The sequence below is a fragment of the Halomonas bluephagenesis genome, from assembly GCF_054790765.1.
Map to the genome: position 1 here is coordinate 2,536,428 of NZ_CP133631.1, position 113,510 is coordinate 2,649,937.

The 113,510-nt window shown below is 54.0% G+C and carries 111 protein-coding genes (2 of these 111 cut by a window edge); 62 read left to right on the plus strand and 49 right to left on the minus strand.

Annotated elements, in window-relative coordinates; all coding sequences use genetic code 11:
* Positions 1–980: the 3' portion of a cytochrome P450 gene (locus REH51_RS11385; protein WP_498935782.1), read on the plus strand. The gene continues 490 nt to the left of window position 1, outside the view; the window shows 980 of its 1,470 coding nt (coding positions 491–1,470); its start codon lies off the left edge, out of view; the stop codon is at positions 978–980.
* An 80-nt stretch (positions 981–1,060) separates the two neighbouring features.
* Here REH51_RS11385 and REH51_RS11390 read toward each other — a convergent pair whose 3' ends face one another.
* Both REH51_RS11390 and REH51_RS11395 read right to left on the minus strand, forming a co-directional pair.
* Positions 1,061–3,607 (minus strand): heavy metal translocating P-type ATPase, encoded by a 2,547-nt coding sequence (locus REH51_RS11390; protein ID WP_498935784.1) that lies wholly within the window; start codon positions 3,605–3,607, stop codon positions 1,061–1,063.
* The gene (locus tag REH51_RS11395) at positions 3,574–4,017 is read right to left on the minus strand and encodes a MerR family transcriptional regulator (protein WP_039869435.1); all 444 of its coding nucleotides are present in this window, start codon (positions 4,015–4,017) and stop codon (positions 3,574–3,576) included. Before REH51_RS11395 ends, REH51_RS11390 begins: the two co-directional genes overlap by 34 nt.
* Before the next feature lie 274 nt (positions 4,018–4,291).
* Between REH51_RS11395 and REH51_RS11400 the strand changes: the two genes are divergently transcribed.
* Positions 4,292–5,638, plus strand: a complete 1,347-nt coding sequence (locus REH51_RS11400; RefSeq protein ID WP_498935786.1) for an OmpP1/FadL family transporter — start codon at positions 4,292–4,294, stop codon at positions 5,636–5,638.
* 111 nt (positions 5,639–5,749) lie between these two features.
* On the opposite strand, the gene REH51_RS11405 is transcribed toward REH51_RS11400, so the two are convergent.
* From REH51_RS11405 to REH51_RS11420, 4 genes are all read right to left on the minus strand, one after another.
* Entirely contained in the window at positions 5,750–7,360 is a 1,611-nt protein-coding gene (locus REH51_RS11405) for an ABC transporter ATP-binding protein (protein ID WP_009724096.1), read from the minus strand.
* Between the two features lie 19 nt (positions 7,361–7,379).
* Positions 7,380–8,258 (minus strand): ABC transporter permease subunit, encoded by an 879-nt coding sequence (locus tag REH51_RS11410; protein WP_009724097.1) that lies wholly within the window; start codon positions 8,256–8,258, stop codon positions 7,380–7,382.
* Entirely contained in the window at positions 8,251–9,180 is a 930-nt protein-coding gene (oppB, locus tag REH51_RS11415; protein WP_498935788.1) for an oligopeptide ABC transporter permease OppB, read from the minus strand. The genes REH51_RS11410 and oppB overlap by 8 nt, the downstream gene beginning before the upstream one ends.
* An 83-nt stretch (positions 9,181–9,263) precedes the next feature.
* Positions 9,264–10,844, minus strand: a complete 1,581-nt coding sequence (locus REH51_RS11420) for a peptide ABC transporter substrate-binding protein (protein WP_498935790.1) — start codon at positions 10,842–10,844, stop codon at positions 9,264–9,266.
* A gap of 223 nt (positions 10,845–11,067) precedes the next feature.
* On the opposite strand from REH51_RS11420, the gene prfB reads away from it, so the two are divergent.
* Together prfB and lysS are read left to right on the plus strand one after the other, a co-directional pair.
* Positions 11,068–12,166 (plus strand): peptide chain release factor 2 gene (gene prfB / locus REH51_RS11425; RefSeq protein WP_498935792.1). Its coding sequence is split into 2 segments (ribosomal slippage): positions 11,068–11,142 and positions 11,144–12,166, totalling 1,098 coding nucleotides; the frame shifts between segments, so codons are not numbered across the junction.
* A 34-nt stretch (positions 12,167–12,200) separates the two neighbouring features.
* Entirely contained in the window at positions 12,201–13,715 is a 1,515-nt protein-coding gene (lysS, locus tag REH51_RS11430) for a lysine--tRNA ligase (RefSeq protein ID WP_009724101.1), read from the plus strand.
* Positions 13,716–13,738: 23 nt separating this feature from the next.
* Here the strand turns inward: lysS and REH51_RS11435 are convergent, their stop codons facing one another.
* The 7 genes from REH51_RS11435 to REH51_RS11465 all read right to left on the minus strand — a co-directional run bounded on the left by REH51_RS11435 (position 13,739) and on the right by REH51_RS11465 (position 19,113).
* The gene (locus REH51_RS11435) at positions 13,739–14,926 is read right to left on the minus strand and encodes a glutathionylspermidine synthase family protein (RefSeq protein ID WP_009724102.1); all 1,188 of its coding nucleotides are present in this window, start codon (positions 14,924–14,926) and stop codon (positions 13,739–13,741) included.
* Positions 14,927–14,988: 62 nt separating this feature from the next.
* Entirely contained in the window at positions 14,989–15,594 is a 606-nt protein-coding gene (locus REH51_RS11440; RefSeq protein WP_009724103.1) for a DUF1190 domain-containing protein, read from the minus strand.
* Between the two features lie 12 nt (positions 15,595–15,606).
* Entirely contained in the window at positions 15,607–16,029 is a 423-nt protein-coding gene (locus REH51_RS11445) for a DUF350 domain-containing protein (RefSeq protein ID WP_009724104.1), read from the minus strand.
* Positions 16,030–16,110: 81 nt separating this feature from the next.
* Positions 16,111–16,854: a DUF2491 family protein gene (locus REH51_RS11450; RefSeq protein ID WP_009724105.1), complete on the minus strand. Its 744-nt coding sequence runs from the start codon at positions 16,852–16,854 to the stop codon at positions 16,111–16,113.
* A 30-nt stretch (positions 16,855–16,884) separates the two neighbouring features.
* The gene (locus REH51_RS11455) at positions 16,885–17,931 is read right to left on the minus strand and encodes an ion channel (RefSeq protein WP_498935793.1); all 1,047 of its coding nucleotides are present in this window, start codon (positions 17,929–17,931) and stop codon (positions 16,885–16,887) included.
* A 46-nt stretch (positions 17,932–17,977) separates the two neighbouring features.
* Complete coding sequence (locus tag REH51_RS11460) at positions 17,978–18,673, minus strand: PspA/IM30 family protein (protein ID WP_009724107.1); 696 nt, start codon at positions 18,671–18,673, stop codon at positions 17,978–17,980.
* Positions 18,674–18,705: 32 nt separating this feature from the next.
* Positions 18,706–19,113, minus strand: a complete 408-nt coding sequence (locus tag REH51_RS11465; RefSeq protein ID WP_498935794.1) for a DUF2170 family protein — start codon at positions 19,111–19,113, stop codon at positions 18,706–18,708.
* Positions 19,114–19,296: 183 nt separating this feature from the next.
* On the opposite strand from REH51_RS11465, the gene REH51_RS11470 reads away from it, so the two are divergent.
* From REH51_RS11470 to REH51_RS11490, 5 genes are all read left to right on the plus strand, one after another.
* On the plus strand, positions 19,297–19,683 hold the full coding sequence (locus REH51_RS11470) for a hypothetical protein (RefSeq protein ID WP_009724109.1): 387 nt from the start codon (positions 19,297–19,299) through the stop codon (positions 19,681–19,683).
* 88 nt (positions 19,684–19,771) lie between these two features.
* A complete protein-coding gene (locus REH51_RS11475; protein WP_498935796.1) occupies positions 19,772–21,175 on the plus strand; it encodes an MFS transporter in 1,404 nt (467 codons plus the stop codon).
* A 43-nt stretch (positions 21,176–21,218) separates the two neighbouring features.
* On the plus strand, positions 21,219–21,527 hold the full coding sequence (locus REH51_RS11480) for a BolA family protein (protein WP_009724111.1): 309 nt from the start codon (positions 21,219–21,221) through the stop codon (positions 21,525–21,527).
* Positions 21,524–22,372: a hypothetical protein gene (locus tag REH51_RS11485; protein ID WP_009724112.1), complete on the plus strand. Its 849-nt coding sequence runs from the start codon at positions 21,524–21,526 to the stop codon at positions 22,370–22,372. Before REH51_RS11480 ends, REH51_RS11485 begins: the two co-directional genes overlap by 4 nt.
* Positions 22,369–22,842: a GNAT family N-acetyltransferase gene (locus REH51_RS11490; RefSeq protein WP_009724113.1), complete on the plus strand. Its 474-nt coding sequence runs from the start codon at positions 22,369–22,371 to the stop codon at positions 22,840–22,842. The genes REH51_RS11485 and REH51_RS11490 overlap by 4 nt, the downstream gene beginning before the upstream one ends.
* On the opposite strand, the gene zapB is transcribed toward REH51_RS11490, so the two are convergent.
* Positions 22,839–23,033 carry a cell division protein ZapB gene (zapB, locus tag REH51_RS11495; RefSeq protein WP_009724114.1) on the minus strand — a complete coding sequence of 65 codons (195 nt, stop codon included), beginning with the start codon at positions 23,031–23,033 and terminating at the stop codon, positions 22,839–22,841. The genes REH51_RS11490 and zapB overlap by 4 nt on opposite strands.
* Positions 23,034–23,140: 107 nt before the next feature.
* Positions 23,141–23,764 carry a 16S rRNA (guanine(966)-N(2))-methyltransferase RsmD gene (gene rsmD, locus REH51_RS11500; protein ID WP_009724115.1) on the minus strand — a complete coding sequence of 208 codons (624 nt, stop codon included), beginning with the start codon at positions 23,762–23,764 and terminating at the stop codon, positions 23,141–23,143.
* Between the two features lie 90 nt (positions 23,765–23,854).
* Here rsmD and ftsY point away from each other — a divergent pair, with 90 nt between their 5' ends.
* From ftsY to rpoH, 4 genes are all read left to right on the plus strand, one after another.
* Entirely contained in the window at positions 23,855–25,201 is a 1,347-nt protein-coding gene (gene ftsY / locus REH51_RS11505; protein ID WP_498935797.1) for a signal recognition particle-docking protein FtsY, read from the plus strand.
* Positions 25,198–25,866, plus strand: a complete 669-nt coding sequence (gene ftsE / locus REH51_RS11510; protein ID WP_009724117.1) for a cell division ATP-binding protein FtsE — start codon at positions 25,198–25,200, stop codon at positions 25,864–25,866. The genes ftsY and ftsE overlap by 4 nt, the downstream gene beginning before the upstream one ends.
* A complete protein-coding gene (ftsX, locus tag REH51_RS11515; protein ID WP_009724118.1) occupies positions 25,863–26,903 on the plus strand; it encodes a permease-like cell division protein FtsX in 1,041 nt (346 codons plus the stop codon). Before ftsE ends, ftsX begins: the two co-directional genes overlap by 4 nt.
* Positions 26,904–27,081: 178 nt before the next feature.
* Positions 27,082–27,948 carry an RNA polymerase sigma factor RpoH gene (gene rpoH / locus REH51_RS11520; protein ID WP_009724119.1) on the plus strand — a complete coding sequence of 289 codons (867 nt, stop codon included), beginning with the start codon at positions 27,082–27,084 and terminating at the stop codon, positions 27,946–27,948.
* Between the two features lie 102 nt (positions 27,949–28,050).
* Here rpoH and slmA read toward each other — a convergent pair whose 3' ends face one another.
* The 5 genes from slmA to coaBC all read right to left on the minus strand — a co-directional run bounded on the left by slmA (position 28,051) and on the right by coaBC (position 32,940).
* Complete coding sequence (gene slmA, locus REH51_RS11525; RefSeq protein WP_009724120.1) at positions 28,051–28,659, minus strand: nucleoid occlusion factor SlmA; 609 nt, start codon at positions 28,657–28,659, stop codon at positions 28,051–28,053.
* Positions 28,660–28,680: 21 nt separating this feature from the next.
* Positions 28,681–29,580 (minus strand): acetylglutamate kinase, encoded by a 900-nt coding sequence (gene argB / locus REH51_RS11530; RefSeq protein WP_009724121.1) that lies wholly within the window; start codon positions 29,578–29,580, stop codon positions 28,681–28,683.
* A gap of 166 nt (positions 29,581–29,746) precedes the next feature.
* Positions 29,747–31,129 carry a phosphomannomutase/phosphoglucomutase gene (locus tag REH51_RS11535; RefSeq protein ID WP_009724122.1) on the minus strand — a complete coding sequence of 461 codons (1,383 nt, stop codon included), beginning with the start codon at positions 31,127–31,129 and terminating at the stop codon, positions 29,747–29,749.
* A 36-nt stretch (positions 31,130–31,165) separates the two neighbouring features.
* Positions 31,166–31,627: a dUTP diphosphatase gene (gene dut / locus REH51_RS11540; protein ID WP_498935799.1), complete on the minus strand. Its 462-nt coding sequence runs from the start codon at positions 31,625–31,627 to the stop codon at positions 31,166–31,168.
* Complete coding sequence (gene coaBC, locus REH51_RS11545) at positions 31,624–32,940, minus strand: bifunctional phosphopantothenoylcysteine decarboxylase/phosphopantothenate--cysteine ligase CoaBC (protein ID WP_498935801.1); 1,317 nt, start codon at positions 32,938–32,940, stop codon at positions 31,624–31,626. Before coaBC ends, dut begins: the two co-directional genes overlap by 4 nt.
* A 150-nt stretch (positions 32,941–33,090) precedes the next feature.
* On the opposite strand from coaBC, the gene radC reads away from it, so the two are divergent.
* From radC to ald, 7 genes are all read left to right on the plus strand, one after another.
* Positions 33,091–33,765 (plus strand): RadC family protein, encoded by a 675-nt coding sequence (gene radC, locus REH51_RS11550; protein WP_009724125.1) that lies wholly within the window; start codon positions 33,091–33,093, stop codon positions 33,763–33,765.
* Positions 33,766–34,015: 250 nt separating this feature from the next.
* Positions 34,016–34,252: a 50S ribosomal protein L28 gene (rpmB, locus tag REH51_RS11555; RefSeq protein WP_009724126.1), complete on the plus strand. Its 237-nt coding sequence runs from the start codon at positions 34,016–34,018 to the stop codon at positions 34,250–34,252.
* A 25-nt stretch (positions 34,253–34,277) separates the two neighbouring features.
* Positions 34,278–34,433 (plus strand): 50S ribosomal protein L33, encoded by a 156-nt coding sequence (gene rpmG, locus REH51_RS11560; protein ID WP_009098622.1) that lies wholly within the window; start codon positions 34,278–34,280, stop codon positions 34,431–34,433.
* Positions 34,434–34,620: 187 nt separating this feature from the next.
* Positions 34,621–35,448 (plus strand): bifunctional DNA-formamidopyrimidine glycosylase/DNA-(apurinic or apyrimidinic site) lyase, encoded by an 828-nt coding sequence (gene mutM, locus REH51_RS11565; protein ID WP_009724127.1) that lies wholly within the window; start codon positions 34,621–34,623, stop codon positions 35,446–35,448.
* Between the two features lie 81 nt (positions 35,449–35,529).
* Entirely contained in the window at positions 35,530–36,720 is a 1,191-nt protein-coding gene (locus REH51_RS11570) for a class I SAM-dependent rRNA methyltransferase (RefSeq protein WP_009724128.1), read from the plus strand.
* Positions 36,721–36,793: 73 nt separating this feature from the next.
* The gene (locus REH51_RS11575; protein ID WP_009724129.1) at positions 36,794–37,228 is read left to right on the plus strand and encodes an acyl-CoA thioesterase; all 435 of its coding nucleotides are present in this window, start codon (positions 36,794–36,796) and stop codon (positions 37,226–37,228) included.
* A gap of 271 nt (positions 37,229–37,499) precedes the next feature.
* The gene (gene ald, locus REH51_RS11580) at positions 37,500–38,615 is read left to right on the plus strand and encodes an alanine dehydrogenase (RefSeq protein ID WP_498935803.1); all 1,116 of its coding nucleotides are present in this window, start codon (positions 37,500–37,502) and stop codon (positions 38,613–38,615) included.
* A 54-nt stretch (positions 38,616–38,669) separates the two neighbouring features.
* Here the strand turns inward: ald and REH51_RS11585 are convergent, their stop codons facing one another.
* On the minus strand, positions 38,670–38,921 hold the full coding sequence (locus REH51_RS11585) for a SlyX family protein (RefSeq protein ID WP_009724131.1): 252 nt from the start codon (positions 38,919–38,921) through the stop codon (positions 38,670–38,672).
* A 110-nt stretch (positions 38,922–39,031) separates the two neighbouring features.
* Here REH51_RS11585 and REH51_RS11590 point away from each other — a divergent pair, with 110 nt between their 5' ends.
* Positions 39,032–39,574: a cold-shock protein gene (locus tag REH51_RS11590; RefSeq protein ID WP_009724132.1), complete on the plus strand. Its 543-nt coding sequence runs from the start codon at positions 39,032–39,034 to the stop codon at positions 39,572–39,574.
* Between the two features lie 85 nt (positions 39,575–39,659).
* Here the strand turns inward: REH51_RS11590 and REH51_RS11595 are convergent, their stop codons facing one another.
* From REH51_RS11595 to map, 7 genes are all read right to left on the minus strand, one after another.
* Positions 39,660–40,049 carry a hypothetical protein gene (locus REH51_RS11595; RefSeq protein WP_039869448.1) on the minus strand — a complete coding sequence of 130 codons (390 nt, stop codon included), beginning with the start codon at positions 40,047–40,049 and terminating at the stop codon, positions 39,660–39,662.
* A complete protein-coding gene (dapE, locus tag REH51_RS11600; RefSeq protein ID WP_498935805.1) occupies positions 40,046–41,218 on the minus strand; it encodes a succinyl-diaminopimelate desuccinylase in 1,173 nt (390 codons plus the stop codon). Before dapE ends, REH51_RS11595 begins: the two co-directional genes overlap by 4 nt.
* Positions 41,205–42,230: a 2,3,4,5-tetrahydropyridine-2,6-dicarboxylate N-succinyltransferase gene (dapD, locus tag REH51_RS11605; RefSeq protein ID WP_009724135.1), complete on the minus strand. Its 1,026-nt coding sequence runs from the start codon at positions 42,228–42,230 to the stop codon at positions 41,205–41,207. The genes dapE and dapD overlap by 14 nt, the downstream gene beginning before the upstream one ends.
* A gap of 57 nt (positions 42,231–42,287) precedes the next feature.
* On the minus strand, positions 42,288–42,635 hold the full coding sequence (locus tag REH51_RS11610; protein WP_009724136.1) for a Spx/MgsR family RNA polymerase-binding regulatory protein: 348 nt from the start codon (positions 42,633–42,635) through the stop codon (positions 42,288–42,290).
* Between the two features lie 29 nt (positions 42,636–42,664).
* A complete protein-coding gene (dapC, locus tag REH51_RS11615; RefSeq protein ID WP_498935807.1) occupies positions 42,665–43,861 on the minus strand; it encodes a succinyldiaminopimelate transaminase in 1,197 nt (398 codons plus the stop codon).
* A 128-nt stretch (positions 43,862–43,989) separates the two neighbouring features.
* On the minus strand, positions 43,990–46,665 hold the full coding sequence (locus REH51_RS11620; protein WP_498935809.1) for a [protein-PII] uridylyltransferase: 2,676 nt from the start codon (positions 46,663–46,665) through the stop codon (positions 43,990–43,992).
* Positions 46,665–47,456: a type I methionyl aminopeptidase gene (gene map, locus REH51_RS11625; RefSeq protein ID WP_009724139.1), complete on the minus strand. Its 792-nt coding sequence runs from the start codon at positions 47,454–47,456 to the stop codon at positions 46,665–46,667. The genes REH51_RS11620 and map overlap by 1 nt, the downstream gene beginning before the upstream one ends.
* 335 nt (positions 47,457–47,791) lie before the next feature.
* On the opposite strand from map, the gene rpsB reads away from it, so the two are divergent.
* The 18 genes from rpsB (at position 47,792) to tilS (ending at position 68,636) form a co-directional block, all read left to right on the plus strand.
* Positions 47,792–48,541, plus strand: coding sequence for a 30S ribosomal protein S2 (gene rpsB / locus REH51_RS11630; protein ID WP_009724140.1), 750 nt, complete (start codon positions 47,792–47,794; stop codon positions 48,539–48,541).
* Between the two features lie 220 nt (positions 48,542–48,761).
* A complete protein-coding gene (gene tsf / locus REH51_RS11635) occupies positions 48,762–49,631 on the plus strand; it encodes a translation elongation factor Ts (RefSeq protein ID WP_009724141.1) in 870 nt (289 codons plus the stop codon).
* 122 nt (positions 49,632–49,753) lie between these two features.
* On the plus strand, positions 49,754–50,527 hold the full coding sequence (pyrH, locus tag REH51_RS11640) for a UMP kinase (protein WP_009724142.1): 774 nt from the start codon (positions 49,754–49,756) through the stop codon (positions 50,525–50,527).
* A 4-nt stretch (positions 50,528–50,531) separates the two neighbouring features.
* Entirely contained in the window at positions 50,532–51,089 is a 558-nt protein-coding gene (frr, locus tag REH51_RS11645; protein WP_498935811.1) for a ribosome recycling factor, read from the plus strand.
* Between the two features lie 106 nt (positions 51,090–51,195).
* Entirely contained in the window at positions 51,196–51,981 is a 786-nt protein-coding gene (gene uppS / locus REH51_RS11650; protein WP_009724144.1) for a polyprenyl diphosphate synthase, read from the plus strand.
* A complete protein-coding gene (locus REH51_RS11655; RefSeq protein WP_234667917.1) occupies positions 51,974–52,795 on the plus strand; it encodes a phosphatidate cytidylyltransferase in 822 nt (273 codons plus the stop codon). The genes uppS and REH51_RS11655 overlap by 8 nt, the downstream gene beginning before the upstream one ends.
* Positions 52,792–53,979 carry a 1-deoxy-D-xylulose-5-phosphate reductoisomerase gene (gene ispC / locus REH51_RS11660; protein WP_009724146.1) on the plus strand — a complete coding sequence of 396 codons (1,188 nt, stop codon included), beginning with the start codon at positions 52,792–52,794 and terminating at the stop codon, positions 53,977–53,979. The genes REH51_RS11655 and ispC overlap by 4 nt, the downstream gene beginning before the upstream one ends.
* A 52-nt stretch (positions 53,980–54,031) precedes the next feature.
* Positions 54,032–55,390 (plus strand): RIP metalloprotease RseP, encoded by a 1,359-nt coding sequence (rseP, locus tag REH51_RS11665; RefSeq protein WP_498935813.1) that lies wholly within the window; start codon positions 54,032–54,034, stop codon positions 55,388–55,390.
* A gap of 100 nt (positions 55,391–55,490) precedes the next feature.
* Positions 55,491–57,842, plus strand: a complete 2,352-nt coding sequence (gene bamA, locus REH51_RS11670; protein WP_498935815.1) for an outer membrane protein assembly factor BamA — start codon at positions 55,491–55,493, stop codon at positions 57,840–57,842.
* A gap of 48 nt (positions 57,843–57,890) precedes the next feature.
* Positions 57,891–58,397 carry an OmpH/Skp family outer membrane protein gene (locus tag REH51_RS11675; protein WP_009724149.1) on the plus strand — a complete coding sequence of 169 codons (507 nt, stop codon included), beginning with the start codon at positions 57,891–57,893 and terminating at the stop codon, positions 58,395–58,397.
* Between the two features lie 51 nt (positions 58,398–58,448).
* Complete coding sequence (gene lpxD, locus REH51_RS11680; RefSeq protein WP_039869456.1) at positions 58,449–59,486, plus strand: UDP-3-O-(3-hydroxymyristoyl)glucosamine N-acyltransferase; 1,038 nt, start codon at positions 58,449–58,451, stop codon at positions 59,484–59,486.
* A 135-nt stretch (positions 59,487–59,621) separates the two neighbouring features.
* The gene (fabZ, locus tag REH51_RS11685; RefSeq protein ID WP_498935817.1) at positions 59,622–60,065 is read left to right on the plus strand and encodes a 3-hydroxyacyl-ACP dehydratase FabZ; all 444 of its coding nucleotides are present in this window, start codon (positions 59,622–59,624) and stop codon (positions 60,063–60,065) included.
* On the plus strand, positions 60,062–60,829 hold the full coding sequence (lpxA, locus tag REH51_RS11690) for an acyl-ACP--UDP-N-acetylglucosamine O-acyltransferase (RefSeq protein ID WP_009724152.1): 768 nt from the start codon (positions 60,062–60,064) through the stop codon (positions 60,827–60,829). The genes fabZ and lpxA overlap by 4 nt, the downstream gene beginning before the upstream one ends.
* 61 nt (positions 60,830–60,890) lie before the next feature.
* Positions 60,891–62,090 carry a lipid-A-disaccharide synthase gene (lpxB, locus tag REH51_RS11695; protein ID WP_039869458.1) on the plus strand — a complete coding sequence of 400 codons (1,200 nt, stop codon included), beginning with the start codon at positions 60,891–60,893 and terminating at the stop codon, positions 62,088–62,090.
* Entirely contained in the window at positions 62,080–62,697 is a 618-nt protein-coding gene (rnhB, locus tag REH51_RS11700; protein WP_009724154.1) for a ribonuclease HII, read from the plus strand. Before lpxB ends, rnhB begins: the two co-directional genes overlap by 11 nt.
* Before the next feature lie 38 nt (positions 62,698–62,735).
* Positions 62,736–66,239, plus strand: a complete 3,504-nt coding sequence (gene dnaE / locus REH51_RS11705; protein WP_009724155.1) for a DNA polymerase III subunit alpha — start codon at positions 62,736–62,738, stop codon at positions 66,237–66,239.
* Between the two features lie 173 nt (positions 66,240–66,412).
* Positions 66,413–67,369 carry an acetyl-CoA carboxylase carboxyltransferase subunit alpha gene (locus REH51_RS11710; RefSeq protein ID WP_009724156.1) on the plus strand — a complete coding sequence of 319 codons (957 nt, stop codon included), beginning with the start codon at positions 66,413–66,415 and terminating at the stop codon, positions 67,367–67,369.
* Entirely contained in the window at positions 67,350–68,636 is a 1,287-nt protein-coding gene (tilS, locus tag REH51_RS11715) for a tRNA lysidine(34) synthetase TilS (RefSeq protein WP_498935819.1), read from the plus strand. The genes REH51_RS11710 and tilS overlap by 20 nt, the downstream gene beginning before the upstream one ends.
* Here the strand turns inward: tilS and ppx are convergent.
* Positions 68,617–70,152 carry an exopolyphosphatase gene (gene ppx / locus REH51_RS11720; protein ID WP_009724158.1) on the minus strand — a complete coding sequence of 512 codons (1,536 nt, stop codon included), beginning with the start codon at positions 70,150–70,152 and terminating at the stop codon, positions 68,617–68,619. The two genes, tilS and ppx, sit on opposite strands and share 20 nt — an antisense overlap.
* A 465-nt stretch (positions 70,153–70,617) precedes the next feature.
* On the opposite strand from ppx, the gene rho reads away from it, so the two are divergent.
* From rho to REH51_RS11760, 8 genes are all read left to right on the plus strand, one after another.
* Positions 70,618–71,877 (plus strand): transcription termination factor Rho, encoded by a 1,260-nt coding sequence (rho, locus tag REH51_RS11725; protein ID WP_009724159.1) that lies wholly within the window; start codon positions 70,618–70,620, stop codon positions 71,875–71,877.
* Between the two features lie 70 nt (positions 71,878–71,947).
* Complete coding sequence (gene ubiD, locus REH51_RS11730) at positions 71,948–73,441, plus strand: 4-hydroxy-3-polyprenylbenzoate decarboxylase (RefSeq protein WP_009724160.1); 1,494 nt, start codon at positions 71,948–71,950, stop codon at positions 73,439–73,441.
* Positions 73,442–73,483: 42 nt separating this feature from the next.
* Complete coding sequence (locus tag REH51_RS11735; RefSeq protein ID WP_009724161.1) at positions 73,484–74,263, plus strand: NAD(P)H-flavin reductase; 780 nt, start codon at positions 73,484–73,486, stop codon at positions 74,261–74,263.
* Between the two features lie 59 nt (positions 74,264–74,322).
* Positions 74,323–74,451 (plus strand): hypothetical protein, encoded by a 129-nt coding sequence (locus REH51_RS11740; RefSeq protein WP_009724162.1) that lies wholly within the window; start codon positions 74,323–74,325, stop codon positions 74,449–74,451.
* Between the two features lie 376 nt (positions 74,452–74,827).
* On the plus strand, positions 74,828–75,004 hold the full coding sequence (locus tag REH51_RS11745) for a hypothetical protein (protein WP_009724164.1): 177 nt from the start codon (positions 74,828–74,830) through the stop codon (positions 75,002–75,004).
* 3 nt (positions 75,005–75,007) lie between these two features.
* Positions 75,008–76,087, plus strand: a complete 1,080-nt coding sequence (locus REH51_RS11750) for a 3-deoxy-7-phosphoheptulonate synthase (RefSeq protein ID WP_498935821.1) — start codon at positions 75,008–75,010, stop codon at positions 76,085–76,087.
* Between the two features lie 89 nt (positions 76,088–76,176).
* Entirely contained in the window at positions 76,177–76,689 is a 513-nt protein-coding gene (locus tag REH51_RS11755) for a DUF3087 family protein (protein WP_498937747.1), read from the plus strand.
* Positions 76,690–76,822: 133 nt separating this feature from the next.
* On the plus strand, positions 76,823–77,563 hold the full coding sequence (locus REH51_RS11760; RefSeq protein WP_009724167.1) for an MliC family protein: 741 nt from the start codon (positions 76,823–76,825) through the stop codon (positions 77,561–77,563).
* Positions 77,564–77,593: 30 nt separating this feature from the next.
* Here the strand turns inward: REH51_RS11760 and REH51_RS11765 are convergent, their stop codons facing one another.
* The gene (locus tag REH51_RS11765; protein ID WP_009724168.1) at positions 77,594–78,664 is read right to left on the minus strand and encodes a metal-dependent hydrolase; all 1,071 of its coding nucleotides are present in this window, start codon (positions 78,662–78,664) and stop codon (positions 77,594–77,596) included.
* Positions 78,665–78,741: 77 nt separating this feature from the next.
* Between REH51_RS11765 and REH51_RS11770 the strand changes: the two genes are divergently transcribed.
* From REH51_RS11770 to REH51_RS11780, 3 genes are read left to right on the plus strand one after another with little or no spacing between them, the layout of a single operon-like run.
* The gene (locus REH51_RS11770; RefSeq protein ID WP_498935823.1) at positions 78,742–79,191 is read left to right on the plus strand and encodes a DUF411 domain-containing protein; all 450 of its coding nucleotides are present in this window, start codon (positions 78,742–78,744) and stop codon (positions 79,189–79,191) included.
* A gap of 19 nt (positions 79,192–79,210) precedes the next feature.
* On the plus strand, positions 79,211–79,651 hold the full coding sequence (gloA, locus tag REH51_RS11775) for a lactoylglutathione lyase (protein ID WP_009724170.1): 441 nt from the start codon (positions 79,211–79,213) through the stop codon (positions 79,649–79,651).
* Positions 79,652–79,696: 45 nt separating this feature from the next.
* Positions 79,697–80,128 carry an META domain-containing protein gene (locus REH51_RS11780; RefSeq protein WP_050801106.1) on the plus strand — a complete coding sequence of 144 codons (432 nt, stop codon included), beginning with the start codon at positions 79,697–79,699 and terminating at the stop codon, positions 80,126–80,128.
* Positions 80,129–80,157: 29 nt separating this feature from the next.
* Here REH51_RS11780 and REH51_RS11785 read toward each other — a convergent pair whose 3' ends face one another.
* From REH51_RS11785 to REH51_RS11820, 8 genes are all read right to left on the minus strand, one after another.
* Entirely contained in the window at positions 80,158–81,315 is a 1,158-nt protein-coding gene (locus REH51_RS11785) for an FAD-dependent oxidoreductase (protein ID WP_498937749.1), read from the minus strand.
* Complete coding sequence (locus REH51_RS11790; RefSeq protein WP_009724173.1) at positions 81,315–83,459, minus strand: dihydrolipoyl dehydrogenase family protein; 2,145 nt, start codon at positions 83,457–83,459, stop codon at positions 81,315–81,317. The genes REH51_RS11785 and REH51_RS11790 overlap by 1 nt, the downstream gene beginning before the upstream one ends.
* A gap of 76 nt (positions 83,460–83,535) precedes the next feature.
* Positions 83,536–84,168: a TIGR04282 family arsenosugar biosynthesis glycosyltransferase gene (locus REH51_RS11795; protein ID WP_009724174.1), complete on the minus strand. Its 633-nt coding sequence runs from the start codon at positions 84,166–84,168 to the stop codon at positions 83,536–83,538.
* A complete protein-coding gene (locus tag REH51_RS11800; protein WP_009724175.1) occupies positions 84,158–84,832 on the minus strand; it encodes a TIGR04283 family arsenosugar biosynthesis glycosyltransferase in 675 nt (224 codons plus the stop codon). Before REH51_RS11800 ends, REH51_RS11795 begins: the two co-directional genes overlap by 11 nt.
* Before the next feature lie 19 nt (positions 84,833–84,851).
* The gene (locus REH51_RS11805) at positions 84,852–85,487 is read right to left on the minus strand and encodes an ATP-binding cassette domain-containing protein (RefSeq protein ID WP_498935825.1); all 636 of its coding nucleotides are present in this window, start codon (positions 85,485–85,487) and stop codon (positions 84,852–84,854) included.
* A complete protein-coding gene (locus REH51_RS11810) occupies positions 85,484–87,166 on the minus strand; it encodes an ABC transporter permease (protein ID WP_009724177.1) in 1,683 nt (560 codons plus the stop codon). Before REH51_RS11810 ends, REH51_RS11805 begins: the two co-directional genes overlap by 4 nt.
* The gene (locus tag REH51_RS11815; RefSeq protein ID WP_498935827.1) at positions 87,167–88,384 is read right to left on the minus strand and encodes an ABC transporter substrate-binding protein; all 1,218 of its coding nucleotides are present in this window, start codon (positions 88,382–88,384) and stop codon (positions 87,167–87,169) included.
* Between the two features lie 23 nt (positions 88,385–88,407).
* Complete coding sequence (locus REH51_RS11820) at positions 88,408–89,442, minus strand: aminoglycoside phosphotransferase family protein (RefSeq protein ID WP_498935829.1); 1,035 nt, start codon at positions 89,440–89,442, stop codon at positions 88,408–88,410.
* A 253-nt stretch (positions 89,443–89,695) separates the two neighbouring features.
* Between REH51_RS11820 and REH51_RS11825 the strand changes: the two genes are divergently transcribed.
* From REH51_RS11825 to REH51_RS11865, 9 genes are all read left to right on the plus strand, one after another.
* The gene (locus tag REH51_RS11825; protein ID WP_009724180.1) at positions 89,696–90,187 is read left to right on the plus strand and encodes an Lrp/AsnC family transcriptional regulator; all 492 of its coding nucleotides are present in this window, start codon (positions 89,696–89,698) and stop codon (positions 90,185–90,187) included.
* Between the two features lie 253 nt (positions 90,188–90,440).
* On the plus strand, positions 90,441–91,619 hold the full coding sequence (locus REH51_RS11830) for a glycine cleavage T C-terminal barrel domain-containing protein (RefSeq protein ID WP_009724181.1): 1,179 nt from the start codon (positions 90,441–90,443) through the stop codon (positions 91,617–91,619).
* 60 nt (positions 91,620–91,679) lie between these two features.
* The gene (locus REH51_RS11835; protein WP_009724182.1) at positions 91,680–92,162 is read left to right on the plus strand and encodes a methylenetetrahydrofolate reductase C-terminal domain-containing protein; all 483 of its coding nucleotides are present in this window, start codon (positions 91,680–91,682) and stop codon (positions 92,160–92,162) included.
* Positions 92,152–93,189 (plus strand): methylenetetrahydrofolate reductase, encoded by a 1,038-nt coding sequence (locus REH51_RS11840; protein ID WP_143759770.1) that lies wholly within the window; start codon positions 92,152–92,154, stop codon positions 93,187–93,189. Before REH51_RS11835 ends, REH51_RS11840 begins: the two co-directional genes overlap by 11 nt.
* A gap of 95 nt (positions 93,190–93,284) precedes the next feature.
* Positions 93,285–94,178, plus strand: a complete 894-nt coding sequence (gene purU, locus REH51_RS11845) for a formyltetrahydrofolate deformylase (RefSeq protein WP_498935831.1) — start codon at positions 93,285–93,287, stop codon at positions 94,176–94,178.
* A 17-nt stretch (positions 94,179–94,195) separates the two neighbouring features.
* The gene (folD, locus tag REH51_RS11850) at positions 94,196–95,098 is read left to right on the plus strand and encodes a bifunctional methylenetetrahydrofolate dehydrogenase/methenyltetrahydrofolate cyclohydrolase FolD (RefSeq protein ID WP_009724185.1); all 903 of its coding nucleotides are present in this window, start codon (positions 94,196–94,198) and stop codon (positions 95,096–95,098) included.
* Between the two features lie 128 nt (positions 95,099–95,226).
* Positions 95,227–95,676, plus strand: a complete 450-nt coding sequence (locus tag REH51_RS11855) for an OsmC family protein (RefSeq protein WP_009724186.1) — start codon at positions 95,227–95,229, stop codon at positions 95,674–95,676.
* Between the two features lie 40 nt (positions 95,677–95,716).
* The gene (locus tag REH51_RS11860; RefSeq protein WP_498935833.1) at positions 95,717–96,517 is read left to right on the plus strand and encodes an enoyl-CoA hydratase; all 801 of its coding nucleotides are present in this window, start codon (positions 95,717–95,719) and stop codon (positions 96,515–96,517) included.
* A 76-nt stretch (positions 96,518–96,593) separates the two neighbouring features.
* The gene (locus REH51_RS11865; protein WP_498935835.1) at positions 96,594–98,228 is read left to right on the plus strand and encodes an acyl-CoA synthetase; all 1,635 of its coding nucleotides are present in this window, start codon (positions 96,594–96,596) and stop codon (positions 98,226–98,228) included.
* 20 nt (positions 98,229–98,248) lie between these two features.
* Here the strand turns inward: REH51_RS11865 and REH51_RS11870 are convergent, their stop codons facing one another.
* Entirely contained in the window at positions 98,249–98,503 is a 255-nt protein-coding gene (locus REH51_RS11870; protein WP_009724189.1) for a hypothetical protein, read from the minus strand.
* A gap of 72 nt (positions 98,504–98,575) precedes the next feature.
* Positions 98,576–99,331, minus strand: a complete 756-nt coding sequence (locus tag REH51_RS11875) for an SDR family oxidoreductase (protein ID WP_009724190.1) — start codon at positions 99,329–99,331, stop codon at positions 98,576–98,578.
* A 158-nt stretch (positions 99,332–99,489) separates the two neighbouring features.
* On the opposite strand from REH51_RS11875, the gene REH51_RS11880 reads away from it, so the two are divergent.
* From REH51_RS11880 to REH51_RS11890, 3 genes are all read left to right on the plus strand, one after another.
* Entirely contained in the window at positions 99,490–100,410 is a 921-nt protein-coding gene (locus REH51_RS11880) for a LysR family transcriptional regulator (protein ID WP_009724191.1), read from the plus strand.
* 3 nt (positions 100,411–100,413) lie between these two features.
* On the plus strand, positions 100,414–101,610 hold the full coding sequence (locus REH51_RS11885; protein ID WP_498935837.1) for a low temperature requirement protein A: 1,197 nt from the start codon (positions 100,414–100,416) through the stop codon (positions 101,608–101,610).
* 103 nt (positions 101,611–101,713) lie between these two features.
* Positions 101,714–102,061 carry a hypothetical protein gene (locus REH51_RS11890; RefSeq protein ID WP_498935839.1) on the plus strand — a complete coding sequence of 116 codons (348 nt, stop codon included), beginning with the start codon at positions 101,714–101,716 and terminating at the stop codon, positions 102,059–102,061.
* A gap of 80 nt (positions 102,062–102,141) precedes the next feature.
* Here the strand turns inward: REH51_RS11890 and REH51_RS11895 are convergent, their stop codons facing one another.
* The 9 genes from REH51_RS11895 to REH51_RS11935 form a co-directional block, all read right to left on the minus strand.
* Positions 102,142–105,003 carry a valine--tRNA ligase gene (locus REH51_RS11895; RefSeq protein WP_009724194.1) on the minus strand — a complete coding sequence of 954 codons (2,862 nt, stop codon included), beginning with the start codon at positions 105,001–105,003 and terminating at the stop codon, positions 102,142–102,144.
* A gap of 92 nt (positions 105,004–105,095) precedes the next feature.
* Positions 105,096–106,412 carry an HlyD family type I secretion periplasmic adaptor subunit gene (locus tag REH51_RS11900; RefSeq protein ID WP_009724195.1) on the minus strand — a complete coding sequence of 439 codons (1,317 nt, stop codon included), beginning with the start codon at positions 106,410–106,412 and terminating at the stop codon, positions 105,096–105,098.
* The gene (locus REH51_RS11905; RefSeq protein ID WP_498935841.1) at positions 106,409–108,547 is read right to left on the minus strand and encodes a type I secretion system permease/ATPase; all 2,139 of its coding nucleotides are present in this window, start codon (positions 108,545–108,547) and stop codon (positions 106,409–106,411) included. Before REH51_RS11905 ends, REH51_RS11900 begins: the two co-directional genes overlap by 4 nt.
* Positions 108,534–109,988: a TolC family protein gene (locus tag REH51_RS11910; RefSeq protein WP_009724197.1), complete on the minus strand. Its 1,455-nt coding sequence runs from the start codon at positions 109,986–109,988 to the stop codon at positions 108,534–108,536. The genes REH51_RS11905 and REH51_RS11910 overlap by 14 nt, the downstream gene beginning before the upstream one ends.
* A gap of 36 nt (positions 109,989–110,024) precedes the next feature.
* A complete protein-coding gene (locus REH51_RS11915) occupies positions 110,025–110,804 on the minus strand; it encodes a SapC family protein (RefSeq protein ID WP_009724198.1) in 780 nt (259 codons plus the stop codon).
* A 58-nt stretch (positions 110,805–110,862) separates the two neighbouring features.
* Positions 110,863–112,029, minus strand: coding sequence for an MFS transporter (locus tag REH51_RS11920; protein WP_009724199.1), 1,167 nt, complete (start codon positions 112,027–112,029; stop codon positions 110,863–110,865).
* Between the two features lie 83 nt (positions 112,030–112,112).
* Positions 112,113–112,505 carry a hypothetical protein gene (locus REH51_RS11925; protein WP_009724200.1) on the minus strand — a complete coding sequence of 131 codons (393 nt, stop codon included), beginning with the start codon at positions 112,503–112,505 and terminating at the stop codon, positions 112,113–112,115.
* 1 nt (position 112,506) lies between these two features.
* Complete coding sequence (locus REH51_RS11930) at positions 112,507–113,217, minus strand: M48 family metallopeptidase (RefSeq protein WP_009724201.1); 711 nt, start codon at positions 113,215–113,217, stop codon at positions 112,507–112,509.
* Positions 113,214–113,510: the 3' end of a type I restriction endonuclease subunit R gene (locus REH51_RS11935; RefSeq protein ID WP_009724202.1), read on the minus strand. The gene runs 2,820 nt beyond the window's last position; only the last 297 of its 3,117 coding nucleotides appear in the window; the start codon falls outside the window, past its right edge — the gene reads right to left on this strand; it ends in the stop codon at positions 113,214–113,216. The genes REH51_RS11930 and REH51_RS11935 overlap by 4 nt, the downstream gene beginning before the upstream one ends.

Consider the following 113,510-nt stretch of genomic DNA (forward strand, 5'->3'; position numbering starts at 1 on the left):
CCCAGCATCCATCAGATGCGCCCATTGATATGCTTACTGAGATGGCTCATTTAACAGCGCGTATCATTGGCCGAACGATTTTTGGGGATGACACCACCGACGAAGAAGCAGAGCAAGTGGTGGCTGGGTTTACCGAATATCAGCGTCATTCTGAGCATTTAGATATGGCCAATATGCTGGGATTGCCGTTTTTAAGTTTGCTAGGTAATCCGCTGCGAAGAGCGCGTACGCGCTATTCAGCAAAACAAGTGCATGAAATTATCGATCGAATTATTGACCGCCATACGCAGAGATCAGGGCCGGGGCAGCATAGTCTGGTAGATAGCTTTATGGCGTCTATGAAAGATGGCGAAGATAACGGCTGGCCGATGGGGCGGAAAGCGGTGCGTAATGAAGCGATTGTCATGTTTATGGCCGGACATGAAACCACGGCTAACGCATTGGCTTGGTGCTGGTATTTGCTTGATTATGATCGACAGGCCATGGCGCGACTACAGCATGAGCTAGATGAAGTGCTCGGTGGTAGAACGCCGTGCTACGAAGATGTCGCTAAACTGCCGTACACAATGGCTGTGTTCGAAGAAGCCATGCGGCTGTACCCGCCGGTACCGATGCTAAGCCGCCAAGCTCGAGGTAACGATAAGGTGCGCAATCGCGATGTGCGAGAAGGGACCGTTTTGCTCGTATCCCCTTGGTTGCTGCACCGGCATCGTAAATTGTGGGAGGCGCCCGATCATTTTGTTCCAGAGCGTTTTCTTCCAGAGGCTCCACGTCCAGACAAATTTGCTTATCTACCCTTTAGCGTGGGGCCACGTGTTTGTCTCGGAAAACGCTTTGGGCTATATGAGGGAGTACTCTGCTTGGCAACATTAGCCCAGCACTTCACGCCTAAACTAGTTCCTGACCACCAGGTAAGCATAGAGTGCCGGCTGACGTTACGTCCTCAAGGTGGTCTACCGATGATGCTACAACCACGATGAAACTGCCTATCAAGCGCTAAGCCAAAACCACCATACGATAGTGGCAATCAGGCCGATCCCGGCCAAGTTAATCAATAGGTTCATGAGGCCTCCTGTTGGGCGGTTTTCCAAAGCCTTAATCGATTGGCGTTGCTGACCACGGTAATTGATGACAGCGACATGGCTGCACCGGCAATGATGGGGGACAGCAGCATGCCGGTGAACGGATAAAGCAGGCCTGCGGCAATCGGGATGCACAGCACGTTATAGCCAAAGGCACCGACTAGGTTCTGCTTGATGTTGGTTAGTGTCGCTCGGCTTAACTCAATGGCGGTGGCCACACCGTGTAGCGAACCGCGCATCAAGGTGATTCCGGCGCTCTCCATGGCGATGTCGGTGCCCTGGCCTATGGCAAAACCCACGTTGGCGCGGGCCAGAGCTGGGGCATCGTTAATGCCATCACCTACCATGCCTATGACTTCTCCTGCCTGTTGGCGACGCTCAATTTCCGCGTGTTTATCATCTGGCGTCATACCTGCTTTAAACTCGCTAATCCCGACTTCCTGCGCCACCGCAGCAGCGGTGTGTTCATTATCGCCGGTGAGCATGACGACGGTTAATCCATCTTCTTGTAGGCGTTTTACAGCGGCAGCGGCGTCAGCACGCAGCGGGTCACTGATGCCGAATAGCGCAACTAGCTCGCCATTGGCTGCCAGGTATACCAATGAACGCGCTTTCGCTTCTAACTGACGCACGTTCTCTTCTGCGGGGGTCAGGTCCACGCCAGCCTCTTCCAGTAGGCGGGCATTGCCCAGCAGCAGTGAGTCGCCTGCTTGGGTGCTGCCTTTCACGCCGCCACCGGTGACACTATCAAACGTATTCAGTGTTTCAGCGGGGGCATTATGCGCTTCGGCATAAGCCGTTAGTGCATTTGCTAACGGGTGTTCCGAACGGCTTTCCAGAGCGGCTATCCAGGCTAGCACTTGCGAAGTGTCATTATGTAGCACGGTCGCATCGGTCACCTGGGGTTTGCCTTCTGTCAGTGTGCCGGTTTTGTCCACCACTAAGGTGGTGATCTGGCTGGCGGTCTGCAGCGCTTCGCCGCTTCTTACCAGTACACCGTGCTCAGCGGCTTTACCGACCCCAATCATGGTAGAAATCGGTGTTGCCAACCCTAAAGCGCAGGGACACGCGATAATCAGCACCGTGGTGGCGGTCACCAGCATATGGATCACCACAGGTGCGGGGCCGACGTTAAACCAGATCAGTGCGGTTAGTACGGCGATTATCATGACACTGGGGACAAAAATTCCCGATATCTTATCGGCCAGTTCGCCAATTGGCGGGCGAGAGTTTTGAGCGCTGGCGACCTGTTCGGTAATGCGCCCCAGGCGGGTGTCGCTGCCCACACGAGTGGCGCGATAGACCAAGCTGCCATTGCCGTTAACCGTGCCCGCGCTGACGTCGTCATCGGCGCTTTTGTGAGCGGGCAGTGGCTCACCGGTGAGCATGGATTCATCGATGTAGCTTTGGCCGTCGAGTACGATGCCATCCACCGGCAGCCGTTCTCCAGGGCGCACGCGGATGTGATCGTCTATCGCTACGTCGTCGACGGGCAACTCCTGCTCTTGGCCATGTCGAATCACGCGCGCCGTTTTCTCTTGTAGATCGAGAAGGCGCTTCAGTGCGCTGCTGGTGCGTCCGCGGGCCCGTAGCTCCATAGCGTTGCCAAGTAGAATCAGCCCGATCACCATGGCCGATGCTTCAAAGTAGATGCCGTGGGCGACGTCAGGCAGCCAAGGGGCAAAGAGTACAACCATCATTGAGTAGAGCCAGGCAGTGCCGGTGCCCATGGCCACGAGCGTGTCCATATTGGCTTGGTGGTGCTTGAACTGTTTCCACGCGTTGGTAAAAAAGTGTCGTCCTGGAAACGCTAAAATGGCCAGGGTGAGCAAGCCAATGATTAGCCAATAAAGGCGACCCATTCCCATTGGGTGTGGGTGGTAAACAAACATGCTCAGCATAAGCGGAATAGCTAGCGCTAACGACAGCATACTGCCACGTAGGCGCTGGCGATAGGTGACTGCCTCTTGGGCTTCACGAGTGCGTTCGGCCTCGCGCATATCGACAATGGGCTCGGCGCGGTACCCCGCGCCTGCCACGGCGTCAATCAGTGTCTTGCGCTCGGCACTACCCGTTACCTGGGCGGTGTGGGTGCCAAAATTGACCGAGGCGGCGGTAACGCCCGGTGTGTTGGCCAATGCCTTTTCGACGCTATTCACGCAGCCTGCGCAGGTCATGCCGCTAATCAATAGCCTCTGCTTAGGAGCATTGTTGGTTGTCTCGTTTTCAGTCGTCTTTTTGTCATTAGTTTTATCTGTCGTTTGCGTAGTTTGACTATCCGCAGGCGGTTGAGCCTCGCTGCTGGGGGCGCCCGCGGGATAGCCCGCTTCAGTTAATGTGCTGTCCAGCGCCTCGTCTTCTAACGTGCTGGTAACTTCCAGGCGTTTGTCTGCGGGAAAGCCTTCTACGACGGCGTTAGGGTCTGCGGCTTGAATCGCCTCGCGCATGCGCTTTACGCAGCCCTGGCAGTTCATGCCCGGCACGGTGCGAATCAGCGTTTGTGGCTGCAGGGTGTGTGATTGCATTGTGCCTCCTCGGGAAAACTTTCAATTAAACGACATAGGCTATGGCCGTCTGGCATGCCATCGGGCATGTGTTGCCAGCTCTCTAGCGCCTGCTCCATACGTTGGGCGAGTGCTTCAAGTTCGGCGATGCGCGCGCGGATTTGTGGTAGCCGATGGGTAAGTAGGTCGCGCACCAACGGGCATGGGGAGTCTCCTTGATCGGCGTGAGCCAGGATGTCGCGAATTTCCGCCACACTAAAACCGAGCTTGCGTGCTCGTTGAATAAAGTGCAGCCGCTCTAAGTCAGTCGTTGAAAATAACTGGTAACCGTTATCAGGGTGGCGTGTTGGTGCTAGTAACCCCTCACGGGTGTAATGACGAACCGTTTCAGCGGTAACGCTACCGCGTTTGGCAAGCTCACCGACCTTCATCGCTCCAGGCGGCATAACGTCCTCTGCGTGGAAGTTGTGATGTTTTTTAGTGTAAAACCTATGGGTCACACATAGGTCAAGCGATATTGAGGCCTTCAGCCGAAATGACTAAAACACTGATTTAAAACACTCGTTCGACTAATGTATAAGTCAAAACCGAAATAAAACGCTCGTTTGCCCTTGATCCCAAGCGGTCATTGGGCCAAAACTGACGTGTTAGAACAAAGAGGGTGGATGGAAGTATCCATCGGATCATTGGGAAGAGAGGCCCACTATGCATAATAAATTTAAAAAGCTTCCCTTGGCGGCCGCAGTAGCCTCAGTCGCTTTTGCTAGTCAGGCACAAGCAGGCGGATATCAAATCAACGAGCAGAGCGTCAGTGGCCAGGGGTATGGGCATGCAGGACGTAGCTCAAATGTACATGATGCGACCATTGTGTACGGTAACCCGGCGGGCATGTCGTTCCTTGACCGTGCTCAAATTACGGCAGGGGGCACGTTCCTAAACGTAAATAGTGACATCACGAATGTACGTGCCTCACAGAGTAGCCCTGCTTTCCTGCAAGCGACAGGAGGCGCGACAGATACGTTGCCAGTGGCGGGTTCCAACGATGGCGATATGGTGCCGGGCACATTAATTCCCTTCGCATTCTATGCGCATCCTGTTAACGAACAGTTGGCCTTTGGTTTCGGGGTATACGCGCCATTTGGTTCGAAAACCGAATACGAAAATGGCTTCCAGGGGCGTAACCAGGGCAATTACACCGAAGTAAAAGTGATGACGGCCCAGCCAACGGTTTCTTATCGCTTCAATGAGCAGTGGTCTGTTGGTGCTGGTCTTACCTATAATCGCGTAGAGGGTGAACTACGCCGTCAGGTACCAGTGGCAACACCGCTAGGCCTTTCTGAAGTGGATTCACGTGTGGAAGGTGATGATGAGGCCTGGGGTTATAATTTAGGTATCATCTATCAGCCTGCACCCGAAACTACGCTCGGCTTAACGTACCGCTCCAAAGTGGATTTCAATCTGGAGGGCAGCTTTACGGCGAATTCACCTGTGCTAGATCAGTTAGGGATTGGCACAGTAACGGATAACGCAGCGCTGGATTTAACAACGCCTGAAACCGTCAACTTCTCACTTACCCAGCAAATGACTGATCGCTTAAAGCTGATGTTTGGTGCTTCCTGGGCACGCTGGAGCCGCTTTGACCAGATTTTGGTCACTGGCACTGAGCGTGGTGAGATTACTAACGAGCAGCAGAACTACTCTAATGCTTGGGCATTCTCTACCGGTGGCGAGTATCAGTTAACCCCGACGCTGGCGCTGCGCGCCGGTGTGGCGCTGGACTTTACGCCAACTCAGGATGCCACTCGGAGTGTGCGTATCCCCTCTGACGACCGTCGCATTTTCTCGATTGGTGCAGGCTGGAGTCCCACGCCTGATCTAACCTTGGACGTTGCCTACTCGTACCTTACCGAGCGCAGCACCCAGGTTGATCAAAGCAAAACCGACAGCTTCACTGTGGCAGGACAGCAAACGCCGCCGATTACCTCTAACTACTCAGCAGACTATAAAAACGAAGCCCATGGTTTCGGTGCTCAGCTTACCTATCGCTTCTGATGATAAGCTGACTGCTTGACTCGTTTTACCTATAAACCCGGCGTAAGCCGGGTTTTTTCGTTCAATGCCCACAGGGTTGCAACTACTAGCTACTGGTTAGTAGGTGAGCAGCTATGCACTGCTTTCCAGGAAGGCGGCGCGCATCAGTTCGCGGGTATAGGTTTGACGGGGAGCGCTGAATAGTGAGGCAGTATCGCGTTGCTCGATGATTTCTCCTTGTCGCATCACAATCACTTCATCAGCCAGCGCACGCACGACCGCGAGGTCATGACTAATAAACAGGTAAGTCAACCCGTGGCGTTGTTGTAAGTCACGTAATAGCTGAATGACGGTCATTTGAACCGAGCGGTCTAAAGCTGAGGTGGGTTCGTCAAGCAGCAGAAACTCGGGTTTGACGACCAGAGCCCGGGCGATTGCAATCCTTTGGCGCTGTCCACCCGAGAACTCATGTGGGTAGCGGTGTCGGTGGGCAGGGTCTAGAGCGACTTCCTCAAGGGCTTGGACGACGAGGGTCTCGCGTTCGGCTCGACGTAACAGCGGTTGGTGAACGCGTAATCCTTCGCCAATAACGTCACCTACGGTCATTCGGGGTGAAAGCGAGCCAAAGGGGTCTTGGAAAACCACTTGCATACGCGACCTTAGCGGCCGCATTCCAGCGCGGTCAAGGCGAGCTACGTCGATGTCATCGAAGCAGATATCGCCGCTGCTTTTCACCAGCCGAAGAAGCGCACGGCCTAACGTGGTTTTTCCTGAACCCGATTCGCCAACAATGCCTAGGGTTTGCCCTCGCCGCAGAGTGAGATCAATGCTTTTCACTGCCTCGAAATAGCGGTCGGGGCCAAAAAGGCGCTTTTTGATAGGAAAGCGGACATTAATGTTTTCTGCTTTCAGCAGGATGGGGGCTGAGTTGGGGATAGCTTCTTTATGGCCGCTTGGGTTGGCGGCGATAAGCATTTGGGTGTAAGAGTGCTGGGGCGATTGAAATAGCGTGTCAGTTTTTCCCGCTTCTACTATTTTGCCTTGCTGCATTACGCACACACTATCTGCTAAATGTCTGACAACACCAAGGTCGTGGGTGATAAACAGGATAGCCATGCCGTAGCGGGCTTGAAGGTCTTTAAGGAGCGTAAGAATCTGCGCCTGCACAGTGACATCAAGGGCGGTGGTTGGTTCGTCGGCAATCAGCAGTTTGGGCTCACAGGCCAGTGCCATAGCAATCATCACCCGCTGACGCTGGCCTCCCGACAGCTCATGGGGATAGCTATTGATGCGCCGCTCAGGCTCCGGAATGCCTACCTGAGCGAGGAGTTCAAGTGCTCGCTGGTGAGAGCTTCCCCCCCGCAAGGTTGTGTGCTTATGCAGCACTTCACGGATTTGTCTCCCAATTCGGTGCATTGGGTTGAGTGAGGTCATTGGCTCTTGGAAAATCATCGAGATCTCATTACCACGGATGGCCCGCAAGCGCTGGCGGCTGACCGCTAGCAAGTCTTCATCGCCAGAGCCGCCATGCCAGTTAATTTTGCCCGTGGAGCGAGCCAGTTCGGGCAGTAGCCCCATGGCGGCGGTTGATGTGATCGACTTGCCGGAGCCAGATTCGCCGACTAAAGCCAGTGTCTCACCCTGATAAATGGTAAAGCTGACGTCGTCGACGGCGGTAACGGTACCATCGGGAAGATCGAATTCGACTCGTAAACGGTCAAACTCCAGTAGTGGTTGGGACATGAAGCCTCCGTGCATTTTCCTAACGCGTCTTGGGGTCTAGGGCGTCACGCAGACCGTCCCCTAAAAAGTTTAAGCACAACAGTGTGATAGCGAGAAACGCAGAGGGCACAATGAGCATCCATGGGGCCGTTTCCATCATGTCTTTGCCTTCGCTAATCAGTACTCCCCAACTGGTCAACGGTTCTTGAACACCTAGCCCCAGAAAAGAAAGAAAACTTTCCAGCAAAATGACCTTGGGTACGGTGAGGGTGACATAGATGATGACAGGCCCAATGGCATTGGGAATGAGGTGGCGTGTGACTATCTTAAAGCTGCTTACGCCTAGCGCGTGTGCTGCTTCGACGAACTCGCGACGCTTCAAAGCGAGTACTTGTCCGCGCACTATGCGCGACATGTCGAGCCACTCAACGGCGCCGATGGCCGCGTAGATCAGCAGGATGTTACGCCCAAAAACCACCATCAGCAGGATCACCATAAACATAAATGGCAGTGAGTACATGATGTCGACAAACCGCATCATTAGGTTGTCAACGCGGCCACCGAAGTAACCGGCAACCGCTCCGTAGAGAACGCCGATAACCAGGGATACCAAGGTGGCGACGATAGCGACGGAGAGTGAGATTTGCCCTCCGTAGAAGACGCGAGTGAGTAGGTCACGGCCATTGGAGTCAGTGCCTGCGTAGTGGCCGCTTTCAAAGTTTGGCGGCGCCAAAAAGGCGCTCCAATCCACTTCATCAAGTGCCCAGGGCGTTAGCAAGGGGCCTAGTAGGCAAACTAAGGAAATTGCTACGAGGAGTACAAGACTCGTTGTCGCAGCACTGTTTTGGCGAAGCCGTCGCCAGGCATCACGCGCTAGGCTGTTGCCGACAGCTGGAGGAGTTAGCGTTGCATTATTCATTATCATAGCGAATCTGCGGGTCCAGAGCCGAGTAGAGTAAATCGACGATTAAGTTAAAAAATACAATTAACCTGCCATAAAAAACGACGGTTCCCATCACCAATGTGTAGTCGCGATTGAGCGCGGCTTGAACGAAATAGCGTCCAATCCCTGGTATGCCGAAGATCTGCTCAATCACCACTGAGCCAGTAATAATGCCGGCAATGGCAGGGCCTAAGTAGGAGATAACAGGCAGCATTGCCGGACGCAGGGCGTGATGAAAGATCACCTCACTCTCACTAAGCCCCTTGGCACGGGCCGTACGGATGAAATGGCTGCCAAGCACTTCGATCATGCTGGCGCGCATCATCCGTGCGATGTAAGCAATCTGCTGAATTGAGAGCGCCACAACGGGAAGAACCAGATTTTTCCAGTGACCGTCATTCCAGCCACCGACCGGTAACCAGGCTAGAAATACGCCAAACACCAGCGCCAGCATGGGAGCAATGACAAAGTTAGGTATGGCGACGCCGGCCAGTGCTGTGCCCATCACCATATAGTCAACGGATGAGTTGCGTTTGAGCGCTGCGATAACTCCCAAAGGAATGCCTATTAGGAGCGCCAGGCCAATCGCCCATAGGCCTAGCTCAAGGCTAACAGGAAACCCTTGGGCGACCAGTTCGGTGACCGAGAAATCCTTGTATTTAAATGAGGGGCCAAGGTCTCCATGCAGTAGGTTTCCCATGTAGGTGAAATACTGCTCCCAGACAGGTTTGTCCAAGCCATATGAGGCCATCAGGTTGGCTTCTATTTCCGGTGGTAGCTGACGTTCACCATCGAAGGGGCCACCTGGAGCTAGATGCATTAAAAAGAAAGAGAGGGTGATCACGATCCACAGCGTCGGAATCGCCTGAAGTATGCGTTTTAGAGTATAGCTGAGCATGATTGGGCCTCGCTCCTCGGGCACGCAGCCCGAGGAAGTAACGGCATTAAGTCGTGATAAATAAAGCGCCGGTTAGAAGGGAATTAGTGGTCGAAGTGAATCCAGCGCGAGCGATGGATATCTTCAATAGTGCTTTCCCAGCCGACTAGGTCAGGGCTGACCAGGTTGCGCGATACGTAGTAGTAGATGGGCAGCGTTGCACTGTCCTCTAGCGCAATAGCCTCCGCTTCGGCCATCAGCTCAGCGCGAGCATCCATGTCCTGGGTATTGGCGGCTTCATTCATCAAGGTATCAAATTCGGGCGAGCTGTAAGCGCCGTAGTTATTCGATACATCGCTTTCCAATAAGCTCAAAAAGTTTTGGGCGTCGTTATAGTCGCCGATCCAGCCTGCCCGAGCGACGTCAAAGTCACCCTGACGGATGTCAGCGTAATGAACTGCCACCTCTGCGTTGAAAAGATCTACCTCCACACCGAGTGGTTGCCACATGGCAGCAATGGCGATGGCCACTTTGCGGTGATCTTCGCTGGTGTTATAGCGCAGCATGAGTTCTAACGGGTTATCGGGGCCGTAGCCTGCCTCTTGAAGCAGTTCATGTGCGCGCTGTAGACGCTCATCCTGGGAAAGCTCGGTAAAGCTAGCAGTCGGTGCTGAATAGTGGTTCACGCTTGGTGGAACGAAGCTGTAAGCAGGTTGCTCGCCGGTGCCCAGAATTTGATCGGTAATGACGTCGCGGCGAACCGCTAGACTGAGGGCTTCTCGGACACGTGGGTCAGCCGTTGCATGGCCATCACGGGCATTAAACGCGTAGTAATAAATGCCGAGATAGGGGGCGACCTGAACAGCCTCAGGGAGATTGTCCATCAGCCAACCATACTGATGGGTTGGGAAGTCGCGGGCAATATGGATCTCACCCGCCCGAAAACGGTTTAGCGCCGTGTTGCGCTCTTCTATAGGAAAATAGACAACTTCGTCCAGCGCTACGTTGTCAGCGTCGTGGAAGTGGGGGTTGCGAGCTGTCGTTATGCGCGTTTGAGCCTGCCACTCCTGCAGCTTAAAGGCGCCGTTGGATACCAGATTTCCGTGTCGAGACCACTCGTTGCCGTAAGTTTCCACCGTGTGCTGGGGGGCCGGGTAGGCGGTGTAGTGGGAAAGTTGATCTAAAAAGTAAGGCGTTGAGCGCTCAAGGGTTACCTGTAGGGTCTTGGTGTCTAAGGCCTTTCCCCCCAGTGTGCTGACATCGGCCTCACCGCCATAGACGTCAGCGGCGTTTTTAATTGGGTAAAGCAGATAAGCATAATCAGCTGCGGTGGCCGGCGTTAAAATACGCTGAAAGGCGAAAACAAAGTCATTAGCGGTGACTGGTTTACCGTCAGACCACTTAGCGTCATCTCTCAGTGTGAAGGTGTACACCGTGCCGTCATCGGAGATTTCCCACGACTCTGCAACACCGGGAATGCGTGTGCCGTCGGCCGCTTCAGTCACAAGTCCTTCAAAAAGATCGCCCACAACGTCATTTTCCCAAGTGCCACTAATTTTATGTGGATCCAGAGAGGCGGGCTCGCCCATGATGGCTATGCGGAGTGTATCCGCCTGGAGAGGGGCTGTAAGGCCAACGGTCAACGCCAGTGCCATCGGGATGGCGAGAGTGCGGGAACTTTGCATGTAAATGACTCCATTATTGTTTTCATGTTGTTATTTGCGACTCACAAGTATTGCTTAGGTGAGAGCCTCCTAATTAAGTACTAGCATCGGGGGAAAGTGAGCGTCCATCAGAAATTACGCATGCAGCTATGCGGGGTTTCGATAGCGCCGTTGTTGATGGCTGTTAGCGGCCAATTTCGCTACACTGTGCGACTTTTCCACCGCAAAGTTAGCCGAGACGTCCATGTTGGAAACTAATCCGATACATAACCAGATCAAGGACCTGTCTGAGCGGACAGATGTTCTTAGGGGGTATCTTTGACTATGCCGAACGCAAAGATCGGCTAGAAGAAGTATCCCGCGAGCTTGAAGACCCTAATGTCTGGAACGATCCAGACTATGCCCAGAAGCTGGGTAAGGAGCGGGCATCGCTTAAAGCCATTGTGGCCACCATCGACGAGCTTGATCAGGGCTTGGCTGACAGCCGCGACCTGCTTGAGCTTGCGGAAATGGAAGATGACGAAGGCACCGTCGATGAAGTGCGCAAAGAGCTCGATGGTCTGCAGGCGGCACTGGAAAAACTTGAGTTTCGCCGCATGTTTTCCGGTGAAATGGACGAGAATAACGCCTATCTGGATATCCAGTCGGGGTCGGGCGGAACCGAAGCTCAAGACTGGGCGAATATCCTGCTGCGTATGTACTTACGCTGGGCAGAGAGCCATGGTTTCAAAGCAGAGATTATCGAAATTTCTGCAGGCGAGGTGGCCGGTATCAAATCGGCATCGCTACACATTCAAGGCGACTACGCCTTTGGCTGGTTGCGCACCGAAACCGGTGTTCATCGTTTAGTGCGTAAAAGCCCGTTTGACTCCGGTGGTCGTCGTCACACCTCGTTTGCATCGGTATTTCTATCGCCGGAAATTGATGACAGCTTTGAGGTTGACATTAACCCCTCTGACTTGCGGGTAGATCCCTACCGCTCTAGCGGTGCGGGTGGCCAGCACGTTAACACCACCGACTCAGCGGTGCGGATTACCCACGAGCCTAGCGGCATTGTGGTGGCGTGTCAGAACCAACGCAGCCAGCACGCCAACCGCGACTTCGCCATGAAGCAGTTGAAAGCGAAGCTGTGGGAACACGAAATGCAAAAGCGCAATGCGGCCAAGCAGGAAGCGGAAGACTCTAAAGCCGATATCGGCTGGGGGAGCCAAATTCGCTCGTATGTACTGGACGATCAACGCATCAAAGACCTGCGCACCGGCGTTCAGTCTAGCAACTGCGACAAAGTGCTCGACGGCGATTTAGATCAGTTTATCGTCGCCAGCCTAAAGCAGGGTTTGTAATTTTTTTAGCGTTTGAACATGAACAGGGTGCCCGATGGCTAACCAAGACGCGTCTTCTCTCGATAACGAAAACCACCTAATCGCTGAGCGCCGTGCCAAGCTCGCGGCCCGCCGTGAGCGCGCCGCTGAGCAGGGTAAGAGTGCTTTCCCGAACGATTTTCGCCGTGACAGCCTCACGGTTGAGCTACACAACCTGCTAGGCGAAAAAGATAAAGCGGAGCTTGAGACGCTTGATCATCAAGCGTCGGTGGCAGGTCGCGTCATGCGTAAGCGTGGCCCCTTTATCGTGATTCAGGATGTGGCTGGCCAAATCCAGCTCTATGTGGATAAAAAAGGCCTGCCCGCTGACGTGCTTGAGGACATCAAAGGGTGGGATATCGGTGATATCGTCGCTGCTCGTGGTCCCGTGCATAAGTCGGGTAAAGGCGATCTGTACGTAATGATGGTAGAGGCGCAGCTACTCACCAAAAGTTTGCGTCCGCTGCCAGATAAGTTCCACGGCCTGACTGACCAGGAAGCGCGTTATCGTCAGCGCTACGTGGATCTGATCATGAACCCGCAGTCGCGTAAGGTGTTTGAAACCCGCGCGGCGGTGATTAGCTCCATGCGTCGATTCTTTGAAGCCCGCGGCTTTATGGAAGTTGAAACGCCGATGCTGCAGCCGATTCCCGGCGGGGCAGCGGCGCGGCCGTTTATTACCCACCATAATGCGCTGGATATTGATATGTATCTGCGTATTGCGCCGGAGCTTTACCTCAAGCGCCTAGTGGTGGGTGGGTTTGAGAAAGTATTTGAAATTAATCGTAATTTCCGTAACGAAGGGCTGTCCACGCGGCATAACCCTGAGTTCACCATGGTCGAATTCTATTGGGCCTACGCGGATTATCGCGACCTACTCGATATGACGGAGGCCATGCTGCGCACAGCGGCGCAAGAAGTGTTGGGCACCACCACTATCGTATATCAGGGGGCCAGTTACGACTTCGGCCAACCTTTCCATCGCCTGACGTTACGCCAAGCGATTCTTGATCATGGCGACGGCATCACCGATGCGGATCTGGATACGTTGGAAGCCGCACAAGCAGTCGCAGAAAAGTTGGGTATCAAGGTGAAGCCAAGCTGGGGACTGGGCAAAGTTCAGACCGAGATCTTCGAAGAAGTGGCCGAGCACAAGCTGGATCAACCGACGTTCATCACCGAATACCCAGCAGAAGTAAGCCCGCTGGCGCGTCGTAACGATGCTAACCCGTTTGTTACCGACCGTTTTGAGTTCTTTGTCGGTGGCCGAGAAATTGCCAATGGCTTCTCGGAGCTTAATGACGCCGAGGATCAGGCTGAACGCTTCCGCGAGCAGGCAGCCGAGAAAGATGCCGGTGACCTGGAAGCGATGTATTTTGACGCTGACTACGTGCGCGCGTTGGAGTATGGCTTACCGCCAACGGCAGGTGAAGGAATTGGTATTGACCGTTTGGTGATGTTATTTACCGATAGTCCTTCTATTCGGGACGTACTGCTGTTCCCAGCGATGCGCCCCGAAGCCAGCGAGTAACATTTCTCGACTACTGAAACACCTTAGACAATGGCGTGCGGCACAAAACAGCTGGAATCCTTGGTAATTCGACCGATGTCTTCGCGAATACCAATGCCGCACGCCCTGTCACCGACTACCCAACTGCCGATCAGGGCATGCCGTTCGCCAAAGCGCGGCAAAGGGTGGTAGGCCTGCAAAATACGCGGGTTGTCGGTATAGGGGCCATCAACGGCTTCGTACTGGCCGCCCGTGGTGATTAGCTCAATATTGCTTCCTTCCCGAGAGAAAAATGGTTTGCGCACCCAGCCGGGTGAAAGCGATGTGCCATCACTGGTGTCAAAATACGCTGGTAGCAGGTTAGGGTGGCCTTCGTTCCACTGCCAGAGCAGCGGCAGGATGCCCTTATTGCTGAGGATGGTTTTCCACGGAGGCTCGAACCAGTGAGTTTGCATCATAGGCAGCAGCTCACCGAAAACGTCATCGCTCATTTCTTCCCACGGGTAGAGCTTGAACAATGCACGGATGGGCCGGTTTTCCAGATCAACGAAACAGCCGTGGTCGGTGTTAGGTTGATAGCCGATATCTTCGATATGGATAAAAGGGGCATTAAGCCCTGCCTGTATGGCACAGTCCTGCAAGTAAGCCACCGTAGCGCGGTCTTCTTCATGAGCTTTGATGGAGGCGAAGTGCAGTGCCGGTGGGGCTGAGGCGTCGCGTTCAAGGCGCTGCCCGATGTGAGCGAGGGCAGCAATCATGCGTTCTTGAATCGAATTGTATTGATCGGCGTGGGCAGGGAGCAGACGCTGTTCGATCACCTGCTCAAGCCACAGCCACTGAAAAAAGCCAGCTTCGTAAATGCTGGTGGGCGTATCGTAGTTAAGCTCTAGCAGTTTGGCAGGCCCACTACCGCTATAGGCAAAATCCATGCGCCCATAGAGGTGGGGCTGGCCATTGCGCCAAGATTCACGAATGACGCTCCACATCCTCTCGGGAATATTCAACTGATGCAGCAATGCATCGGACTGGCAGACCCTATCAACGGCATCCATACACATCTCGTGTAGCGCCTCGGTGGGGGCTTCAATGTCCTGTTCTATCTGTGCCAACGTGAACTGGTAATAGGCATCCTCGGTCCAGTAGGGCTCCCCTTCAATGGTATGAAAGTGAAACCCTAGCTGGTGCGCCAGTTCGCGCCATTGTGGGCGTTCAGTGATAGCAACGCGCAACATAAAGCGGCTCCTTGCTGGCGCAGATGAATGCGTCGGAAGAGGTTAAGCGAACGGAGGTTAGCTTAGGAGCCAAACCCACCCCGTGCGCTGGAGCGCGAACCGAATCCAGAGCGTTGAGTCGCCCGTTGGTTGGACTGCATAACCGATGAGCGGAAGGCCTGATTACGTTGATCTACCCGTGACGAGGCGGAAGACGATGCAGCGTTCCAGTCGCCGCGATTCTGGCGGGTACGGTAGACCGGTTCTTGGTACAGGCTTTGTACCCGCGCGCCATTACGGTTCGCCATCATATTGCCAACCATATAGCCCATCAGCGCAGGGCCAAACCAGCTGCCACCCTGACCCTGCTGAGCCGATTGAGGCGGTGGCTCACAGGCGCCTTCGCCATGTACCTGTTCGCAAGCTTCCAAAGAGTCAAAGCGTGGAACGGCTTCAACGGCTGCTGTAAACGCTGCTTCACAGGCGGTGCGCGTGTAAAGCTCGTCCGCTACGCACTCGTCTATGTTCTGGTAGGCCTTGGGTTCGGAGAAGTTGACATCCGATAGAGTGTCTTGCGGCGGGGATGACTGCCCGCAGCCGGCTAACGCGGCTGTGCCGGCCGCGCCCATCAAGGCCAGGGTCAGCCGAGAACTGCGCTTGCGGCGCGGTGGCTGGTTAGATGATTGCATGGATGTCTCCCTTTACCAGATCATGGACGCTGCGTTGAGCAGGCCAACCGCGATAGCGATGGTTGCCGCGAAAATGCCATATGCCACGTGGCCGTCGGTAATATGTCCGGAAAGGCTCTGCCCTTTGCTTTTCAGTACCAGCTTGATGGCAAAGAAGGTAACAATCTGCACGATAAAGGCAATGATGCCCCAGGCGATAAAATCAATGAAACTCACGCTGTTCGCCATAGCGCTGTAGAGCGGTATGGTAAAGCCTAGGGTGGCGCCGCCAAAGGCGGTTGCTGCAGCGGCGTTGCCTTCCTGGATCAGCTTCCATTCATGATGCGGGGTAATCTTGCTGTACGCGACCATGAACGCTACCAGCAGTATGGCGGCGGTGATCAGGTAGGCGAAAAACGCTGGCAGGCCTGCCAAGTACATACCGATATTGCCCATTATCGTTTCCTTTTTAGTCGTCAATCGTAAGTGGTGAATCGTAAGTGATGAATGTTGGTCAGAGCGTCTGGCAGGTAGCCATCAATGCGCTTCGATTATTACTGCGCTGATATCGATGCCCAGGCTGGTGACTAGCTGGTAGCTGCCTTCCAATTCATCGGCTTCAGCACTGAGCAGGATATATTCAAAACGCTCTGAGGCTTGATCATGACGTTCATAGAGCATGCAGTGATGCGTGACTTGGGAAATTCCGCTGCCATCGGCGCGAGTCACCGTTTCCTCAAGCACAACGGGGGCTGACCATTCGCTGTTTTCAGCGCCCCATACGCGCTGATAGCGTTTAAGATCATCTTGAATGTCATCGCTAGCTTCCAGCGTAAAGCTGCTCTTACCAAGTGGGTGGGCCGGGGTGTGGCTATCCGGTTGATTGATCAGGCCATCAAATTCAAGATTAGAAACATGTTGTGACGACAGGAAGTCGAACAGTTTGTATTCAAACACCTTGCCGTTGGCAATAGAGGCTTGAATCCAGGTGTCATTCTCCAGATAAAAGCGCGCGAGCTGTTCGCCCTGGCCGAGTTCGACGACGCCGACCGCGGCTATCTCTTGCGCCGCGCCGCTCCAACTAGCATCAAAATTCAGGCTATCAAACGCTTTCAGCGACAGCATATTGAGCGACACCATACCGCCAAGCCGCAGGCCATTAAAGTCATCTGGGGTCATGCCCGCCGGCAGGCCGTTAGAGCGCTGGGCGGTTTCGCTGGCATGCTTTTGCTGCACGCTTTTACTGTTGGAACGGAATAATGATTTAAGTGAACCAAGCATGGTGATGGACCTCCACGAAACGGATGGGTGTCATGCCAGCAGTGATGAAAAATGTGCCGACGTCAGACGCTCATAGGCCATGTAATACAGCACATCGCCATCACTCAGCTCACGGGTGGAGGGCGGGTTGAGCATGTTCGCCTCGTCGCTGCCGGAAGTAACGCCCAGCAGAGTGGCATTATGAGCTTCCTTGGCCTGATTAAATAGTTGGCCAAATGTGCTGCCTTTAGGAATATCTTGCAGCTGCGTTTGGTACTGAGTGGCGCCATGATTCACCGCGAGCAGCTCATTAACGACGCGGCTAATGCCTGCATCGGTGGCTGAGCGCACCAACATTTCCAGTGCCATGGCCTCTGTGCATTCGATGCCCGGCAATGTTCGGCGCAACATAGCTGCGGTATTGGGGTTTTCGCAGTGGGCAACGATGTGGCAGCCAGGGGATTTCAGGCTATAAGCGGAAAGCGCTACGGTAGCCACGCGTTCATCGCTGCCGTCATAGATAATAATACGGCTAGCGTTTTCAACGCCTGCGCGCTTGAGGAGCTCCATATTGGCGAAGCTATCACCCTTGACGAACTTTAAATCACCCGGACGTGGGTTGTTAATATCTTTTGTGACACACAGCACGATTTCATCGGGGACCTGCCGATCAGCTTTGAGAATATCAATGATCTTTTCAGTGGTTTCTCCGTGCCAGCCCAGCACCACCGTGTGACCAGTAAGGTCGCTGTAATCGCCTTTTCCTTGCATTTGCTGCCTCCAAAAATTGCCCACCGTGACGGTTGCTTTACCGATCAGGGCAGCAAACAGCGAAATGCCGCCCGGGATCAGATAAAACACAGCGATCAGTTGCCCCGCGGTAGAGGCCGGTGAGAAGTCTCCGTAGCCCACGGTGGACGCCGTAACGACGTAAAAATACAGCCACAGCGACAGTGAACCCGTGACCTCTTCGCCGGTGAGCCCCATGAGCAGCCACGAGGTTGTCATATGAGCCAGCGCTAGCATCAACAGAAACGTCCAACTGACGTTAATTGTAGAGGCTTTCAAAACTTTCAGTAGCTGTTGTAGCACTGGCATGGCGTCAGTCTTCCTTGCGTTCAGTCGGTAGTGTTAACGCTGGCACTCAGTTGCCGGCATTTTGTTTCGCCTTTAGGCGAGCCAGTACATCGCTTCCCGAGGTTTGCTGCTTGCCGATACCTGCCTGGGAAAGGCGTGCTTCCAAGTCGGCACCGGAATCCTGCGCTTGCATTGATTCACCGATCTTGAGCTTTTCAGCTTGCAGAGCTTGGCGCTCTTTAATGCGCTCAAGGGAGGCAACAGCGCTGTTCATGCTGGCATTTTGGCCAGCGTGTTGAGAGGCAACGGCAGCCTGTGCTTTTTGCGCGGCTTCAGTGGCTTTGACGTGGGACATCTGCTGCTCAACGCGGCGGATTTCACCTTTAGATTTAGCGATGGTCGACTTCAGCGCTTCGATGGTGCCATCGTACTGGGTGACATTGGCCTGAGCGATTTCTCGCTCGCTTTCCAGACGGGCAATTTCTCCCGCAACTTCTTCAGCTAGGCTCTGCTCGCCTTTCTCAAGCGCTGCCATGGCGCTTTTTTCATACTCGGCCATTTTATCCGACAGCGTATCTACTTCCTTGGCGGCAAGGTTGCGCCTAGCCATAATGGTAGTGAGCTCTTCATTAGCCCGGTTCATTGCTGTTTTGGCGTCACGCAATTCCTGTTCCATAATACGAATCCCCTGACTATCGACAATCGCTTCGCCGGTTTCAGTGGCTTTGCCGCGCAGGGCGGTAAATATTTTGCGTAGTAACATTGGGTAACTCCTTAACTAGTGAGTCGATTAGGTCAGTCGATTAAATCGGCAATTTCCAGTGCGGCCTGAGCGCAGGCTTCAACTTCTGCGCTGATGGCTTCGAGTTTGCAATCTGCAAACAACTGGCCGTAGACCACATAGTAATCTTCGTCAACCAGGGTGTGGATGCCAACGCTGACCAGCGGAAGAGCCATGCCCAAGCGTAACAAAGCATCGTTGAACGAGTTGATATCCTCAACTGCGCTGGTAGGAGCCACTTCAGTCATCCCCAGCCATTCTTCGTCGGAATACGTCAGGGTAACAGGTAAGTCGCCGTAGTCCTTGAGCGTAAACACCAATGAATCGTTGTCCTGGTCGAGGGTGATGTCAGCGTTAGGCCAGTTAAGCTCGTTCTGTTCCACGCTGCGTTTAATCGCTTCAAGTCGTGTCTGTGTATTCATTGAGCGTATCCTAATAGTCTATTCGGCTTAAGACTGTAACACCCCTGCCGATGAGTAACGGTGTGTCGTTAACTATAAATTCTTCCGCATTTTACCGAATGAATCGATATTGCGCCTGCATCGATGGCAAACTAATCCTTTAGCACCCATAATGGTCAACGTTTCGACGGCGAGGAGAATCCCATGAAACTGCTAAATCGCTCTGCCCTGAGCGTCAGGCCGACCCAGACCTTCGTGGACTGGATCAATGCGCTCGAACCCACCATGGGAGACGACGACCTGACCCTGGACGACGTCGAACGTGAAAGTACGGTGTACCTTATCCCAGAGATGGATACCCCCGAAGCGCTTGAAACGTTTGTTCATGAGCGTTACGCAGAAATCCTAGAGACCGAGTTGCGTGCCTGGGAAGAGGATGAGCGCCAATGGCCAGAAAAGCTTGACTGGTCACTATTTCAAGACTTTTTACGCATTGAGCATAGCTACCTTGCAATTGATCTTGACGACGAAACCGCACTTGAAATTTCTGAAGTTGACGACGCACTTCTGCTCGACAACGAGCAAGACTAGCGTATTGCCGTCTTGATGTAAGCGTATTGTGGAACCGGCTCAGGCCGGTTTTATTGTTTTTAATGGTGCAGTTTAGGAACGAACCACCATGCGATTGTTTGAAACTCGGGCGGGTGACGACGGTTTGCCTGGGCCTGCGCGTACGCTAGCCGTAATGGCACTCGTCACCGGCACGCTGATGGCGGTAGTCGACACCACCATGATTAATTTGGCCCTCCCGACGATTGCCGCAGACCTGAATATATCCGCCTCTAGAGCAGTATGGATCACCAATGTGTTCCAGGTGGTCTGTGCGGCTTTTCTGCTCGTGTTTGCAGGCATCAGCGAGTTGGTGACCCGAAGACGGCTCTATTTAATCGGCCTGGCTACCTTCGTAGTGGCGGCATTGGGAGCGGCCCTATCGCGTAACTTAGAAACATTGCTGGTGTTTCGCGCTTTACAAGGTTTGGGAGCGGCGGCCACGCTGTCTATCGGCCCGTCGCTGTATCGGGCGATTTTTCCGTCACGCTTATTGGGTAGCGCTTTGGGGCTGAGCGCATTAGTGTTAGCCGGTGGCTACGCGGCAGGCCCCACGCTGAGTGGTGTTATCCTCTCGTTTGCCGACTGGCCCTGGCTATTCGCGCTCAATGTTCCACTTGGTGTTTGTTCGTTGTGGCTTTCCAGTCGTGCGCTGCCTAGAGATAAGCCACGTCAGGGTAGCTTTGATGTGCTGGGTGCGCTTCTGTCTATGTTGATGCTCGCCAGTTTTTTTCTCGCCATGGACGCAGTCGGCCACGCCGCACCACTGTGGCAAAGCGGTGGCTGGGCGGTGGTAGCTGTGCTGGCCTGTACGCTGTTTATTCAACGCCAGCGCCACGCGCCTTATCCGCTGTTACCGCTGAGTATATTTGCTGAAAAACGCTTTACGCTGGCTGGTTCAGCGTCTGGTCTGGCCTTTATCGGCCAGGGGCTAACGTTTGTCGCGCTATCGTTTTTTTATCAGGAGCAGATGGGGTTCTCGCCGCTTGAAACGGCATGGCTGTTCACCCCATGGCCGTTAGCGATTATGGTGGTTGGTCCGCTGGCAGGTCGTTTGGCTGATCGGATTAATCCCAGCCTACTTTCAAGCGTAGGCTTGGTGCTGCTGATTATGGGGTTAGTGGCGCTAGCGCTCGTGGATGAATCCACTGGCGTGGCAGGCAGCCTGTGGCGCACGGCGTTGTGTGGCATCGGGTTTGGTCTGTTTCAGCCACCTAACAATCGTGAAATGATGGGGAGTCTTCCACCTGAGCGAAGCGCCAACGTATCTGGTGTGATGAGCACCACCCGTACCGTTGGGCAATCGTTTGGGGTGGCCTTGGTGGGTGCAGCCTTGGCGCTGGGTTCACCCGTCCAGGTAACTTTATGGCTGGGAGCGGGCACTACGCTGCTAGCGCTGGTAGCAAGCCTTTCCCGGGTGGCGCTGGCCCAGCGTGCTCTCATTGAGCGGCGGGCATCGTCTGTTAGCAAGTAAGGGCGTACAATAGATCGGATGCTGATTGAAGGAGAAAGCACTCATGGCGATGCAGACACAGATTGAGCAGAAGTTAGCGGCGTTAACGCCCGACGTGCTGCACGTAGAAAATGAAAGCCACATGCATAACGTGCCGGCTAACGCTGAGACACACTTTAAAGTCACCCTGGTAAGCGATAGCTTTGATGGCATGATGCCAGTGAAGCGACACCAGCAGATTTACGCGTTGCTTGCCGATGAGTTGTCTGGCCCCGTGCATGCATTAGCATTGCATCTTTACACTCCAAAAGAGTGGCAGGCACGTGGCGGCGAACGCCCTAATTCGCCTAACTGTCGTGGCGGCGGCCAGTGACGCCAGACGTTATTCGCAGGCAGTATTTGGATGCAATGGGTATAACTGCCTGGACATCCCGATATCAACTGCCTAATGCGCGACTCACCGAGGCGTGCGAATGGGAAGATGCGCCTGCTGCCACCCCGCCGCGAGAGCGTCTTCACGCGCTGTTGGACGACGTGCCTGCACCGCGCCTGCGTAGCCAGCCGGCTAATGTGGATGGGGGGGCATCCTCTTCGGCCCCCGCTGCAGTGCGTGCGCTGCTTGGACAGCCACCGGCTGCTGATAGCACGCCAGTCGAAGTGCCCATTGCTTCTACACTGGAAATTTCTACGCAGGAAAACGCTACGCCGGAAAAACAGGCTGTTAGCAAAGCCGAACCGCTAACATTCAGTCTCTCCTGCGTTTGTATTGGAGGACGATGGTTAAGCCTTCATGAGGGTGAAATAACGCCTACTGAACAGCAACTGCTGGCTAATATACTTCGGGGGGCAGGCATGTTGAGCGGCGAGATGCCTGCGGTGACGTACTTTAAATGGCCGCCAATGGCGAACACGTTTATGCCGGAAGAGCCGTTGGAAGAGGCGCAAGAAGGGGTAGCCGCCTTTATCGCGGGTGCGGCTGGGAGACAAGGATGGCAGTTGGAGCGTCTGTTGTGGTGGGGCGCTGACGAACTACCCGACGATTCTCCCTTGGTGCGGGTCATGGCGGTTAGCCAGCAACAGAGCCAAACGCTGTCGCTGCCCGTGTGGCAAGGACCGGCTTTGAAAACACTTGCCGAGCATGCGAGTGCCAAACGTAAGCTTTGGCCTGCGCTGGTGTCGCTTCGAGAGCTGTGGCGTGCTGAGGTCACCACACAGTGATAAGCCCATTAAGCGTTGCTAACAGCGCTGAGTTACAGGCCTTAGAAGCACAAGCTAACAGTGGCATAAGCTCGCAGCATCTCCACGATGCGCTAGACGACCCTAATTCACAGGTGATTGGTTACTGGCAACCACCAGCACCGGTTGGCCATGTGTCCGTTGGCGATATATTACTTGGCTATGCCATCGTGGTTCGTTTGCCATTTGAGGCAGAGCTTCAAGCGATTGGAGTGCTCCCTCAACAGCAGGGTCAGGGAATCGGTGGCAAGCTGATTGGCGAAGTGGTCGCCTGTGCTAGGCAGTGGCAAAGCGAGCGCCTACTGCTCGAAGTGCGGGCAAGTAACCAGCGTGCGATAAGGCTCTATCAACACTACGAGTTTAATGAAGATGGTCGGCGCCGAGGTTATTACCCGGCTGCACAGGGTGCGGCCGGGCGAGAAGATGCGCTACTGATGTCGCGCTTGCTTTAAGACACGCTATCGCTTTCGATGTCTTCAAATTTTCTGAGCACGCCCTGTAATCGACGCTCCCACTCCTCACGCTCCTGTTTTAGCAGAGCGTTTTCGCCACGCAGTTCTTCATTTTCAAGCTTCATCAATTCCAACGCCTCAACGGTGTCGGTGATTTTCTGTTCCAACTGGTTAAATAACTCAAGGCTCATGCCTACCTCCAATAATGTCGACAGGCACACTACCTGTCATAACGGGGACAAAATCGTAATTCAGTTGGGCGAGCGTAACGCCGCTGCAAGATTGCGGCAAGCGCAGTTTACACGGGTTTACGAAGATAGAGGCGGGCGGTACTTTCGCCTGCCTGGGTTTCCCGATAAAGCTGCCAGTTACTAGGCACTTCTGGAGAGAGCGACTTTTCAGTTTCCAGGTAAATCATGGCATCGTCTGCAAGCCAGCGACCGGTTTCTAACGCTGAGCAGCAAGAAACGGCTAATCCTTGATGAAATGGCGGGTCAAGAAAGACGACATCCGCAGGTTGGCAGGGTTGATTGAGAAAAGTGAGCGTGTCGGTGGAGACCACCCGACCATTACTGGCTCCAAGGGTGATAATATTTTCACTAATCTGCGCGGCTACCCGGGCGTCGCGCTCGACAAATGTAACGTGGCTGGCGCCTCGGGAAAGTGCTTCAAGCCCGAGCGCTCCCGTGCCTGCAAAGAGATCAAGCACTTGTTTGCCAAACAGGTGCTGTCCTAGCCAGTTAAACAGCGTTTCACGCACGCGGTCAGGAGTTGGTCGAAGCCCGGGATGGTCAAGTACGGGAAGCTGACGGCGGCGAAAATCGCCGCCGATGATGCGAAGCTTACCTGGCGGTTTGGTAGGCCCGCGCCGCGCCGTCGATGAGCGAGAAGTAGAGGGGCGAGAAGAGCGTTGTCGTTTCATAACGCGGATTGTAGCGGGCTACTTATCCAAAGTCTTGGTCTGCAGTGGTAGGATAATCGCAATGTTCACCTATTTAGTCGGATGACACCTATGTTCGGTTTTTTCAAACGTAAGAAAAAGCACGACTCCCAGCAGGAGCAGCAAGATCAGCAGGCGCTGTCTCAGGAGGAGCATGGCGAAGTAGAGGTTACCAAAGAGCCAGCGCTAGAGCATGAAGCAGGGCAGGCCTCGCCAACGGAGGAAGTTGCACAAGAAACGCCAGCGACTGAAGCTACGCTACCCGAGCATAAGGCGCCTGTAGAAGAAACCGCCGAGAAGGCACAGGTAAGTGAATCAGAACTAGAATCTGAGTCCGAGCTAGGCTCCGTTTCAGAACCAGAACCAGAACCAGAACCAGAACCAGAACCAGAACCAGAACCAGAACCAGACCCAGTCACAATGACAGCGCCTAAACCGGCTCTTCAAGAGAAGCCTGTGGCTGAAAAAGGTGAAAAGAAAGGTTGGTTCGCACGAATTAAGTCAGGGCTCGGCAAAACTCGCGCCAATCTAACCGATGGTATTGCCGACCTGTTTTTGGGCAAAAAACAGATCGATGATGAGCTGTTGGAAGATCTTGAAACCCAACTGCTCATGGCAGATGTAGGCATTGAAGCCACCAGCGAGATTATTGAGCGCCTTGAAGCGCGCGTTTCGCGCAAAGAGCTGAATAACCCGGAAGCGCTTTATCGCGGTTTGCAGGAGGAGTTGGCGTCGATGCTGGCGCCGGTAGCGACGCCGCTAAATTTTGAAAAAGACAGCGATGGGCCTTTTGTCATTCTCGTGGTAGGTGTTAACGGCGTAGGTAAAACGACGACTATCGGCAAGCTGACCCAGCGTTTTCAGCGTGAAGGTAAAAGCGTCATGCTCGCTGCAGGTGACACCTTCCGTGCAGCGGCGGGTGAACAGCTTAAAGTGTGGGGCGAACGTAACAACGCCCCGGTGATTGCGCAGCACACAGGCGCTGATAGTGCTTCAGTGATTTACGACGCCGTTGCGGCTGCCAAAGCGCGAGGGGTAGACGTGCTGATTGCCGACACGGCAGGGCGGCTGCACAACAAAAGTCATCTGATGGAAGAGCTGAAAAAAGTCCATCGCGTCATGCAAAAGCTGGATAGCACCGCTCCCCATGAGGTGATGTTGGTGCTAGATGCAGGGACTGGGCAAAACGCCATTTCCCAGGCCAGCACATTTAACGATGCTGTGCCGATCAGTGGCATCACATTGACGAAGCTGGACGGTACCGCCAAAGGCGGAATTATTTTCGCATTAGCGAAGCAGCTAAAAACACCGATTCGCTTTATTGGCGTGGGCGAGGGCCTGGATGACCTCCGCCCCTTCGAGGCAGATGATTTTGTTAACGCGCTGTTTGACCGGCAAGGGGATGATGGCCGCGCATGATCGCTTTTGAACATGTGGGTAAGCGCTATGGAGGGCGCTTTGAGGCGCTAGCGCACCTGAATTTTCGCGTTGCAAGAGGCGAAATGGTGTTCCTGACCGGGCATTCTGGTGCTGGTAAAAGCTCGTTGCTGCGACTGATTATGCGTCTCGAAAAGCCCAGTCGTGGTCGGGTAGTGGTGGCAGGGCACGATATTGCCGAGCTCCATGCCAGCCAAGTGCCGTTTTACCGTCGGCAAATTGGTGTGGTGTTTCAAGATCACCAATTGCTGTTTGATCGCAGCGTGTTCCGTAATGTATCTCTGCCGCTCGAAATTCAAGGGGTGGAGCCGCGAGAAGCAGCGCGGCGCGTTCGTGCTGCGCTGGATAAAGTCGGACTTTTACACCGCGAAAAAGCGCTGCCGGTAGAGCTTTCTGGCGGTGAGCAGCAGCGTGTGGGAATTGCTCGCGCGGTGGTTAATAAGCCAGCCCTGTTACTGGCCGATGAGCCTACCGGTAACTTAGACCCACAGCTTTCTGCCGACATTATGGCGCTGTTTGAAGACTTTAATCGTATCGGGACCACCGTGATGATTGCCAGTCACGACTTAGCGCTGATTGCGCGGCTGCGCCACCGAATTTTGCGTTTGCGGGATGGCCGTCTGGTGGCAGATGAGGGGGCCGTATGAAACGTGCTGCGACACCCCGTTCTACAGGTGCAGCGCCCAAGGGTAAGCGACAAGCGGCCAGAACCTCCAGTGAGCCACCCGCCGAGCGGCGCGGGGCGCGTTCACAGCAAACACGCTTTAGCAGTCGCTTACGCGCCTGGGGACGCCATCACCGTGCAATGGCATTGGATAGCCTTTATCGCCTGGTACGTCATCCTGTGGGTAATTTGCTAACCATGCTGGCCATCGCTATTGCGTTAGTTTTGCCTGCGGCACTTTGGTTAACCTTGGATAGCGCCAAGTTGCTAGACGCAGAACTTGATGAGAGTGCAACCCTCACCGTTTATCTGGAAACGACCGTAGACGCTGCGCAGTCCACTCGCATTGAAGAGGCCGTCATTGCGGACGAGGGCGTCGAAACGACCCGCCTTATCAGCGCAGAGCAAGGTATGGTTGAGTTTCAGCAGTCCCTTGGTATTGAAGATACCCTGGCAGGGCTTGAAGATAACCCCCTGCCAGCCAGTATTGTGATTTACCCGCAGAGCGTTGAACCCGCCGCTATGGCACAGCTGGCACAGCGTTTGGAAGCGTTCTCTGGGGTAGACGAAGTGCGCGTAGATTTGGCGTGGGTAGAGCGTTTACGTCATTTGGCGGATCTTGGGCGACGGGTGGCGCTCGCGCTTGGTGTGCTATTTGGCTGTGGTGTGCTGCTGGTGGTGGGCAACACTATTCGTCTTTCGGTTGAAAGCCGACGGAGAGAAATCGAAGTGGTGATGCTTATTGGCGCGACCCATGCCTTTGTTCGGAGGCCCTTTCTATATAGCGGGGCTTGGTACGGTGTTGGGGGCGGCCTGCTGGCGCTGGGGTTGTTGGGGCTTGGCAACCATTGGTTGTCGATGCCCGTTGCAGCTCTGGCTGCAAGCTATGGGGCGAGCTTTGTATTGCCGCAGTTGGACGTGACAGGCTCTACAATTCTGCTATCTTGCAGTACACTACTGGGCTGGCTAGGAGCTTGGTTGGCTGTTACACGCCATCTCTCTAGTATACGGCCGCGTTGATTATGTGTGTTATGCGGTCAGTAACGGGGATTTCCACCCCATTTTGTGTCTTATGCAGTGAATGCATCGGTCATGTGAACCTTATGCTTAGGCTAAGGTCTTAGAGTTAACAGATGATGGTTGAGGCACTCACTTCAACACATCAACCATGATAGGTTTTAAGGGAGACCACCTGCACATGAGCACTAGTCTTCTACCGGTGGGACAGCTTTCTCCAGGTCACGATCTGGGCGGCTATATTCAAGCGGTTAACGGCATACCCGTATTAAGCGTTGATGAAGAGCGTGAGCTTGCATTCCGCCTCCACGACGAAGGTGATTTAGAAGCAGCACGCCGCTTGGTGCTGTCGCACCTGCGTTTTGTTGTGCATATTGCTCGCAGTTACTCAGGTTATGGTCTGCCACAGGCTGACCTGATTCAAGAAGGTAACGTCGGTCTAATGAAGGCCGTTAAACGCTTCGACCCCAATCAGGGCGTTCGCTTGGTGTCATTTGCCGTGCATTGGATCAAAGCGGAAATTCATGAGTTTGTGCTGCGCAACTGGCGTATTGTCAAAATTGCCACCACGAAAGCTCAGCGCAAGTTGTTTTTTAACCTGCGTAGCGCCAAAAAACGCTTAGCCTGGCTGAACAACGATGAAGTTAACGCGATTGCGGAAGACCTCAACGTAAAGCCAGAAGTAGTGCGCGATATGGAAGGCCGCCTGTCGGCTTACGATGCGGGCTTCGATGCCTCTCCTAGCGACGACGAAGAGAGCACCTATCAAGCACCGGCGTATTTTTTAGATGACGCTTCCGCTGATCCGGCAACGCTGCTGGAAGACAGCAACTTTGAGGAAGATTCAACGCGTCGCTTACAGCTAGCTTTGAAAGGGCTTGATGAGCGCTCGCGGGATATTCTGCAGCGTCGCTGGCTCACTGATAATAAAGCGACACTGCACGACTTGGCCGATGTTTATGGCGTCAGCGCTGAACGCATCCGCCAGCTCGAAAAGAACGCAATGAAAAAACTGCGCCAGAAGATGGGCGACGCTATCGCCGCTTAAGTAAGTACTCATAGCTGACAAGCACGTTAGATACACGCCCCAAAGGCAATGCCTTTGGGGCGTTTTTATTGGACAACTGATCGCTTGATATGTTGACGCTTGCTAAGCCGGTTGCACGGTTTCTTGTAACAGTTGGCTAGACAGAAGTGCCCACTGGTCTTCCCAGTACTCGGTCGGCAAGCGCTTGAAATCACTGCGCACATACTGAGAAATACGCCCTTCAGCCTGAGCGATCAGCAGGTTGGCTGCTGCTGAAGCGGATATGCTGGTGCGTAGCCCTTCGCGCAGCTCAGCTTCCCGCAGTATCTGTTTTAACTGGGTTTCCAGGCGCTCAAACAATTGGTGAACGCGCTGGCGCAGCCGGGCCGTTTCGCCAGTAAGTACGTCGCCTCCCAGTACCCTGGCAAGCCCAGGGTTCTTTTCGGCAAAGCCGAGAAGCAAAGCCAGAATAGTGCCGCATCGAGACGCCGCATCGGGGATGTCTTCTAGAATACGCGTGATACGTGCAAAGATGCTTTCTTCAATAAAGTCGATCAAACCTTCAAACATGCGCGCTTTGCTGGGGAAATGCCGATACAGCGCTGCTTCCGAAACGCCAACCTGGCGGGCAAGCGCAGCGGTTGTAATGCGTTTGCCGCTATCCTCTTCCAGCATAACGGCTAAGGCTTGCAGGATTTGCTCGCGGCGGCGAGGTTTTTGTTCGTCACTCATGACGTTAGCCCTCCGTCGCGGTTAACCTGCGTCAGTAATCAGGGTGCCGACCCCAGCATTGGTAAAGATTTCCAGCAGTACGGCATGGGGGACGCGGCCATCGATAATATGGGCGCTGTTAACGCCGCCTTTTACCGCGTCTAGTGCACAGCGTATTTTTGGCAGCATGCCTCCATAAATCGTGCCGTCGGCGATTAAGGCGTCAACTTGAGCAGTGCTTAGTCCAGTTAACACCTCTCCTTCACTGTTCATCAGGCCCGCGACGTTGGTCAATAGCATCAGTTTTTCAGCGTTGAGTGCCTCGGCCAGTTTGCCTGCTACTAGGTCGGCATTGATGTTATAGCTGTGTCCCTCACCGTCAACCCCGATAGGGGCAATCACCGGAATGAAGTCTCTGGCGGCCAGCATCTCAATGAGGTCGGTGGAGATAGACTCCACTTCACCTACGTGCCCAATGTCGATAATTTCCGGTGCGGTCATCTCAGGACTTTGGTGCTCTACTTTCAGCTGGCGAGCACGAATTTGAGCGCCATCTTTACCGGTCAAGCCAATGGCTTTGCCACCGCTTTGGTTGATCAGGTTAACAATGCTTTTGTTGACCAACCCTCCCAAGACCATCTCCACAACATCCATGGTTTGGGAGTCAGTGACTCGCATGCCGTTCACAAAGCGCGATTCGATATTCAGTTTTTCCAGCAGGCTGCCAATTTGTGGCCCGCCCCCATGGACGACGACCGGGTTAATGCCGACCTCTTTCATCAGCACGATGTTGCGCGCGAACGAATCGATCAAGGTGTCTTCTGTCATGGCGTTGCCACCATATTTAACGACGACCGTTTTGCCCGAAAACTGCTGGATGTAGGGGAGGGCTTCTGACAATACCTCCACAACGACCTGGGGGTCGCGGCTAGTTGAACTCATGACGTTGTCCCTTTTGATTTTTTCCGTCGCTACTTTTTATCGCGACCGTTATTACAGCGCGAGCATTGGCTTTTCCATGCGGCGTGTTGTCTAGCCTTCTTATTATGTCGCGCGTTCGATTGGCGTGATCACTTCTCTTCTGTTCACCCTGCCGCGTTAGTTCACGTTATTGAGGTTCAGGGATCGTCAGTGCTGGTGAAATCTCCGCCAGCGCGTTGGCAAAACGCTGTTTTATTCGGCTAAGTGCCGCAGCATCGCTACCCTCAAAGCGGAGTACTAGCGCAGGTGTGGTGTTGGAAGCTCGGCAAAGTCCCCAGCCATCGGCATAGTCCACGCGAATGCCATCAATCGTGGTTTTGATACCTTCGCCGAAGTCGCCCTCTCTAGCAAGCTTCTTGATAAGCGCGAATTTTTCTTCATCGGCGACCGCGATATTAATTTCAGGCGTGCTGATATCTTGTGGAAATAGATCAAACACTTCATCGGCACTGCCGGGGTGGCGGGCTAGAATTTCAAGCAAACGGGCCGCAGCATACAGACCGTCGTCAAATCCGTACCAACGCTCCTTGAAGAAAATATGCCCGCTCATCTCACCGCCCAGCTCAGCACCTGTTTCCCGCATGCGTGCTTTGATTAGTGAATGCCCGGTCCGCCACATTTCCGGCTCGCCGCCAGCGTCGCTAATAACTCGTGCCAGGTTACCGGTACATTTGATGTCGAAGATTACCTTGGCGCCTGGGTTGCGTGACAGCATATCAGCCGCGAATACCATCAGCAGATGGTCCGGGTAGATCATTCTGCCACTTGGCGTGACAACCCCTAAGCGGTCGCCGTCGCCGTCAAAAGCTAAGCCAATATCGGCGCCGGTTTTATTAACGCTATGGATCAAGTCGCGTAGGTTTTCGGGTTTGCCTGGGTCGGGGTGGTGGTTCGGGAAGTTGCCGTCAATCTCGGCGAATAATGGAGTGGTTTTTACCCCCAGGCGCTCGATAAGCTGCGGGCCAAGCTCTCCAGCGACCCCGTTGCCACAATCCACAACCGCGCTCAGTGGTCGCTCAATATGGATGTCGCTAATAATTCTTTCAAGATACGCCGTGCGCAAGTCGTGCTGGCGAACGCTGCCTTCGCCGCTGGTGAGGTCGTTTGCTTGAATGCGCTCATAGAGGGCGGTGATAGCATCACCGGAGAGCGTTTCACCAGCTAAGACGATTTTGAAGCCGTTATAGTCGGGTGGATTGTGGCTGCCGGTTAGCATTACCCCAGAGCAGCTTTCAGGCAGTATGTGTGTGGCGAAGTAAAGCACGGGTGTTGGCACCATGCCGATATCAATAACGTCCCGCCCTGAGGCTGTTAGGCCACGAATCAGCGCTGCTTGCAGGCGCGGTCCGGAAAGTCGGCCATCACGTGCAACAATGACCGTTTGCTCGCCCCGAGCGGCGGCTTCAGAGCCAACGGCACGGCCAATAAGCTCGGTGGTGGTTTCACTCAGCGTATGGTCCACAATGCCGCGAATGTCGTAAGCACGAAATATCGATGCAGGTACGTTCATTGTCGCTCCTAAATTAACGGTAAAACAGCGCTTGGCTTATTGGCTGGCTGTGCTGCCAAAACCACCGCTGCCGCGAGTGGAGTCTTCAAAGGCATCGACAATCGTAAGTTCCGCTTGCACGACGGGGACAACGACATACTGAGCGAGACGCTCAAAGGGCGATAACGTAAAGCTGCTTTGACCACGGTTCCACACGGATACCATCAGTTCGCCCTGGTAATCAGAGTCGATTAGTCCGACGAGATTGCCCAGCACGATACCGTGCTTATGACCTAGCCCGGAGCGAGGCAAGATCATACCTGCTAAACCAGGATCTTCTATGTAAATGGCAAGGCCTGTTCGCACCAGCTGGCAGTCACCAGGAGCAAGCGTCAGCGGTTCATCTAGCAGTGCTCGCAAATCCATACCCGCTGAGCCTGTTGTTGCATAAGAGGGAAGGTAGTCGTGCAAACGCTCATCCAATATTTTGCACTGCAGGCGTGGGCGAGAACCGCTCATGATAATGCTCCGGGGGGTTGAGAAAGTGATTGAGAAGGTGACTGAGAGGGTAATTGAGAAGGTAGTAGTGATAGTGCGTGACGAATAATAAGGGCAGCAAGCTGCGTTTTAGCCTGGGGAGGGGCTTCCAGTTGATCGGTCCCCGCCATTGAGCGCCAAAGCAGCAAGGCAGCATTGTTATCGCTTCCAAAGCCAAGTCCCTGCTGAGAGACGTCGTTGGCAACGATCATATCTAGGCCTTTGCGGGTCAGTTTATCTTCCGCATAGCGAGCGACATTTTGGGTTTCGGCGGCGAAGCCCACCACGAAAGGGCGTTGGTTGCCAGGCAGCGCGGAAACATCGGCAATAATGTCAGGGGTTTTGACCAGCGTAAGCGTTAGCGTATCGCTGTCGTCGGTTTTTTTGATTTTATGCTCGGCAGCACTGGCGGCACGGTAGTCAGCGACCGCAGCACAGCCAATAAATAGGGCTGCATGAGGCGCTAGTGTTAACGCTTCGTGATGCATTTGTGCGGCGGTTTCCACATCAATCCGTTCAACACCGTAAGGGGTGGGTAGATTAACCGGGCCGCTTATCAGCGTTACCCGTGCGCCCTGGGTAGCTGCTTCAGCAGCTAGTGCGTACCCCATCTTCCCTGAGCTGTGATTGGATAGGTAGCGCACGGGATCCAGCGACTCTCGAGTGGGGCCAGCAGTAATAACCACATGCGGCGCGGAGGTTGGCGCTGGCGTCTTTGCATCAGTAGTAAAATGCTGTGCTAAGAAATCAACAATACCTTCTGGCTCGCTCATTCTGCCGGGGCCTACGTCGCCACAAGCTTGGTCACCTGCCGCTGGCCCGATCAACTGCCAGCCATCGCTGGCTAACTGAATCACGTTACGTTGGGTTGCGGGGTGTCGCCACATGGCCTGATTCATGGCCGGTGCGATCAGCTTGGGCGCTTCACAGGCTAAGCACAGGGTGGTCAACAGATCGTCAGCCATGCCATGTACCAATCGTGCGATCAAGTCGGCAGTCGCTGGGGCAATCAGTACGGCATCCGCCCAGCGGGCTAGCTCAATATGTCCCATGCCAGCTTCTGCTTCAGGGTCAAGCAGTGAGGTGCGTACCGGCTCCCCTGAGAGCGCTTGAAGTGTTAACGGCGTGATAAATGCTTGGGCACCCTCGGTCATTACCACGCGACCCTCGCAGCCAGCTTGCTTGAGTAGCCGAACAATCAGCGCGCTTTTATAAGCTGCAATGCCAGCGCTAATACCAAGTAGCAGGCGCTTGCCAGCAAGTGACGTTAACGGAGATGGCGATAATAAGGCCATGATGGGCAGTCCCATGTAGCGTTTGTTAAAGGTGAGTACCATACCATTTGACTGGTTATTTTGGCATGCTCAGGCAGCAGTTGGAAAAGCCAATTAGGGTGCGTAATAGCAAACGCGGACGGTGCTATCAGCGGTAGCAAGGAGGCGGCAATGGGGATTAATCACTGGCCAGAAGGGGAGCGGCCACGAGAGAAGTTATTGAACATGGGGGTTCAGGCGCTCTCTGACGCTGAGCTCCTTGCCATTTTTCTGCGGGTAGGCGTTCAGGGGAGCTCAGCCGTGGATTTAGCGCGGGACCTGCTGGCCAGCTTTGGTGGTTTGAGGCAGCTCTTGGAGGCGGATCAGGATCAGTTTTGTGCGGCTCGGGGGCTTGGGAGTGCAAAATTTGCTCAGCTTCAGGCGACCCTCGAGCTTTCCAGGCGTCATTTGGCGAGTCAGCTTGCCCGGGGCAATGCGCTCACATCGCCGGCCCTTGTGCGCCATTACCTCAGTTCCCAGCTTCGCCATTTGGGGCATGAAGAGTTTGCCGTGCTTTTTTTGGATACACAGCATCGAATTATTCGCTATGAATCCCTGTTTCGCGGTACCCTAGACAGCGCATCCGTTTATCCCCGCGAAGTAGCCAAGCGTGCGCTTGAATTACACGCTGGTGCTGTCATCCTGGCACACAATCACCCCTCGGGTGTTGCTGAGCCAAGCGATGCTGATCGACGTATTACTGAACGTCTAAAAGATGCCCTTGCACTCTTCGATGTGCGGGTGCTTGATCATTTCGTGGTGGGGGACGGTGACGTGGTTTCGTTTGCCGAGCGCGGTTGGCTATAGCAATTAATGAAAACGGTGTGACGTCAAATTCACGTCGTTTACCTAAGTAAATTGTCCGAAAAATGCCTTTTTTGGCATTTTTGGGCGTTTTTGCTTGCTGGTAGCCGGGTGCTCTGGTATAAAGTGCCACCTTTAAACTTGGGTTGAATAACGGATTTGGGTACAGCTAGGCGGTTAACTGCGTCGACTCCCTCCCTGCTCCGGTTTGCCCGACAGTTTTGAACAACTCGCCAAGCGGTTGGAGGCTCTCATGTCCAAAGTATGTCAGGTTACCGGCAAGCGTCCGGTAACTGGTAATAACGTTTCTCACTCCCAGCGTAAGACACGTCGTCGTTTCTTGCCGAACCTGCACACCCATCGTTTTTGGGTTGAAGCTGAAAACCGCTTCGTCAAGCTGCGCGTTTCCTCTAAAGGAATGCGTATTATTGACAAGAAAGGTATCGAAACGGTTCTGGCTGATATCCGCAAGCGCGGCGACGCCATCTAAGCTAGCATTTTGGGAGAGTTAAACCATGCGCGATAAGATCAAGCTGGTGTCTAGTGCCGGTACAGGCCACTTCTACACCACTGATAAGAACAAGCGGAATACACCGGATAAGTTCGAATTCAAGAAATACGACCCGGTCGTCCGTAAGCACGTTATCTACAAGGAAGCCAAGATCAAGTAATCGCGATTACAATGATCGGCTTTCACCGCAGGCGAGTGCCTGTTGAAAAACCCGGCCCCAAGCCGGGTTTTTGCATGTCCGGTATTTAGCCACTTATTTTGTATGAATGGCGGTACACGTCCCTATGCTTCAGCACCGCATAGGCGACAGGGTAGTTGTCACGGTGCTGTCATCATAGGCTTTCATCATGCCCGAATTGCCTGAAGTTGAAACGACACGGCGTGGCATTGCCCCCTATTTAGAAGGGCAGGAGATCACCGAGGTGCTGGTGCGTCAGTCCCGGTTACGCGTGCCAGTACCTGGAAACCTAGCCGAACGGCTGGTAGGTGCTCATGTAGGCGTGTTAAATCGCCGCGCTAAGTATCTGCAAATTCCCGTGTCGACGCCTGAAGGTGAGGCCACGCTGCTATGGCATTTGGGCATGTCGGGCAGCCTGCGCATTGCCAAGGTGGGGGATTTGCCTAAAAAGCATGATCATGTTGACGTGGTGATGGCCAGTGGCTATGTGCTGAGGTACCACGACCCGCGGCGTTTTGGTTTTGTTGACTGGCAGCAGGGCGATGGCCGCTTAGACTCACGCCTTGCGCACCTTGGTCCTGAGCCGTTGGACGACGCGTTTAACGGCCGCTGGCTCTATAACGCATCGCGTAAAAAGCGCGTTGCGGTAAAGCCTTTTTTAATGGATAACCGTGTGGTGGTCGGTGCGGGTAATATTTACGCTGCCGAAGCGCTGTTTATGGCGTGTATCGACCCCCGTCGCGCCGCTGGGAAAATTTCCCTGGCCCGTTACCAGCAGCTAGCTGCCGCGGTTAAAGAGGTTCTGGCGGCAGCGATTACCCAGGGTGGCACCACACTGCGAGATTTTGTCAGTGGTCAGGGTGAACCCGGTTACTTCGCCCAGCAACTGAATGTGTACGGGCGCCATGGGCAGCCTTGCCTGCGCTGTGGCGTTGAGCTGCGTCGTATCACCCTGGGTCAGCGGGCCAGCGTGTTTTGCCCGGGTTGCCAGCGATAGCGGCGGGTCTTTGATATTAATTGTTTTGCCTATGCTTTCAGAGTCTATGTGCTTTGTAAGATTGCTCTTTTGGAGATTGTTGTGACTCAACGCCTGCGCCTGAATAAAAATGCCGATCGCCGCCTGAAAGCGGGCCATCTGTGGATCTACTCCAATGAGGTAGATATCAAAGAGACGCCGCTAAAAAACTTTGCTGCAGGTGAGCCCGCTCTGGTTGAGGCTTCCAACGGCAAAACTCTTGGCGTCGCTTACATTAATCCGCATTCGCTGATTTGTGGTCGAGTAATGTCTCGCGACCCAGAAATGCGTCTAGATCGCTCGTTATTCGTACACCGCTTCAACCAGGCGCTGGCGCTGCGTGAACGGCTGTTCGATAAGCCATTTTATCGCTTGATTCACGGTGAAGGTGACCTGTTGCCGGGCTTGGTGATCGACCGTTTCGGTGACGTGCTGGTGGTGCAGCTGAATACCGCGGGTATGCAAGCGCTGGCGGAAGATATTGTCGATGCGCTGGAAAAAGTCGTTAAGCCTAATGCCATTGTGTTCCGCAATGATACGGGCGGTCGCCGTCAGGAAGGCCTTGAAGCTCACGTCGAAGTGGTAAAGGGCACACTTCCCGATGAAGTTCTGCTGGAAGAGAACGGGGTTACCTTTGCAGTGCCGGTGTTGAATGGCCAAAAGACAGGGTGGTTCTACGACCACCGTGTCAACCGCGCATGGCTGAATAGCCAAGTGGCAGGGAAGCGCGTGCTGGATGTGTTCAGTTACGTGGGCGGCTGGGGTGTTCAGGCAGCTGCCAGCGGTGCTTCTGAAGTGCTGTGTGTCGATGCTTCTGCCCCGGCGTTGGATCAGGTGGCTCGCAACGCTGAGCTAAATGGTGTGCAAGAGCAAGTCGCGGTAGCAGAGGGCGATGCCTTTGAAGCGTTAGCGGCACTGAAAGCCGATGGCGAACAGTTTGACGTTATCATTCTTGATCCGCCTGCGTTTATCAAAAAGCGCAAGGACATCCCTAATGGTGAACGCGCTTACGCACGACTGAATCGAGAAGCAATGCGCCTGCTGGGCCGCGATGGCTTGCTGTTGTCGGCCTCATGCTCTATGCACCTCGCCCCTGAGCGTTTAGTAGATGTGGTTCGTGGCGCTGTTCGTCACCAAGACCGTCATGGTCAGGTGATTTTCCAGGGCCATCAGGGGCCAGATCACCCCGTCCATCCGGCTATCCCGGAAACTTCGTACCTGAAGGCGCTTGGCGTGAGGGTATTCCGCGATTAAGCCAAAGACGTTTCTTGGCGAAAACTTGCAAGACAGACACTAGCTTCAAGGAGTAACCGCAAGGAGCAGCACTATGGAGTGGGCACTGCCAAATCCTTTTGTGATCGATCTTCAGGTGGCGTCAGAGGCCATTGACGTCTACCAGCATGTCAATAATAGCGAGTATTTACGCTGGGTTGAACAGATCAGTTGGGCCCACTCTGAAGCCTTGGGGTTATCCCTAGAGCGCTATCAATCTCTTGATCGTGCCATGGTCGTTCACCGTCATGAGTTGGACTATCTGGCCCCCGCCTATGTCGATGATAAGCTGCAACTGGCGACTTGGATTGTTGCCTGCGATGGTCGTTTTAGTTTGACCCGTCGATTTCAGCTTAAGCGCGTGAGCGATGGCAAAGCGTTGCTCAACGCCCGTACCCGGTTTGCTTGCGTGGCGCTCACCAGTGGGCGCCCTAAGCGCTTGCCTGTTGAGTATCAGCGCATTTACGGTGACGCGGTGGTAGCTGAGTAGATAATGGTGAAATGCCGTCGATTATTTCGCTGATTTTCGTTAAACACTAGATTATTCTCCAAAAAAACGCCTTAGCCGGCGTTTTTTTTGTTTTTCTTGCTTGGGGTGGTGATTAGTGCCAGCTGTGCTGTAATTTGCTGAATAGCGCTTATTGATGGCCTAGGACTTACGGCTAGGAGGGATTGAAGGCTAACTAGGCACTGACGATTTAGCACTGATGATTTAGCACTGATGATTTAGCACTAACAATCAATAGAGAAGGAAAACGCTAATGAAAATCGCCGTCCCCAAAGAAATTAAAAATCACGAATATCGGGTGGCGCTCACTCCGACAGGTGCGCGGGAGCTAGTGGGGCGTGGTCACTCGGTAAGTGTCCAGGCAGCAGCGGGAGAAGGTGCTGGGTTTAGCGACAGCGACTACGAGGCCGCTGGTGCTAAAGTAGAAGCTAATGTAGACGCGCTGTGGCAAAGCGCCGAGCTGATTCTCAAAGTAAAAGAACCTCAAGCCGAAGAAGTAGCACGTCTAACAGCCAGTCAGACGCTATTCACCTACTTGCACTTGGCCGCTGAGGAAACATTAACTCAAGGGCTGATGGCCAGCGGTGCTACCTGTATTGCCTACGAAACCATCACCGATGCAAAAGGTGGGTTACCGCTGCTCGCGCCGATGAGTACGGTAGCTGGGCGCATGGCTGTTCAGGCAGGCGCGCATAGCCTGGAAAAAGCCCAGGGCGGCTCCGGCGTGCTATTGCCAGGTGTGCCGGGCGTTGCGCCGGGTAAAGTTACTGTGATTGGCGGTGGTGTGGTCGGTGAAAACGCCGCCCGTATGGCGTTAGGGTTGGGGGCCGAGGTGACCATTCTGGATAAGTCGATTGCTCGCTTGGAGGTGCTGGACGACCGTTATCAGGGGCGCATCAAAACCGTGTACTCAACGGCGGACGCCCTCGATCAGGCAGCCAAAGAGTCTGATATGATCATTGGCGCCGTACTCACCCCCGGCGCCGCTGCGCCTAAGTTGATTACCCGTGCAATGCTGGCTGATATGAAGCCGGGCAGTGTGTTGGTAGATGTAGCTATCGATCAGGGCGGCTGTTTTGAAACCAGCAAACCCACTACGCATGCCGAGCCGACCTATATCGTGGACGGCATCGTGCATTACTGCGTAGCTAATATGCCTGGAGCGGTAGCGCGTACATCTACTCTGGGGCTTACCAATGCCACGTTGCCATTTGTGCTGGCGCTAGCTGATAAAGGCTGGCAACAGGCGCTTAAAGACGACCCGCACTTCCTGCCAGGGCTTAACGTCCATAATGGGCAAGTGACTTATCAGGCCGTTGCCGATGCTTTTGGACTCAAGAGCATCGATCCAGCAAATGCAGTGGCGTGATAATCGGTACGTCAATTAGTAGTAGTTGATACTGCCGATAGCAGGGTGGTGTTGCTAATAGTGAGGGGGCACTTCGTCTTCTGGGCGGGTATCACCCTGTGAGTCATCACCCGCTTGGAGCGCCTGATACTGCTCGCGCAAGCGGTCACGCATCAGCGTGCTCAGCTGCTCCAGCTTTTCTAGCCGACGCTCTTGCTGGGCAACCGCCTGATCAAGGGTGTCTAGCCAGTGCTCCTGGTAAGCCAGTCTACTCTCTAAAGATTCAAGAAGTTGAGTTAGCTCAGCAGGCGATAATTCGTTTGTCATGATAACATCGTCACCTTGTGTAGTATGCTCGGTACTGTTAGGAATGGGCCTAGTTGGCCGAGTATTGTCCTTCGTCTGTTACCCATACAACAAGAGAGCTTTTATCATCTATGAATCCAAAAGTTGTTTTTCGCTGTTTCTTCATCAGTGTTTTACTTGCCGCCCCCACGCCACTTCTTCTGGCGGGGATTGTTCATTTAACGAATGCACCGCTTGCTGAGCAGTGGCTGGCTGAGCTTGCCATCAGCGGGGTGAGTGGTGTGTATATTGCCGCTGCTCTGGGATGTTTTATTGCGTTATTCATAGGCACTTTAGCCGCTGCTGCTCTGGCGCCGCCTATGGTAGTGAAAGCTGATGTTTCTCGAACTAAATCTGCGCCGCGTCAGCCTCAAGCGGTACCTGAAGTGGAAGATTATGAAGAGGAAGATATCATCGACCCCAATGATGGTCGCGAAGAGGGCGAAGTAAAGTGGTTTAATACCAATAAAGGTTACGGCTTTATTACCCGAGATAATGGTGAGGATGTGTTTGTTCACTTTCGTGCTATTCGTGGACGTGGCCCGCGTATGCTTGCTGAAGGGCAGATTGTTCGCTATCACGTGATTAAGAATGATCGTGGTCTTCAGGCGGATGATGTCAGCATTATTGAGTAGCTTTTGTTAAATCACTTTTATTGAATAGCGCTAGCATCGCCAACTGCTGAAAAACAAGACCCCGCTTTGGCGGGGTCTTGTGCGTTTAACGGCCTGAGTCAGGCCACTCGATGGCTTTTTCCTGGCCACCTGGCAATACCTGCCAGAAGCGATCAGGGTCATCGCCTGGGTGCCAGCCACCTAGCGAGCAGCGTACTTCTGTTTGCAAGGCCTCTGCGGCGTGCTGAGCGCACTCTTGGTCGGTGTGCCACGGAGTATGGTGGCTATCAAACCACAAGCTGGCAAAACCATCAGCAGCATTGTCTACTAGCAATACTGGCACCTCCTCGCCTTGGTAGTGCCCGCGGGTTTTCCATTTGCCTTTGCCTGCTGGGCTAAGTGGCGGTGCATCAAGAGCTTCGCTTAGCCACGCATTGACCTTATCTATCGTTACGCGGGCAAGATATACCTCGATATCAGGAAACCGCTCCATCATACGCTCACCTCATCGTCCGTTAACAAGGCTTGAAGCGTTGCCTCATAAATGCGGCTTAGCTCATCCAGGTCACTGGCACGCACGCGCTCATTCACTTTGTGAATGGTGTCGTTAAGTGGGCCAAGCTCGACCACTTGGGCGCCAAGAGTCGCAATGAAACGACCATCTGAGGTGCCGCCACTGGTTGAAAGCGCAGGGCGTTCGCCGGTAACGGCTTCTACCCCGCGAATGGCAGCATCGACTAATTCGCCTTCTGCGGTCAGAAATGGTTCGCCGTTGAGTGTCCAATCGATGTGGTACTCAAGGCCATGCTTATCCAAAATCGACTCGGTGCGGCTTCTTAGCATCTCATGGGTAACTTCCGTGGAATAACGGAAGTTAAACACAACTTCTACTTCACCTGGAATGACGTTAGTGGCCCCAGTGCCCGCACGAAAGTTAGATACCTGGAAGCTGGTGGCAGGGAAGAAGTCATTGCCCGCGTCCCAGTGCTCGTTAACCAGCGTATCTAGTGCGGGCATCGCTTGGTGAATAGGGTTGCGCGCAAGATGCGGATAGGCCACATGGCCCTGCACTCCTTTAATATGTAGAACGCCACCCAACGACCCGCGACGACCGTTTTTAATCATATCGCCTAGTCGAGAGGTCGAGGAAGGCTCCCCAACAATGCAATAGTCCAGGCGCTCGTTGCGTTCGCGTAAATGCTCAACCACTGCACGGGTGCCATCAACGGCAGGGGCTTCCTCGTCGGACGTGATTAAAAACGCAATGCGGCCATCGTGCTCTGGGTGGGCCGTCACAAAGCGCTCAACGGCGGTGAGCATCGCCGCTAGGCTGCCCTTCATGTCTGCTGCGCCTCGCCCACAGAGCATGCCGTGCTCATCAATACATGGCTCAAACGGTGGGAACTCCCAGTTCGTATGGGGCCCACTGGGCACGACGTCGGTGTGGCCAGCAAAGGCTAATACGGGGCCATGATGGCCTCTTATTGCCCAGAAATTTTTGACATCGCCAAACGGCAGTTGCTCGATATGAAAACCGAGCGCCGTTAAGCGCTCGATCATAAGGTCCTGGCAGCCTTCGTCATCCGGCGTTACCGACGCCCGGCTTAGTAGCTCAAACGCGAGTTGCAGCGTGGGCGACAGCGTTTCAGGCTCAGTTATGGGCATGCAGTGCCTCGTTCAGCGCAATGGCGCTTTTATTGGTCAGGCACTCAATACGGCCGTTTTGCGAATTGCGGCGCAGTAATAAGTCATCCTGGCCAGCTAACTCGCGTGCTGCCACGGTGTTAACTTCCTGATTCTGGTCGTCGAGCAGGGTAACTTTCGAGCCTGCGGTAATATACAAGCCCGCTTCTACGGTGCAGCGGTCACCTAGTGGAATACCGATGCCAGCATTGGCGCCGATCAAGCAGCCTTCGCCTACCTTGATGATGATATTGCCGCCGCCAGAAAGCGTTCCCATGGTAGAGCAGCCGCCACCCAGGTCAGAGCCTTTACCGACCATAACGCCTGCAGAAATGCGCCCTTCGATCATGCCGGGGCCTTCAGTGCCTGCGTTGAAGTTGACGAAGCCTTCATGCATTACCGTGGTGCCTTCACCTAGGTAAGCCCCTAGACGCACGCGAGCAGTGTCGCCAATGCGGATGCCCGTGGGCACCACGTAATCGGTCATTTTGGGGAATTTATCAACGCAGTCGACTGACAGCGCTCGACCCGCTAAGCGCGCTTTCAAGCGGCGGGCGGGCAGCTCTTCGATATCAATCGCGCCTTCGTTGGTCCAGGCAATATTGCGCAGCAGGCCAAACATACCCGTCAGATCCAAGCCATGAGGCTTCACTAAGCGGTGAGAGAGCAGGTGCAGCTTTAAGTAAACTTCAGGAGCAGTTTGCGGTGCCTGATCGCTTTCTAAAAACATCGCGACCAGCGGACGATGGCTGGCGGCGAATGATTCGGCGAGTGCTGCCTGCTCAGAGTGGCCGGCAGCTTCCAATGCTTTCGCTAGGCGCGTGCAATCTTCGGGCAGGAAGCTGATCGCCGTATTTCCAGCGGGGGCGTCTAGCGCCTCTTTGGCTGCGGCTACCAAGCTGTCTGCAGGATTAAACAGCGGTGCTGGGTAGTAGATTTCTAGCCAGTCGCCCTGAGTATTTTGGGTGCCGATTCCAAGCGCGAAGCTCAGCATAACGCGTCTTCCTTTAAAGTTTTGATTCACAATCAGTTGTTAGGATTCAGCGGCGTGTTAGCCGCTGAGAGAGTCGTAATCGCCGTCGCGGTAGCCCACTAAAATAGTGTCGTCGTCAACTTCTAATAGGGGTCTTTTGAGCAGCGTAGGCTGCTCAAGCAATAGCCTGCGGGCAGAGGTAGCATCCAAGCTGTCTTTTTCTTCCTGGGGTAAGTCACGCCATGTTTTGCTGCGCTTATTAAGCGCCTCTAATAGCGGTACGCGCTCAAGAATGTGCTCAAGTAGGCCAGCTGAAAGACCATCCTTACGTAGGTCGTGAGTCTTGAAAGGGATGCCTTTCTCTTCAAGCGCTTTGCGTGCTTTGCGGCAGGTATCGCACGTGTTGATGATATAGAGTGTCAGCATACAGCCTCCTTAAATAAACCTACGGCGTCTTAGCCGCGCTCAACCAGTTGACGAAGTCGCTCAGCTGCTTCAAGTGTGGGTGCAAGTCCCGCCACTAACGCTAAACGTAGTCGTCCCGAGCCGGGGTTATGGCCATTTTGCCCAGAACGACCCATGAGGCTGCCAGGTAAGACGCTGACGTGTTGCTCGCTAAATAGCCGCTGGGTAAAGGCAATATCATCACCGTCTGGCACCGCTGGCCACAGGTAAAAGCTAGCTTCCGGCGTAGGGAAGTTCATTACCGGAGCCAGAACGTCGGTCACTGCGCTAAATTTTTCGCGGTAAGCATCCCGGTTGGCACGTACGTGGGTTTCATCCTGCCAGGCGGCGATAGAGGCGTGCTGAAGCGGCAGCGACATTGCGCAACCGTGGTAAGTGCGGTAGCGCTTAAACGGCGTGAGAAGATCCGCGTCACCGGCTACAAAGCCGGAGCGTAGCCCTGGCAAGTTGGAGCGCTTAGATAGCGAATGAAACACTACGCAACGTTGGTAGTTGTCGCGGCCAAGCTCCGCACAGGCTTGTAGCAGGCCTGGGGGGGGCGTGTTTTCATCCAGATATAATTCTGAGTAGCACTCATCAGAGGCGATGATAAAGTCGTGCTCGTCGGCCAGCGCGATCAGTTGCTTGAATTCTGAAAGTGGCGTGACGGCCCCTGTGGGGTTGCCCGGAGAGCAAATAAATACGATTTGCACATCACGCCAAGTCGCTGCGCTGACCGCCGAAAAATCGGGGCGGAAGCCGTTGTCAGCCGTGCAATCTAAATAGAGCGGCTCCCCCCCTGCCAGTAGAGTGGCCCCTTCATAAATCTGATAGAAGGGGTTAGGTACAGCCACCTTGGCGGGGCGATGACGATCCAACGCTGCTTGCACAAAAGCAAAAATCGCTTCTCGGGTGCCGTTAACGGGGAGTACTTGGCGTTCGGCATCTAGCCCGGCAAGCGAGAAACGTTGCGTTGCCCAGCGGGCGATTGTTTCGCGTAGGGCGGATAGGCCGTTGGTAGCCGGGTAGCGGGCCATCTCTAATTGATGGGTGACCAGCGCTTCTAATGCCCCCGCGTAAGGGGCGTGTTGAGGCTCCCCAATGGTAAGGGGAATATGTTCAAGCCCCGCTGGTGGCACAAGCGCTGCCTTTAGGGCCGCTAGCTTTTCAAACGGATAGGGGTGCAGAACGTTTAGATCGGGATTCATGGCATGTCCGTTGATAGCCTAAAGGCGGTGTTGGATGTCTGTAAAACGACCAACTAAACCGCCGATTATAGGCAACCCCTGGTGCCACCTCAAACTTAACCACCAAGGTGTCGCTCACATTTGAACGCTTACACGCCTAACACTTCGATAAGCCGTTCGCGAAGCTGCTGTTGCCGTTCTGGATCGGTTAGCGGTTCACCCGCTTTCGTGGTGATAAAGAAAACGTCTTCAACCCGTTCACCCAGCGTGGCAATTTTCGCCGCCGATAAGGCAATATCCTGTTCCATAAAAATACGCCCGACGCGAGCCAGCAGGCCGGGGCGGTCTGGGGCCGTCAGCTCTAGCAGCGTACGTTCGTTGGCTGGGTCCTGCTCAATCACTACCTCGGTGGGCACTTTAAAGTGCTTAAGTTGGCGCGGTGTGTGGCGCGTAACGATCTCTGGATAGTCATCCGGGTCATCCAGCTCTTCGACGAGGTGCCGACGCATCTCCTCAATATGCTCAGGATCACGGATAGGCTGGCCATAATGATCTAGCACAATAAACGTGTTGAGCGTCCAGTCGTTGTGCGAGGTGGCGATGCGGGCATCATGGATAGATAGGCCTAGTTGCTCCATGGCGGCGGCGGTCGCCGCAAATAAATCGTCTACCGAACGGGTGTGGATAAAGACCTTAGTGCCACCTTCGGCCATATCGGCGGTGGGCGCACTAATTAAGACCAACGGCAAAATAGACGGCTGATGGGCAAGAATACCTTGGGTCTGCCAAACAATTTCGCTGGGCGCGTATTGAAGAAAATAGTCTTCGCCGAGGGATTCCCACAGTTGATCAATCTGAGCGCTGTCTACGCCGACTGTTTGCAGTAATGAGCGGGCTTCAGTACGGGTTTCGCGCACCCAGTCATCTCGGTCAGGCGGATTTTTTAGCCCCCGTCGCAGTGCACGCTTGGTTTCGGCATGAAGCTGGCGCAACAGTGACGCGCGCCAACCGTTCCACAGAGTGGGGTTGGTGGCGTTTATGTCGGCCACTGTGAGCACGTAGAGGTAATCTAAGCGGGTCTCGTCGCGTACGGTTAGGGCAAAGTCGCGGATCACGTCTGGATCGCTAATGTCACGCTTCTGAGCGGTCATGGACATCAGTAGGTGATGCTCCACCAGCCAGCGCAGTAAATTGGTATCGTGTTGGGAAACGTGGTGACGGTGACAGAATTGTTCAACATCACGTGCGCCAATCTCAGAATGATCGCCGCCGCGGCCTTTACCAACATCGTGAAACAGTCCGGCAATCCACAGCAGATCCATTTTCGGCAGTTGATGAATCAGTGTGGCTGGGACGGGGAAGTCATCTTTAGCATCCGATTTGCGAAAGCCGTGTAAAAACTTCAGCAAGCGGAGGGTGTGGGCGTCTACTGTGTAAATGTGAAACAAGTCATGTTGCATCAACCCGACAGCGCGACCAAATTCTGGAAGATACTTGCCTAAGATGCCATAACGATTCATGCGCCTTAACTGACGAGGGACATTGCCGGGAGCCCGTAAAATGGACATGAACAGCCGCTGATGGCGCGGGTCTTCGCGGTAGTGATCATCGATTTGATGGCGGTGGTCGCGGATCAAGCGAATGGTGTCAGCGCGTACGCCTTCTATTTCCGGGTGCTTGGCCATTAGCAGGAACAATTCCAGCATGGCCGCAGGGCGTTCACGGAACAGGTTACGTGAACGCACCTGGATATAACCGCCCTTGATTTCGAAGCGCTCGTTCAGTTTGACGGTTTCCAACGCCTCTTTACCGCGCAGGATAACCTCATCGAAGTGCTGTAACAGCATATCGTTAAGCCCGGCCAGGGCGGTCACATGCCGATAGTAGCGTTTCATAAACTGTTCAACCGCTAAGCGCTCTGGGGTATCCCGAAAGCCAAACATTTCGGCAATGGTGCGCTGGTGATCAAACAGCAATCGGTCTTCGGCACGGTCTGTCAGCATGTGCAGGGCATAACGCACCTGCCACAAAAAGGCTTGGCCCTGGCTTAAGATGCGAAGCTCGGCATCATTCATAAAGCCATTCGCGACAATGTCGGCGTAGTGCTCAGTGCCAAAGTGGCGTTTGGCCACCCAGCCAATCATTTGAATATCACGCAGGCCACCTGGGGAGCTTTTGAGGTTTGGCTCTAGATGGTATTCAGAGTTGTTGTAACGGTAGTGGCGAGCAATTTGTTCTTGCCACTTCGCTTCGAAAAAGCGGTCAGCAGGCCAAATATGCTCGGCGCTAAGCCGTTCACGCATCTTTTGGCGAAGGTGTTCAGGGCCAGCGATAAGCCGTGATTCCAGTAGGTTGGTAATCACGGTGACATCGGCTTCAGCTTCCCGCTCACAGTCATTAAGCGAGCGCACGCTATGGCCGATCTCAAGACCGATATCCCATAAGAAAGTAATGAAAGCGCTTAGTGGCTCGCGGTAGAGGGTGTCGTCATCGTGCTCTAGTAGCAGCAGGAGGTCGATATCTGAGTGCGGATGCAGCTCGCCACGCCCATAGCCACCCACAGCCACCAAAGCAACACCCTCGTCAGGCCAATCGTGCTGTTCCCAGGCGATGGCTAGCAACTGATCCAGATACCACGCCCGTCCGCGGACTAAGTCGCGTATATCTGCCCCGGAACGAAACTGTTCATCCAACCTGGCTTGTAGCTCTCGAAGCGCCGCTTTAAACGGCGCAATAGGGGAGCGTGATCCAGCTAGTTCGGTACGAAACATAGCGAGATCATAAAGCGTGGTGTCCGGCTCGAACCGGTAGTGGTGAAGAAGCATCAGCGATTCAGAAAACTGAAGTCTTCGTCGCTGCGTGCGGTCAGCACGTCAACACCGGTTTCCGTGACCAGCAGCGTGTGCTCCCACTGAGCTGACAAGCTTCGGTCTTTAGTGACCGCTGTCCAGCCATCGCGCAGCACCTTGGTTTTATAGCCACCTACATTAATCATCGGCTCGATGGTAAAGCACATGCCAGCTTCCAGTCGGATGTCGGCATCTGACGCATAACCATCATAGTGAAGAAACTGCGGATCTTCGTGGAAATCGGCACCGATGCCGTGGCCGCAGAAATCGCGTACCACGGAATAGCCGTGGGCTTCAGCATGTTGCTGAATAGCGCGGGCAAGTTCCGACAGGCGTACGCCTGGCTTTACCAGCTCAATGCTTTTGTATAGACACTCTTGAGTGATGCGGCATAAGCGCTCGCCCTGGATTGTGTCGCCAATCACGAACATCACGCTGGAATCACCGTGGTAACCATCAGTCGTTCTGACGGTAATATCCAGATTCATTATGTCGCCGTTCTTCAGCTTTTTGGCATCATCAGGAATACCATGACAGACCACGTGATTGATCGATGTGCAGGTTGCTTTCGGAAAACCGTGGTAGTTCAACGGCGCAGGCGTAGAGCCTAAATTATTAACAATGAAATCGTGGCACAGGCGATCAATTTCACCCGTCGATATCCCCGCTTTGATCTGGGGAGTGATCATTTCAATGACGCTGGCGGCTTGGCGCCCGGCTTCGCGCATTTTCTCGATTTCAGAAGGCGTCTTGATAGGAACGTTCATGAATTCTCGATGTAGACTCTAAAGTAAGTGGTGAACGGCAATAGTGAGCGGTAAATTAAGACCGTTACATGCGCTGTGACTTCATCTTGGTAATGATCTATGGTATAAAGCCGCGCGCTTTCCTGCAATCGCCATCCAATGCTTCTTTGTCGGTTGGTCATCTGCAGAAAGGCTATTTAAACGCAATGCGGGAATTCTGTGTTGCTAAACAGCAAGCCTTGAAAACACACATGCACCGGCACATGGTCCCGGGTGCCGTTGGCGACGTTTAACGACGCCACTGGTCGGATCCATGGGGTGCGTGGAGGCCTAACCCGAGTTTCAGGAGTTTTATCATGTCTCACGTTAATATGCGTGACCTGCTGAAAGCAGGCGCTCACTTCGGTCACCAAACCAAGTACTGGAATCCGAAGATGGGTAAGTTCATCTTCGGCGCGCGCAATAAGATTCATATCATCAACCTCGAGCACACTTTGCCGGCGCTGAACGAAGCGATCGACGTGGTTGAGAAGATGGCGGCATCCAACAACAAAATTTTGTTTGTTGGCACCAAGCGCAGCGCTAGCAAGATCATCAAAGAAGAAGCAAACCGCGTTAACCAGCCGTTCGTCAACCATCGCTGGTTGGGTGGCATGCTGACTAACTTCAAGACTATTCGTCAGTCCATCAAGCGTCTGCGCGACTTAGAAACAATGCGCGAAGACGGTACGTTCGAGAAGCTGACCAAGAAAGAAGTCTTGATGGCGACGCGTGAGCAGGACAAGCTTGAACGTTCTATCGGCGGTATCAAGAACATGGGCGGCCTTCCTGACGCACTGTTCGTTATCGACGTTGACCACGAGCGCATCGCGATCAACGAAGCCAACAAGCTGGGTATCCCGGTTATTGGTGTGGTAGATACCAACTCAAACCCAGATGGCGTTGATTACGTGATCCCGGGTAACGATGACTCCATCCGCGCTATTCAGATCTACGTGAAAGCAATTGCTGACGCGTGTGGTCGTGCGAAAGAAGGTCGTCCGGATGAGTTTGTCGAAGTGACTGAAGAAGCCGCTTCTGCCGACACTGACGCTGCTGCCGAGTAACGGTTGCAGTGGTGCGGCGGCCAGGTAAGCCGCATCATGTGTTTAAGAGGGGGCCTTACGCCCCCTTTTTCCCGCTTTGAGTTCGCTCAAGCGGGCCGAACATGCCGGACACTCAATGCCGGCGAATGCTCTGCAAAGTGATACGCAACGGTCATCTACCGAGCCTATACTCTGTAGCGCATTTAACTTTCAGCTAGAACCATTTCCGAGGTGAAAACTCATGGCAGCTATCAGCGCCTCTCAGGTTAAGGAACTGCGCGAACGTACCGGTCTTGGCATGATGGAGTGTAAAAAAGCACTTACTGAAGCCGACGGTGATATCGAAGTTGCAATCGAGAACCTGCGTAAAAGCTCTGGCCTTAAAGCCGCGAAGAAAGCGGGTCGTACCGCTGCAGAAGGCGCCGTTGTTACTCGTGTAGCAGAAGACGGCAGCTACGGTGTGATGGTCGAGATCAACTCCGAAACTGACTTCGTTGCCCGTGACGACAACTTCATCGCTTTCACCAACAAGATCGTTGATGCGTTCTTTGCGGCGAAAAACGAAGACGTTGCAGCGGTAATGGCTGGCGATCTCGAGTCGACTCGTGAGCAGTTAGTACAGAAAATCGGCGAGAATATCGGTGTGCGTCGTGCCGTTGTTGTGAACGCTGTTGAAGGCGGTTTGGTCGGTGAATACGTTCACGGCGGCCGTATTGGCGTTCTGACTGTTCTGAAAGGTGGTAACTCGGAAGCTGCTAAAGACGTTGCTATGCACGTTGCAGCGATCAATCCGTCGGTTGCACATCCAGAAGACATGCCGCAGGAAGAGCTGGATAAAGAAAAAGCGATTATTCTGGCCCAGCCGGACATGGCCGGTAAGCCTGAGCAGATCGCTGAGAAAATGGTTCAAGGCCGTCTGAAAAAGTACCTGGCCGAGAACAGCCTGACCGAACAGCCGTTCGTTAAAGACCCGAACCAGTCCGTTGCCGAGTTCGTGAAAGCGGTAGGTGGCGAAGTGGTTAGCTTTACTCGCTTTGAAGTGGGCGAAGGCATCGAGAAAGAAGAAGTCGACTTTGCTAAAGAAGTTATGGAACAGGCTGGCCGTCGCTAAGGTCAGAGGTTTCAGAAAGAAGATGGCGTGCGCGCGAGCGCACGCCTTTGTGTATCCGGCCCCTGTGAAAAATTGGGGTCGTCTCGCCCGCCTGTGTTCAGGTCTGCCTCAGGAGAGATGCCATGTCACGTGAAGTTCAAGAGTCCACCCCCGCGGTTACTGTCAGCAAGACTGAAAAGTCGAAATCAAAATACAAGCGTATTTTGCTGAAGTTGTCTGGCGAAGCGCTAATGGGTGAGCACGATTTTGGTATTGATCCGAAAGTGCTGGATCGTATGGCGCTAGAGATCGGCCAGTTGGTTGGCATTGGCGTTCAGGTGGGTATTGTGATTGGTGGTGGAAACCTGTTCCGTGGCGCGGCACTTAATGAAGCCGGCATGGATCGGGTCACGGGTGACCACATGGGAATGCTGGCAACAGTGATGAATGCGCTAGCAATGCGGGATGCACTTGAGCGCTCTAATATTCGCTCGCGGGTAATGTCAGCGATTCCCATGAGTGGTGTGGTGGAGCATTATGATCGCCGCACCGCCATCCGTTATTTAACGTCGGGGGATGTGGTGCTGTTTTCTGCTGGTACGGGTAACCCTTTCTTCACGACCGACTCTGCAGCCTGCTTACGAGGCATTGAAGTAGATGTTGACGTGGTGATAAAGGCCACCAAGGTGGACGGCGTGTACAATAAAGATCCGGTTAAACATCCCGATGCCGTGAAGTACGACCAGCTCTCTTACGACGATGCCCTAGACCAAAAATTGGGTGTTATGGATTTGACCGCAATCTGCCTGGTACGTGACCATAATATGCCGGTGCGGGTATTTGATATGAATAAGCCTGGTGCCCTGCTGAATTTGGTAGTAGGGGGCAAGGAAGGCACGCTGATAGACAGAGGGTAATATCGTGATCAATGACATCAAGAAAGATGCAGAATCTCGCATGAAGAAAAGCGTTGAAGCGCTGCACAGTAACTTCAACAAGATCCGTACGGGGCGTGCTCATCCCAGTATTCTCGACGCTGTTACCGTTGATTATTACGGTGGCCAAGTGCCGCTAAATCAAGTGGCTTTCGTTAACGTGGAAGACGCTCGTACGCTGACAGTGACGCCTTGGGAGCAGGGCATGGTGCCCAAGATTGAGAAGGCGATTATGACGTCTGACTTGGGTCTTAATCCTGCCAGCGCAGGTAATGTCATTCGTGTGCCGATGCCGATGTTGACGGAAGAAACGCGCAAAGGTTACATCAAACAAGCGCGTAGCGAAGCCGAGCATGCGCGCGTGGCGGTGCGTAACGTGCGTCGTGATGCCAACGGTGATTTTAAATCTTTGCTGAAAGATAAAGAGATTACCGAAGACGATCAGCGCCAGGGTGAAGACGAAATCCAGAAGCTGACGGATAAGTATATTGCTGAGATCGATAAAGCGCTTGCCGCAAAAGAACAGGATCTCATGCAGGTATAGTTATTACTGTAAAAATAGCTACCTGCTTTCAATCAACCACGGGGAGCTTGGCTGCCCGTGGGCCATCGCTTGGCTTTATTATGACTGATCTTTGGTGCGAGAACCCATGACGTCTCCGCAGCTTCCCCAAGCGCAGCAGGACGGCGCGACGCCTTCTCGATCCGAGGAGGCGCCGCCATCCCATGTTGCTATTATTATGGATGGTAATAACCGTTGGGCACGGGCACGTGGACTTTCCGGGGTGCGCGGTCACCGAGCCGGTGTCGAAGCCGTGCGAGCGGTTATTGAACGCGCTGCGCAGCGAGGCGTTCAAACATTGAGTCTTTTTGCTTTTTCGAGTGAAAATTGGAAGCGTCCAGCGGCCGAGGTGAATGCCTTGATGGAGCTGTTTTTGATGGCGCTTAAACGCGAAGTCAAAAAGCTCAACGAGCGTAATATTCGCCTGTCAATTATTGGCGAACAGCGAGGCTTCTCCCATGCTATTCAAAAGCATATTCAGCGCGCCGAGGCGTTGACCGCAGAGAATACTGGCATGCATTTGGTTATCGCTGCCAACTACGGCGGCCAATGGGATCTTGCACGAGCAGCTAGGCAGTTGGCGGAGCAAGTAGCCGCAGGTGAGTTAGTGGCCTCTGACATTGATGAGACTCGCCTTGATGCGGCGATGAATACGCACAATGTACCGCCGGTAGATTTGTGTATCCGCACCAGCGGAGAGCAACGGCTATCTAACTTTATGTTATGGCAGTTGGCTTACGCAGAGTTGCATTTTTCGCCACTGCTCTGGCCAGATTTCAACGGGGCGGCACTTGATGAGGCACTAGACGATTTTTGCCTGCGTCGCCGTCGTTTTGGTATGACCGACGCACAAATTGAGGCGCAAGGTGCTTAAACAGCGGATGATTACTGCAGCCTGGTTGGCGCCCCTAACGCTGATCGGCTTGTTCGGACTACAAGGCGGGGCCTTTGCACTTTTTACAGCGTTTATTGTGCTGTTAGGTGCTTGGGAGTGGACCAACTTAGCCGGTGTAGCTCGCCAGGGAACGCGCTTTTCCCTGGTAGCCGTTATGGCGGTATTAATGCTGGCTATGTGGCTAGGTGGGGCAGCGTTTGCCGCTTGGCCGCTTTGGCTGGCAGCTGTGGGGTGGGTGATTAATCTTTATTGGGTGACGCACTATCCTAATACCGCCGGTCAATGGCAAGCCACCTCTCGACGGTTGCTAATGGGGATCTGGGTGCTGCTGCCGTGCTGGGTAGGGTTCAACGTGCTTCGCGATAGTGGCGCTGTATGGTTGCTATTTGTGCTATTGCTGGTCTGGACTGCGGATATCGGCGCCTACTTTGCTGGCAGGCGTTGGGGGAAAAACAAGCTTGCTCCAAAAGTAAGTCCAGGTAAGTCCTGGGAGGGTGTTTACGGTGGTCTTGCGGCCACATTATTGCTAGCGATTATGTTCGCGGTGTGGCAGCCCATTAGCCTTATGGGGGGAGTCGCACTGGTAGTGATTACCGGTTTAGTTACGCTGATTTCAGTGCTTGGTGATCTGCTGGAAAGTATGCTTAAGCGCTATCGAGACATCAAGGATTCAAGCCAGCTCTTGCCAGGCCATGGCGGTGTACTGGACCGCATTGATAGCCTGACGGCAGCAGTGCCTATTTTTGCACTGTTCTATTTGCAGGTGCTCCACCCACAGGTGAGCGTCCTATGAGCCAACCAGCTGTTCAGCGCATTACAGTGCTTGGTTCAACAGGCTCAATTGGTAAAAGCACCCTTGATGTCATTGCTCAATACCCTGACCGCTATCGCGTTTATGCCTTAACGGCTCATACGTCAAAAGAAGCGCTCTTAGCGCAATGTCGCGTTCATCAGCCAGCGGTTGCCGTGTTAGATAATCCGGGTGATGCGGCCTGGTTGCAGCAAGCACTTTCAGCGTCAGGACTCTCTACTAACGTTCTAGCGGGGCCAGAGGCGCTTTGCCAGGTTGCGCGAGAAACGCATGTAGATACGGTGATGGCCGCTATTGTTGGCGCAGCGGGTCTGCTTCCCGCATTAGCGGCTGCTGAGTCAGGTAAGCGCGTGCTGTTAGCCAATAAAGAAGCGCTGGTGATGAGTGGTGCGCTGTTTATGGACGCTATTGCACGCTCAGGTGCTACTTTATTGCCGATTGATTCCGAACATAATGCTATTTACCAGTGTCTACCTACCGAGCACAGGGGAGGATTGCGTCAGCACGGTGTTCGCCAACTGCTGCTTACCGCCTCTGGAGGGCCTTTTCGTGGCTGGCTGGCAGAAGATATTGCCAAGGTGACGCCCGAGCAGGCTTGCCATCATCCTAACTGGTCAATGGGGCGCAAAATCTCCGTCGACAGCGCGACGTTGATGAATAAAGGATTGGAACTTATCGAAGCGTGCTGGCTATTTGATGCAACGCCTGATCAGATACAGGTCGTGGTTCATCCGCAAAGCGTTATTCACTCTATGGTTGCCTATGATGATGGTTCGGTGATTGCGCAGCTGGGTAATCCTGATATGCGCACACCGATCGCTTATGGTTTGGCGTGGCCGGAACGGATTGATGCGGGTGTTGAAACGCTGGATCTTTTTCAGGTGGCGCGTCTGGACTTCGAAGCTCCCGATGAAGCGCTCTTTCCCTGCTTGAAGCTCGCCCGTGAGGCAATGCATAAGGGAGGTGCCGCTCCTGCGATTTTGAACGCAGCGAATGAGGTTGCTGTAGGTGCTTTTCTGGAAGGCCAGCTTGGCTTCAGCGCGATTGCTGATGTAGTGGCAAAAGTGATGGCTCTACCGTTTGAAGAACGTGCCGACACGCTTGAGCAGATACTATCCGCAGATCAGTGGGCACGGGAGCAAACGGCACTAATAGTATGCCAGTAGTTCGCTTAGCATCAGCCATCGTTGATCAGCGAGTCGTGTAAAGGAGCGAAGAGTGGGCCTGATACAGAACATATTAGCGGTAATCGTGGTACTTGGGTTGTTGGTAACCTTCCACGAGTTTGGCCATTTCTGGGTGGCGCGGCGCTGCGGTGTGAAGGTGCTACGTTTCTCAGTCGGCTTTGGCAAGCCGCTGTGGTCGACCGTTGATCGTCACGGCACTGAGTTCGCGGTAGCGGCCATACCGCTAGGCGGCTATGTAAAGATGCTGGACGAGCGCGAAGCGCCTGTGCCCGAAGAGCAGTTGGATCAGGCGTTTAACCGCAAAACCGTGTGGCAGCGTATTGCCATTGTTGCCGCTGGCCCGATTGCAAATTTTTTACTTGCGATTGTTGCCTACTGGGCACTGTTTGTTGCTGGTACTACAACCGTTGCTCCCATCGTTGGCGATGTTACTCCTAACTCTCCCGCGGCGGAGGCAAGGCTTGCTCACGGTGCTGAAATTACCTCGATCCAGGGGGATGCTATGCGCTCCTGGGAAGAGATTAATTTAAAGCTTGTCTCTATGATCGGGTTTAATGGCGACTTGATGCTTGAGGCGCAGCCTGAAGGGTCTAATGCCTCTCGGGTTTATCAGCTTCCTGTTGCAAACTACATGGTTCGCCAGGATCCGCCTCAGCCACTGCAGAGTTTGGGTATTACGCCTTGGCGCCCCAACGTACCTGCGGTACTAGGCCAAGTGATTGATGGCCAAGCGGCTTCCCAAGCTGGTCTTCGGGCGGGGGGTCATATTTTGTCGCTGAATGGCGAGCCAATTGATGACTGGATGCAATTTGTCTCGGTTATTCGAGAAAGTGCAGGCCAAACCCTAGAGGTTGGTTACCAGCGTGGCGATGAACAGAGTAGCCTCTCTTTAACGCCTGGCCGTAATACGCTGGAGAGTGGCGGCGAGGTTGGGTACATTGGTGCCGGGGCACAGCAGGTAACATGGCCCGAAGAGCTTCAGCGTGAAATTCGTTACGGGCCTGTAGAAGCCGTCGGTCAAGCGCTATCACGCACAGGTGAGATGACGCTGCTGACAGTAGATGCTATCCGCAAGATGCTGGTGGGGCTTATCTCGCCGTCGAACCTTTCGGGGCCGATTACCATTGCGCAGATCTCAGGTGACTCTGCTCGTGCGGGAATGGAAGCGTTTGTAGGCTTTCTAGCGTATCTTTCCATCAGTCTTGGCGTGCTTAATCTATTGCCAATACCCGTGCTCGATGGTGGGCATTTACTTTATTATTTTATAGAGGTCGTGCGTGGGCGGCCGGTCTCTGAGCAAACGCAAGCAGTAGGGTTGCGTATTGGGCTTGCCATGGTAGGCACCCTAATGTTGATGGCTCTCTATTTTGATCTGATGCGCCTGTGGTAATGACGCGTGTAGGGCGCTGGATGCCTTGTCATCTGCCTGCACAAATGTATATGGTGCCTATCTGGAATGATGGGCAGACCAACGCGAGCGAACTGACTGCATGAAAATCAAGACCCTTGGAATGGCGGCACTGTTGCTGGTAGGTACCAGCAGTGCCCAAGCACAATCCTTTGATGTTTCCGACATTCGTGTGGAAGGACTGCAGCGGGTATCTGCCGCCTCGGTCTTTAATGCGTTTCCCGTCAATGCCAATGATCGCGTTAGCGAACAGCAGCTCGCTGCCGCTGCGCGTGATTTGTTTGCCACAGGCTTGTTTGAAGATGTCTCCCTAGCACGAGAGGGTGATGTGCTGGTTATCCAAGTGGTTGAGCGGCCGACTATCGCGCGCTTGAACATCGAGGGGAATCAGCAGATTTCTGATGAGGATTTGCGCAACGGCTTACGCGAATCAGGCCTTTCCGAAGGGCAGGTGCTACAACTTTCCACGTTGGAAGAAATTCAACGTGAGCTTGAAGGGGTTTATCAAGCTCAGGGGCGCTACAGCGCAGGCATCGACGTCGAAGTTGATGAAATTGATGAAGGCCGCGTCCAGGTTAATATCAATGTCAATGAAGGCGAAGTCGCTAAAATCCGACAGATTAATATTGTTGGTAATGAGGCATTCGACGACGACACGCTGCGCGATGTATTTGAGCTAAATGATCGACCAGGACGTGTTTTTGGTTGGTTCTCTAAGGATGATTACTCCCGCGAAGCGCTAGCAGGGGACATAGAGAGGTTACGTTCCTTCTACCTGGACCGTGGTTACGTTAATTTTGATGTCACCTCAACGCAGGTATCGATTGGTCCTGAGAAGTCAGAAATATTCATCACGTTAAATATTGATGAAGGCAATCAGTTCCAAGTAGGCGACATTCGTTTTGCAGGTGACCTGCAAATTAGCGAAAACGAAGCGAACGAGTTATTGACCGTTAGCCGTGGTGATACGTTCTCTCGTGGAGACCTCAACGCATCTACAGAAGCGATTCGCCAGCGATTGGGAGCGGAAGGCTTTGCGTTTGCCGAGGTTCAGGGTATCCCTGAAATGGCGGGTGATGGTGAAACGGTTGATTTAGTGATTGCGGTCAACCCCGGTCAACGCACCTATGTGCGTCGTATTGAATTTTATGGCAATACCACGACACAAGATGAAGTATTGCGTCGAGAAATGATCCAATTAGAAGGTGCTCCTGCCTCGACCGAGTCGATTACTCAGTCGCGTCAACGCCTTGAACGCCTTGGCTTCTTCAGCCAAGTGGAGGTTGATACGCAGCCGGTTCCTGGGCAGCCCGACTTACTAGACGTAACCTATAACGTCGAAGAGCAGCCGTCTGGTTCGATATCTGCCAGCGTCGGCTTCTCGCAAAGCGCCGGGGGGATTTATGGCGTTGGTCTGGCGCAAAACAACTTCTTGGGCACCGGTAATCGCGTCAACGTAGGCGCACAACGTAGTGATACGTTTACCAGTGTTAACTTTGCATTCACGGATCCCTATTGGACACTGGATGGGATTTCGCGTGGCTATAACCTGTTTTATCGGGAAACTGATTATGGCGACTCCGATATTTCGACGTTCTCCACCGATGCTTACGGTGCTGGTATTAACTTCGGTTATCCCATTAGTGAACTTTCTCGTCTGAACTTTGGCGCCAGCATTGAAGAAATCAAGGTTAAAACCTATGACGACTCTGCTTCAGAAATTATTCGTTATGTCGAAGATCAGGGCGATAACGCGCAGAGCCTGAAGCTAACGGCGAGCTGGACACGTAATAACTTGAACCGTGGCATTATGCCAACAGCGGGCAACTATCAACGCCTATCGCTAGAGACGGGTGTCCCCGGTAGCGATGCGGAGTACTACAAGCTACGTGCTCGTGCTCAGCAGTTGTTCCCGATTAACGATGACCAGACCTGGGCGCTGAAGTTTACGGGTAATTTAGGTTATGCCGACACGCTGGGTAGTAATGACCCTTATCCGTTCTACGAGAACTTCTATGCGGGTGGTTTAGGTTCAGTGCGTGGCTTTACATCAAACACCCTAGGCCAACGTACAACGCCGACTCGAGATGGCGGTCGTGACCGTACATTGGGTGGTAACGTGCTGGTGGAAGGTTCAGCAGAAGGGCTCTTCCCAATGCCCTTTGTTGAAGATCAGCGTGCGATTCAACCGTCGCTCTTCCTTGACGCGGGTAATACCTTCTTGAGTTCTTGCTATGATGTGCAGGAAGCAGATGTTGGGCGCCAGCAATGCAGCTCTGGAGTCGACCTGAGTGACTTGCGCTACAGCGTTGGTATCGGTCTTTCGTGGCTAACGCCGGTAGGCCCATTGACCTTCAGCGTGGCAGAGCCGTTAAGCGATAAAAGCGGTGACGATACTCAGTTCTTCCAGTTCTCGCTGGGCCAAACGTTCTAACATGGTGGGATACCTTCGGTACCCATCTAATAAAAAGGAGTTAACACGATGCGTAAACTGACAGCAGCTGTGTGCCTACTTGGTGCAATGACGCTACCCGCCTACGCCGTTGCCGCAGAAGTGGCAGTGCTTGACTGGCGCGCCGCGTTGATGAATACACAGTCGGCTCAGTCATCGTTGAGCCAACTGGAAGGCCAAATCGGTAACCAGCAGCGCGAGGCTCAAGCGTTGGGAGAAGAGCTTCAACGGCTGCAAGAACGACTGCAGCGCGAAGGCGAGACGATGTCTCAATCTCAGCGAGACCCGCTCATTGCTGAGCTTCAGCAAAAGGGCAGCCGCTTTGAGCAACTGCGCCGCGAAGTGCTCCAAGCGCAGCAATCATCTGAGCAGCGGTTCCTTGAGGGTGCTGAGTCCAAGCTGGAGCGAGCGGTAGAACAGGTGCTGGAGCGTCACAATATTGATGTTTTGGTCGAGCCTCAAGGGGTGTTGCACTCATCGACTGACCTGCCTAATGTGACTAATGAGGTCACACAGATTTTTGATTCGCTAAACTAATTTTATGACTGTCGGTGCGGCTAGCCCGCACCCATGTTTCTCTGGGCTCCCATGACGCACGCTTCTCATCATCTCACCCTTGCGGATATTGCACGTCACTTGGACGTCGATTTTGAAGGCGACGCCGGACAGCCGATTCGGGGTCTTGCAACGCTTAAAGAAGCCGCGCCTGACCAAGTCGCCTTCCTCGCTAACCGTGCGTATTTAAAGGATCTATCAACCACTAAAGCAGCGGCAGTATTGCTTCATCCTGAGCATGGCAAGAACTGCCCTGTTCCACGCTTAGAGATGGCCAATCCTTATTTAGGCTACGCGAAGCTTTCCCAGCTATTTGATCCGCTACCTGCCCGGGATATCACAGGTATTCATCCCACAGCCGTTGTGGCGGATGGCGCTATGTTGGGCGAAGGCGTTTCCGTTCAAGCGCATGCGGTGATTGAAGCCGGAGTGGTGTTAGGTGAGCGTGTGGTGGTTGGTGCCGGCAGTGTGATTGGTGCTGATAGTGTGATTGGCGATGATACACGGCTACACGCTAACGTTACTGTTTGCCACGGTGTTGTGGTGGGCAAACGAGTGATTTTGCAAAGTGGTTGTGTGGTCGGTGGTGATGGTTTCGGCTTTGCCCATGACGGTGCCGGTTGGCATAAAATTGCTCAATTGGGCGGGGTTGTGCTCGGCGATGACGTTGAGGTCGGCAGTTGTTCAAGCATTGACCGTGGCGCGTTGGGAGACACCATAATTGGCAACGATGTAAAAATCGACAGCCAGGTACAGATTGCGCATAACGTGATCATTGGTGATCACAGCGCATTAGCGGGCTGTGTTGGTATTGCGGGTTCCACCAAGGTGGGTAAGCACTGCATGCTTGGAGGAGGCGTTGGACTTTCCGGACACCTTACTATTTGTGACGGCGTGCAGGTAACGGGTATGAGTCTAGTGACTAATTCGATTCATGAACCAGGTGTCTATTCATCGGGTACCGGAGCCATGAACAATACCCAGTGGCGTAAGAATGCGGTGCGATTTAAACAGCTAGATGAAATAGCCAAGCGCTTATCTCGTTTAGAGAAAAGCCATCGCAGTGAGTAGTTATGCCAGCAATTTAGAGGCAGGGAGCTTGAGGCTGGATAGCAGCAGGTTATAATTTACTGCTTTTTAACCAGCAAACTTGCTGGCGCGTGCCTGATTTGACTCAGGCCTTTTGTCATTTTAGAGGTCGTTACGATGGTTATGGATATTAACGAAATTCGCGAATACTTGCCTCACCGCTACCCGTTTTTACTGGTGGATCGAGTGACGCAATTAACCGTGGGCGAATCCATCGTTGCGTACAAAAATGTCAGTATTAACGAGCCGTTCTTTAATGGCCATTTCCCGCACCACCCCATTATGCCTGGTGTTTTAGTATTAGAGGCGCTGGCGCAGGGGTGCGGTATTTTAGGCTTTAAAACGGTCAATAAACTGCCTGCTGACGGCTATGTTTACTATTTGGTAGGAAGCGACAATGTGCGCTTCAAGCGCCCTGTGATGCCGGGTGACCAATTAGTGTTGGAAGCCAATGTTATCCGTGGAAAACGTGGCATTTGGAAGTTCGCCTGCCGTGCCACCGTTAACGATGAATTAGCCTGTGAGGCGGAAATTATTTGTGCTGAGAGGAAGGTAGCTTGATACATCCTACTGCACTGGTTGATCCCAAAGCGCAGCTTGCTGACAGCGTTGAGGTTGGCCCGTTTAGTGTTATTGGGCCAGATGTCACGATTGGCGCTGGTTCTGTGATAGGCCCGCACGTGGTTATTAAAGGGCCTACTGTGCTAGGTGAGCGTACGCGAATTTTTCAGTTTGCTTCGGTAGGAGAAGACTGCCAAGACAAAAAATACGCGGGCGAGCCAACGCGGTTGGTAATGGGGGATGATAACGTTGTTCGTGAAGGCGTTACCCTCCATCGTGGTACCGTGCAGGATCGCGGCGAAACTACCATTGGTTCGCGTAACCTGTTTATGGCATACGTTCATGTAGGTCATGACTGTGTGATTGGCAACGACTGTATTTTAGCCAACCAAGTCACTCTGGCAGGCCATGTTGTTCTGGGCGATCACGCTATTCTGGGCGGCCTTGCGGCCGTTCACCAGTTTTGCCACTTTGGTGAACATGCGATGGCAGGAGGCGGGTCGATTATTACTAAAGACACGCCTGCCTTTGTGATGATCAATGGCAACCCTGCTGAAGCGCGAGGCCTTAACCTTGTTGGCTTGAAACGCCGTGGTTTTAGCCGTGACGCGATCAATGCGTTAAGCAGCGCCTACAAGCTGGTATACCGCCAAGGTTTAACTGTCGAGCAAGCGGTTAGCGAAATGCGCAGCCGGTTCGATCTGCCAGAAGTCACCACGTTTGCCGACTCTATTGAGCGGTCAACGCGGGGTATCGTCCGCTAATGACATTGATGTCTAGCCGACATCAACGATGGATTCAAATGCCACTACTTCCCCGCTCATCATGACACTTCAGCGCGTCTATATTGTTGCAGGCGAACTCTCCGGCGATATCCTCGGAGCAGGATTGATGCACGAGCTGAAACTGCGCCATCCAGATATTGAGTTTCGTGGGCTGGGCGGCCCTCGTATGGAAGCTCATGGGTTGACGAGCCGTTTTCCCCTTGAAACGTTATCGGTGATGGGCCTAGTTGAGGTCATAAAACATCTGCCTGAGCTCATTCGCGTGCGCCGCACTCTGCGCGAAGAAGCGCTCGCTTGGCAGCCAGATATTATGATTGGCATCGACGCGCCTGACTTTAATATCGGCCTTGAGAAACAGCTACGTGCTGCCGGATTAAAAACTGCCCACTATGTCAGCCCTTCGGTATGGGCATGGCGGCAGGGGCGTGTGAAAAAGATTGCCAAGGCGGTCGATGGCATGTTGACGTTACTGCCCTTTGAGGCTGACTTTTACCATCGCCATCATGTGCCGGTCGCCTTTGTTGGCCATCCATTAGCGGATGAGTTACCTCTCGAGAATGATCGTCAAGCGACTCGCCAAGCACTTGCACTGCCTGCTCAAGCGCCGATTCTGGCAATGTTGCCAGGTTCTCGGGGCAATGAAATACGCTTTCTTGGTGATACGTTTTTGCGTGCTGCTGAGCTGCTCTGTCAGCGTAATGAAGCGCTGCATGTGGTCATTCCCGCAGCGACCCACCAGCGTTATCAAGAAATCAGCCAGCTACTGGCAAGCTACCCCACGCTAAGCGAGCGGGTCATGCTCCTAGAAGGTCAAGCGCGCGAGGCGATGGTAGCCAGTGATGCTGTGCTGTTGGCCTCGGGCACCGCTGCGCTAGAAGCTATGTTATGTCATCGGTCAATGCTAGTGGCTTATAAAATGGCACCGATGACCCACTGGCTGGCAAAGCGGTTGGTGAAAACCGAGTGGATTTCACTGCCCAATTTGATTGCTCAAGAGGGCGTCGTGCCAGAGCTGATTCAGGACGCCGCTTCACCAGAAACGATCGCTGATCGACTTGACGAAATGCTTAATAATGCGCAAAAACGCAATGCTCTGGAAGCTCGCTTTGCCGATATGCACCGTGCGTTACAGCGCCATGCCAGCCAGCGGGCCGCACAGGCAATTACCTCGCTGGTGGCGGGCCAACCATTGGATAGCAACGAAATAGCTGCACAAAAAGGGAGTAAACATGGCCGTTAAGCCGACCGACTATCCTCCCTTAGTAATCGACTATCGTGGTGAGTTCTTAGCGGGCGTTGATGAAGTTGGGCGTGGGCCACTGGTCGGCAGTGTTGTCGCATCGGCGGTGATCCTTGATCCTAGTCGGCCTATTGAAGGACTGACGGATTCAAAAAAACTCACCGCTAAAAAACGCGAAGCGTTGGATGTGCAAATTCGCGAACGAGCGCTAGCGTTTGCCGTGGCCGAAGCCAGTGCTGCGGAGGTTGATCAACTAAATATCTACCATGCCACCCATCTTGCTATGCGGCGTGCCATTGATGCCTTGGTGCCAGCAGCAGAATATTTGTTGGTGGATGGGAATCGTTTGCCCGGACACGAACTTCCTGGGCAAGCGGTGGTAAAAGGCGATGCCCGCCATCCTGCTATCGCCGCTGCGTCAATTTTGGCCAAGGTGGCCCGTGATGCACAGATGACTGAACTGGATCTGCGCTATCCTGATTATGGCTTTGCCCGCCACAAAGGGTATCCAACGAAAGAACATTTGGCGGCATTGTCTGCCCACGGACCGCTTGCTGAGCACCGCCGAAGTTTTGCGCCGGTCCAGCGTCAGTTAGCGCTGCTGTAAGCTTTTTCTATTTATCTAGCCTTGTTGCTGAGAGTCCCATGACGGTTCCGTTCGTTCATCTACGTTTGCACAGTGAATACTCCCTGGTTGATGGCTTGGTAAAACTCAAGTCACTGGTCGGTACCACCGCTGAGCGCGGGATGCCGGCGCTGGCCTTAACCGATGAAGCCAACCTGTTTGGTTTGGTTAAGTTCTACAAAGCGGCCCAGGGTGCTGGTCTTAAGCCCATCATCGGTAGCGACTTATGGCTGTACAACCCCCATGATGAGAGCCATCCGTACCGCATTACGCTGCTGGCGATGAACGATGTTGGTTACCGCAACCTCACTGAATTGATTTCTAAAGGGTGGACCGATGGCCAGCGCCAAGGGCGAGCCATTCTGGACAAACAGTGGGTGCTAGCGCAAAGCGAAGGGTTAATTGCACTATCAGGTGGACGTGAAGGCGAGATAGGTCGCCACTTGCTGTCTGATCATGAGCGCGAAGCACGGGAGCTGTTAGAAGAGTGGCAACGCGCCTTTCCAGACCGTTTTTATCTGGAACTCATCCGCACCGGACGGCCGCTTGAAGAAGATTGTGTTCACGCGAGTGTGAAGCTAGCGATTGAGTCGAACACCCCGGTAGTGGCGACCAATGACGTGCGCTTTTTAGAGCGGGAAGACTTCTGGGCACACGAAACCCGCGTTGCCATTGGTGAAGGCAAGGCTTTGGATGACCCGCGCCGCGAACGACGTTACACCGAAGAGCAGTACCTAAAAAGCCCTGAGGAAATGGCCGCACTGTTTGCCGATATTCCTGAGGCGCTTGAAAACAGCGTCATGATTGCTGAGCGATGTAGCGTCGACGTGCGGTTGGGCGAGATATTTCTACCTGAGTTCGAAATTCCTGAAGGGATGACCCAGGATGAGTTTTTCCGCAAAGTCTCCCATGACGGCCTCACTGAACGGTTAGATTTTCTGTTCCCTGTTGAACAGTATCCCCGCGATAGCGACGTATATCGCGAGATTGATCAGCGCTACCGTGACCGGCTTGAATTCGAGCTGAACGTTATTATCCAGATGGGGTTTCCTGGTTACTTCCTGATCGTGATGGACTTCATCCAGTGGGCCAAGGATAACAACGTGCCAGTGGGCCCAGGGCGTGGTTCTGGTGCAGGCTCATTAGTGGCTTACGCGCAAAAAATTACTGACCTTGACCCGATTGGCTATGACCTGCTGTTCGAGCGCTTTCTTAACCCTGAACGTGTCTCCATGCCCGATTTTGACGTCGACTTTTGCATGGAAAAGCGCGACAAGGTGATTGAATATGTGGCTAATCGCTATGGCCGCAACGCGGTCTCTCAGATTGTTACCTTTGGCACCATGGCCGCTAAGGCGGTGGTGCGCGATGTGGCGCGTGCCCAGGGGCGGCCTTACTCCTTGGGCGATAAGCTCTCCAAGCTGATTCCCTTTGAAGTGGGTATGACGCTTGCTAAAGCGATAGAGCAAGAACCGGCCCTGAAAGAATTCATCGGCAATGACGAAGAAGCCGAAGAGATCTGGGAAATGGCCCTCAAGCTAGAGGGCACCACCCGGGGTACCGGTAAGCACGCGGGGGGCGTCGTGATTGCCCCCACCAAATTGACCGATTTCTCGCCGCTACTGTGCGATGAAGATGGCTCTGGCCTGGTGGTGCAGTTCGATAAAAACGACATCGAAGACGCCGGGCTAGTGAAGTTCGACTTCTTGGGCTTGCGAACGCTGACGATTATCGACTGGGCACTGGAAATGGTCGATAAAGTGCGGGGGGTAAACGGTCAAGCGCCACTTAATATCGACGCTATTCCACTGGATGACAGCAAAACGTTTGAGATGCTTAAGCGAGCGGAAACCACCGCCGTTTTCCAGTTGGAATCTCGTGGTATGAAGGAGCTGATTAAGCGCCTGCTGCCAGACTCCCTCGACGATATGATCGCCCTGGTGGCGCTATTCCGCCCAGGCCCGCTGCAGTCTGGCATGGTTGATGACTTTATCAATCGTAAGCACGGCCGTGCCGAAGTCTCTTACCCACACCCAGATTATCAGCACGACCTGCTAAAGCCGGTACTCAGCCCGACATACGGCATTATTTTGTACCAAGAGCAGGTCATGCAGATTGCTCAGGTAATGGCTGGGTATTCATTGGGTCAGGCCGACATGCTGCGCCGCGCCATGGGTAAGAAAAAGCCCGAAGAGATGGCTAAGCAGCGTTCAGGCTTTATGGAAGGCTGTGCCGCCAACGGTATTGATAAAGATCTTGCCGGAAATATCTTTGACCTTGTCGAGAAATTCGCCGGTTACGGTTTTAACAAGTCCCACTCTGCCGCCTACGCCTTGGTGTCTTATCAAACCGCCTGGTTGAAAGCGCACTATCCTGGCCCGTTTATGGCCGCCGTTATGTCAACGGAAATGGATAACCTGGACAAGGTGGTGCCGCTAATTGAGGAGTGCCGCCACCTCAAGCTTACTGTCACACCGCCGGATGTTAATGTCGGTGGCTACAAGTTTACCGTTGATACGGAAGGGCGCGTGGTTTATGGCCTGGGTGCCATTCGCGGTGTGGGTGAAGGCCCGATTGGTGCGATTGTTGAAGCTCGTAGCACTGATGGTCCATTTAAAGATCTTTTCGATTTTTGTCGCCGCATTGATCCTAAACGGATGAACAAGCGGACGCTAGAAGCGCTGATTCGCTCTGGCGCACTGGATAATCTTGGCCCTAACCGGGCGGTACTCGCCGCCGCGATGGAAGACGCCTTGAAAGCGGCTGCTCAAAACCATGCCAACCAAAATCTGGGTATGCTGGATATGTTTGGCGATGCGTTTACTGCGGAAGAGGAAGAAACGGATCCTTATGCTGAGTACCAAGGTGCCCGTGAATGGACAGATCGTGAGCGCCTTTCTGGGGAAAAAGATACGCTGGGCCTCTATCTGACCGGCCATCCCATTGATGAGTATGAGCGAGAACTAAAGCGCTTTGTCTCTACCCGTATTAGTGATTTGAAAGCCTCGCGTGAGCCCCAGCGTGTGGCTGGCCTAGTGGTGGCGATGCGCACAATGAAGTCCAAGCGCGGTGATACGATGGCGTTTATTACACTGGATGACCGTACCGGGCGCATCGAAGCTTCCTTGTTTGGCGAACTATTTGACCAACTGCGGGGCCAAATCGAATCTGACCAAGTGATTATCGTTGAAGGTGAAGTATCAAACGATGACTTTTCTGGTGGCTTGCGCTTGCGGGGTAAAGACGTTACTCCGATGGTGACTGCGCGAATTCGCTATGGTGAGGCGGTGGAGTTGGCACTAGATGCTGAACAGATCAACGGGCGTTTAGTCGATAGCCTGCGCGAGAGTCTTAGTCCTTACCGCGATACCGGCGGGTTGCCAGTACGGCTGCAGTATCGCCACTCAGAAGCGGTTGGCTGGATGGCGTTGGCTGATGAATGGAAAGTCGCTCCCAGCGACGATTTACTGTTGGCTCTTCGCGATGTGCAAGGGCAGGTCGGCGTTCAGTTACGCTACCGTTAATAAACCAATAAATGTGCGTGTACCACCGCCAGATTGAACACTAAACGATGGTGCGCCACGCTAATTGAAAGGGTACTGCCTTGCGTGGCAGGTTCAGGGTGCGATAATGCCCTTCATACATGCCCGTTTCGACAAGGCTTCTTTTTTTTATAGGCAGCTTACAGGCAGAGCCGATGAATCCTAATTATCTCGATTTTGAACAGCCCATTGCTGAGCTTCAGGCAAAAATTGAGGAGCTGCGTTTAGTCAACTCCGATAGCCAGTTGAACCTCTCTGATGAGATCTCGCGGTTAGAAGAGAAGAGCCGTAAGTTAACCGAATCGATCTTCAAGGACTTAACGCCCTGGCAGGTTTCCCAGATATCCCGCCATCCGCAGCGTCCTTATACGTTGGATTACCTTGAGCATATTTTCAGCGACTTTGATGAGCTTCACGGCGACCGCAACTTTGCCGATGATGCGGCCCTCGTAGGAGGCATTGCTCGCCTGAACGACCAGCCGGTGATGGTCATTGGCCATCAAAAAGGTCGCGATGTTAAAGAGAAAGTGCGTCGCAACTTTGGTATGCCGCGTCCAGAAGGCTATCGCAAAGCCTGTCGCTTAATGGAAATGGCCGAGCGTTTTAAAATGCCCATCTTAACGTTTATCGATACACCTGGTGCTTATCCGGGAATTGATGCGGAAGAGCGCGGCCAGTCGGAAGCCATTGCGTATAATTTGGCGGTGATGTCACGTCTGAAAACGCCGATTATCTCCACCGTGGTGGGCGAAGGTGGTTCTGGCGGTGCTCTGGCCATCGGTGTGTGCGACGAGCTACATATGCTTCAGTACTCCACCTATTCGGTTATTTCTCCGGAAGGCTGTGCGTCTATTCTTTGGAAGAGCGCTGAAAAAGCATCTGATGCCGCCCAAGCCATGGGTATCACTGCTGAGCGCCTCAAAGAGCTTGGCTTTGTTGATGAGCTGATTAAAGAGCCGTTGGGTGGTGCTCATCGTCACCCGCTGACCACGGCTGAACGCGTTAAAGAGGCTTTGGCAAATAGTCTGGAACGCCTGCAAAGCTTTGATAGCGATGCGCTACTGGAGCGCCGCTATAAACGATTGATGAGCTATGGCGCCCCAGCCGCCTAAGCCGCTGTTACGTTTACTGAATGACGCCCTGGCGGAGACCCCGCCGGGGCGTACTGTTTGGGTGGCGCTTTCCGGTGGGCTAGATTCTTCGCTGCTGCTGACGTTGGCCGCTCAGGTTTGTCGAGACGCGGATCGCCCTATGCGGGCTATTCATATTAACCATGGCTTACAGGCCGCAGCCAGCGCGTTTGAAGCGCATTGTCTGGCGCTGTGTGATGCACTTGGTATATCGCTAGTGACGGCAAACGTCGCTGTAGACACTCAGGGCGAGGGTGTTGAGGGGGCGGCGCGGCGAGCGCGCTATCAGGCGTTCATGGCGAATATTCCTGCTGGCGATACGCTATGGCTAGCCCAGCACCAAGATGACCAAGCGGAGACGTTGCTGTTGGCAGCGCTGCGCGGCAGTGGTGTGCGTGGTTTGGCGGGTATGCCTTTTTGCCGCGAGTGGCAGGGACTCACCCTACTGCGCCCCTGGCTGAGTGTCAGCAGGCAGACGCTGGCTGATGCCGCGCATGGGTTATCAATAAGCTGGTGCGAAGACCCGACAAACCGCGACATCGCGTTTGACCGCAACCGTTTACGCCATCAAGTGATGCCTGTACTGCAGCTACGCTGGCCTGGGGCTGCTCGTGCCCTGGCCAACAGTGCTCAACATGCTGGTGAAGCAGACCAACTGTTGATGGCCTATGCCGCGGAAGAGCTGACAACGTTAATGCGAGGAGAGCACTGCATGGATGCGACGTTGCTTAGTCAGCGCTCCTTGCCTCGCCAGCGACTGCTCGTGCGTGCGCTTTGTGAACAGCTAGGTCTCCCGGTGCCTCCTCAAAAACGCCTCGAAAGCCTGCTTGCGCAGCTAGATGCGGCGAACGACGCTCAGGTGAACATTGTATGGCCAGGGGCAGACGCGCGGATTTGGCGACGCCGCCTCTATCTTATGACGCCGCTTCAGCCACTGCCTAATTGGGAAGTCGAATGGGAGGGGGCGCCAGGGCAGGCAACCCCTTTAGGCAAGCTGGAAGTATCACTGATGCCGCCTCGCCGCGTCACGCTGCGCTGGCGGCGTGGTGGTGAGGTGATTGCGTTAAAAGAGCGCGGCCGACGCGATATTAAACGCTTACTCCAAGAGCGGGGGGTGCCGCCCTGGGAGCGTGAGCGTTTGATTGTAGTGATGGATGGTGATTTATGTTTGGGTGTTATCCGCCCACCTGCTGATGTGTTGTGGCAGGCTGAAAGGGGGGAGCTGACTCCTATGCTACCGAAAACGTAAAACCAGCCGCTGTCATATACGCCTGCTCCTGCTCCATATCGGTACTTAACAGCGTCGGTTCATCGCTGGGGGGAAGCGTCATCGTCAGCGCTTCACCCTCCGCGCTAATCTCTGGTAGCGGCGGGGCGTTTTCAGACCGGGAGTGATTAATTAGCACGGCAAGGCGCAGCAGGCGAGCAAGCTTGGCACAACCTTCCTGGTGTGAGGCGGGCAGTGCCTGCCACTCTTTCGTTGGAAACTTGCGTCGATGGGCGCGCACTAAAAACGCTAGTAAACGCTGCTCTGGGCGTGAAAAACCAGCCAAGTCGGAATGCTCTAACAAATAGGCACCGTGGCGATGGAATTGACTATGAGAAATAGCCAAGCCAATTTCATGTACATGACTTGCCCAGACAAGGTAGTGGCCTTGCTCTAGGGTTAGTCCCCAGGCCTTTTTAACTTCATTAAATAAGCGAAGGGCAGTGTCGGCAACATTTTCTGCCTGCCGAGAATCAACATCATAAATCCGCTTCAACGCATCCAAACTTTTAGAGCGGGTATCTTCCGCGCTATTTCGCCCCGCCATGTCATAAAGCACACCTTCGCGCAGGGCACCATCCGCAAAGCGCATTTGGGAAAGATTAAAGGCTTCAAAAATAGCGGTTAAAATGGCGATACCTGCCGGAAAGACTTTTGCTCGATCAGGTTTTAGGCCGTCTAGCTCAACTTTATCCAGCTGTTTGCATTTTAACAGGCGTTCACGCAGCTTCTTCAATCCACTACGCGTAATGACGCCCTCCTGGGGCGAATCGCCGTAAGCGAACAGCACACTAGCGGCAGCTTTTATCGTTCCGCTGGAGCCCACCGGGTCATCCCAGCCAAGGCGTTGATAGGGACGCTGAATATTGGCCAGTTCTGACAAAGCGGCCAGCTCAGCACGACGCATACGCTTTTCGCTAAGTTCACCATCAGGAAAGAAGCGGCCGCTGAAGGTGACGCAGCCCATGCGTAAGCTCTCAAGCGCTCTAGGCTCAAAAGCTTCGCCAATGATAAATTCCGTCGATCCGCCACCGATATCAACAATCAAACGGCGGCCATTTTCGGCTAGCGCATGGGCAGCCCCTAAATAAATAAGACGCGCCTCTTCTCGGCCAGCAATAATTTCGATGGCGTGACCAAGCTGCGCTTCGGCGCGCTCGATAAACGTTTGACTGTTATAGGCATCGCGTAACGCATTCGTACCGACAATGCGCAGGTTGGCATCCTCAATGCCAGTGAGAAACGGCGCAAAGCGTCCTAGGCAATCCAACGCGCGCTGCATCGCTGCTTCGCTTAAATAGCCGTTCTCGTCTAGCCCAGCGGCTAACTGAACTTTTTCACCCATCCTGGCAACGACTTGAAGGCGCTCGTGTTGATAATTAGCAACCAGCAGGTGGAAGCTATTCGAACCCAGGTCGATGGCGGCTAAGCGCTGCGGTTCGGTGTTATCCAGTTCAGCCGACGGCGCGGTGAGAGAGAGCGAAATTTCCTTGGGCATGGGCTTTCCTTCCTAGTGGCTATGCCAAGGTTGCGGTGCCCCATTAGTATTGTCAATTGTCAAAGGCTTGCGTTTATCGCGGGCCTTGACTACCATCGAACTACTGGCTTTATCCGAGTTGGCTTGTTTGCCTATTAAACAGGCGTATTACTCGGGTACTCCGAGCAGTACGTATCCAAATGGCATCAGCCAGATGTCCAAGTCGTCAGATAACCCGCTGAAACAGCATTTTTCTGTGCCGATCAGATTAACTAGTTTATTAGCACCCTCACGCTAAGCAGTCACCTATGCCGTTACTCCTTTATTGGCATTTGTTTCAAGACTGCCCAGCTTTTAGTATCTGAGCGTGTGCCTAGATGGGGTTCTGAACGCATCACTCGGCGCTTAGCCCTACTTAGGCCACGCCTCCTGTCTTATTCCCGGCGCTTGTCGCCCAGCTTTCATGAGCAACTTTCTAACACACCGATGAATCTCACTGAACTCAAGCAAAAAACCGTTCCCGAGCTGCTCGATATCGCCCGCGAGATGGGTATCGACAACTTAGCCCGTTCGCGCAAGCAGGACATCATTTTCGCCATCCTCAAGAAGCATGCTAAAAGCGGAGAGGATATCTATGGCGACGGTGTGCTGGAAATCCTTCAGGATGGCTTCGGCTTCCTGCGTAGCGCCGACAGCTCGTACCTCGCTGGACCGGATGATATCTACGTATCGCCGTCCCAGATCCGTCGTTTCAATCTGCGTAAAGGCGACTCCATTTCTGGCAAAATCCGTCCGCCTAAAGAAGGTGAGCGCTACTTTGCCCTGCTCAAAGTTAGTCAGATCAACTTTGATCGTCCGGAAAATGCCAAGCATAAGATTCTCTTTGAGAACTTAACGCCGCTGTTTCCAGACGACCGGATGCGCATGGAGATCGGTAATGGTTCCACCGAAGATCTTACTGCGCGCATCATTGACCTGACTGCGCCCATTGGTAAAGGTCAGCGTGGTCTGTTGGTGTCACCGCCCAAAGCGGGTAAGACACTAATGCTACAGAACATCGCGACGTCCATTACGCGCAATAATCCTGAGTGCCATCTGATCGTATTGCTGATCGATGAGCGTCCTGAGGAAGTGACCGAAATGTCACGCACCGTGCGCGGTGAAGTGGTGGCCTCTACTTTCGATGAACCACCTGCCCGCCACGTGCAGGTTGCAGAAATGGTTATCGAAAAAGCCAAGCGCCTGGTAGAGCACAAGAAAGATGTGGTGATTCTGCTCGACTCTATCACTCGTCTGGCACGTGCCTATAACACCGTGGTACCCAGCTCCGGCAAAGTGCTAACCGGTGGTGTGGACGCTCATGCCCTTGAAAAGCCAAAGCGTTTCTTCGGTGCTGCGCGTAATATCGAAGAGGGCGGTAGCCTGACGATTATCGCCACCGCGCTGGTTGATACCGGCTCGAAAATGGACGAAGTCATCTTCGAAGAGTTCAAGGGTACCGGCAACATGGAAGCGCACCTTGACCGCAAGCTGGCTGAGAAACGCGTGTTCCCCGCGATCAATATCCGTCGCAGTGGTACACGTCGTGAAGATCTACTGGCGTCTGAAGACGAAATGCAGCGCATGTGGATTCTTCGCAAGCTGCTAAATCCGATGGAAGACACGGCTGCTACTGAGTTCCTGATTGATCGTCTGAAAGATACCAAGACGAACCTGGAGTTCTTTGAAGCGATGAAGCGCCGATAGGCGCAGCATGATGGCCAAGCACTAGCGATAAACGTCTGACAGCCGGGGGAAGTGCCTTGAGGAGAGTGCCTTGAAGTACCACGACTTGCGCGATTTTATTAAGGCGTTAGAAGCGCAGGGTGAGCTTAAGCGAATTAAAGCAGAAGTTGACCCTTATCTGGAGATCACCGAAATTTGTGATCGCACGTTGCGTGCCGGTGGCCCTGCATTATTGTTTGAGAATGTGAAGGGGCACAACATGCCGCTGTTGGGCAATTTGTTTGGTACGCCTAAACGGGTTGCGCTGGGCATGGGACAGGATTCGGTAGAGGCGCTGCGCGAAGTAGGTAAGCTTCTGGCGTTTTTAAAAGAGCCCGATCCACCCAAAGGGCTAAAAGACGCCTGGGACAAGCTGCCGATTTTTAAGCAGGTGCTCAGCATGGGGCCGAAAATTGTCAAGCGTGCTCCAGTGCAAGAGCTATCGTTTGAAGGTGATGAGGTTGACTTAGGTTGTTTGCCAATCCAGCACTGCTGGCCTGGCGATGCTGCTCCGCTAGTGACTTGGCCATTGGTGATTACCAAAGGTCCACATAAGAAGCGGCAAAATCTCGGCATTTATCGTCAGCAGAAAATCGGTAAAAACCGCCTGATCATGCGTTGGCTCTCCCACCGCGGCGGCGCGCTGGATTTTCTTGAGTTTCAAAAAGCGCATCCTGGTGAGCCATTCCCTGTGGCGGTGGCGTTGGGGGCTGATCCTGCAACAATATTAGGCGCTGTTACACCGGTACCCGATTCTCTCTCCGAGTACGCGTTTGCTGGGCTTCTTCGCGGTTCGCGTACTGAGCTTGTCAAGTGTGGGCACGCTGATTTGGAAGTGCCTGCGTCTGCCGAGATTATTCTTGAAGGGTTTATTTACCCCGACGATATGGCGCCGGAAGGGCCGTTTGGCGATCACACCGGTTATTACAACGAAGTTGATAACTTCCCTGTATTTACCGTCACGCGGATGACCATGCGGCGTGACGCGATATATCACTCCACGTACACCGGCCGCCCACCCGACGAGCCAGCTATTCTCGGCGTCGCGCTTAACGAGGTGTTTGTCCCGATCCTGTGTAAGCAGTTCCCCGAGATTGTCGACTTCTACCTACCGCCAGAAGGGTGCTCCTATCGGATGGCTGTCGTGACCATGAAGAAGCAGTACCCAGGTCACGCCAAGCGCGTCATGATGGGCGTTTGGAGTTTTCTGCGTCAGTTTATGTACACCAAGTTTGTCATTGTACTGGATGACGACGTCGACGCGCGTAACTGGGAAGACGTGATGTGGGCAATTACCACGCGTATGGACCCAGCACGGGATACCGTGATGGTGGAAAATACCCCCATTGATTACCTCGACTTTGCGTCTCCGGTGTCCGGGTTGGGTTCTAAAATGGGGCTCGACGCCACCAATAAATGGCCAGGTGAAACGGATCGAGAGTGGGGGACCCCCATCGTGATGGACGATTCAATAAAGACCCGCGTTGACGAGCGTTGGGACGAGCTGGGCATTGATATCCCGTTACCCACACCTCGCCACGGCTAACCCAGTGGCGCAGGTCGGACGATTCTTCATAAAGAGGCTTTCATGAGCGCAAGCACGTCAACTTGCAAGACGTTAACCTGCCAGGTAACTGCCGTTGAGGATTTAAATCCCGACGTCTTTGGGGTGACCCTGGAAGGGCGGCCCGAAGCCATGCAGCATGCGCCTGGGCAGTATTTAGAGCTGAAACTAGACGATAGCACCTGGGTACCGTTTTCCATTGCCAGCGCTGAACGTGGTGATGGCATTATCGAATTGCATATTCAGCACTGGCCTGAGCGGGACAACTCTGCTCGCCTGCGAGAACTATTGCAGGTAGCCAACCAGTTGACCGTACGATTGCCCAGCGGTGAGTGCGTACTGGACGCCGAAAGTGAGCGTCCGCTACTGCTGGTAGCGGCAGGCACCGGTTTTGCACAGATGAAAGCCATTGTAGAAGCGGCGCTGCGGCAGCAACCTGCTCGACCTATTTCGTTATGGTGGGCAAACCGGGAGCATCGCGATCTTTATGCTGAAGACCTCGCCTGCGAGTGGGCACAGCAGTATGCAAATGTTGCTTTTCAAGCGGTGACTGAGTTTCCGCTTACGGAGCCGCTAGCGGTTGGTGAACGTATTTCACACCATCAAGGACGCATTGACCTAGTGCTGGAAAGTGCACTTGAGAGCGAACTTGCAGGGGCTGCCTTGGCGCCCAGCGACTGTGATATTTATCTATCGGGCTCGCCGGGGATGGTTTACGCCTGTGTTGATGTGCTAGAGCGAAAAGATATTAGCAATGAGCGAATGTTCTCGGATGTATTTGCCTACGCGCCGCGCCCTCACTAAAATGATCGGCCAATGACTGCCGTACGGCATGTGCCGATATCGATAAAAAGGAGGCTTCCATGGCCGACCATGACGACAACTTTAAAGACGAATCAGGTTTGCTCGCTATTGTACTTGGTCTTGTAGTGCTGGTGAGCATGAGCGCACTGCCCGCAACAATTGGTTGGATACAAGCATTTGGCGGATGATGGTTGCCATTTTGTTTATATGCAGGCAGGATTAAGCTATTAAAGATGATCGCTTACGACGATCAACGTGAACTAGAATCGTGAATTAGGACGCAGCCATGCACACAGCACAATGCATTCAGCACACACAAGCAAAGCCGGTATTGGCGGCTAGTGCGTGGGCGTGCGTTGCTGCGTTCTTTTATGCTGCCTATTGGTTTAGCCACGGTGTGCCCTTGGCCGACCAGTAGCGTCGCGTCATCAGGCACACCGACTAGGTTGCCTGCCGCATGCAAAGAAGCCTCGGTTGGTAGCCCAACCGGGGCTTCTTTCGTTTCAATTGTTTATTTAGTTTAACTATTTGGGTTTCACAGGACTTTCATCCAGGAGCTGCACCATGATGTACCGCGCAAACTCTCTCGCTAATCTGCTCGCCAACGTTGCCAACTATATCGGTTATGGCTATGGCTGGCGATTTAGCGACGCGCGGTCGGTGCAAGCTGCCACCTCCGACCGTGCAAGCCAGGGTGGCAAGTTGTTGTTATCACGATGTCACATGCTTCTGGAGAGTTGAGTTATGAATGCCCATGTCAGTCCTGCTTGCACAACCTTGTCAAATCGAGCGTCATTAACAAACAGCCCCTCGACCTCATCGCAGCCGTTGCCTTTGCCAGCAGAGTTACGCCGCAGTGTCGCTATCAATAGCCAACTGGGTGAGCAAATTGCCCAACAGCGCCAAGCGGTTCAGCGTATCCTGAATGGTCAGGATAACCGCTTGTTAGTGGTTGTTGGCCCCTGCTCAGTTCACGATCCAGATGCAGCGTTAGAGTATGCCGACCGACTGGCTGCGCTCAGCGATGAGGTCAGCGAGCAACTATTACCGGTAATGCGTGTTTACGTGGAAAAACCGCGCACCACGGTGGGATGGAAGGGGTTGGCATACGATCCTGGGCTAGATGGTAGTGGCGATATGCCAAAGGGCATTACCCTCTCTCGTGAGCTTATGCACGCTGTTGCCTCGCGCGGCTTACCGGTGGCCACAGAGCTTTTACAGCCCATGCTAGCGCCCTACTTAGATGATCTGCTGAGCTGGGTCGCCATTGGTGCTCGTACCACTGAGTCGCAGTTGCATCGCGAGCTGGCGAGTGATCTCGCGGCAGCGGTGGGGGTCAAAAATGCCACCAGCGGCGACGTTCAGGTTGCCATTGATGCTATGCAAGCAGCGGCTCATTCTCACCAGCGCTTCGCAATGGATAAAGAAGGGCGTCCGATCATGCAGGAAACCGCTGGCAACCCCAATACTCACGTGGTGTTGCGGGGTGGGCACGGTGAGCCAAACTACCAGGCGCACCATGTGCGAGCAGCGGTGAATACCTTGCGTGAAGCGGGGCAGAACCCACGCTTAATGGTGGACTGCAGCCACGCCAATGCGCGAAAAGATCACCGACGCCAAAGCGAAGTGATGCTCGATGTGTTGGCGCAGCGCCAGGCGGGCGATGCCAACTTAGTAGCGTTAATGCTCGAAAGCCACCTATTTGAAGGTAAGCAAGCGCTGTCGCCCAATGCGATGCGCTACGGCGTATCGGTGACCGATGCCTGCGTGAGCTGGGAAACCACCGAACGGTTGTTAAAAACCGCTGCTGAGCGAATGAGTTAACACTGTTATCTGCCAGCAGTTTGATAATCTCTTGTTTGCCCTGGCCAGCCCCGTATCATAAGGGACTACTTTTGATGATGAGGTTGGCCATGGTCTTCACCCTTGAGCAGCATAACCCCAGTAGCTACCAGCGCAAGGCGCGAATGATCAGTATTGCTATGGCAGGGGAATTAATTGTCTTCGGGTTACTTTTTTCGATGCTGTTAACTTCCGCTTTTGGCAGCAGTTTATGGCTCAACGGGTTGGGGGGCTTCCTTGGTTTGTTGGCCACCAGCGCGCTGTTTGCGGTGCTCAAGGATCGCCCATGGATGACTGAAATGCGCTACGTATGGCAGCTCAAACACCATCTTTCCCATATTAGTGGCTACCTACAACCACTGCGCCGAGGCGTGGAAGAAGATAATCGTGTGGCGCTGGATATAGTGACGTTTTACCATCAAGGCATGACGCAGCTCGCTGAACTTAACGGCCGTACTACCGATGATGATTCTGAACGCCTAGCTGAAAAAATGCAGATAAAGTTAAAACGCGAAGAGTTGGGGCTGCCAGATCACGTTGACAGTTTTGATCCGCAGGACTTAAAAGCATTTAAGCGTCGCTAGGGTATCAATAGATGGATGCCGAACGCTGAGTAGACTCCATTGAAGGTATCTATGATGGTAAAAGGCATAGTAAAGATAACGGTAACGATAGTAATAGCGTTAACAACAGTGATGACAACAGGGAGCAGGATGCATGACTTACTTACCTAATCGGTTAACCGGTTTAATTGCGCTGACTGCCACGGTTGCGTTGGCAGGCTGTGCAAATACGGGGACAACGCCTGCTGATTCTGCTGATGGAGCGTCTAAAACAACAGTTCACAGCAGTGCCCCCTTACTGCCTGCTGCCCTGTTTCCTGGCAGCGCGTCACACTTTGACGCTTGGGAGTGTCTGCCAGCAAATCAGAACCTGGTCACTGCGGTGAACGACGATAACCTACGTCTTTGGTCGCTACACGGTGCCTGGCGTTTGCCGGAAGCAATTGTGGCAAGCGGTGCGCGTTATCAAGATGGTGAGGTCAGCTTCTGGAACCGTGGTGATCAGGCGCAGGTGGAAACGCCGCGTGGTCAGCTTCAATGTCAGCAGGGGCTGCGTCGAGCAGCAGCAACACGTGCGGATCATCCCGGCGTAATGTTCCTGGGGCGTGGTAATGAGCCAGGCTGGTCGATTGAACTTGCCAATGACGCGCCAGTGATGACCTGGACAACGGCCTACGGCAGCGAAACGCAAACCATGCCCTATATGGTCAGTGTCATGGACAATGAGGCAGGGAGAGTGGTGATTGAGAATGCCAACGCTGAGCAATTTTTCCGCGTACGCATTGAGTCAGGCGCCTGTTTTGATGACATGAAAGGCCAGCCGTATCCTGCCCGTGTCACGCTAACGATAGGCGGCGAACAGTACAAGGGCTGTGGCCAGGGCATTGCCCCCTAGTCGGCACGGTCTTTTGAATCCATTGGTGTGTCAGCAACGGTAAAGGAAAGGCTCGGCACGCCAGTGATGTTCAATAAAATCGCTAGCGCATAGTGCGGTAACATTTCCTGTTGCTCTAGCAGCGAGCCTGGACAGTGTTGTAAAGCGGAGCCTGGGGGAAGTGTCTAATTCTTCGCTGATCTCTACTGGGCGCCAAAGGTCACCATCCCGGGTTGCCAGGGTAAAACTGAACGGATGAAACCCTGGAAAGCCGAGGCGAATATCCGTAGCGATCAACGTTTCCTGGCCATCGAGCCACTGTGTGTCATAGCGTAAAAATGGGCCAGTAAACCAGGCTAGTCGTTGCCCTAGCGGCCCTGCCAACGCACTTTCTTCAAGTGCGCCGTTGCGCTTTATAGGTTCAAGTGTTGGCTCGCGCTGGCCATCAAATACGCTGATCAAACTTTCAAAATAGCGATCTCCGTCAATAACGGTGGCGCGCCACAGTGCAATATTAAATGGTGTCGGTTGAACCAATACGGGGGCTGTCTGCAAGCCAGCGTTGGCTAGCGCTGGCGCTAAGCGTTGCTCAATGCTCCATTTCGCGCCTGCCGCCAGCAGCAAATACATGCTGGATACTGCTAAGCCGATCGTACAAGCCTTGCGCACTTTTTTAGCGGCAACAGCGATGATCAGCGCAACCAGTAGTGGCAAGGTGTAGAAAGGGTCGATAATAAACACGATAGGCCACGCTGCAGGCGGCTTATCTAGCGGCCAGAACAACTGAGTGCCATAGGTGGTCAATGAATCCAGCAGCGGGTGAGTGATCAATATGAGCGCAAAAAAGCACCACCATCTTCCCAAGGATATAGCACGAGTAGGCGCGAAACGGTTACACAGCAGCGCCAATACCGTGGCTAAGCCGGTCAGCACAAATAGCGAGTGGCTAAAGCCGCGATGCTCTGTCACATTGGCCACGGCATCGCCATAGTCGAGCACTACGTCAAGGTCGGGTAACGTGCCGAGCAGCGCACCAATAAGTACGGCTTTTCGCCCCAGTCGTTTGCCCAACACCGCACCACCTATGGCGGCCCCCAGTGCAGCTTGTGTGATTGAATCCACGAATGTCTCCTTGGGGTGGCCCCCGAATTCCAAGCAATTAATGTATTATTATACAGATCTGTGAGGAGGGTTTTTAAATGTCACAAAATCGTCTAATTAAGCGTCTGGCAGTCAGTCTTCTTGCCGCATATTCGCTCAACGCTTTGGCAGCGCCTACTATTGATGTGCACAGTGACCCTAACTGTGGTTGTTGCAGCTCGTGGGTGAGCCATCTCGAAGAGGCTGGGGTTGATGTTAACCATCACCGCGATGGCGACCTAAGGTCTATCAAAATGGCCAATGGCGTTCCGCCCGAACTCGCTTCATGTCACACGGCTATCGTTGAGGGCTACGTCATTGAAGGCCATGTGCCCGCGTCAGATATCCAGCAACTGTTGGAAGAGCAGCCAGAAGTGGTTGGGCTAACGGTGCCGGGCATGCCGCATGGTTCTCCGGGCATGGAAACAGGCCGAGTTGATGATTACGCCGTTCTCAGCTGGACCCGCAACGACAGCACCTCTGCTATCTTTAGCGAATATACCCAGTAAATGATGAAGGGAGGATGACATGCAGTTTTTGCACACCATGGTACGGGTAAGCAACTTGGACGCGTCGTTGAATTTTTACTGCGACCTGTTGGGGTTGAAAGAAGTGCGCCGCAAAGAAAACGAAAAAGGCCGTTTTACCCTGGTCTTTCTTGCTGCACCGGAAGATGAAGCGCGCTCCGAACGCTTAACGGCTCCCGAACTTGAGCTGACCTATAACTGGGATCCAGAAGAGGTCACTGGTGGACGCAACTTCGGCCATTTGGCCTATCGCGTCGACGATATTTACGCGCTATGCAAAAAGCTTCAAGATAACGGCGTCACCATTAACCGTCCGCCGCGGGATGGGCATATGGCGTTTGTGAAGTCGCCCGATGGTATTTCTGTCGAGCTACTACAAAAAGGCGATGCGCTACCCTCTCAGGAGCCATGGGCGTCAATGGAAAACAGTGGAAGCTGGTGATTTTTCAATAAGGAGCATGAGACAGTGACGGTCAAATTTGGAGCAATGCTAGTCGGTGTGGCTACTGCGCTGCTAATCAGTGCATGTAGCAGTGCGCCAGAGCAAGAGAGCACGGCAGTGCCGGAAAGCGTTTCGCTGTCAGGGCCGATAGTCGATCAACGTTGGAATTTACTGCTAGTAGGTACCGATGAACGGGTGTCATTACCTAATACGCCGTTCTTTCAAATTGGACGCGACGGCAGTGTGAGCGGCTCGGATGGTTGTAACCGCTTTACCGGCAGCGTGAACCTGGGGGAAAACCAACGTATCGAGTTTAGTCAGCTCGCCTCAACTCGCATGGCCTGCCCGAATATGGAAGATTCCAAGCGGGTAACCGATATGCTCGACACGGCCTACCGCTACCTAATCGACCACGACCGGCTGGTGTTCTTCGGCCCGGATAGTCGGGTGCTGGGCGGCTGGCGCGAAGCCAACTAAGCCTTCAGTTAGCATCTGATCGCAATAATTTAGTGTTTAAAAGGCGGATTGAAGCGTGCAATAAAGCGCGCATCAATCCGCTTTTTCCATTCCCACACCCAGCGGCCTGAAAAGCCGATGGCACCTCTGCTGGCAATCGCATGGCCGTCGCCAGTGCCAATCAGTGCCAGTACGCGTTTTGGTGGCTTCCAGTTGGCTAGTGGTTCACTGTGGCAGGCGGCGCGAAGGTTGTCGGCGAGCAGTGGCCCCATGCGCACCGCATAAACGCCAGCCTTGGGCAGTGGGGAAGAGTGCAGCGGCGGGTTGAAAGCTGCACAGTCTCCAGCAGCAAAAAGCCCCGGCTTTTCTGTTACCTCAAGTGTCTTATTCACCTGGATAAATCCCCGCTGATTCAGCGGCAGAGCGGTGTCTTGCAACCAAGACTGGCCAACGGCACCGGTCGCCCACAACACGATATCTGCGTCAATGAGTTCGCCCTCAGAGGTGTGTACGCCACCCGTTATCAGCGCCTGACCACGCACGCCGTGAAGCACCGTAATGCCTGCCCGGCGCAGTGCACGTTGGGTTAACCAGCGGGGCAGATGACCCGCGTCGGGTAGCAGTGTTGTTGATGCGCTGACTAGCGTGCCTTGCCAAGTAATGTCGGGCCGCTGTTGACGAAGCTGCGCCATCACACTCATTAAGGTTTCGCAGCCTGCTGCGCCGCCGCCTACGCTCACCACCTGCTGTGTAGAACCAGGCGGGAACTGGTCGACTTTCTCTCTTAGCACTTGCCAGCGGTAGTGCAGTGAACTAAGCGGTCGCATCGCCAACAAGTAGGGGGGCTGTTCGCCATGCTTTTCTGGCAACTGCAGCGTAGAGCCCACGTTAAAAAAAGCCACATCAAAATGGATCACCTCGCCGTTAGCTAGTGTTACCCGGCGCTTGGTGGGATCGATAGCCACTGCGGGCGAGGTGATTAAACGAGAGCCTGCCCTTTTCGATAGCGCCGCTACATCAATTTGTGTTTCGCGTAGCGAGCATTCCCCTGCCAGCCACGCTGGCACGCTGCCAGAATAGGCTGACAGGGCACTGTCGCTAACCACGGTGATAGCGATTGACGGATCTGGATGCTGAGCAAAGGCTTCCAGCACGAAGGCATGGGCATGGCCCGCGCCAATCAGCACGAGATCTTTCATGGAGGGCATCATTTTGCCGCACCACGCCGCCAGCGGAAATACCGCTCCAACAAGGTGAGAATACGCTCGGGTTTGTGGGCATTTTTCCACACGCCAGCGGTGGCTTTGGCAGCTTCACCAAGGGTGGGATAGGGGTGGATAGTGCCCAGTAGCTTGTTAAGTCCCAGGCCATGCTTCATGGCGATGGTGAATTCTCCTAGCCATTCTCCGGCGTTTTCAGCCACGATGGTCGCACCAAGGATTTTGTCCTTACCGGGCACAGTAAGCACCTTGATAAACCCGTCTGTCGCGCCCTCGGCAATAGCGCGGTCGCTTTCACTCATGGCATAGCGGGTGACTTCAAACGCCACGCCTTTAGCGATGGCCTCTTTTTCGTTGAGCCCGACCCGCGCTACTTCCGGCTGGATATAGGTGACGGCAGGCATAAAGCGATAATCTACTGCGAAGCTTTTCAACTCACCAAACAGTGCATTGACGGCTGCATGCCACGCTTGATGGGCAGCGGCATGCGTGAGTTGATAGGGGCCTGCTAGGTCGCCGCAGGCCCAAATGTTGGGCAGTCGAGTTTGCAGACGCTCGTTGAGTTCCAGCGTGCCAGTGTTGGTGGTGGTGATTCCCAGGGCTTCCAAACCCAGCCCTTCAACATTGGCTTGGCGGCCAACGCTGACGAGCAAATAATCAAATTCGATGGTGGTACGCTGGCCATTGTGCTCTACCACCAGTTGATGTCCGGGGCCATCTTGGCTTACTTCCAAGGCGTTGGCGCCGGTCATTACGTTAACGCCTTCCTGGGTGAGCGTGCGCTCCACGTGTTCGCCTACGTCTTGGTCTTCTCGGCCTAGCAACTGCGGAATACCCTCCACCAACGTGACCTGACTGCCCAGGCGGGCAAAACTCTGGCTGAGCTCGCAGCCAATTGCTCCGCCGCCCAGTACGACCAAGCGTTTAGGCAACTCCGTGAGTGACCACAGGTTTTCTGAGGTGAGCAGTGGTGCATGCTCGATGCCGGGAAGCGGTGGTATTCGGGGGCGCGCGCCAGTGGCTAGCACAATATGGCGCGCGGTCAGGGTTTTATCACCGATGTTGATTTCCCAAGGAGATATCAGGGTGGCATGTTCCTGATACACCTCAACGCCCAGTTTGGTGTAACGCTCGACACTATCGTGGGGTTCAATATCAGTAATGGCTTGGTGTACGTGCCCCATCACCTTGGCAAAATCAATATCTGGCTCGCTAGCGTTAACGCCAAAGCGATGTGCTGTACGTACTTCGTGGGCAGCGTGGGCGGCACGAATTAGCGCCTTTGAAGGGACACAGCCGGTATTCAGGCAGTCGCCGCCCATTTTGTGCTTTTCTACCAACGCCACTTTTGCTTTTACCGCGCTGCCGATATAGCTAGTGACGAGACCCGCCGAGCCCCCGCCGATGACCACAATGTCGTAATCAAAGCGGGATGGGCGCTTAAAACCACGATAGGCATTGCGCTTTTGTACTAGTAGCGCAATACGGCGAGCTATCCAAGGAAACACTGCCAGCAGCGCAAACGAGGCCAAAAGCCCAGGAGAAATAATACCGCCCAGGCTTTCAAGTTCACCCAATTGACCGCCCGCATTCACGTAAACCACGGTGCCGGGCAGCATGCCTAGCTGGCTTACCCAATAGAAGGTGACTGTTTTAAGCCGCGTTAGGCCCATCACCAGATTGATCATAAAGAAAGGGAATATCGGTACTAAGCGAAGGGTGAAAAGATAAAAAGCTCCGTCTTTATCAACGCCACGATTGACCGTATCGAACTGGCGAGGAAAACGCTTTTCAATCGGTTGTCGAAACAGGAATCGAGAAAGTAAAAAGGCTAGCGTTGCGCCGATGGTGCTGGCAAAGGAGATAATTAACAGCCCCCAACCGAGGCCAAACAGTGCGCCACCTAGCAATGTGAGGAGTGTCGCGCCGGGTAGCGATAGTGTCGTCATGACCACATACACCGCAAAGAAAATGCCCGCAACCTGCCAAGGGGATTGCTGGAATGCAGCCTGGAAATCGCTGCGATAGGTTTGCAGGGTTTCCAAGGTGAAGAACGTATGGGCACCGCTCACGTAAAAGCCAAGCACGGCCAGTAGCAGCAGGGTGATAATCAGCAGGCGCTGACGGTTCATGGCAGGCTCCGTTAGGGCAAAGTGGTGGTAGAAACCGAACATTCGTTCAGTAACAGTGACGTAAAGAGCGAAATCCTTACAGGCTGTTTGCGTGCTTCAGTGTTTGTTGCCAGCGCTGCCAGTCTTCTGGGCGGTCAATATCCCACATGGTGTCGGGAAAGATGGCTTCTAAGGACAGCGCTTCAAGCCGCTGTCGAGTGACTTGGAGCACTTGCTCGGTTCCCCAAGGTATGTTCTTAAAGAGGCTAGGATGATCGTCATGAGTGCCGATCAACCCATAGCCGCCGTCTTCGGCAGGTAAAATCACCACTGGCACGTCTTTAAGCGCTGCACTGCACTGCCTAAGCATCGCAACGGTGATACTAGGGCAATCAGTGCCCATCACCATCGATGGACCTTGAGTGCTATTCAGTGCATGACGTACGCGCATTCCCACATCGCCGTGAAGTTGAGCGGCGAGCGATATGCCGTAGTGAGCCTGTAGCTCCACAAACAAAGGGTGCTGATGCTCTAAGGAAGTCCATAATGTGACGTGTTGCGATCCCAGTGCTTGGCAGGCGGTGGCAACGCAGTGGCGAACCATGGTGGCATGGGCTTGCGCCGCACCTTCTGGCCCAAGGCAAGGAATTAAGCGCGTTTTCGCCTGCCCAGGCAGCGGCGCTTTGGCCAGCAGATGTAGATGGGGCTGCACTGGAGACTTAACGGGCATTGCGATACTCCTTGGCCAGTTGGGTGGCGCTGACACCGCGCCAGTAGCAATAACGCAGCCGCCACATCAGGCAAATAGTTTTCCTGGCGCCGAACTGATCCCAGCGTCTGCCTGAGCTTATCACTTTGGTGCGTAGGCAGGCGGGGGGAGAAAGTGCCTTTAGGCGCTTGCTTAACTCGATATCTTCCATTAGCGGTTGTTCGGGAAAGCCGCCGACCGCTTCAAAAGACGCTCGGCGTAGGAACATGCCCTGATCGCCAGTGGCGATACCGCTTAGCCGTGAGCGTAGGTTCATCAGAATGCTAACGAGAGGCAGCCAGCGGCTTTTTCCCTCAAGGTGAATATCAAACCGTCCCCAGCAATTTGTGCTTAGCGATTGGAAGATCAGCTTGCAGGCCCCTTCAGGAAGCCGAGTGTCAGCATGTAAAAATAGCAGCGCCGCTGAGCGCGCGCTTTTTGCGCCTAGGTTCATCTGCCGTGCTCGGCAAGGGGCGCTCGTCAGTAGTGTATCCGCTAGCGGGGTGGCCAGCGCCACGCTGTCATCGGTACTCCCCCCGTCGACCACAATGATTTCCGCAACGGTCTCTCGCAGTGGCTGCAGCGCGGCTAGTGCCGTTTCAATCCCTGCAGCCTCATTCAGCATGGGGATCACAATGCTAAGCATAGGTGATTTCGCACCTGGGTTAGCCAAGGGCAATGATTGGTCCTCCGGCGGCATTGGCATCGGCTTCATCATGGGTGACCAGCAGGGTGGGCAGGCCTGCTTCCCGAAGCTGGCCGAACACTAGCGTACGCATCTCCTGGCGCAGTGCGGTGTCCAGTTTGGAAAACGGCTCATCCAGCAGCACGGCACGGGGCTGTGAAAGCAGCAGGCGCATCAGCGCCACCCTGGCTTGCTGGCCGCCGGAAAGAGTCGCCGGATCGCGGTTTTCAAAGCCCGCCAGCCCCACTTGATTCAACGCTTGGGCAACCTGCTGGCGTTTGTCGTTGGCACGGTGTGGCAGGCCAAAGCGACAATCCCCCGCCACACTTAAATGGGGAAATAGCATCGGGTCCTGAAACAGCAGGCCAATGCCACGCTGTTCGGCGGGCAGGGGATCTAGACGTTTATCACCCAGATAGAGTTCACCTTGAGCCTGAAAGGCGGGGGACAAAAAGCCTGCCAGATAGGCCAGCAACGTAGACTTGCCTGAGCCGGAAGGGCCCATCACGGTTAATACTTCGCCAGGCGCAATGTCACGGTGCATTGCCAGCAATGTTTCGCCTGTCAGCGTGATAGACATCTGTTTGATATGCAGCGTTTGAAGGTTGGGGGTCATGCAGCTCCTCGCATCTGGTGGCGTTTTGCCCATACAAGGCGGGGAATCATGAGTGCTAGGCTAAAGCCAATAAAGGGCAGCAGCGCCTGCAACAGCGCTAATACCGCCACTAGTCTTCGATTGCCACCAGACGCCATGGCAACCGCTTCGGTAGTGATGGTGGGTACGCGACCACCCCCCAGCAGCAGTGTTGGCAAATACTGGCCAATACTGACGGCTAAGCTCACTGCGCAGGCGGTGAGTAGCGGGGCCAATAACAGTGGCAGACGCACTTGCCAGAAAGCTCGCCAGGGTGGAACACCCAGCGACAGTGCCACCTGTACCCAGCGTGGGTCCAGCCGCCGGTAGGACTCTGACAGCGATAAATAGAGATACGGCACCACAAACAACAAATGAACGGCCACCACCAAGGCGTGCTGAGGGCGGATGGCAATGCTTTCAGCGGCGACCACTAAGCCAAACAGAAAGGCTACTTGAGGCACAATGAGCGGTAGGTAAAGCAGCCATTGAGCACGCAGTGCAGGCAAGTGGTGGCGCGCTGCATGTTCCAATGTTGCCACGACCAGTACCGCGGCGATAAGCGTCGCGGCCAGCCCCACACTCAGCGTATTCATCAGCGGTGTTGCCACGCCGGGCAGAATGCGCTGCCAATGATCCAGTGTGAACGTGCCCGGCAGCGCATCCGGAAAGCGCCAAAAGCCCGCCACCGAAAACAGCGCCAGCCCGGCTAAGGCACTTATCGCCAGCAGAGTGACGGTTAACAGCAACGCGCGGCCGCCAAACGCAATTGCCGTTGACCCTGATGTCCGCGAGCCGTTGGCCAACCAGCGCTGACAGAGGCACTTGACCCCTTGTTCGCCAAGCCACCAGGTAAGCAGTGCCGCCAGGGTAACGCCGAGCTGCAGCACGGCACCGGCAGACGCCATAAATCGGCGGCTTAAATCGGGATCATTAAACCAGGTGAGCACCGAAACACTCAACGTGGGTGGCAGGGTAGGGCCAAGAATCAACGCCATATCCACCACCGAAGTGGCGTAGGCAATGACGGCGTAAACCGGCAAGCGAATCAATGGGTAAAGCGCAGGGAAAACGCACTTAAGCCAGGCAATGCCAGGCGCGTAGCCCAGCGATCGCGCCAAGGTGACACGTTGTTCAGGGCGCAACTGAGGGAGCGCAGCTAAACTCATCAATAGCAAAAAGGGCACTTCTTTGAGTATCAGGCCCGCCATTAGCGCAAGCCCTAACGGGTCGTTGACGATCAGCAGGTCAGGTGGGCGTTCCCACCCAGTGAGTCCAGGAGAGGCCCAGCGCACCAGCAAGCCTGAAGGCGCAATTAAAAAGGCGAGCCCGAATGCCACGGCTGCGTGGGGAATGGCCAGCAGCGGTGAGACCATTCGCCGAATGGCGCGGTCAATCCAGGTTCCTTGGCTAGCTGCCAGGAACAGCACCACGATAAATAGTGCCACCAAGGTGGTGACCAGACCGCTAAAATAGCTCAGCAGTACGGAACGGTGGAGACCCGCACGCCCCCATAGAGCATGCCATGCTTCTAGATGAACCGTGTCTCCCCCGAGCACCGGTAAATAGCCAAAGGCAGGTAGCAACACCATGCCAAGGCCCGCGCTTACTGGAATAACCAAAAGCGCAATAAGCAGTATAGAGGCTAGCCGAAGGATCAATTAATTAACGCCATAACGCTTAAGCCACGCATCCTGTAGAGCTGTCATCCAGCTGGGATGAGGTTCGGCCAGGGTGTTGGAAAGCGCATCAGCGGGCAGTGCTGATGGGTGGATTTCCCCTTGTTCGAACAGTGCCTTGTCGTTTTCATCTAATTGACCGACTGCCAATACGGTACGGTCGCCCCACATACTAAGCGACTGCTTCTGTGCCTGTGCTTCTGGTGAAAGCAGGAAGTTGGCTAGCGCCATCGCGCCTGCTTTATGAGGAGAATTATAGGGAATCGCGACAAAGTGAACGTTTCCTAGGGTGCCGCCTTCCAGCACATAGCTGCGCACACTCTCTGGAAGCTCATACTCCATCACCGCGACAGCGGCATCTGTCGGGTAAAAGGAGAAGGCTAAGCTGAGCTCTCCATCGCTCATCAATGCGCGCAGGTTAGGGCCCGATTCAGGGAAGCTGCGCCCGCTACGCCACAGGTATGGGTGTAACTCATCCAGATAATCCCACAGAGGTGTGGTGATCTCTGCAAACTCTGTTTCAACCACTGGCGCATAAAGGGCGTCATCTTGATTCGATAATTCAATTAACGCCTGTTTTAAAAAGGTGCTGCCGGTGAAATCGGGAATACGCGGGTAGCTGAACTGCCCAGGATTATCTTTGGCCCACTCCAGTAAATCCGCAATACTTTGCGGTGGCGTTTCAGTTTGAGCGCTGTCGTAGTAGAAAGTGATTTGTGCTTTTCCCCAAGGAGACTCATAGCCTTCAGTAGGCAACGTAAAGTCGGTAACCACTTCTGGATTTTCATCGGAGTGAGTCAAAGAAAAATTAGGCAGGGATTCGGCAAAGGGGCCAAATAGGAGGTCTTGTTCACGCATGGCGGCAAAGTTTTCGCCGTTAATCCAGATTAGGTCGATCCTGCCATTATCATGGTTGCTGGCCTGCTTTTCGCCTAGAACCCGCGCTACGGCGTTACTGGTGTCTTCTAGTTTAACGTGCTCCACCTCGATGCCATATTCGGCCTGCATTTGCTCAGCCACCCAAGCAATATAGCGATTGGTGCGTGCATCACCGCCCCAAGCATTCCAGTAAACGGTTTGGCCTTCGGCGGCTTGCAGTACGGCATCCCAATCATTGGGATCTGGAGCCGCCATGGCGGGCAGCGCCAGTGACAACATGGCAGTGGCGACAGCGGTCATTAGAGTGGTGCGTGGTTTCATCGTACACCTTTAAAATCAGTTGGTTATAGAGATGCTTTTAGGTGGAGAAGTTCATTATGAACATGCTCAATAATCGGCAGTGATAAATAGTGCTCGACCCGGTCGCGAACATGGGCAATGACGTCAGCATCGGTGAGTTCTGCTGACCAGTCCTGGCCACGGTGCTCGGCATCTTTACTTTGCAAATGCTGGGCACGCCATTTGGCGCACCATGTTAATGACCACAGCCAAGTGGCACGTCGGCAGGCAACCAGTGTTTCCGCGCTGGGTGATTTACCCACATGAGCTTGCCAACGCTGATAAAAAGCGACGACGTCTTCCAGAGTAAGCACTGCCTGGCTGTTAATGTCCCAGGTGGTCGAGGTGTAAAGCGAGGTGTGGGCAAGATCAATACCCGGTAGGCCATAGCGGCACTTCTCTAAGTCCACCAGCACCGCGCGTCCCTCTTCAGTGATCAAAAAGTTGCCAGGGTGTGTATCAAAGCTGATCAAGCAGCGCTCGGCATCGGGTAGCGTGACGGGCAGCGCTTCCAGCTCGTCACGAACACGTGCAATAACATCGCTACTCAAGTTGGCTTTTCCCAGCCACTCGGCTTGGCGGCTGACTTCCTCAAGCATGGCCTGCCAAGGGTCATTGGGGGCGAGCAGAGGAGCAGGTTGGCTTGGCGGGGGCAACTGATGCAGGCTGGCCAGGGTTTCGGCAATGCGCGGCAAATCTTCCGGCAGCTGCGCCAAACGTCCCTCAATGGCATCGACCAGCAGCCCGCCACGGGGCAGGGCGTCGCTCACGGGTAAGATGTCATGCAAACGGGGCACGTGGCCACTCTCGCTGGCGCGTTCGTAGCAGGCGGCTTCATAGGCCAGGTTATCGGCCGGGGCTAGGTTCATCTGGCTCTGCTTGGGCAGTCGCGCGACCCAGTCATCGCCATCGCGTTGCATCCAAACATGGTCGTGGGCAAGCCCGGTGTCCGCCATCGGTGAAAGCGACTGGTAAGCGATCTTTGCCTGTTGCAGGGTGTTTTCCAGTGTCTGCAAACGCGCCGCTAATGGTGTTGGCATAGCTTCGTCCGTGTCGGTATATGTTTAGCAATGCCACTTAGTGGCAGTATTGTCGCCAACCTTACATGTTCTGTCGTAAAGAGTGATCAAGGCGCAGCTAAGAGGCGTTAAAATATACGTATTGATAGCCTACCTATGTGCTAAAAAATGGTTGCCTAGCGGTGAGTTTGCTGATGATAACTTAGGATGCGATCTTTATTCTTTGCTGGCATTCATCGGACGATTGCTACTGCTTATTTAGAGCTGAGAATTAATGAAAAAAACTGCTATTGATGCGGCGGATATCCGCATTCTTTGCGCATTACAACAACATGGCCCGCTCAGCAAAATGAAGTTATCAGAGTTGGTCAATCTGTCTCCCACACCCTGTTGGGTGCGTTTTAACCGTTTGAAACAGGCGGGGCTCATACGCGGATACCATGCCGACATCGCACTCAATCAAATCGCGAACGCCTCTAAGGTGGTGGTGACTGTTTCTCTTAAGGAGCATCAGAAATCGGCGTTCGAGCGTTTTGAGCGTTACATCAGTCAAGTGGATGAAATTATCGAGTGTATTGCGACGGGCGGAGGCATGGATTATGTCTTGAAAGTTGTGACCCCAAGTTTAGACGCGTTTCAGCAGGTGATAGACGGCCTTCTCGCCCCAGAGTTGGGAGTAGAACGTTATATGACGTATATCACTACCCGAGAAGTAAAGTCGACCCAGTTGAATCTCGCTTGTCTGATGACGGATAAAAGCCGCTAGGCAACGCCAGCGGCAGTTTCACGACTGCTTTTAGTCTTCTAACCCCAGACCCTCTTCAATTCACCCTGCTAGATATGGCGAGTGAAACAGGCTGCATTATCACTTGTTACCAAGCCATCAAAACTTGGTCTGTTCAGACTTTTCAAACCGGCTTTTTAGGCCGCGTCGGCACGTCATGTACCCCTATAGTGCATATACCGAACGCTTAGTCGTTCGCCAGTATATAAAACACTACAAAAACAAGGTGGTTAGCATGCCAGACGCAACATTAAATAAAGTGGTTAGCATCAATAAGGAAGACGATTTTGGTTTCGGTACACAGATTCGTAAGTCGCCTTACTTTGATGCAACCGTTCGCTGGGGCGCAACGGCGTTTTCGGTCTACAACCATATGTATATCCCTCGCGCATTCGGAGATCCCGAGCAAAACTTCTGGAATTTAGTGAATGACGCGATTTTGTGTGATGTCGCTGCCGAGCGTCAGGTGGAAATTACCGGCCCGGATGCCGCTGAATTTGTGCAGATGATGACGCCGCGCGACTTGTCCTCCATGGCCGTTGGTCAGTGTAAATACATCCTGATGACCAATGCCGAGGGCGGTATTCTGAATGATCCGATTCTACTTCGACTGGCAGAGAACCACTTTTGGATATCGTTAGCCGACAGCGACATGTTGCTGTGGGCGCAGGGGCTTGCTGTTTACTCTGAGCTGGATGTGGCGATCAACGAACCGGATGTCTCTCCTTTGCAGTTACAGGGGCCACGCTCCGGTGACGTGATGAAGGTACTGTTTGGTGACAGCATCATGGATCTTCGCTACTTCTGGTTGCGCGAGGTTGAGCTGAACGGAATTCCGCTGGTTGTGTCGCGAACCGGCTGGTCGAGTGAACTGGGTTACGAGCTCTATTTGCGTGATGGTTCGCGGGGAGATGAACTCTGGGAGACCATCATGGCAGCAGGGCGGCCCTTTGGTTTGCAGCCTGGGCATACGTCGTCAATCCGTCGCATCGAAGGTGGCATGCTTTCCTATCATGCGGATGCGGACATGCATACCAACCCTTACGAATTGGGCATGGATCGTCTAGTAGCCCTGGACATGAAGGCCGACTTTATTGGCAAAGCTGCTTTGCAGCGCATCCAGGCCCAAGGTGTGAGCCGTAAACAGGTTGGGCTATGGATTGACGCCGCGCCACTGAAAGGGCCAAACACTTCTTTCTGGCCGCTTGAGCACAATGGCGAAACCATCGGTAAAGTAACCTCCGCTGTTTACTCCCCGCGCCTGGAGCAGAATATTGCGCTGGCGATGGTGGCGGTTGAATATGCCGAGCTTGGAACAGAGCTGGAAGTGCGTACCGCCAGCGGATCAGCTCGGGCCATTGTTGTCGAGAAACCTTTCTTTGACCCCAAAAAGAAGCTCGCCGTATCCGCATAAGAGCAAGCGCGTGGCCGAGGGCGATTGCTCTCGTTCGCATAGTAGTCACAGGAGCGCTTTATGTATTCCATTCGTCGTTGGGTCGTGCGCCACGCAAGGTTTTTCGAGGTTACTTATCGCCTGTTCGAGCCAGTGGTGGTCAAGTTAGCGCCACTATGGAAGTGGATGGGCTACCAGCGAGCAGAAAAAACCGTTAATACGCTGGAAAAGTTCTCTAAGGAGCTGCTGTTCGATTGCAAGATGTGTGGCCAGTGCGCGCTCAGTTCTACGGGCATGTCGTGCCCTATGAACTGCCCGAAAAGCATGCGAAATGGCCCTTGTGGCGGCGTCTTGCAGAACGGAAATTGTGAAGTGCTTCCCGATAAGCGCTGTGTCTGGGTAGACGCCTGGGAGGGCAGTAAGAAGATGCAGGGTGGCGGCGAGATACACGCTGTTCAGTTGCCGGTTGATCATCGTCTGCAGGGGAGCTCGTCCTGGCTGCGGGTGGCGCGAAAGGCGGCGGAAGAAGCGCCACAACATAAGCGGGGTGAGCATGATGATTAACCACGAGAAAGGCGATGACCGTCAAGTCCCAGGGCCAATGTCATATAGCTCTGCCGGCCGACTGGAGCGGGTATTAAAGGCTGGTTATTTTGCAGTAACCAGTGAGCTGGCACCTCCCGATTCTGCGAACCCTGAAGATGTATATGAGCGGGCGAGCGTCTTTGACGGTTACGTGGACAGCATGAATGCTACAGATGGCTCCGGTGCCAACTGCCATATGTCCAGCGTGGCAATGTGTGCACTGTTGTCACGCGTTGGTTACGACACGGTAATGCAGGTTTCCTGTCGAGATAGAAATCGAATTGCCATTCAAGGCGATGTGTTGGGTGCCGCTGCATTGGGTATCAACAATATCCTATGCCTAACGGGGGATGGCGTTCAGGTAGGAGACCATCCAGAAGCAAAGCCCGTGTTTGACCTCGACTCTATGTCTTTACTAGAGGTTATCGCCGGGTTGCGTGACAAAAAGGCGTTCGTTAGCGGCCGAAAAATAAGTGATCCGCCGCAGGTGTTTTTGGGGGCAGCTGAAAACCCATTTGTTCCGCCGCAGGATTTTCGGCCTTATCGATTGGCTAAAAAAATTGCGGCAGGTGCGCAATTCATTCAAACGCAGTACTGCTTCGACCTACCTCGATTTGAAGTCTTCATGGCTCGCTCACGAGATCTTGGGCTACTCGAAAAGTGCTTTATTTTGCCAGGTGTTGGGCCGCTGGCATCAGCACGCGCAGCAAACTGGATGCGGGATCACGTGCCGGGCGTGCATATTCCTGACACCGTGATTAAACGTCTGGAAGGCGCTCAAGATCAGAAGCAGGAAGGACGTCAGATATGTATCGAGTTAATTCAGAAATTGCGAGAGATACAAGGCGTGAGTGGCGTCCACGTAATGGCTCATCGCCAGGAATCTGCGGTCGCCGACATCATTGAGAAATCCGGCGTATTGCGCGAGCGGCGGCCATGGTTTCCGGGGAGCGACCCGCTACTTGAGGCGCCACATGAATCGCCAGTGGGGCTCAATTCCGGGTGAGACGCGCATAAACGCGGAACGCTTGTTGCTAAATTCTCTTCGAGGCAGAAGCAGCCTTAGTGAGAGTCTAAGCAACACGATATCTCATTATTTACTTGTATAGGCTTTCTGTTGTGACAAAAAATTTAGATCAAACAAATCACTTTGTTCTGACCGTTAGGTGCGAAACAGGACCGGGTATCGTCTCTGGTGTTACCTCATATCTGGCAGATCACGGTTGCAATATCGGCGAATTATCTCAGTTCGACGATAAAATTACCGGACAGTTTTTCATGCGCGCCGTGTTCAACATTTTGCCAAATTCCAGCGTCTCTTTTGCTCAAATACAAGCAGGGTTTGTTGAGTTGGCCGACCGGATTGGTTTGGACTGGAAGATGTATCAGGCCGATCAGCCCGCGCGGGTTTTGATAATGGTATCCCGCTTTGATCACTGTTTACTCGATCTTCTTTATCGGCACCGTAAAGGTGAGTTGAATATCGAAATTACCGCAGTGGTATCTAACCATTTGGACCTGCGGCCCATCGCCGAGCGCGAGGTTATCCGTTTTATTTATCTGCCGGTCACCAAAGAGAACAAATCGGCGCAAGAAGCTGAGCTGATGAAGCTGGTGAATGAAACAGATACCGAGTTGGTTATCCTGGCGCGTTATATGCAAATTCTATCTGACCAGCTGTGTCAGCAGCTGTATGGCCGCGCCATTAATATTCATCACTCTTTTCTACCCGGCTTCAAAGGTGCCAAGCCTTATCATCAGGCGTTCGACCGTGGGGTCAAACTGATCGGCGCGACGGCACATTATGTGACTGCTGACCTAGATGAAGGCCCGATAATCGAACAATCTGTGCAGCCGGTAGATCACGCCTACTATCCAGAAGAGCTGGTTGCGCTAGGCCGTGATACCGAAACTATGGCGCTGACACGTGCCGTAAAGCTTCACGCTGAACGTCGTATTTTTCTCTCGGGTGATAAAACCGTGATTTTTAAATAGCAACAGTGAGACCCCTTATGGCCCAGTTAATAGATGGCAAAGCGCTCTCAATTCAGGTGTTGCAGCAGGTAGCCTCAGACGTTGAGTTGCTCAAGGTTGAGAGCGGCATAGTACCTACGCTAGCCGTGGTACTCGTAGGGGAAGACCCAGCGAGCCAGGTATACGTCAGAAATAAGATGAAGCGGGCGAGGGAAGTGGGCATTGGTTCCAGAGAACACCGTCTGGATGCCGATATAACCCAGAATGAGTTGGAGCTATTGATCGATGCTTTGAACAATGATGCTGACGTACACGGCATTCTGGTTCAGCTACCGCTACCCGCGCATTTTAACGAAGATGCAGTGATTGCATCGATCCACCCGGATAAGGATGTTGATGGTTTTCATCCTCTTAATGTTGGAGCGCTTGCTGCTGGGCGAGACACCCTTGTGCCATGCACGCCACAGGGCTGCATGATCATGCTCAACCAGATCCACCCAGACCTGAGTGGTAAGCATGCTGTGGTGATTGGGCGCTCCAATATTGTAGGCAAGCCGATGGCAATGCTGCTTTTGCAGGCCAACTGTACCGTCACTATCGTCCACTCCCACACTCAGGATATTGAATCCCTGTGCCGCAATGCCGATATCGTCATTGCGGCGGTTGGTCGCAGAGAGCTCGTTGATGCTGACTGGATAAAGCCAGGCGCAACGGTGATTGATGTTGGTATTAACGCTATCGAAATTGATGGTAAGCGCAAACTTATCGGTGATGTGGCGTTTGAGGCGGTTGCCGGCGTTGCTGGGGCTATCACGCCAGTGCCTGGAGGGGTGGGGCCGATGACGATTGCTTGCTTACTGCTCAATACAACGCGTGCCGTTAAACGTCAGTTGCCCCGTTCTACCGTGATGCAGTTTGGTGTCGAGGTTGAAAATAGCTAGCGGACGCCAACCGGGGTGATACAGGTGTCGAGCTTGGTTCTTCTATACAGCCTTTTCTATACATCTTTTTCTATAAAAGCTTCGTTTTTTTAAGCAGTAATTAAATAAAACAACAAGGAGTGATCGCTATGTCCATTCATGAAGCAGCTATTACGTGGCAGCACGCCCCTCATGAGTCTGAAGCTAATACCTACTCGCGTAACCATATCGTTGCACTGAATGGCCGCCAGGAAGTGAATGTTTCTGCGTCAGTTGAGTTTAAAGGCGATGCCAATTGTGCCGACCCGGAGCAGATGCTGATAAGCGCCGTCTCCAGTTGCCACATGCTTTTTTTTCTGGCGATTGCCGAAATGCAGGGCCTTAAGGTGACGTCTTATCAGGATGATCCGAAAGGCTATCTGGAGCGCAACGACAAGAAAGGTATGGCAATTACGCGCATTGAATTGTCGCCACGCATCACGTTTGGAGGCGATAAAGTGCCGGAACAGGAGACCATCAATAAAATTCACAGCAAAGCCCATAGCAGCTGTTTTATACGCAACTCAGTCACCGCTGAGGTAACCATCAACGCGGTGTAGCCTGCTTGCCTTAATCAGCCATTTCCAGTGGGAGTTGATAATGAACCACACGAACGCATCACAGGACATTCTGCTAAGGGAGGACAAGCAAGGCGCTGTCTACCTCACTTTGAATCGGCCGGAGAGGTTCAACACTCTTTCGGAGGTCATGTTGTCTGCGTTGCAGCACGAGTTAGACGCTATCGCTGTCGACCCTGCTGCGCGCTGCGTAGTGATTGGCAGTAATGGGCGTGGGTTTTGTGCTGGTCATGATCTGAAGGAAATGCGCTCGAATCCTGAACAAGCCTACTACCAAACGTTATTTCGTAACTGTAGCCGCTTGATGCAGAGCATCGTCAAACTGCCGGTGCCAGTGATCGCCAGAGTGCAAGGTATGGCCACGGCGGCGGGGTGTCAGTTAGTGGCCAGCTGCGATCTGGCCATTGCTGGCCGTTCCGCAAGTTTTGCGGTGTCAGGTATCAATGTTGGACTGTTCTGCTCAACCCCTGCAGTGGCGTTATCGCGCTGTGTTGCCCCCCAACAGGCATTCGATATGCTGATATCAGGCGAGTTTATTGATGCAGAGACGGCGATGGCGTGGGGGCTGGTGAGTGATGTCAGTGAAGACGCTGACCTGGACGTGGCGGTGGCCGATAAGGTGGCGCAGATTCTGAGCAAGAGTCCGGCGGCGGTGCGTTATGGCAAGTCTATGTTCCATGCTCAGCGTCAGATGAGTCTGGCTGATGCCTATGACTTTGCCGGTAATGTAATGGCCGAAAACATGCTTAACCCAGATGCCCAAAACGGAGTAGACGCCTTCTTAGACAAGCGTAAACCCATTTGGGAACAACCTGGCCAATGAACGATTGGTGCAGGGCGTCTCGTGTCAGTTGAAGGCCAAGTTATGAGCCATTGCTAACAATAAAAGGGAAAAGACCATGAGTAATATTTGTCATTTCAATGAAGCGCTGGAGAAAACAGCGGCGAACCATGTGCCACTTTCTCCCTTGAGCTTTATTCGCCGCACGGCGGCGGTCTACCCTGACCGGACGGCATTGGTTTATAACGAATCGCGTTATAGTTGGCAGCAAACCTATGCTCGCTGCTGTCAGTTGGCGTCACTGTTGACCCATCTGGGTATCCATAAAGGCGATACGGTGGCTGTCATGCTACCCAATGTTCCTGCCATGTATGAAGCGCATTTCGGCATTCCCATGGTGGGAGCGGTGCTGAATGCGATCAATATCCGTCTTGATCCAGAAGCCGTCGCTTTCATTCTTCAACATAGCCGCTCACGCCTGCTGCTGGTGGACCCAGAGTACGTGGATGTGGTTGAGAAAGCGCTTGATCAGTTGGAAGGGCCAGCGCCACAGGTGATCAATGTGTCGGATCCGAGTCAGGGCGAAGAGCGCTGGATTGGAGGCCTGGAGTATGAAGTACTGCTGACGAATCAACCCGCTCGGTACGACTGGCAGGTACCCGATGACGAATGGGATGCCATTGCGCTGGGGTATACCTCGGGGACTACTGGCAACCCTAAAGGTGTTGTTAGCCACCATCGCGGTGCTTATCTAAATGCGGTCAGCAATGCGCTTTCCTGGACGCTGCCCGCTAACGTGATCTATCTGTGGACACTGCCGATGTTTCATTGCAATGGCTGGTGTTTCCCATGGACGCTGCCCGCCATTGGCGGCACCAATGTCTGTTTGCGTAAAGTGGATCCTGAGCACATCCTGACGTTAATCAAAGAACAAGGCGTCACTCATTACTGTGGTGCGCCGATTGTTCACTCTATGATTGCCGATGCCGCGACGGCACGCAGTGAGCTGATTGAACATAAAGTCTACGGGCTGATTGCTGGCGCCGCACCGCCTGCATCCGTGCTTGAGCGGATGGAAAAAATCGGTATCGAGCTTACCCATGTTTACGGCCTGACAGAGACTTACGGCCCGGCCTCAGTTTGCACCAAGCAAACTGAGTGGGCGCAATGCTCCTTAGAAGAGCGGGTTCGGCTTAATGGCCGTCAGGGCGTCGCTTACCCACTGCAGGAGGAGATGGCGGTGCTCGACTCGGAAACAATGGCGCCTGTCCCTGCCGATGGCAAAACGATCGGCGAAATCATGTTCCGCGGTAATATCGTCATGAAAGGGTATCTACGCAATGAAGCGGCCACTCGCGAGGCGTTTGCTGGTGGCTGGGTTCACTCCGGTGACCTGGCTGTTATAGAGCCAGACGGTTATGTAAAGATCCGTGATCGATTAAAGGATGTCATTATCTCGGGGGGAGAAAACATCTCTTCACTGGAAGTGGAAGACATCGTGCAGCGTCATCCAGACGTAGAGTTTGTCGCTGTTGTTGCCATGACAGATGACAAGTGGGGAGAGGTTCCTGCTGCCTTCGTTCAGCTGCGTTCTGGCAGTGAGCTTAGCGAAGACGCCCTGATCCGCTTCTGTCGCGAGCAAATCAGTCATTACAAGGCGCCTAAAAAAATCATCTTTGGGCAGCTACCCACCACAGCAACTGGCAAAATTCAGAAGTTTCAGCTTCGCCAGCAGCTTGAAAAAGCCCGTTAGCCTGAATTCATTGAGAGCGATCAGAGGTACTTTTTCTTAATCAGGTAGGCAGTGATGATGGGGACTAAGAAAACGATCAAAAAGAACGGCAACTCATACATTAATGAGTATCCTGCGTGAACTACGCCGACCCATAGATTGATACAAGCAGCGAGTAACCAGAGAACCGCAAAGACAATGAAATAGTGGGGGCGGAAAGCAGGTGCCAGCCTGGCCGCAAATGCCAGAATAGCAACGAGTACTAAGCCAGCGCAGATAATCATTACTGTATGCATATGCACCTCCAGTGCAAGATAACGTTTTAATTATGCAGAATCGGCTGGCGTTCGGCCAGCCGATTTGACTGATCAGCGCGTTGTATACCCGCCATTGGCAAAGATGGTTTGGCCGGTAATCCACCAGCCGTCGGTCGCCAGGAAACGAATAATCGGGGAAATGTCTTCGATTTTGGTAAGGTCCCCATTCAGTGATTGGGATTTATGGTATCCCACCCGTTCTGGAGTTTCCTGCCCGTAGAAGAAAGGAGTGTCCATGGGGCCGGGGCCAACGGCGGTTACCGAAATGCCACGCCCTGCGAACTCTTTGGCCGCCGCACGGGTGAAATGCTCTACGGGCGACTTGCCACCAGCATAAGTGGAATAGCCATCAGTAAAGGCTGCAAGCAGGGAAGTGACAACAGTGATAATTTTTCCATTGTCATTCAGATGTTTGCCTGCTTCCTTAATAAAGAAATACGCCGCCTTGGCATTGATGTCGAACATGGTGTCATATTCGTCTTCACTCGTCTCGATGATAGGCTTGCGTAGCACCATACCTGCTGTGTTGACGGCAACGTCGATACCGCCGAACTTGTCTTTAGCTTCTAGAAACAGAGCCTCTACACTGGCTGGCCGGGTTAAGTCACCTTGGGTCATGTAGGCGTCGCCACCCAAGCCTTTTACCGCATTAACCGTTTCTTCCGCGTCAGCACGGGTGGCATCGCTGTTGTAATGCACCACAACCTTCGCACCCTCTTTAGCCACTTCACGGCTTAGGAGGCCGCCGAGGTTTTTCGCACCGCCAGCGATAAGCACTACTTTGTTTTTAAAATCGTATGTCGCCATGTTGATTACCTTCTTGGTATTTTGAGATCAAATGTATTTGCTGTTACGCCGAGCATTGACATCGGCTTTCAGATTCATTCTCGCTAGGCTGGGCATTGGTATAAACCGGCGTAAACTGACAGCATTTGTCGAGAATCACGAACAGTAAGGTGAGGGAAATGGATCGGCTGGAAAGGCTGCATGTTTTTATCCGTGTGGTGGATTGCATGAGCTTCACCCGTGCTGCGGAGAGCCTGAGTATTCCTCGCTCTACGGTATCGACAGCGGTGAAAAATTTAGAGAGCAAGCTGGGAACTCGCCTGATTAATCGGACGACGCGGGCGCTTGATATCACCGAAGAGGGGCAACTGCTGTACAAGCAGGCGCTGTTACTGTTGGAGGATTACGAGCGGTTAACAGGTGCGTTTCCCGCGGAAGCGGGGCGCCCCAGCGGCAAACTGCGCATTAATGTTCCAGGGCGCCTAGGCCGCCGAGTGCTAGTACCTGCGCTGCCAGACTTCCTTGACCGATACCCAGATATCGATATTCAAATGGGAGTGACTGATCGAGCGGTTGATTTGGTAGGCGAGGGAGTAGATTGTGTGATTCGAGTGGGCGAGCTGGCAGACAGTAATCTTATTGCCCGACCGCTTGGTAGTTTGCCGCTGTGCAATTGTGCGAGCCCTGCTTATCTAGCCCGCTTTGGCATGCCTAAGACGATTGCGGATCTATCCGCTCACCGCATTGTTGCGTTCGTTTCGTCCATCTCAGGCAGTGTTGAGAGCTGGGAGTATCAGCAAGGAGGTCAAGTAGAGAGTGTATTGCTTCCTGCTCGCGTCACCGTGAACACGGCAGAAGCGCTCATTGCTGGTGCACTGGCTGGGTTGGGGCTGATTCAGGTCCCACATTACGATGTGCGTCATCACCTGGATGCGGGAAGCTTGGTTAACGTTCTGCCTATGACGGTCCCCGAGCCTATGCCCATCTCTTTGTTGTATCCACATCGTGAGCATATGACGCGGCGTCTTGAAGCATTTATAGACTGGGTAGTGCCGATATTACAGAGCCAAGTGTTGAGGTCGTCAAATCAGGAGCCATGATCAATGACGTTAAGAAATTTTCCTGTCTGGCGTCAACCGCGCCACCACATGGATGCTGAGGATTCCAACGACCATGTCCATTGGGTAGAGCTGTTTTTTGATTTAGTGCACGTCGTTACCATCTTTATGTTGGGTAATTTCCTGTCTAGCCACCTTGATATTCATGGGTTTTTGGTTTTTTCAGCCATGTTTTTGGCGGTCTTCTTCGCCTGGGCTGACAGTTCTGTCTACAACTCGCTATATATCTCGACAGACATTCCCCACCGAACGATTATGGCGTTTCAGATAGTGACCATGATGGTCATCGCGGCAGCGATTCCGGAAATTCTAGAGGGTGGGTGGGTCTATTTCGCTCTTGGCTATGCTTTCAATCGGGCGTTGACGGCTTATCTATACTGGCGGGCTAGGCGTGTGGGAGCAGAAACAACGTCACTAGCTGCCGAACAGGGGCGTAATTTCTTTATACTTGCCGGGCTGTTTGCCCTGTCCGCTGTGTTACCTCGACCAGTTGGCTACTGGGTCTTTGGCGCTGGCATTGTACTGATACAGTTGCAGTACATGATGCCGCGTGTAGGTACGCTGCGCTTTGAGCGTTTTCGTCCGCGACTGCACCACATCTCGGAGCGGTTCGGGTTGCTGATGCTGATTTTGTTAGGCGAAGGCTTCTTTAAATTGGTCGTTACCCTTAGCGATAAAAGTATTAGTACGGTGGGGCTGGATACGCTGGGTAACTTTATTATGGGTGGGTTTTCCCTGTTTGCGTTGGCCTGGATCTACTTCGATTGTGTGGGAAATGCTCAGCCTAAAAGCCAGAAAACATCCTTTACAGTAACGTATTGGCTTACCCATATTGTCATCATGTGGAGCGCGGTGCTGATTGGAGTAGCGTTGGCTGGCGAGGGTTATGTTGGGTTTATGGAACCTTATCCATTGGGTTATGGCATGGTCGGTAATATTGGTTTGGTGGTCTTTTTGTGCGCTCTTTGGATCTTGCAGCATACGGTAGAAGGGCGTGATATAACCCGGCGTTATCACTCTGCTGGCGTCAGAGTCTTTGGCATCGCCACTGCCTTGCTACTATTCGTTATCTTCCCCAACGTACCATCCATTGTGGCTAACCTTGTCTGGGGAGTGGCGCTGTTTTCCCAGGTTGCTGTGCCCTTTTATCGTGCTGTACGTGATGGTGGGGTTCAAGCGTAGTGGCTTAGGTGTCGATTTGATGATAGCTCAGAATAGAAGGCTTACTGACCTAAAGAATATCGGCAGTAAAATTGCTGGCTACTTGAAACCGTAAGGGGTGTGAATGCATGACACGGCAATTGTATTGGGTTCAACCGGGGCTATTGGCAAACAGTTAGTCACCCAATTAACCCAACGAGAAGAACTCGCCCATGTCATCGTACTGATGCGTCGTGAGTTGACGGTGTCGCAGTTTTTTCCGGCGGCTATTTCCTCCAAAATTAGCCTTCGTGTGATTGATTTTGAAAAGCTGGAAGAGCAGGCGGCGGGTAAAGCGGTACGCCCTATTGCAACACGGCGGGGTGCAGCGGCAATGATTGACGTGGCGTTTAGTGGTGAGCCGACTCAGCCGACGTTTGTGCTATCAAATGCTGCTATGCACTCAATATCGTGCTCTTTGACTAGTGGCTAGCGTTGATTAAGAAGTGAGTTAACATCCAGAACGGCACCTCGCGGTGCCGTTTTGGTTTCGGCTGTGTTAGCTAACCCGTTTTACAGCGCCGCGATCTTCGCTTGTTGCTCTTCCAGAAGCTTTTTGGCAGCTTGGAATTCAGCGAGTTTGCCACGCTCTTTTTCCACCACGGCTTCCGGGGCTTTGGCGATAAAGCCTTCGTTGCCGAGCTTCTTCTCGATACCGCCGATCAACTTGTCCTGCTTTTCAATTTCTTTAGCTAGGCGTTTTAGTTCGGCGTCTTTGTCGATCAGATCCGCCATGGGCACCAGCACTTCCATGTCACCCACTAACTGGGTGGCTGAAAGCGGTGCGTCGTCTGGGTTGGATAGCCAGGTGGCGCTTTCCAACTTAGCCAGCTTGGCTAGGAAGTGGCGGTTGCTTTCCAGGCGTTCGGCGTCTTCCGGTTTACCTTTGGTGAGCAGTACGTCCAGCGGCTTACCGGGGGCAATATTCATCTCAGCGCGGATGTTACGCACTGCGATAATCACGCCTTTCAGCCATTCGATATCCCGAGTGGCCTGTTCGTCGATTTTGCTTTCGTCGGCTTCCGGCCAGGCTTGGAGCATGATCGACGCGCCATCACCGACGAAGGTGCCTGCCAGCGGGGCAACGCGCTGCCAGATCTCTTCTGAGATATAGGGCATCATCGGATGAGCGAGGCGCAGAATGGTTTCCAGTACGCGCACTAGCGTACGGCGGGTGCCACGTTTGGCTTCTGCACTGGCGTTTTCGTCCCACAATACCGGCTTGGAAAGCTCCAGGTACCAGTCGCAGTACTCGTTCCAGACAAACTCATACAGCGCTTGGGAGGCGTGGTCGAAGCGGTACTCGTCCATCGCTTTGGTGACCTGGGCTTCGGTTTTCTGTAGTTGGGAAATAATCCAGCGGTCGGCCAGCGAAAGCTCAACCTCACCAACGCCTTGTCCTTCAATAGAAACGCCGCAATCTTCACCTTCGGCATTCATAAGCACGTAGCGTGAAGCGTTCCACAGCTTGTTGCAGAAGTTGCGGTAGCCATCCAGGCGGTTCATATCAAACTTGATATCGCGCCCGGTGGTTGCCTGGGAAAGGAACGTAAAGCGCAGGGCATCGGTGCCGTGGGCTTCAATGCCGTCTTTAAATTCGTCCTTGGTCGCTTTGGCAATGGCTTTGGCCTGTTTCGGCTGCATCATATTACCGGTGCGCTTTTCAAGCAGCGCATCCAGGCTGATGCCGTCAATCAGGTCGATGGGGTCCAGCACATTGCCCTTGGATTTGGACATTTTCTGACCCTGACCATCGCGTACCAAGCCGTGCACATAGACGGTTTTGAACGGTACTTCGCCAGTGAACTTGAGGGTCATCATGATCATCCGAGCGACCCAGAAGAAGATGATGTCAAAACCGGTCACCAACACGCTGGAGGGGTGGAAGGTTTCCAGTTCTGGGGTTTTTTCCGGCCAACCTAGCGTGCCAAACGTCCATAGGCCCGAGCTGAACCACGTGTCGAGGACGTCTTCGTCTTGGGTCAGTGTCACCTCTGCACCTAAGCCGTGCTTCTCGCGGGCTTCCTCTTCGCTACGGGCAACGTACACATTGCCTTCGGCGTCGTACCAGGCGGGAATGCGGTGGCCCCACCACAGCTGGCGGGAGATACACCAGTCTTGTAGGTCGCGCATCCAAGCGAAGTACATATTTTCGTAGTTCTTCGGTACGAACTGGATATCGCCGTTTTCCACCGCTTCAATGGCGGGCTTGGCCAGGGTTTCTACCGCAACAAACCATTGATCAGTGAGCAGCGGCTCAATCACATCGCCAGAGCGGTCGCCATAGGGCAGGGTGTTGTTAACTGCTTCCACCTGTTCCAGTAGGCCCAGGGCGTCCATATCGGCCACAATCTGCTTGCGCGCTTCAAAACGGTCCAGCCCTGCGTACTTGGCGGGCAGGCTGGCGTCTTCGTCGGGCTGGGGAGTGCCTTTCAGGTCAAAGATTTCAGCGCGCTCAAGGATGGTGGCATCCTTGGTGAATACATTGATCAGCAGGTGGTTCTGGCGCTTGCCGACTTCGTAGTCATTGAAGTCGTGGGCCGGGGTGATCTTCACGCAGCCGGAGCCTTTTTCCATATCGGCGTGCTCGTCGGCAACGATAGGAATGCGGCGGCCGACCAGCGGCAATTCGATAAATTTGCCGACCAGCGAGGCATAGCGGGCGTCGTCGGGGTTAACCGCGACACCTGTATCGCCTAGTAAAGTTTCGGGGCGAGTGGTTGCCACGACCAGATAATCTTTACCATCGGTGGTTTTGACGCCATCGGCCAGTGGGTAGCGGAAGTGCCAGAAGCTGCCCTGCTGATCTTTGTTTTCCACTTCCAGGTCGGAAATCGCGGTGTGCAGGGTCGGGTCCCAGTTCACTAGGCGTTTGCCACGGTAGATCAACTTTTCTTCGTGCAAGCGCACGAACACTTCTTGCACGGCTTTATAGAAGCCGTCATCCATGGTGAAGCGCTCGCGGGACCAATCAACGCTGGCGCCCATGCGGCGCAACTGGCGGGTGATGTGGCCGCCGGACTCCTCTTTCCACTCCCACACCTTGTCGATAAACGCATCGCGTCCCAGGTCGTGGCGGGTTTTGCCTTCTTCCGCGGCAATTTTACGCTCAACCAGCATTTGCGTGGCGATACCGGCGTGGTCGGTGCCTACCTGCCACAGGGTGTTGTTGCCCTGCATCCGTTTCCAGCGCGTCAGGGTATCCATAATGGTGTCCTGGAACGCGTGGCCCATGTGCAGGCTGCCGGTCACGTTAGGCGGTGGAATCATGATCGAAAACGGCTTACCGCGGCCTGTTGGGGCGAAGCGGTTGTCGGCTTCCCAGCGTTCGTACCAGCGGGTTTCGATCTGTTCGGGTTGGTAGGTCTTTTCCATGGGGAGTCGGCTCACGGCTTGCAAAAAAATGGTGCCAAGTATACCGCGAACGACCCCCTGGCGTCAGGGGCGTTGATGAAACCGCACAGCGGTTAATCGCGTAGGGCGCGGTCGCGTACTTTCACCACGGGCTCCATGAGGTAGTCCAATACGCTGCGCTTACCGCTGAGAATATCGATTTCCGCCACCATACCGGGAATTATGGTCAGCGGTTCATTGTCAGCGTCGAAGAGATAGCCGTCGGTGCGCACCTCAACGGGGTACATCAGCTCACCGCTTTCGGGCATTTGGACAGCGTCGGCGGCAATAGTGACCAGCTCGCCATCCAGTCCGCCGTAACGGGCAAAGTCGTAGGCCGTTAGTTTTACCTTCACCGGCTGGCCGGGGTAGAGGAAGGCGATATCCGAGGGGCGAATATGCGCTTCTACGACCAAGGCGTCGTCGGCAGGAACGACTTCTACGAGCGGCTCACCGGAGCCTGCTACGCCACCTACGGTGCTAATATGCACTTGATTAACAACCCCTGCGACTGGCGAGCGGATGGTGGTGCGTGCCACCTGGTCTGCTCGGCCGGGAAGCGTCTTTTGTAGCTCTGCGACCTGTGAGGTCGCTTCGGCCAGTTGAGCGAGCGCATCGGCTTCAAAGGCATTGCGAGCGGCTGCTTTGCGGTCTTCAATTTCAGCGATGGAAGATTCAGCCCGGGCAACGGCACTTTGTTGGCGGGCTACCTCGCCGCGCAGCTCGTTGAGTGATTGACGCACTCGCAGCAGCGAGGTTTCTGGTTCAATACCGCGTTGAGCCAGTGGCTGAATGATGGCCAGCTCTCGTTCGGCCAGCTGCACGCCGGAACGGGCGGTGCTTAACGCGGCTTCGAGCTCAGCTTTCTCCTGACTGCGCTGATAGCCCTGCTGTTCTAATACTTGAAGTTCGGCGCTTAGCTCCAATTGCCGCCCATGAAACAGACGGGTTTCGCTCGCAGCCACACTAGGTGCGCCTTGGCTGAGTGCATCATCGAGTGCCAGCGGCGTTTGGTTGATTTCGGCTTCCAGGCGTTGCAAGCGCAGTTGTAACGAACGCAGGCGCTGTAAGCTCTCTTCGTAGTCGCCTTCCAGCGTGCCGCCACTAAGCACCATCAGCGTGTCGCCTTGTTCGACCGTATCCCCACGGCGTACGTTAATCTCGGTCACCACGCCGCCTTCCAGGCTTTCTACTACTTGCAGGCTGCGCGAGGGCACGACTTTGCCTTGCCCCCGAGTCACTTCGTCCACCTCCGTGAGATAAGCCCATAAGAAGCCAATCAGTAAAAAGCCAATAATGGTGAGTAGCAGCAGGCTGCTGGCAATTGGGCGTTTGGCGCGGCCATGGCGTACAAAGTGTTCAAAATCAAGCTGGGACGTCGGGCGGCTCACAATGCTGTTCCTTCACGCGTGCGGTGGGGCGCTGCTTCAACGGGGCGCATCACCTGGGCCTTAGGGCCATCGGCAATAATCTGGCCTTGATCAACAATAATTACCCGATCCACCAGTGCTAGCAGGCTGGTACGGTGCGTCACGACGACCAGGGTTTGCGATTGGCTAGCGGCTTTTAGCCGTGAGATCACTTCTTTTTCGGTTTGAATATCCATCGCACTGGTTGGCTCATCCATCAGCAACATCGGCGGGGCACCCAGCAGCGCGCGGGCAAGGCAGATGAGCTGCCGCTGGCCACCGGAAAGCCCTTCGCCGCGCTCACCAATGGGCATGTCGTAGCCCTGGGGGTGGCGGGCGATAAAGTCGTGGGCACCGGCCAGTTTGGCGGCCTGGAGAATTTGTTCATCGGTAGGGTGGTGGGCACCAATCGCAATATTCTGGCGAACGGTGCCAGAAAACAGCCACGCTTCCTGCAACACGCTACCAATGTTGTGACGTAAATCCGCAGGGTCAATTTGGCGAATATCGGTGTCGTCTACTAGTACCGCGCCCTTTTCGGGCGGGTAAATGCCAAGCAGTAGCCGCGCTAGGGTGCTTTTCCCAGAGCCCACACGGCCCAGTAGCGCAACTTTTTCTCCAGGCTCGATTGTCAGGTTGATATTGGCCAGTGCCTCAGTGGTTTGCTCTGGGTAGCGGAAGCTCACATCTTGCAAGCTGATTTTGCCTTCCAGAGAAGAGCGGCTTAAGTAGTGACGGCCAGCGGGGCGTTCGGAAGGCATATTCATTAGTTGGTCGAGCGCACGGTAAGAGGTGCGGGCTTGGTTAATGCGGGTCATGGTTTGAGCCAGCTGCGCCAGCGGCGCGAGTGCACGGCCGGTGAGAATCACACAGGCAATCATTGCACCCATGGAAATCACCCCGTCACCGACTAAAAACACCCCATACACCACAATGCTCACCTGAGCGGCTTGCTGGGCGAACGCGGTGGCATTAAGAGCAAACTGTTGAATTGCGCGGCCTTTACGGCCCACGTTAGATTGCTGCTGAACGCTCTCTTCCCAGCGCTGACGAATCATTGGCGCAGCGCCACTGGCTTTAATGGTTTCCAGCCCTGCTACCGCTTCAATCAGCACGCCCTGCTTGGAACGGCTCTCTTCGAAGGCTTGGCCGGAAAGGCGTTTAAGAAAGGGCTGCCCCGCCAGGCCAATCAGCAGTACCAACGGCACGGCAATCAGCGGCACCATAAAGAGCGGGCCCCCAATCAGATAAATCACGCCGATAAACAGGAAAATAAACGGCAAATCGACGAGGGCTACCAGCGATGCTGAGGCGAAGAAATCGCGCAGCGACTCAAATTCCCGAAGGGTGTTGGCAAACCCGCCAGTAGAACCTCGCTTGGCACTCATTTGTAGATTGAGTACATGGTCAAAAATGCGCCTGCCCATGCGCAGGTCAGCTTCTTGTCCCGCCCGTTCAATAAACAGTTGGCGCAACGTTTTTACCGCAAAATCAAACAGCAATGCGATGCTCACACCCACGGTTAGCGCGACGAGCGATTCAATGGCCTCGTTGGGCAATACGCGGTCGTAAACCACCATAATAAACAGTGAGGTGGCTAGCCCAAGGAAGTTGGTTAGCGCAGCGGCAATCACCACTTGGGTGTACACCCAACGATTAGACGAGAGTGCGCTCCAAAACCAGTGGCCGCCTTGTATGGCTGGCTCGCTATTCAGTGTTACCGGCCGGTAGCGGGCGCGCACCGCAATCAGGTGGCCGATGTACTCTGCTTGAAGGGCACTTAACGCGGTGTCGACCGGCTGTTTGCCTAATGCCGGATCGAACAGCGCAAAACGCTCATCATCAATGCGCTCAATGATGACCACGGCGCGCCCGTTTTTTAGCAGCGCGACCGCTGGCAGCAGCGAGTTACCCAGCGTTGTCAACGCGTGTTCACCCAGCGCCGCGACCATGCCGTGACGCTCGGCAGCATCAATAAAGCCGTCGGGGGTGAGCGGGGTGTTTGCGCCTACCCGTTGGGCGCGTACAGCCGCTTCTGAGACCGGCAGGTCAAGCCGAGCCGCCACAAAGGTCAGGCATTGCTCAAGGGCATCCGTGTGGGGATTAGCGGCGCTCAAGGTAAATCTCCATCACATCGAGTAGCTGCCCGGTTACCGCGAGCTGTTGAAAGCTAGCTTGCTCCCAGCGCACACGGCGATTAATCAGCTCTAGCGCGGTTTGGAACAGGTCCCGCTGGGCGTCCAACAAATCGTTAATGCTGCTTCTTCCTACGGCGAACTGATCGCGATAGGCCAGTAACGCTTCTTCTTCAGCAGCAAGCGTGGCGGTTTGCGCTTCAAGCTCCGCTAGGCGGGTGCGCGTGTCGGTATAGGCAGAGCGCACTTCCCGCTCCAGCTCGCGATGCAAGGCTTGGCGTTCAAATTGGCTCTGCTGCTGACGTTCAACCGCTTGGGCAATGCGCGATGAGGTCGCGCCGCCGCTATAGGGCGTGTAATCAAGATTAAATAACAGCGCCACGTCATTATCCGATTCGTTGAACTCATTCACATCGAATTGACGACCTTCCACGGCTACGCTCAGGCTAGGCAAGCGGGCGTTACGGGTAGCTTGAGCGTCGGCTTCGCTGGCCTCGCTGGCCAGGGTTTGGCTACGCAGCGAGGCGTTACGGGCAAGGGCGTTATCCAGCAGTTGGTCGGCGCTGGTCTCGCTTAGTAGCGCCCCGCCTTGGGGCAAGGCCAGCTCGTCGGGCTGGGTAAAGAACGCTTCTTGGTAGACGTTAATCGCCCTGGCTAACTCACCTTCTAAGGAGATTAGCCGCGAGTTGGCGTCGCTTAAGCGGCTCTGGGCACGCAGTACATCGGCTCGCGAACCGGCGCCTGCCTCGCGGCGAAGTTGAACGTCTTCAAAAATGCGCTGATGCTGCTGCAGATTGTGCTCAGCTAGCTGGCGCTGAGCGGTAACACGGGCAACATCCAAGTAGGCATTCAAGGCGTAGAGGACTTCTTCTTCGACACTGGCGTGGGACTGCCAATAAGCTGCTTCAGCGCTAAGATCGGCCGCGCGTATGCGCTCACCGCTGGCGCCAAAATCCACCAACAGCTGGCTGAGCGTAACGACCGCGTCGACGCGTGAGCCGCGGTCGGGTAGTGATTCAGTGCGCTGCAAGTCGTTACGGTACTCAAGCCCAGCGTTCACCTGAGGGAGACGCACGGCGCGCACTTCGTCAATTTGCAGCACCGACTCACGCTCACGAGAGCGCTGGGCCAGAATGCGAGGCTGTTGCTCTAGCGCCTGTTGGATTTTTTGGCGTAGCGCACCTAGCGCAGGGGTGGCTTCCATTGGCTGACCCGTTTGCCAGCGAAAGCGCGTTAATAGTTGCGTTAGTTCCGGCGAAAATGCCGGCCCTTCCAGCGATGAGGCGGGCAGTGGCGCAGCCTCGGGAAGCGGTTCATCAAGCGCCGTTTGAGCGGCCAGTAATGGACTTGCCAGCAAAAACGCAGCGGCCACGCTGCTTAGTAATAGCCGTTTGCGTGGCCGCGTATCAACATTAAAAGACATTCACGTTCCTGAATAACGTCGGTGCTTGGCACCCAATTAAGAGGGATCCGGCCATTGATAGCGTTCTTCGCTGCTAAACGCTTCTTGCCACTCGGAAAGGGGGCGGGAAGCGTTTGCTTCTGGCGGCGATGTTGTCGGCCGCTGAAGGAGGCTGCGAAGTACGCCAAGCTGCCGTTGGGATATGAGCTGAGCGTACACTAAAGGAACGGCACCCAATTGCCAGAAAAGCCCCATTTGTTCAGCGGATAGCGCCTTCCAAGCGGGCTCATCAATTTGATATAGCGGCGCGCTGCCTTGATAGCCTTCTGGCTGCCAAAGCGCGAGCAGCTTGGCATTGGCCAATGCATCAAGCTGCTGTGCAACTCGCTGGCAACCTGCTTCCCGCTGCTGGAGAAAAGCCAGTACTTGTTGGGGGAAGCTGGCTAGCTCGCCGTGTTGGTTAAAGAAAGGCTCGGCATCCAGGCGCGCCACCACAAAAGGTGAATGTTGGTCGATGCATAGCTTTTCAGGATATTCAGCATGCAGCCCGAAGGGGTGGCTTCGCAGGGCGGCGGGCACATACGCCGCGCGCCAGCCCCCTTGGCTATCGACGATGAGATTTTGTTCATCGCGCAGCCCCAGTAGTGCGACGGCCTGCCAGCCTGATGCTGTTTGGGTGAACCCAATTGGAAAACTAGCGGCCGCATGGCGTAATTCGGCTTCTGCTAGGCTTGCCTGGGTAATGTGCTGAGCAAAATGGTAGGCAGTAAAACGTTGCCACATCAAACCGCCGTGGCGCTTAACGTCAAGCGGCACCCAGTAGGCAGCGTGGGCCATAGGAAAACCTTTGTGGTGGTGATAACAAGGCGGCCACCATACCAAGAACACGCGCTAATCATTTACTTGAAGAGAGCCCACGCATGGCGATTAATCCAAGCACTGGGCCAGGTAGTAGCCACCATATCACCCAGGGGCCTTGGCTTACCCATAGGGCAGTGACTAGGGCAATAGACGGAATCGTTAGGCCAAAGCCAATGGCATTCATCATGGCTAGCGCCGCGCCGAGACGCTCAGGTGGGGCGGCGGCTGACGCCAGCGCGGAAAACTGCGCCGAGTCGGCAATCACGCTAATCCCCCAAATCCCTAGTAGGGTTAGCAGTAGCCAGGGTGATGTGCCGCCTAGCAGTGGATAGAGCAAACAAAGCGTGCCGGAGGTCGCTAGCGCCACAAAGGCCACTCGCGCGCTGCCCACTCGGCGGCTCCAGCGGCCAGCCCAAACGCAGCCAGGTAAGCCCAACGCAATCACCGCAAAGCTGAGCCATGGCTGAAGGCCCGGCGCTGCGCTTAGGCGTTCCAGCTCTCTAGCAACTAAAAAAGGCACCAGCGCCCACAGGGCGTATAGCTCCCAGCAGTGACCAAAGTAGCCCAGCGCCGCGGCGCGAAAGTTCTTTTGCCTGAAGGCAGCCAGTCCTGCCCATGGGCGTCCGCCGCTAGCTTTGGCGGGCAGGTGTGGCCCCACGCCTAGTTTAAAAATCATCAGTGCGGCGAGCAGTGCCAGGCCAGAGGCCAGCAACAGCGGCCACTGCCATGGCAAGTGCAGCGTTAGCCCGCGTAGTAAGTGGGGCGAGGCAATGCCCAGTGTCAGCATGCCGACCAACCAGCCCAGCGCCGCGCCTGCGTTGTTGGGTGTCCAGCTCACCACCAATTTCATACCGAGCGGATAAATACCGGCAAGACACAGTCCGACCAAAAAGCGTGCTGCTACCGCTAAGCTGACGCTCTCGGCCACACTAATAAACGCGGCATTAATCAGCGCGCCTGCTACCGCAGAGATAGCGAACAAGTGGCTGGCACGTACGCGGTCGGCAAGGCCGGTGGTGGCAATTAACAGCGTGCCGGTAATAAAACCTGCTTGCACTGCAATGGTGAGCAGCCCCAGGTCGCTTTCACTCAAGCCAACGGCCTGTTGAAGCGCAAGCCCAACGCCGTTAACGCTGAACCACAGTGAAGTGCCAAACAGCTGGGCGATGACAATCGTGGCGAGCGGGTGACGGCTAAGCACGTTCACGTCTCCATGGGAGTGGGTAGCGCGGTATAGTGTTGCTGATCAAAGTGAGCTGGGCACATGGTTTTCGATGAGTACCATTATTCCAAATCAATGGCGGCCACCATTTTTTGTAGCGCGCGGATGCGGCTGTCTACCTTGTTCTTGTAGTCTTCTGATGTGTGGTAAGTGGAGGTGTCTTTCCAACTTTCAGCGGACAGCAACTCCTGTAAAAGCCAGCCCCTGACCATGACATAGTGTCTTGAATCCAGCGCCAGCGCTTTGACTGCCTCGACCGAGGCTGGCTGCTCCGGCTGTTCCAGTGCTGCTTGAATGCTGATCACCTTACGCCCGATTTCCAGCGCATACTGATCCTGCTTGCTTAGTTCGTTAACCCCCTGAGGATCTTCTTTATTCAGGGTAAACAATGTCAGCAGGGCGGCGGTGCCGAGTATCGCTAGCAACAATGCGGTGTCTGGCTTCATTTGGCGCATCTCACCAGACCTCTGCTGCCAAAGGTAGGGCATTCAGTTCATCTCGAGCCTCGCGCCAAACGGGGTAATGTTGATCCAGTAGAGAGATAAAGCGCTCATTGTGAGTCGGCTCAATCAGGTGGGTCATTTCGTGGACGATGATATATTCCAGTAGGTCTCTGGGCTTTTTTACCAGCTCGGTATTTATTCGGATGTTGCCCGCTCGGTGGTTACAGCTACCCCATTTGGTTTTCATGCGCTGAAGATAGTAGCGGTTGACGGTGACTCCCAACTTCGATTCCCATCGCTGGATCAGTGGCGGTACTGCCTCGTGGAGCAGACGTTTGTGCCACTCATGCATGACTTGAGCGCGTTTTTCAGGGCTGCTATCGGGCCGAACCCTTAGCGTGATGCGTTTGTGGTCGAGCTTGATGTTGGGGCGGGCTTCTTTCTCTTCGACGTTCAACAAATAACGGCGGCCCCAGAGATAGTGACTCTCTCGCTTAATAAATTTTCGGGGCGTTTCCCTATCCTGCTGCTGGAGCTTGGACTGCTGACTGCGAATCCAACCTAGTTTTGAAATCGCATAGGCACGGGCCACCTCAAGACGTGTGTTGTCAGGCGCTACTAACGTCACCCGGCCTTCTGGTGGATGAACGGATAGGTGTACATTGCGCACCGCCTTGCGGGTAACGGCGATATGGATGTCGCCCAGTTCGATCGTTTCGGTCATGCGTAGCCGTGCATATTTTTGATCAGGTCAAACACCGCTTCGGTGGCGTCACTGTTGCGGTTAAGGAGCGGATAGAGCACGTTGAGCACTTGTCGCTCCTTAACCTCATCGCCCTTCCAGTGTGCGAGCACTTGCTCACGCATGGCGGCATCAAGCCGAAGTGCCAGCTGCGCCCAAGGATCCATATACTGCGGTGGCTTTTCGGCCAGTTCCTTATCATCGACCGATTCAGGTGCCAGATGGGGCAAGTTTCTGAACAGTACCACTGCTTCAGGCTTGTCTTTCAATACGCT

What these genes read in the sequence shown, in the direction of transcription:
- REH51_RS11390 (WP_498935784.1), bottom strand. Translation starts at nt 3,607, where the DNA reads ATGCAATCACACACCCTGCAGCCACAAACGCTGATTCGCACCGTGCCG.
- REH51_RS11395 (WP_039869435.1), bottom strand. Translation starts at nt 4,017, where the DNA reads ATGAAGGTCGGTGAGCTTGCCAAACGCGGTAGCGTTACCGCTGAAACG.
- REH51_RS11400 (WP_498935786.1), top strand. Translation starts at nt 4,292, where the DNA reads ATGCATAATAAATTTAAAAAGCTTCCCTTGGCGGCCGCAGTAGCCTCA.
- REH51_RS11405 (WP_009724096.1), bottom strand. Translation starts at nt 7,360, where the DNA reads ATGTCCCAACCACTACTGGAGTTTGACCGTTTACGAGTCGAATTCGAT.
- REH51_RS11410 (WP_009724097.1), bottom strand. Translation starts at nt 8,258, where the DNA reads ATGAATAATGCAACGCTAACTCCTCCAGCTGTCGGCAACAGCCTAGCG.
- oppB (WP_498935788.1), bottom strand. Translation starts at nt 9,180, where the DNA reads ATGCTCAGCTATACTCTAAAACGCATACTTCAGGCGATTCCGACGCTG.
- REH51_RS11420 (WP_498935790.1), bottom strand. Translation starts at nt 10,844, where the DNA reads ATGCAAAGTTCCCGCACTCTCGCCATCCCGATGGCACTGGCGTTGACC.
- lysS (WP_009724101.1), top strand. Translation starts at nt 12,201, where the DNA reads ATGGCTAACCAAGACGCGTCTTCTCTCGATAACGAAAACCACCTAATC.
- REH51_RS11435 (WP_009724102.1), bottom strand. Translation starts at nt 14,926, where the DNA reads ATGTTGCGCGTTGCTATCACTGAACGCCCACAATGGCGCGAACTGGCG.
- REH51_RS11440 (WP_009724103.1), bottom strand. Translation starts at nt 15,594, where the DNA reads ATGCAATCATCTAACCAGCCACCGCGCCGCAAGCGCAGTTCTCGGCTG.
- REH51_RS11445 (WP_009724104.1), bottom strand. Translation starts at nt 16,029, where the DNA reads ATGGGCAATATCGGTATGTACTTGGCAGGCCTGCCAGCGTTTTTCGCC.
- REH51_RS11450 (WP_009724105.1), bottom strand. Translation starts at nt 16,854, where the DNA reads ATGCTTGGTTCACTTAAATCATTATTCCGTTCCAACAGTAAAAGCGTG.
- REH51_RS11455 (WP_498935793.1), bottom strand. Translation starts at nt 17,931, where the DNA reads ATGCCAGTGCTACAACAGCTACTGAAAGTTTTGAAAGCCTCTACAATT.
- REH51_RS11460 (WP_009724107.1), bottom strand. Translation starts at nt 18,673, where the DNA reads ATGTTACTACGCAAAATATTTACCGCCCTGCGCGGCAAAGCCACTGAA.
- REH51_RS11465 (WP_498935794.1), bottom strand. Translation starts at nt 19,113, where the DNA reads ATGAATACACAGACACGACTTGAAGCGATTAAACGCAGCGTGGAACAG.
- REH51_RS11470 (WP_009724109.1), top strand. Translation starts at nt 19,297, where the DNA reads ATGAAACTGCTAAATCGCTCTGCCCTGAGCGTCAGGCCGACCCAGACC.
- REH51_RS11475 (WP_498935796.1), top strand. Translation starts at nt 19,772, where the DNA reads ATGCGATTGTTTGAAACTCGGGCGGGTGACGACGGTTTGCCTGGGCCT.
- REH51_RS11480 (WP_009724111.1), top strand. Translation starts at nt 21,219, where the DNA reads ATGGCGATGCAGACACAGATTGAGCAGAAGTTAGCGGCGTTAACGCCC.
- zapB (WP_009724114.1), bottom strand. Translation starts at nt 23,033, where the DNA reads ATGAGCCTTGAGTTATTTAACCAGTTGGAACAGAAAATCACCGACACC.
- rsmD (WP_009724115.1), bottom strand. Translation starts at nt 23,764, where the DNA reads ATGAAACGACAACGCTCTTCTCGCCCCTCTACTTCTCGCTCATCGACG.
- ftsY (WP_498935797.1), top strand. Translation starts at nt 23,855, where the DNA reads ATGTTCGGTTTTTTCAAACGTAAGAAAAAGCACGACTCCCAGCAGGAG.
- ftsE (WP_009724117.1), top strand. Translation starts at nt 25,198, where the DNA reads ATGATCGCTTTTGAACATGTGGGTAAGCGCTATGGAGGGCGCTTTGAG.
- ftsX (WP_009724118.1), top strand. Translation starts at nt 25,863, where the DNA reads ATGAAACGTGCTGCGACACCCCGTTCTACAGGTGCAGCGCCCAAGGGT.
- rpoH (WP_009724119.1), top strand. Translation starts at nt 27,082, where the DNA reads ATGAGCACTAGTCTTCTACCGGTGGGACAGCTTTCTCCAGGTCACGAT.
- slmA (WP_009724120.1), bottom strand. Translation starts at nt 28,659, where the DNA reads ATGAGTGACGAACAAAAACCTCGCCGCCGCGAGCAAATCCTGCAAGCC.
- argB (WP_009724121.1), bottom strand. Translation starts at nt 29,580, where the DNA reads ATGAGTTCAACTAGCCGCGACCCCCAGGTCGTTGTGGAGGTATTGTCA.
- REH51_RS11535 (WP_009724122.1), bottom strand. Translation starts at nt 31,129, where the DNA reads ATGAACGTACCTGCATCGATATTTCGTGCTTACGACATTCGCGGCATT.
- dut (WP_498935799.1), bottom strand. Translation starts at nt 31,627, where the DNA reads ATGAGCGGTTCTCGCCCACGCCTGCAGTGCAAAATATTGGATGAGCGT.
- coaBC (WP_498935801.1), bottom strand. Translation starts at nt 32,940, where the DNA reads ATGGCCTTATTATCGCCATCTCCGTTAACGTCACTTGCTGGCAAGCGC.
- radC (WP_009724125.1), top strand. Translation starts at nt 33,091, where the DNA reads ATGGGGATTAATCACTGGCCAGAAGGGGAGCGGCCACGAGAGAAGTTA.
- rpmB (WP_009724126.1), top strand. Translation starts at nt 34,016, where the DNA reads ATGTCCAAAGTATGTCAGGTTACCGGCAAGCGTCCGGTAACTGGTAAT.
- rpmG (WP_009098622.1), top strand. Translation starts at nt 34,278, where the DNA reads ATGCGCGATAAGATCAAGCTGGTGTCTAGTGCCGGTACAGGCCACTTC.
- mutM (WP_009724127.1), top strand. Translation starts at nt 34,621, where the DNA reads ATGCCCGAATTGCCTGAAGTTGAAACGACACGGCGTGGCATTGCCCCC.
- REH51_RS11575 (WP_009724129.1), top strand. Translation starts at nt 36,794, where the DNA reads ATGGAGTGGGCACTGCCAAATCCTTTTGTGATCGATCTTCAGGTGGCG.
- ald (WP_498935803.1), top strand. Translation starts at nt 37,500, where the DNA reads ATGAAAATCGCCGTCCCCAAAGAAATTAAAAATCACGAATATCGGGTG.
- REH51_RS11585 (WP_009724131.1), bottom strand. Translation starts at nt 38,921, where the DNA reads ATGACAAACGAATTATCGCCTGCTGAGCTAACTCAACTTCTTGAATCT.
- REH51_RS11590 (WP_009724132.1), top strand. Translation starts at nt 39,032, where the DNA reads ATGAATCCAAAAGTTGTTTTTCGCTGTTTCTTCATCAGTGTTTTACTT.
- REH51_RS11595 (WP_039869448.1), bottom strand. Translation starts at nt 40,049, where the DNA reads ATGATGGAGCGGTTTCCTGATATCGAGGTATATCTTGCCCGCGTAACG.
- dapE (WP_498935805.1), bottom strand. Translation starts at nt 41,218, where the DNA reads ATGCCCATAACTGAGCCTGAAACGCTGTCGCCCACGCTGCAACTCGCG.
- dapD (WP_009724135.1), bottom strand. Translation starts at nt 42,230, where the DNA reads ATGCTGAGCTTCGCGCTTGGAATCGGCACCCAAAATACTCAGGGCGAC.
- REH51_RS11610 (WP_009724136.1), bottom strand. Translation starts at nt 42,635, where the DNA reads ATGCTGACACTCTATATCATCAACACGTGCGATACCTGCCGCAAAGCA.
- dapC (WP_498935807.1), bottom strand. Translation starts at nt 43,861, where the DNA reads ATGAATCCCGATCTAAACGTTCTGCACCCCTATCCGTTTGAAAAGCTA.
- REH51_RS11620 (WP_498935809.1), bottom strand. Translation starts at nt 46,665, where the DNA reads ATGCTTCTTCACCACTACCGGTTCGAGCCGGACACCACGCTTTATGAT.
- map (WP_009724139.1), bottom strand. Translation starts at nt 47,456, where the DNA reads ATGAACGTTCCTATCAAGACGCCTTCTGAAATCGAGAAAATGCGCGAA.
- rpsB (WP_009724140.1), top strand. Translation starts at nt 47,792, where the DNA reads ATGTCTCACGTTAATATGCGTGACCTGCTGAAAGCAGGCGCTCACTTC.
- tsf (WP_009724141.1), top strand. Translation starts at nt 48,762, where the DNA reads ATGGCAGCTATCAGCGCCTCTCAGGTTAAGGAACTGCGCGAACGTACC.
- pyrH (WP_009724142.1), top strand. Translation starts at nt 49,754, where the DNA reads ATGTCACGTGAAGTTCAAGAGTCCACCCCCGCGGTTACTGTCAGCAAG.
- uppS (WP_009724144.1), top strand. Translation starts at nt 51,196, where the DNA reads ATGACGTCTCCGCAGCTTCCCCAAGCGCAGCAGGACGGCGCGACGCCT.
- ispC (WP_009724146.1), top strand. Translation starts at nt 52,792, where the DNA reads ATGAGCCAACCAGCTGTTCAGCGCATTACAGTGCTTGGTTCAACAGGC.
- bamA (WP_498935815.1), top strand. Translation starts at nt 55,491, where the DNA reads ATGAAAATCAAGACCCTTGGAATGGCGGCACTGTTGCTGGTAGGTACC.
- REH51_RS11675 (WP_009724149.1), top strand. Translation starts at nt 57,891, where the DNA reads ATGCGTAAACTGACAGCAGCTGTGTGCCTACTTGGTGCAATGACGCTA.
- lpxD (WP_039869456.1), top strand. Translation starts at nt 58,449, where the DNA reads ATGACGCACGCTTCTCATCATCTCACCCTTGCGGATATTGCACGTCAC.
- fabZ (WP_498935817.1), top strand. Translation starts at nt 59,622, where the DNA reads ATGGTTATGGATATTAACGAAATTCGCGAATACTTGCCTCACCGCTAC.
- lpxB (WP_039869458.1), top strand. Translation starts at nt 60,891, where the DNA reads ATGACACTTCAGCGCGTCTATATTGTTGCAGGCGAACTCTCCGGCGAT.
- rnhB (WP_009724154.1), top strand. Translation starts at nt 62,080, where the DNA reads ATGGCCGTTAAGCCGACCGACTATCCTCCCTTAGTAATCGACTATCGT.
- dnaE (WP_009724155.1), top strand. Translation starts at nt 62,736, where the DNA reads ATGACGGTTCCGTTCGTTCATCTACGTTTGCACAGTGAATACTCCCTG.
- REH51_RS11710 (WP_009724156.1), top strand. Translation starts at nt 66,413, where the DNA reads ATGAATCCTAATTATCTCGATTTTGAACAGCCCATTGCTGAGCTTCAG.
- tilS (WP_498935819.1), top strand. Translation starts at nt 67,350, where the DNA reads ATGGCGCCCCAGCCGCCTAAGCCGCTGTTACGTTTACTGAATGACGCC.
- ppx (WP_009724158.1), bottom strand. Translation starts at nt 70,152, where the DNA reads ATGCCCAAGGAAATTTCGCTCTCTCTCACCGCGCCGTCGGCTGAACTG.
- rho (WP_009724159.1), top strand. Translation starts at nt 70,618, where the DNA reads ATGAATCTCACTGAACTCAAGCAAAAAACCGTTCCCGAGCTGCTCGAT.
- REH51_RS11735 (WP_009724161.1), top strand. Translation starts at nt 73,484, where the DNA reads ATGAGCGCAAGCACGTCAACTTGCAAGACGTTAACCTGCCAGGTAACT.
- REH51_RS11740 (WP_009724162.1), top strand. Translation starts at nt 74,323, where the DNA reads ATGGCCGACCATGACGACAACTTTAAAGACGAATCAGGTTTGCTCGCT.
- REH51_RS11745 (WP_009724164.1), top strand. Translation starts at nt 74,828, where the DNA reads ATGATGTACCGCGCAAACTCTCTCGCTAATCTGCTCGCCAACGTTGCC.
- REH51_RS11750 (WP_498935821.1), top strand. Translation starts at nt 75,008, where the DNA reads ATGAATGCCCATGTCAGTCCTGCTTGCACAACCTTGTCAAATCGAGCG.
- REH51_RS11755 (WP_498937747.1), top strand. Translation starts at nt 76,177, where the DNA reads ATGGTCTTCACCCTTGAGCAGCATAACCCCAGTAGCTACCAGCGCAAG.
- REH51_RS11760 (WP_009724167.1), top strand. Translation starts at nt 76,823, where the DNA reads ATGACTTACTTACCTAATCGGTTAACCGGTTTAATTGCGCTGACTGCC.
- REH51_RS11770 (WP_498935823.1), top strand. Translation starts at nt 78,742, where the DNA reads ATGTCACAAAATCGTCTAATTAAGCGTCTGGCAGTCAGTCTTCTTGCC.
- gloA (WP_009724170.1), top strand. Translation starts at nt 79,211, where the DNA reads ATGCAGTTTTTGCACACCATGGTACGGGTAAGCAACTTGGACGCGTCG.
- REH51_RS11780 (WP_050801106.1), top strand. Translation starts at nt 79,697, where the DNA reads ATGCTAGTCGGTGTGGCTACTGCGCTGCTAATCAGTGCATGTAGCAGT.
- REH51_RS11785 (WP_498937749.1), bottom strand. Translation starts at nt 81,315, where the DNA reads ATGCCCTCCATGAAAGATCTCGTGCTGATTGGCGCGGGCCATGCCCAT.
- REH51_RS11790 (WP_009724173.1), bottom strand. Translation starts at nt 83,459, where the DNA reads ATGAACCGTCAGCGCCTGCTGATTATCACCCTGCTGCTACTGGCCGTG.
- REH51_RS11795 (WP_009724174.1), bottom strand. Translation starts at nt 84,168, where the DNA reads ATGCCCGTTAAGTCTCCAGTGCAGCCCCATCTACATCTGCTGGCCAAA.
- REH51_RS11800 (WP_009724175.1), bottom strand. Translation starts at nt 84,832, where the DNA reads ATGCTTAGCATTGTGATCCCCATGCTGAATGAGGCTGCAGGGATTGAA.
- REH51_RS11805 (WP_498935825.1), bottom strand. Translation starts at nt 85,487, where the DNA reads ATGACCCCCAACCTTCAAACGCTGCATATCAAACAGATGTCTATCACG.
- REH51_RS11815 (WP_498935827.1), bottom strand. Translation starts at nt 88,384, where the DNA reads ATGAAACCACGCACCACTCTAATGACCGCTGTCGCCACTGCCATGTTG.
- REH51_RS11820 (WP_498935829.1), bottom strand. Translation starts at nt 89,442, where the DNA reads ATGCCAACACCATTAGCGGCGCGTTTGCAGACACTGGAAAACACCCTG.
- REH51_RS11825 (WP_009724180.1), top strand. Translation starts at nt 89,696, where the DNA reads ATGAAAAAAACTGCTATTGATGCGGCGGATATCCGCATTCTTTGCGCA.
- REH51_RS11830 (WP_009724181.1), top strand. Translation starts at nt 90,441, where the DNA reads ATGCCAGACGCAACATTAAATAAAGTGGTTAGCATCAATAAGGAAGAC.
- REH51_RS11835 (WP_009724182.1), top strand. Translation starts at nt 91,680, where the DNA reads ATGTATTCCATTCGTCGTTGGGTCGTGCGCCACGCAAGGTTTTTCGAG.
- REH51_RS11840 (WP_143759770.1), top strand. Translation starts at nt 92,152, where the DNA reads ATGATGATTAACCACGAGAAAGGCGATGACCGTCAAGTCCCAGGGCCA.
- folD (WP_009724185.1), top strand. Translation starts at nt 94,196, where the DNA reads ATGGCCCAGTTAATAGATGGCAAAGCGCTCTCAATTCAGGTGTTGCAG.
- REH51_RS11855 (WP_009724186.1), top strand. Translation starts at nt 95,227, where the DNA reads ATGTCCATTCATGAAGCAGCTATTACGTGGCAGCACGCCCCTCATGAG.
- REH51_RS11860 (WP_498935833.1), top strand. Translation starts at nt 95,717, where the DNA reads ATGAACCACACGAACGCATCACAGGACATTCTGCTAAGGGAGGACAAG.
- REH51_RS11865 (WP_498935835.1), top strand. Translation starts at nt 96,594, where the DNA reads ATGAGTAATATTTGTCATTTCAATGAAGCGCTGGAGAAAACAGCGGCG.
- REH51_RS11870 (WP_009724189.1), bottom strand. Translation starts at nt 98,503, where the DNA reads ATGCATACAGTAATGATTATCTGCGCTGGCTTAGTACTCGTTGCTATT.
- REH51_RS11875 (WP_009724190.1), bottom strand. Translation starts at nt 99,331, where the DNA reads ATGGCGACATACGATTTTAAAAACAAAGTAGTGCTTATCGCTGGCGGT.
- REH51_RS11880 (WP_009724191.1), top strand. Translation starts at nt 99,490, where the DNA reads ATGGATCGGCTGGAAAGGCTGCATGTTTTTATCCGTGTGGTGGATTGC.
- REH51_RS11885 (WP_498935837.1), top strand. Translation starts at nt 100,414, where the DNA reads ATGACGTTAAGAAATTTTCCTGTCTGGCGTCAACCGCGCCACCACATG.
- REH51_RS11890 (WP_498935839.1), top strand. Translation starts at nt 101,714, where the DNA reads ATGCATGACACGGCAATTGTATTGGGTTCAACCGGGGCTATTGGCAAA.
- REH51_RS11895 (WP_009724194.1), bottom strand. Translation starts at nt 105,003, where the DNA reads ATGGAAAAGACCTACCAACCCGAACAGATCGAAACCCGCTGGTACGAA.
- REH51_RS11910 (WP_009724197.1), bottom strand. Translation starts at nt 109,988, where the DNA reads ATGTCTTTTAATGTTGATACGCGGCCACGCAAACGGCTATTACTAAGC.
- REH51_RS11915 (WP_009724198.1), bottom strand. Translation starts at nt 110,804, where the DNA reads ATGGCCCACGCTGCCTACTGGGTGCCGCTTGACGTTAAGCGCCACGGC.
- REH51_RS11925 (WP_009724200.1), bottom strand. Translation starts at nt 112,505, where the DNA reads ATGCGCCAAATGAAGCCAGACACCGCATTGTTGCTAGCGATACTCGGC.
- REH51_RS11930 (WP_009724201.1), bottom strand. Translation starts at nt 113,217, where the DNA reads ATGACCGAAACGATCGAACTGGGCGACATCCATATCGCCGTTACCCGC.